This is a genomic window from Pedobacter sp. MR22-3 (assembly GCF_026240075.1).
GTDB lineage: Bacteria > Bacteroidota > Bacteroidia > Sphingobacteriales > Sphingobacteriaceae > Pedobacter.
The window spans coordinates 1-115,343 of sequence record NZ_JAPIVF010000008.1 but is presented as its reverse complement, the minus strand read 5'-3'; the positions used below and the strand labels follow the sequence as shown (position 1 = coordinate 115,343).

Below are 115,343 nucleotides of genomic sequence, written 5' to 3'. Positions count from 1 at the left end.
ATTACCTCAATTTCCTGCCGGAAAACTCCCGACGCTTAAAAGCATTACCCGCCTGGTTTAGTTTAATGAGTTATGGCAAGTCGGGCTATCAGGAAATTGTAGAAAACAATGTGGGTCATGCTTTACTGTTTGCTGAGTTTATAGAAAGTAATGAGGCATTCGAAATGCTTGCACCTGTGCGATTGAATACCGTTTGCTTTTCGTTAAAAGATAAAAATCACTTAGATGAATTTCTTCATCGGTTAAATACTACCGGTAAAGTATTCATGACCTCAACCACGTATAATAGTGTGAAGGGTATTCGTGCAGCCTTTGTAAATTGGCGGACTTCGGCAGTTGATATTCAAATTGCTACCGATGAAATGAAAAGAATTCTGACAGAACTTTAACGCAATTAGATTGTTAGAGAGTTTGTACAACCTATATTTGTAACAATGAAATTCACTGGTTTGAAGTATATATTGATCATTTGTATTACGGTCACTTTTTTTATAAAGGTGAGTAATGCCATGTCGTATATTAAATATTCGCCAACTGAACTGGAATATACATCTACCAATGATGATGCGACTGAAAAAGAGGAAAAGAAAGTGGAAACTGAATATTTCACCAATCATTTCTTTTCTGTTACGGATGTGTGTACATGCTTTATCACTGAGAAAAAGTTGATCATTCCGGATCATACGTTTAAAAAAACCTATTTCCCTGAGGTAATAACACCTCCACCATTGGGGTAATCATTTTTTATCCCTGTTTTTAATTCGCATGGCTATTCGGCTATTGCGGCAGTTTATCTTTTAATCTAAATTTATAAATCATATGAAACGAGCAATTTCATTTACATTTGCGGCATTTTTAGTTGCCGCATCTCTACAGATTAGTGCACAGGAAGTAGCACAAAACAATGTGAAACCAGTTACCAATTCATTGGAAACGGTTTCTAAATTACAACCAGTTAGTTTTAATTATGATAAAGCATGGGCAGAAAAATTAAAAATTTCTCCTAAACAACAATATGGTTTTATCGGAACGGAAGCTAAATCGGCTGTACCCGAAATCGTAAAGGTACAGGCTAAAGATTATGCAACAGGTAAAAACGCTTATCGGTCGGCTACGCTTACGAAGGTTGATTATGAAAGTTTAATCCCCCTACTGGTTGGTAGCATCAAAGAACAGCAGGAGCAGATTGAAGCATTAAAGCGTGAGATTCAGTCTTTGAAATCACATAGTGCCAAATGATACCGGAAAGGGCTGAATATTGATTCAGCCCTTTTATTCGGGTTAATGTTTTTGAATTTTTAATCAGGCATTTCTGATGCATTTAATAAATAATGTTTAAATCCTTCAAAATCCGCCCCTAACTGATCGGCCTGTTTTGGTCTGCTGGTTAAGGCTGTTACCTGTTCAGGGATTTCAATTTTGGCTGCCATATCCGCTGGAAAAATATCGGGAAATTTGCAGGCATGCGCCGTTGATAAAAATACAGCAGCGTTATCGTTTGCCGGGTTTTCTGCTCTGTACCGTTCAATGGCTAAGTAAGCGATTGCGGTATGCGGACAAGCCACATAATTAAATTTTTTATCAATGTCTTTAATCCCTGCAAGGGTTTCCTCATCATTAAAACGGTAAGCAGTCACTACCTTTTTCAAAGTGTCAATGTCATGGTCAAATAAATCCATGATGCGCACCCAGTTACTTGGTGCACCTACATCCATGGCATTAGAATAGGTTTGTGTGGATGGTTTTGTTTCGTAAAGGCCACTTTCCAGGAAACGGGGCACCGTATCATTGATATTTGTTGCAGCGATAAATTGTCTAACTGGTAAACCCATTTTATACGCAAGTAAGCCCGCACCAATGTTGCCGAAATTTCCACTTGGGACCGAGAAAATAACATCCTGTAAACCTGCTCTTTTCAATTGTGCATAAGTATTGAAATAATAAAAGGTTTGAGGAATCAATCTTGAAATATTGATGGAATTGGCTGATGTTAACCTGAATCTGGCATTTAATTCTTCATCGGCAAAAGCCTGTTTAACCAAAGCCTGACAATCATCAAATGTTCCCTTGATTTCAATTGCCCTGATGTTCCGGCCATTGGTCGTCAGTTGTAATTCCTGGATCGGGCTTACCTTTCCCTCCGGATAAAGAATGGTTACCCTGGTGTTGGGTACGCCTAAAAATCCGAGGGCAACAGCACCTCCCGTATCGCCGGAAGTGGCTACCAGAACATCCAGTAACTGCTCTCCGTCTTTAAGAAAATAAGCCATCACCCGACTCATGAAACGGGCACCAAAATCTTTAAATGCCAGCGAGGGTCCGTGGAAAAGTTCCAGTACAAATGTTTGATCATCTAGTTTTACAGCAGGCGCCTCAAAGTTAATAGCATCTTCAATCAAAGTCTTTAAATCATCTGCCGGAATTTCATCTTTAAGAAGTATTGAAGCTACTTTATAAGCAATTTCTGGTAGAGAATACTTTTCAATGTTCTGGATGAAATCAGCGTCCAGTTCCGGAATTTCTACCGGCATATACAAGCCTTTATCCTGAGGCATGCTGTTAAAAACAGCTTCTTTAAAAGAAACGCTTAAGTCTTTATTATTGGTTGAATATAGTTTCATTTGTAAAAGGTTGGAAAGTTGGAAGGTTGGGAGGTTGGAAGGTTTTGGGCGTTTAACCCGCAGCCTTTACGCCTTCTGCCTTCCAGCATTATTTACATTACTTTTGGTCCTTCGGCATTCACGGAAGAAACGTAGGCTTTGCTGTTTATGTTAATTTTATGCAGGTGTTGTTGCTGTGCTTTAGTGATTTTCTTTGCCGTTTCTTCATCTTTTGTCAGCGCAAAAACGGAAGGGCCGGAACCTGAGATACCGAACCCGATGGCGCCGTTTTCCATCGCAATAGCCCTCATTTCTTCGAAACCCGGGATTAGAATGGATCTCGTAGGTTCTACCAGCACATCTTTCATGCTGCGGCCGATTAAATCAAAATCATTCATAAATAATCCGCTAACCAAACCGGCAACATTTCCCCACTGGGTAACCGCATCTTTAAGCAAAACCTTGCTGCGAATCATTTGGCGGGCATCTTTAGTGGGTACATCCACCTCCGGATAAACAATTGCGGCATACATTCCGGCAGGGGTTGGTAATGAAATTACATCAAGTGGTTCGTAACTTCTTATTAGCACAAAACCACCTAAAATGGCCGGTGCTACATTATCAGCATGCCCATAACCGCAGGCCAGTTCTTCACCTTTCATCGCAAAAGGGACCAGTTCTTTAGGGGTTAATAAATCGCCCATTAACTTATTTATTGCAAATAAGCCGGCAACCGTACTGGCCGAACTGGAACCTAATCCACTGCCAATAGGCATTTTTTTATGCAGTTCAATTTCAACGCCAATATCCAAACGATTTACATGTTGCAGGTAATGTTGCACGCTGGCACTTACCGTATTTTTTGCAGCATCAAGGGGCAAACGGCCACCATCGCCGGTAATGTTTTTGATGATTACGCCTAGGGTATCGGTTAAACGCATTTCCACTTCATCGCCCGGCTGATTTACCGCAAAACCCAATACATCAAAACCGCAAACTACGTTGGCTACTGTAGCGGGAGCGAAAACTTTTATACTATTTTTCATTATTAATTGGCTTAGCTATTGTTAAGCGGTTATTTGGTTTATATGATATTTTAAATGCACAACATCATCTTCAATAAAATAAGAAAGTGTATGCAGCTCTCTTTTTCCTTTTCCGGTGTCACCGTTATTCTGGAGCTTTTCTTCCGGAATGTTTTTAATTACCCGGCAGATCTGATAATTTTGATAAAGCACCCATTCATCCTGGATATTATTCGATGCACTATCGATCAAATGACCCCGTAATTCTTTCTTAGACCATTTTGAGGGTTGAGGTTTATTGTTCCATGATTTTTCCGTCATGCTGTTAACATCAATTATTGCCTGATCAACCAAGTTTATGATTTCATTCTTATCTGCTAAAACCGGATTCATGGTACTAGTTGTTTAAAGTACCTACATTAATGATGTCGGCAAAAACTCCTGCGGCAGTAACTTCTGCACCAGCTCCAGGGCCTTTCACTACTAATGGACGGGATTTGTATCGGTCAGTGGTGAATGAGATGATATTGTCACTTCCTGAAAGCATATAGAAAGGGTGACTGTCATTTACCATTTGCAGACTGATTTCTACATGGCCATCTTCCAGTTTTCCGATGTAGCGCAGCACTTTCCCATCATTGGCCGCCTGGTTTTTCAAGTCCTCAAAATAAACCGAATTCTTTTGCAATTCAGCATAGAAATCTTCAACGGAAGTGGCATTTAAACAGACTTCGGGCAGAATGTTATCAATTTTTACATCAGCAGCTTCCAATGGATAACCCGCATCACGGGCTAGGATTAACATTTTACGCATGAAATCTTTTCCATTCAAATCATCCCGTGGATCAGGCTCGGTATAGCCCAACTCCTGTGCTTCTTTTACGGTTTCGTAAAATCCCGCTTCACCTTTAAAGTTATTGAAAATGTAAGAGATAGTTCCGGATAAAATGGCTTCAATACGCGCCACTTTATCTCCACTCATCATCAATTCTTTTAGGGTACGGATGATTGGAAGACCTGCACCTACATTGGTTTCATAATAAAAATCTACGCCAAACTTACGGGCAGTATCTTTAAATGATTTGTATTGTGCGTAATCTGCCGAATTGCCTTTTTTGTTGCAGGTAACTACAGAAATACTGCTTTCAAAAACACCCTGATAGAATTCGATAGGTTTTTCAGCGGCGGTATTGTCGACAAAAACGCAGTTTGGTAAATTCATGGCTTTCATTTTTGCTACAAACCCTGCCAAATCAGCCTGCTCACCATTTTCATTCAAATCGTTTTCCCAATTCTCCAGTGATAAGCCATCTGCATTGAAAACCATTTTGCGGGTATTGCAGATGCCGGTTACTTTTACCTGCAAATCATTATTTTCAGCAAGGAATGGCATTTGTTCTTTCAGCTGGTTAAATAAGGTTTTGCCGATGTTTCCTGTTCCCAGACAGAAGATATTTAGGGTTCTCTTTAAATCAGTAAAGAAGGCATCGTGAACAGCGTTTACAGCTTTTGATAAATCATTTTTGCTGATGATTACAGAGATATTATATTCTGAAGAGCCTTGTGCTATGGCCCTAACATTGATTCCGTTGCGGCCAAGTGCGCCAAACAAACGGCCACTCATGCCCGGCGTGCGTTTCATGTTTTCGCCCACAATGGCCAAAACGGCCAGGTTGTTTTCCACTTCGGGTAAAGCCAGTTTATTGGCATCCAGCTCCAGTTCGAATTCTTTTTTGATTAAGGCAATGGCCTGACCGGCATCTGTGGGTTTCACGGCAAAAGTAATGCTGTGTTCTGACGATGATTGGGTAATGAGCACGACATTAATCTGCTCACGGGAGAGAAGCGAAAATAACCTTCCGCTGAACCCGGCTTTGCCCACCATGCCACTACCGGTGAGGTTGATGATGCTGATGTGATCAATAGATGAAATCCCTTTGATAGGCAGGCTGGATGTTTTTACATCACTTTTAATATAGGTTCCGGCGAAGTCTGGTTCAAAGGTGTTTTTAATTACAATGGGGATTTTCTTCATGAAAGCCGGAATCATCGTTGGCGGATAAATCACCTTTGCCCCAAAATAGCTTAACTCCATCGCTTCTGTATAACTTAGTTCTGGTAGAGAAAATGCCTTTTTAACAATCCGTGGGTCAGCGGTCATCATGCCATTAACATCCGTCCAGATTTCGATTTCTTCAGCATTTAAGGCTGAACCCCATACTGCAGCAGTATAATCAGAACCGCCACGACCCAAGGTAGTTACCCTTCCGGCTGTATTACTGGCGATGAAACCGGTAACAAAAAGCACCTGGTCTTTATTGGCCTGGTAAAAATCATTAATTAATATTTCAGTTAATTCGGTATCTACCTTTGCCTGTCCGAAGTTGTTGTCGGTTTTAATTAATTCAGCTCCATTTACATAAAGTGCATGGCTTAAGGTCTGGGCGGCAATATGTGCGATCATAAAAGAAGAGCAACGTTCCCCGTAACTTAAAATCTGATCTTTCGTTTGCGCACTTAATTCGCGAAGGTTGGTTACGGCCTGCAATAAATCTTCCAGCTCATTAAAGAAAATTTTCAGACGGGTGAACACCGGGTTTTGCGCCGCTGCGGGTAAAAGCGAACGAATCACTGCAAAATGTTTCGCTTCTATTTCTTTTAAAGAGGCATCATAATCTTCTCCGCGTTCAGCCCGTTCTGCCATATCGGTAAGCAGGTTGGTTACACCACTCATGGCCGATAATACAACTACCGGATTGCTTTGTAATTTTTCTTTGGCTACGATATTAAGTAGCGTTTTAATGTTCTCGGCCGAACCTACGGATGTGCCGCCGAATTTGAGTACTTTCATTAGTTCTGGTTTTTAGCGAAACTGCCACTTTGCTTGTTAATTATGTTGGTTCAGTACAGTTTCAGTGGTTTGGGTAAAAAAAAAGCGCCCCGATTTGTGTCGGGACGCTTTCTGTGTTTTTATGTTAATTCAATTGACAACAAATTAGCCCCGCTGGTTTATCCCGGTGGTAATAATAATCGTTGTCATAATTGATGTTGTAAAATTCATGCCTTCTTCGTGTACTTTGTACACCGTAAAGTAGAAGAATATTTTTTTAAAATGCAAATGTTTTTTCAATTTTATTTCTGAATTTTTAATAAAACGTTTAAGTAGATGAGATAAAGATATTTTTTGAACTGAAAACCGGGTGGGTTTTAAATGATGAATTTAAAATTTAATATCATAAATTCCTATGGAATCCTGATTGATTTGGCATCATTATTAAAATAAATTCCATGAAATTCTTTTTTGCTGCTTTAATGATGATTGTCTTTAGTGCTACTGCCTATTCACAAAATAATATTGAAATAAAATTAAAATGTGGAGAAACATCTCCAACGAGTCCGGCACCGCTTTGGATTATGGTATTTAAAAATAAAACTTTTATTATAAAAAATGAATATACAAAAGCGATCAATCCAAATACAATTGAGTCCGTAAATGTAACAAAAGATGCGGCTGCCGCTGCTATTTATGGAACCAGGAGTGCCCACGGTGTTATTACCATCATCATAAGGGATAAATTTAAAAAAAAGGAATTTAAAAGACTGAAACCATATCTTGAAAAACTATAATTACCTCACGCCAATATAAATCTCCACTTCTGAATCTTCGCCTCGCTGAGATTTTTCACCATAAACTTCAAAATCAGCATGATAGGTGCGGTATAAGGCAATATCATTGGCCCAGATTTCTTTCCAGGTTTCGACAACAGCATTCGGCATTTCCCCTTTGGCGATATACCTGAGCAGCTTTTCGTTTTTTATTTCCCGTCCTGTTAAACCATCCGGGATCTCATCCAGAGAAGTAACACGGTGGCCAATAATGGTGGTGTAGCTTCCGGTATAATCACTTTCATAATCAGTATAAATGGCATAAACATCATCACTCTCTCTATTGGGGATTTGTTTGCTGATTTCCTCCTGATAGAACCTGCCCCAAAGCTGTCCTAAATCTGTAGCGGCCTGATTGTTTTGATTGGTTGTTTGAACCGATATCCCGATTATCTTGAATTTTTCCATCATTTAAATTTTAAGCTAAGGTATTGTTTGTTGAATAACTTTAAGCTTCTAATTTTTAGAAAATGCATGAGCTTCCATTATCCATTTTCCCATCCCTTATGCTTACCTTTGTGCAAAGTATGCAAGGATTAGTTATAAAATCTACAGGGAGCTGGTACAGCGTGTTAGGTGATAATGGCGAACGTTACGACTGCCGGATTGTTGGGAAATTCAGGATGAAAGGCATCAAAACCACTAACCCAATTGCTGTTGGAGACCGTGTGAAGTTTGATTTGGAACGTGACAGCAACCAGGGAATCATCGATGAACTGTTGCCCCGGAAAAATTATATCATCCGCAAATCCATTAACCTGAGTAAGCAAGCGCAGATTTTGGCTGCCAACCTGGATATGGCCATTTTAGTGGTTACCCTTGCCTCGCCAAGAACCTCTTTGGGTTTTATTGATCGCTTCCTGGTTACGGCCGAAGCTTATGATGTGCCGGCGGTTCTCGTATTTAATAAACTGGATTTGTTTAGTAAAGAGGGCTTGGAAATTCTTCAGGAGTTTAAAGATATTTATGAAAATATTGGTTATGCGACCTATGAAGTTTCTGCTTTGAAGGGCATCAATATTCCTATTATTCAGGAATTAATAACCGATAAAATCACTTTAATTTCTGGTCATTCAGGTGTAGGAAAGTCAAGTTTAATTAATGCCCTTTTGCCTGACCGCGATTTACGTACGGGGGAAGTTTCTGACTGGAGCGATAAGGGACAGCATACTACCACATTTGCAGAAATGTTTGAACTGCCTCAGGGCGGCTTCATTGTCGATACACCTGGTATTCGTGAGTTGGGGGTAATTGATATTGAAAAAGAAGAACTGGGGCATTTTTTCAGGGAAATTTTTAAAACCTCGCATCAATGTCGTTTTAACAATTGCCGCCATGTAAATGAACCTGGATGCGCTGTAATTGAGGCCGTAAATAATGACGAAATAGCCATTTCAAGGTATGAAAGTTACCTGAGCATTTATCATGGTAACGACACCAGGCATTAGCCCCCCAGCCCCCTGAAGGGGGAGTTGAAAGGCTAGGTGGAAAAGCTGGAAGTACAACGCTGAGCGCACAGAAAAAGAGTTGTTATAAACTATAGAGAGTCAAAAACCTCTTTCAGAGGGATTTGAAAGGCTAGGTGGAAAAGCTGGCTACAGAGGGAAAAAAATAAACGTTTTGTTTAAACTATAGAAAGTCAAAAGCCCCCTCAGGGGGGTGGGGGGTAAATATGAAATTCAAACTGGGAGATTTTGTTCGTTTTGTTGATGAAAAACGTGAAGGGTATGTGACAAAAATTATCGATGCGCAAACATTGGGCGTTACCGATGAAGATGGGTTTGAAATTCCTGTGGCCATTAGTAACTTAACCTCAGTTCATGGCCATGGCGTTATTACTGAGGTACAAGATGCACCTAAGCCTGTTCAGGTAAATGTACCGTCTATAAATAAAATTGAAAATGGCATTTATGTTGGCGTAGCTACTGATAATAAGGCCGGGAATGTGGTTCACTTTCATTTATTAAATCAGTCGCCAAATGTGCTTCTGGTGAGTTTAACTACGGAAAGAAAAGAAAAATATGCAGGTGCTTTTCATGGTGTTATTGAGGCTTATCAATCCACCTTGGTTTATTCGGCATCATTGGCAGACCTGGATCTCTGGCCGGAGTTTACTTTTCAGATCTTAATTTCTGGTAAAACGGATGTAAAGCCTGTTGATCCGCTGGTGATCCGCAAAAAGTTCAGGGCAAAAGATTTCTCTTCTGAACAGAAAGAACTACCAGTAGCTAAAAACGAGGGCTGGCTGATTCGCCTCGATGATCTGGTACCTGTTACCATCGATGCACAGAAGTTAAAAGAGAGTTTCTTTAAATCGCCGGCAGAAAAGAAAACCGTAGAAGCACCGGCAAAGGAAATTGATTTGCATATAGAAAAATTGAGAGATGATCATCACTTTTTAGAGGCAGATGAAATCCTGCAAATCCAATTGAATTATTTCCAAAATGCGCTGGATGCAGCAGTTGTTCATCATTATGATAGGATGATTTTTATCCACGGTTCGGGTAATGGAACACTCAGAGATAAAATCCACAAACTGATCAGCAAAAATCCACATATTAAAACTTATATGGATGCCAGGAAAGAAAAATTCGGTTACGGCGCAACGGAAGTGGTTTTTAAGTAAATTGGTTCATTAGTTATTGGTTCGTTTGCTACCTGTGAACTTAAAAATGAAAATTACAAACTGTTAACTGAAAACCTCATCGCCATAATCAGGATTTGCGCCAGGTTGTGAGGCGACGAATGCGCCAATCTTACAGGCCCGGTCTAAGGTGGTATCTATTGGGTAGCCCTTTAGGTAGCTTGCAATAAAGGTACCCAGAAAAGCATCGCCTGCACCAACAGTATCTTCAACTTTAACCTGATAACCTTTATGGTGGTAAAGTCTGTTCTCTTGCAGTACATAAGCGCCTTTGTCGCCCACAGTTAAGCAAATGATGTTGATGTTAAAAGTGTGGCTTAGCTGTTTCAAAAGCTGTTCATCTGTATTGCCTGTTAAAGCCAGTTCATGTTTCAAATAAACCAGTTCGTGCTCATTAACTTTTAAAATATCAGCTTCAGCAAGCAGCACTTTCAACGTTTCAATCGTAAAAAAAGGTGAACGAAGATTAATATCAAATATTTTAAGTTTAGCATGCTTCAATAATGATGAAATCGTATTTCTGCTTTTTTCATTTCTGCAGGTCAGGCTGCAATAAACCAGGGCATCAGCATCTTTGACAGCAGCAACTGCTTCTTCCGAAAGTTCAATTGCATCCCAGGCAACCGGCTCTACAATGGTATATGTTGCCTGATGCTGTGCATCTAATTTTACCTCAACAGTACTGGTTGGCAAGTTATTGAATTGAATTAAATCTGACTCGAAATGCTGATCATTTAAAAACCGGATTAATTCTTTTCCTGATTCATCATCTCCGACTGCGCTGATAAATTTACTGTTGATCCCTTGTTTATGAAGATTTAGAGCTACATTCATGCTTGACCCACCTGCTTTTTTCCCCTCAGGGAAAACATCCCACAAAATTTCGCCTATTGAAATCACTGTTTTTTTCATGCCTGATTATTTGTGACGTAAAGAAACAGTTTTTATACATGGATCGGAATAATTTGTTTCATATCTTTACCATAAGACCAGAAAATAATGAAGATAAAAATATTGACCCTACTGCTAATTTGTTCAGTGGGCGCATTTGCACAGTCGCCAAAAGATAAACAGGCCATTCTGGATGTACTCGAAATGCAAAGAACAGAATGGAATAAAGGTAATTTAGAAACTTTTATGCAAGGTTATGTTAAAAGCGACAGCCTGCTTTTTGTAGGCAGCAGCGGCCCCACTTACGGCTGGCAGAAAACACTTGATAATTATAAAAAAACCTATGCGGGTAAAGCCGGAATGGGCGTGTTAACTTTTGGAATTAAAAAAGTGGATTTTCTAAATACTGACGTAGCCTTTGTTTTAGGAAGCTGGCATTTAAAGCGTGAAAAAGACGAGCCGCAGGGTTATTTTACCTTATTATTTAAGCGATTGAATGGGGAATGGAAGATCTTTGTAGACCATTCCAGCTAAAAACTGACGTAGTTTTAAACTTCATGGCCTTAATTTCTTATCGTTTGTTAGTTAGAAACGATGATTTAATGTATGGAACAATTATTCTCCAAGTTTAAAATCTTTATAATAAAATTCCTTATCCTCGTCAGTAAGTTGGCGGATCACCCTGCAAGGGTTTCCGGCAGCGAATACATTGTCCGGAATATCGCGGGTAACAATACTTCCAGAACCAATAACCACATTTGAACCAATTTTCACGCCGGGATTAATCACTACATTGCCGCCAATCCAAACACTGTTCCCAATCGTAACTTCCTGTGCCCATTCATATTCCTGATCACGCAGATGTGCATGAATGGGATGTCCCGCCGTGTAAATGGCTACATTAGGTGCAATAAAAACATGGTTCCCGATAGATACCTTCGCGCAATCTAAAATAACCAGATTAAAATTAGCATAAAAATGATCGCCGATTTCAATATTATAACCATAATCACAACGAAAGGGTGGTTCGATATAAAACATTTTTTCGGTTTTGCCGAAGAGCTTTTTGATCAATTCTTTACGCTGTTTAACGAATTTTGGTGCAAGTTGATTAAATTCAAATACCACTTCCCGGGCCTTTAGTCTTTCTTTCGATAGCACTGCATCGCCGGCCTGGTAAGCTTTACCCGCCAGCATTTTTTGTTTTTCGGTAAGGAGGTTGATGTTCATAAATTTTAAATTTAAAAAAATACGGGGCTAATCGTAACCGACGCCCCGCTGCAATGCATTTATCAATATGTTATGATCTGCCTTTGGCTAATGCGCGTTCAGCAATCTTCACGGCTTTTTTCTCTCTCCAGTTGGCATATTTTTCTTTGAAAGTCATTTTGATTAAACTATCAATGGCACCATGTGTAAATAAACTCCAAACACTGGCTACTTTGCGGGTAATGGATTGATCCCATGCACGTAAGCTTAAAGAGAATGAACCATCAAGATATTTCATCCAGTGCCACATGCCTGTTGGCATAAATAAGGTGTCGCCGTGTTCTAGAAAAACTTCATAACCTTCAACGCCTTTTAACGCAGGGAATTTTTCAAAATCAGGATTGTCTACCTGGTAATCTTCTAGTGCATAGGTGGCATTTGGCAAGCAATACAATCTGTCTTTCCATTTATTATCGAAAAGAATAATATGCTTTCTGCCACCAAAATGCGTGTGGAAGATATGTGGTAAATCAATGTCGTAATGTAAAAAAGTAACGGAGTTTGATCCACCAAAAAACATGGCAGGCATGCTTTCGATAAAACCACCCATTAAATCTTTTGGAATTTTTACATCATGAATTAAACTGGGAACTTTCTTAAATAAATTAAAGAAAAAGATCCTCAATTCTGTAGGCTCACGTTTAATTAAATCAAGGTAATCACCAAACTTCATGTGGGCTGTTGCCGCATTAATCGGTTTCGATGGATCAGCTTTTGAATTATCGTACAATGGAACTTCCAGTTCACCGCCGATTTCTTTTAAGTATTCTGTCGTCCACTTTTCTCTTGCTGGCCAGTCTTTGGTAAGGCCTTTAATGACAAGCGGGCGCTTCGTTTTCAAATAATTTTTTTTGAAATCTTCAGGAGTAATGTGCTCCACGATATCAACAGGTTTTAGAATGAAACTCATGCGTTTAAAATCGGTTATTTGTGCCGAACAACAAAAATGTAAATTTTATTTTACAAAAAGTATACTGTGGACTAAATGTGACTTAAATCACGTATTTAACTTAACAGGAAGATAACAATTTGGTCATTTAAGCCAGAACTTTGCTTTTAACAATTTCGGCATAAGCGGCATCCCATAAATTTATGCGGTTTTGCAAAGCCATCTTAGTTGTTTCTTCAGCCTCTGCCCAAAACAGATCTTCTTTCTCGCATAACTTTTCTGTCATGGCCAAAGCCAGATGGCTGTGATGGTCGCCATCTACTTCAATATGGCGTTCCAGATAATATTTAAAAATGGACACCTTTTCGGGTTGAGTACTGTTTAAATCATGAACCATGCTAAAGAACATGTTTGGAATTAAATCTTCCCTGCCGAATGTAAAACTGGCCGCTTGCAAATGCGTTTTGCCGCTATTAATGGTTTCGAATGTAGCATTCATAAAATCTCTGGCAGCCTGCGGAACTTTAGCTAATTCATAAGCCATGTTAAAATCTCTTCCATTCTTTAATGAAGTTAAGAAATTGTTTATGGGATTGATGTTAGCACCACATTGCACCATCGCATCTAAATACAGTTCGAAATGGCTTTTAACATTGCCACTGGCATCAAGATCACTTTCCTCCCCAGCAACAATTTCATTAATAAGTTGACGCGTAACTGCATCACCCACCGGAAACCAGGGTAAAGTGGTACAGGTTAAATTGATTTGTAAAGATTTAAGCAGCGACATAAAATCCCAAACGGCGTAGATGTGATGCTCCATAAAAATTTGCAAATCTTCTATCTCACTAATGGCATGATATACCTTGTGGTTGATAATCTGCTGTCTAAGCGGTTCAATGTTTTCCTTGATTTTTAAAATATTAGGATGCATGTTTTCGTATTTGAATGATCAACAGGTGAGTAAGCATAATCAATGATTTACCAAACTAATTTTTTGTCCCGTTTTCATTTGTAAATTTATGCACCAAAATTAAGCAGTAATTCGCGACAACTTCCTAAAAATCAAAAACCTGAAAAACGGCTGACAAACGACTTATTGAAATTAGGTCAGAACTCAAATGCAAAAAATAATAATGGAAAAATGCTTTACAAAAAAAAATGCCTTTGCCGAGGCAAAAGCATTTTAATATTTAAACTAAACTGATGTTTTATTTAGGCATTAAAACTGAATTAATTACATGGATTACACCATTTTTTTGGTATACATTAGCAATTGTTACGGTACTCATACCACCTTTTTCATCTTTTAATACTAATTTTTTACCTTCCATCCAAGCCCAAAGTTTACCACCTTCAACTGTTGTCAGTTCAGCTTTACCACCACCAGCGTTGATGGCTGAAGCAATTGCTTTGCTATCTAATTTACCAGCTACGACGTGATAAGTTAAAATTTTAGTTAAAGTTGCTTTGTTTTCTGGTTTTACTAAATTGGCTACTGTACCTGCAGGAAGTTTATCAAACGCTTCGTTTGTAGGTGCGAAAACGGTGAACGGACCAGCACCTTTTAGGGTTTCTACCAAGCCTGCTGCTTTAACTGCTGCAACCAGTGTTGTGTGGTCTTTAGAATTTACAGCGTTATCTACAATGTCCTTAGTTGGATACATGGCTGCACCGCCAACCATAGGATTTTTTTGTGCATAAACCTGAGTGGTAACTGCCATAGTAACTACTGCAATTGCCGATAAGATTAGTTTTTTCATTATTTTAAATTTTAAGTTTTTGTTATTTGCCTTCATTTACGACACATCACAGATACTTGGTTTTTTAAAACATGAAAATTAATGTTAAATAATTGATTTATAATGTTTTAAAATTATTTTTTTTGAAATATTTGCTTGTAAATTCACATTGAATCTACAACTATATGGGGTAAGTGGATTGTTTTAGTGATCAGGTTACCTTTGCATTTTTAATCTTTTTGGAGAAATAGGACGGGAAAAACCGTTTCAGAAAAATGGCTTTGGTTTCTTTTCCGCCGATATATACTTCTTCTTTTTTGGCCTTAACAGCAACCATAATTTGTTTGGCACAATCTGTTGCGCTCATTCCGTTTGCTTGCGCATCGTCCATACTTCCTTGGCGACTACCATTTGCAGTTAAAGCATTAACAGAAACGTTAGTTTTAATAAATCCCGGGCAGATCAAGGTAATATGAATATCTGGATGCTCAATTTCTGATCTTAAAGAATCGAAATACCCATGCAAAGCATGCTTGGATGCTGCATAGGCTGAGCGGAACTTTGTGCCGAATTTTCCAACCAGACTGCTGATCACGACGATTTGACCATTGCCATTTTTTATCATTAACTGCAAAACCGCCTTACTTAAAATTACGGTTCCCCAGAAATTGGTATTCATAATCTGCTGTTCGGTATTTAGATCTGTTGACAGTGCTAATCCACGTTGACTAACTCCACCTGCATTGATTAGTAAGTCTATGCTGCCAAAAATCCTGATCGCATCTTCTGCCTTTTTTGTCAGGGTTTCCGTTTCACATAAATCGAAAGCTAGCACATGTACATTAAAAGAATTTTGGCAATTGCCTTTCACCCTGAAGAGCTCATCACGGTTCCGGCCCGAAATAATGAGTTTGTCTCCGGCTTTAAAATGTTCGTAAACCAGGGCTTCACCAATACCTGATGATGCGCCCGTAACCCACACAATTTTAGACATATATTATTAATTAATTTTTGAATGATAGCGTTTTGAATGAGTGAATGTTGTTTAAACCTAAATCAGTCCTTCCCTAGTTCATTCATCTAATCATTTTCTATTATAAACAATTCTGAAGCAATATGATCGGCAAAAAGTTTACCGCTTTCGCTGAGTTTAATTTGATCATTCTGGATAATTAACCAATTCTTGTCTTCAAAAGCTTTCAGATTATAATTGGTTTCTTCTAAAAATGCAGAGCCAAAATCAGCTTTAATTTTCTTTAAGTCTGTGCCCCACATGGTCCTCAAAGAAGTCATCATGTATTCATTAAACCTATCATTTATTGATAATTCTTCTACTATTTCAGGGAGTTTGTTTTGCGCCAATACCTCAATGTATTGTGCATTGTTAGCAGGATTCATATACCGGTTTTGTCCGTCAAAACCATGTGCTGAGGGTCCGATTCCTATATAATCCACGCCCCGCCAGTAATTGGTATTGTGTACCGCATGGTGATCTGGTTTAGCAAAATTAGAAATTTCATAATGTTCAAAGCCTGCAGATACCAATTCATTCATCAACATGACAAATTGTGCGGCACTTTGGCGATCACTTACAGGTGTTTGTTTCTTGTTTTTTATTGCATGGGCCAAAGCTGTTTTTGGTTCCACGGTAAGGGCATATGCTGATAGATGCGGTGCCTGAAGTGCTATTGCTTTATGGATGTTATCGAGCCATTTTGAATCGCTCAGCAGGGGATAGCCATAAATCAGGTCGAGACTCAGGTTTTCAAAACCCGCATCCTGACTTCTCTTAATACAATCTTCAGCTTCCATTGCATGATGAGCACGGTTCATCCAAACCAAATCTTCATCAAAAAAAGATTGAATCCCTACGCTAAACCTATTAATGGGAAGTTGCTTTAAGGTTTTTAGTTTTTCAGCAGTCAGATCATCAGGATTAGCTTCGATGGTGATTTCCGCATGAGCATCAACTGAAAAGGTATGATTGATGGTATCAAAAATTTGCTGCAGAGCGTTTTCTGATAAAATAGAGGGGGTTCCTCCACCGAAGTAAATGCTCCCCACCTGGCTCGAAATTCGATCCTGTTTCATCTTAATCTCCCTGCAAATGGCATCTACCATCTCAGTCTGATACTTCAATGAAGTACTGAAATGGAAATCACAATAGTGACAGGCCTTTTTGCAAAATGGGATATGGATGTAAATACCGGACATGCCGCAAAGATACAGCATATTCTAAATCCATTTATTTTCTTTAGGTAAACAATGATTATTCAGCTACTTTTGCATCCATAAGCTTTGTACTGCATGCCGAAATTTATTCTTACCTTTTTTATCCTCATATGGCTGGCAAACTTTGCTTCGGCACAGGAAATTCCTGCTGCTATAGATAGTGTAAAAGCGGTCACTCAGTATAAATACAAGCGTTACCGCCTTGACTCTGCAACACTGGCCAAACAAAAAAAGGCTACTGATTCTATCCTTCGTCATACCTGGGTATTGCCAGATAGCATCATCAACAAAAATGCGATGATGGATAGTGTTCAGCGAGAGTTTTTATTTCCCAGGCTGGATTTTCAGGGCTGGCAAAATAAATACGCACAATTTAAAAAGAAGGCCAATCCCTATCAGCTTGGTAAACAGATTCCGAAGGGAAATGTAGGTTTGCTGGGGTTTATTTTCGCCATGCTGATTATCTTTGCGATATTAAAAAATGCCTTTTCAAAACAGCTATCGGCCATTGTGCAGTCGTTTTTTAGCAATAGGATATTAAATAACATTAATAAGGAAGATAACCTGTTCAGTTCATGGCCTTTTTTACTCTTATTTATTCAGTTTGGGTTTATTTTAGGGATGTTTTTTTTCCTGGTGGCGCAGTATTACGATATGTATCAGGCCAAGCATGGATTTAAGTTTTTCTTCACCATATCCCTCACGATTATTGTGTTTTATGCATTGAAACTGATTATCTTGCGGTTTATTGGATACCTTTTTAATGTTCAGAAGCCGGTTGGAGAATACATCTCTATTTTATATCTGAGTTATTTTAACGCTTCGCTGCTATTTATCCCTTTGGTGGTTGCTTTTGCATTGTCGCCTTTAAAATATGGAGTGGTTTATATTGCACTGGCATTTTTACTTTTAGGCGTAATATTTGCCTTTCAATTGCTCAGGGCGGGTATTACCATACTTTCTAATAATAAGTTTTCAAAAATGCATTTAATTCTGTACTTTTGCGCCCTCGAAATATGTCCTATTTTAATACTAATTAAAACGATAGGATTGTAGCACGAACAAGGAAAATGCAAGAAAAGAACGACTCTAGAATTCGCAAAGTGAAAAGTATTTTGGTTACATTACCAAAACCTGAAACAGAAAAATCTCCTTACTACGATTTGGCCAAGAAACACAATTTAAAAGTTGATTTCAGGTCTTTTATACATGTTGAGGGGGTGCCGGCGAGAGACTTTAGAAAAGATAAGATTAACCTGGCTGATTTCACTGCTGTAATCTTTACCAGCCGTAACGCTGCAGATCACTTCTTCAGAATTTGTGAAGAAATGCGTTATGACGTTCCGGTTGATTTAAAATATTTCTGTCTTTCTGAAACGATTGCGTTATATCTTCAAAAGTACATTCAATACAGGAAAAGAAAAATATTCTTTGGTAAACAAACAGCAGCAGATTTAGCTGAAGTGCTGAAAAAGCATGCCAATGAAAAGTTTTTGTATCCATGTTCTGATGTGGCAACGGAAGATACCATGAAATTCCTTGAAAAAAGCGGCTATGATTTTACACCTGCGGTTCTTTTTAGAACGGTGGTTAGTGATTTGTCAGACTTAGCCGAGGTTTTTTACGACGTAATTGCATTTTTCAGCCCTTCAAGCATTCAGTCTTTGTTTAAAAATTTCCCCGATTTTAAGCAAAATAATACCCGTATTGCAGCATTCGGAACAAATACAAGCAAAGCTTGCGTGGATATGGGATTAATTGTGGATATTGCCGCACCTACTCCTGGTGTTCCATCCATGACCATGGCCATTGAAAACTATATTAAAACATCAAATAAATAAGAAATTTAATAATTTTTTGTTTGATGACAATAAATACGTAACTTATCAGTTTAAAGGAAGTTATATCTCTATAAGCAGGCACACCAAAGTATGAAAACGCAGCCTTTTGCGTTACGCATTTTGGGAATAAACTATTTAATTAAATATTTGCATTTGTTGATTATTGTAGTGATTTTTGATAAAATTGCCCCTTAATCGTGCGCTGCACACTATAAATAATATGAAGAAAATCTACCTTCTGGCCATTGTTGGTGTAACGGTATTGCTTGCGAGTTGTGGTCATGGAGGCCAGGGCGAGTTGGTGGGAGCCTATAACCGGAAATTCAAAAATAACCAGGTTCCTTTGGGGATGGTATATATTCCACCCGGGCATACACCTTTAGGGGGATCTGATGAGGATATCACCTTTTCACAGAATGGTCCGAGCCGAATGACAACCATCAGTGCATTCTTTATGGATCAAACCGAAATTTCCAATGCAGAGTACCGCCAGTTTACCAACTGGGTAAGAGATTCTATTGCAATTGCCATGATGGGAAATCCGCAACGGTTCATGATGACTCCAAAAGGTAGGGGAGCTGCAGAAGCATTGGGTGGCGAGAAATATATCAACTGGAAAGCAGTTGGCACAAATGGATCTAACATCTGGCGCAATAAAGGTAAGGGAGCTGGTGCAGAAACTGCTCAGCTGGACGGGATGTATTATTCCGGCTTAGATGCCTTGCCCGGAAGAAAAGAATTTGATGTACGTAAATTTGAATATAGCTACGCTGAATTAAATATGGATAAGGCCGCTTTAGGCCATAAAAATCCAAATAGTAAACGGCAGGATTATATAGATCGATATAACATTGCGATCTACCCGGATACTATGGTTTGGAAAACAGATTATTCCTATTCTCAAAATGACCCTATGGTGCGTGGTTACTACAACCATCCCTCATATGATGATTATCCGGTAGTAGGGGTAAGCTGGGAACAAGCTAAAGCTTTTTCTCATTGGAGAACCAGGTTATACGATGGTGTGGCACAGGCCAGAAAAATGCCGTCCGGATCAAGATCTGATTACAGGTTGCCGGCAGAAACCGAATTTGAATATGCCGCCAGAGGTGGTAATACCAAAACAAAATACCCTTGGGGCGGGCCTTATATCAGAAATACCAAAGGTTGTTTACAGGCAAATTTCAAACCAGGACGTGGAGATTATTCCAGTGACGGTGGCATTTATACAGTTGGCGTGAAATCGTACTTTCCTAATGACTATGGCCTTTATAACATGGCAGGAAACGTTTCTGAGTGGACCTTGACAGCTTACAACAAAAGCGCGTCGCCATTGTTACATGATTTAAATCCGAACTTTACCTACGTTGCCGGACCAAATGATAGCAAATACCTCAAAAGAAAAGTAGTTAAAGGAGGTTCCTGGAAAGATACAGGGTATTTCCTGCAAAATGCGGTATCTACTTATGAATATCAGGATACACAAAGATCATATATTGGTTTCAGATGTGTTTCATCTTATCCCGGTACCGATTTAAGAAACTAAACCAAACAAACTAATACTAAAGAAAAACATCTAATTTTATGGCAGCAAAGAAACAACCAGGCTGGTTACATGTAGCGATTTCATGGGGAGCAAGTATTGTAATCGTAGGCGCATTATTCAAGATTTTGCATATAGGTGGAATCTTCGGTAGTTACATGATTGGAATAGGCTTAGGTATAGAAGCTATTCTATTCTTTTTAACAGGTTTTTTTCCACCCGAGCCAGAACCGGCATGGGAAAGGGTTTATCCTGAACTCAGAACAGATTTTACAGGTGAGTTACCCAAAGCATCTGCAAGACCTGTGGCTTCAGTGTCTGCTCCGGCCAATACAGCTGCATTAGATAAAATGTTGGCCGATGCTAAAGTTGGTCCTGAACTGATTGAAAGTCTCGGTAATGGCCTTCGTACATTCGGCGATAAGGTAGCTGCAATATCCAATGTTGCAGACGCTTCTACAGCCACGAATGAATTTACAAGTAAGGTAAAAACAGCTTCTGCTGGTTTTGATAACTTAAGTGCTTCTTTCGAAAAAGCTACAGCGAACCTGAAAGCAATGGGCGAAAGTAATGTAGATTCTCAGGCTTACCATGACCAGGTAAATAATCTGTCTAAAAATCTATCTGCTTTAAATGCCGTTTATGAATTGGAATTACAGGATTCGAGCGCTCATTTAAAATCAATGAATAAGTTTTATTCAAACTTATCACTTACCATGCAGAACTTTAATGAATCAATGGAAGATTCTAAACAGTTCAAAGAAGAAGTGAACAAGCTGGCTAAAAACCTGTCATCATTAAATGCAATTTATGGCAATATGCTATCGGCTATGAATGGCCCACGTTTATAATTTGTATAGTTTTTAATCTAAATAAAAGGCTACATAAATATGGCAGGCGGAAAAGAAACAACAAGGCAGCGGATGATCAATATCATGTATTTGGTATTGTTGGCGATGCTGGCCTTAAACGTATCAGATACTGTTTTAGATGCATTCAAAAATATCAATGATAGTTTGGATACTTCAAAAAACAATGTGAACTCCAGTATTAATCAACTTTTCTCAGCTTTTGAAAATTCAAAATTGAAAGAAGAACCTGCTCGTGCACAGCCGATCTATGAAAAGGCTCAGCAGGCCAAGGCTGCTGCAGATGAGTTGAATAATTATATTGAGGGGATTAAAAAACAATTTACTTCGGCTGGTGATGGCATAAATCCCGAAACCGGCGACCTGGTTAACAGGGATAACCTGGATATTGCTCAGGATATCATGATCAATAAGGGGGAAGCCGATAAATTAAAAGCAAAAATCAACGCGACACGTGAGAAGTTAATTTCCCTGCTTGATCCGGCAGACCGGGCTAATGTGGCTTTTTCACTGGAAGCCAAAGATCCGGAAAGAAAGAGAAAAGGCAACTGGCAGGCTACTTATTTTGGTGAGGGTACGCCTTTAACCGCTGCAATGACGGTTTTAACTAAACTTCAGGCCGATACTAAAAATGCTGAAGCCGAGGTTGTTAAGAAGTTGTTCGGAAATATGGATAAGGCTCAGGTAAATCTTGATCAGTTTGCTGCGGTAGCTGTGGCACCAACTTCCTATGTAATCCAGGGCCAGCCTTATACTGCTGAAGTATTTTTAACAGCCAGTGATTCCAGGTCTTCACCTGATATTACGGTAAACGGAAATAAATTGTCGGTTAAAGAAGGCAAAGGAACATATACTGGCGGGACTGGAAGTGTAGGTGAATTTACCTGGGTAGGTACCATTCGCGTGCGTCAAACTGATGGACAAGTGAAAGAGTACAAAACGCAGCCGCAGAAATACCAGGTGGCAAAACCATCAGCAACAGTGTCATCTACCAAAATGAATGTGATTTATGCTGGTATTCCAAACCCATTTACGGTTTCGGCAGCAGGATTTCCATTAGAGAGCATTAAGGCTTCTATCTCGGCTGGGTCAATGTCTGGCTCGAACGGAAACTACAATGTAAACCTTGCGGGTAGTCAGGTTGGTCAGGAAGTTTCTATTAACGTAAGCGCATCGAATGCAGGTAAAACCGTTAGCCTGGGTTCTCAAAAATTCAGGGTGAAGGCCATTCCAAAACCAATTGCTAAGGTTGGTGGACGATCAGGTGGTGATGTGGCATCCGTTCAGCTGAAAAGTGAAAGTGAAATTGAAGCAGACCTTGATGATTTTCCTTTTGATGTGAAATTTAAAATTCAACGTTATAAGTTAACGATTATCAAACCACGTTCTGATGCGGTTACGATTTCGGGTAGCGGCGGAAGTTTTGCAGGTCCGGTTAGAGCCGCAATAAACTCCATTACCCCGGGAACAAGAGTATTTTTTGAAGATATTGTTTCTGTTGGTCCAGACGGACGTCAGAATGTATTACCTTCATTGGCATTCACGGTTAAATAAGAATAAGATGAAAAGGATTTTAAGTATTGCTGTTTTTGCGTTGTTTACTACATTGGTTTTTGCACAAAAAAGGCCAACAAAGCTGGCGCCAAAAAAAGCTGCTCCAGCAGCAACTGTAACAGATACTGTAAAGGCTCCGGTGAAAACGGCAAAGAAAAAACTGAAGGTTCCGCCAAAAGATGGCTTTTATGCCCGTAAGGATATAGATAGCACAGAAATGGTGCCTTTGGCAGATGTACGGGAAGAAGATGTTTTTTATGCTAAACGCATCTGGAGGGAGATCGATTTACGTGATACTGTAAATTCTGTATTAAGATCACCGAAATCTCGTTTGATAGATGTTATCATTGCTGCCGTTAAAGCGGAAGAACTTACAGCTTATTCTCCTTTTGATAGTTTAAATAATGAGGATGATGCATTTACTAATCCTTTAGCTGCTGATACCGCAATGATGCAGGCTTCAGGAACAGTTGAAGTTACAGACTCCAAGGCAGGTACGGTTAAGACAGTAGCTAACGACCTTAATCCTGAATCCTTTTTAAAATTCAGAATTAAAGAAGATTGGATTTTTGATGTGAAACGTTCTATTTTTGAGCCGCGTATTGTGGGTATTGCCCCCATGAAATACATTGAATCGTCGAAACAATGGCAGCCGGTTTTCTGGATTTATTATCCTGAGGCAAGAGAAATCTTAACCAAGAAACGTTTGGTAAACACCAATAATGATGCCTCTACTTTGAGTTTTGATGATTTCTTTATTCGTCGTTTATTTAGCAGCTACATCGTTAAAGAATCTAATCCGGGTGATAACAAGCTTCGGGATATCATTGCAGACCCAAAACAAAGGTTATACGAGTCTGAAAGAATTAAAAAGTCTGTTCTGGATTACGAACAGGGACTTTGGGAATATTAAGCCCTAGCCCAAAAGGGAGCATTATATAACATAAAAAAGGAGCAGATTAATTTGCTCCTTTTTTTATGTAGCGATAGGGTTGTAATTGATATTTTTAAACGGCCTATAAAGTATAGCGTTAATACTATACATTTAAATTTTAGTCCTTTATTACGCTGTATTAAAGCCGTTTAACACATCTAAAATATTGTGATAAATGAAATCCAGTTCTGCCTCTGTAATACAATAAGGTGGAACGAGATACATCACATTTCCTAATGGACGCATAATTATTCCGCGTAATAAAAATTCATGATACAGTTTTTTGCCAATCTCATTAAAATAAGAAGTTTGCTGATCATTTTTTATTTCCCAGGCCAAGATCGTTCCGGTTTGCCTGATATTTTCAATTTGTGGATGCTGTTTTAAAACAGTTGAAAACTGAAAATGCTGCGCAGAAATCCGCTGAATATTACTTTGAGTCTCTTCGTTCAACAGCAATTCCATGCTGGCCAAAGCTGCAGTACAGGCTAGCGGATTTGCAGTAAAAGAGTGACCGTGAAATAGCGTTTTATACTGATCATCCGAAAGAAAAGCATTATAAATTTCATTTGAACAAGTGGTAATGCCCATTGGAATAGTTCCACCTGTTAACCCTTTCGAAAAACACATTATATCAGGCTGTACGGAAAGATGATCAGCTGCAAATAGTTTTCCTGTTCTTCCGAAACCAGTAAAAACCTCATCCTCAATAATTAGGATTTTCTGTGCTCTGCAGTATTGCATTAATTGATCCAAATCTTCAGCCCTGTGCATCAACATTCCGGCAGCACCCTGAACTAAGGGTTCGCAAATAAAACAAATCAGCTCCTGGTGGCAGGCCTTAATTTGAGATTTTAAATTTTCCAGGTTTTCAGTCGTTGGTGTATCAATAAAGATCACCTCGAACAACATTTCTGCAAAGGGTATCGTCCAGACACTTCTTCCACTTACAGACATGGCTCCGAAAGTATCGCCATGGTAAGCATTTTTAAAAGCTAAAATTTTAGACTTTTTAAGGCCTTTATTAAAAGAGTACTGAATACACATTTTAAGCGCCACTTCTACAGCTGTTGAACCATTGTCAGAATAAAAAACCTTCTGTTGGTTTTCAGGGAGAAGGTTCAACAGGTTTTCTGAAAGTTTAATGGCTGGTTCATGGGTAAATCCTGCAAAAATAACCTGTTCTAAAATATTTAACTGCTCGGAAACCTTTTGTGCAATATAAGGATGCGCATGGCCATGCAGCGTAACCCACCATGACGAAACAGCATCGATATACTGGTTTCCGTTGTCATCAAAAAGATAAACGCCCTTTCCCTTAACAATCGGGATTGCATCCCCAGCATTCTTCATTTGTGTGTAAGGATGCCAGTTAACGGCCCGGTCTCGTTCTCTTAAATTCATAAGCATTTTATTGATAATTTTCCCATAATGATAGATGCTGTATTTCTTATTTAAAGGGTAGCTTTTTCCACTTTCATGGGCTTTAGACCTAAGGTTTGCAGCATTTGCATGTCTTCTAAAACACCTGGATTGGGTGTTACGAGTAAAGTTTCCCTTTCGCCGGTAAAAATGGAATTTGCTCCAGCCATAAAACACCAGGCCTGCTCAAACGCCGTCATTTCAATTCTTCCGGCACTCAGGCGAACCATTGATGCAGGCATTATCATTCTTGCGGTTGCGATCATTCTTACCATTTCCCAGGTATCTGTTTTTTCGTTATTTTCAAGCGGTGTTCCCTGTACCCTGGCTAGTGCATTAATGGGAATGGATTCGGGGTGCTGTGGCATTGTTGCTAATGTTAATAACATAGAAATTCTATCCTGGTGGGTTTCTCCAAGCCCGATAATTCCTCCGGAACAAACGGTGATGCCAGCTTTTCTAACGTTATTGATGGTGTTAATTCTATGATCAAAAGTTCTGGTCGATATAATCTCCTGATAATATTGTTCTGATGTATCCAGGTTATGATTATAGGCATACAAACCTGCTTGCTGGAGCCGGACGGCCTGTTCTTCGGTCAGCATACCCAGGGTGCAGCACACTTCCAAACCGAGTTCGTTAATACCTTTTACCATATCGATTACCTGATCAAAATCGCTGTTATTTCTTACTTCTCTCCAGGCGGCAGCCATACAAAAACGAGAAGAACCACTTTCTTTTGCCTTCCGGGCATGTGCAATTACGGTTTCTGTAGGTAATAGAGCCTGAACTTTAATATTGGTATGGTACCTGGCAGCCTGTCCGCAATAAGAACAATCTTCCGGACAGCCACCTGTTTTTATAGATAGTAAGGTAGAGATTTGTATTTCTTGCGCATTATGCCATTCACGGTGTACGGTGGCGGCTTTATAAATAAGGTCCAATAAGGGTAAATGGTAAATTTCTTCTATTTCACCTTTAGTCCAGTTGTTTCTAACGATTGTTTTCTGATCCGTTATCATAAATTTTCAATTTTTTTTGATATACTTTCTATGCTTTGTTCTGAGATTTTTTTGATGTGGGGAATTTTTATAATTTTCGTTTCGGCTCCTGTAAAATTGCAGATAACCCGTTCGGTAGCTTCGGGGAAACTTCCATTTAAAATCAAATATTGCAGCTTAATTTTTCTTTGGTTTATGGCCATTATTGATAATAAACTGTGGTTGATACAACCCAGGTAATTTTTTACTACCAGTGCAGCAGGAAGGTCTAATTTTACAATTAGATCGATCATAAATTCGTGATCAGAAATCGGAACCATTAATCCTCCTGCACCTTCTATAATGAGGCGTTCAGAATTTTCAGGGAGTACAAAGTCATTTGTGTGAATTGAGATTCCTTCTTTGGCAGCAGATTGATGTGGTGATGCTGCAAGTTTCAGGAGATATTTTTCGGGGTTGATAATCACATATTCACCTGCCCATGCTTTAATCTTCATGCTGTCGGTATGATCCAGATCGCCAGATTGGATGGGTTTCCAATAAGTGGCATTAAAATATTTCGTTAAAATGGCTGCACAGATTGTTTTTCCTACTTCTGTCCCTATTCCGGTGATGAATAATTTCATGTTTTTTACCTGGTAAAACTGTTTTTAATTTTTGTTATCTAAATTTTCTGATCATGCTGGTAAGTGCGGTAATTTCCCTTTCTGTATTAAAACTATGAATACAGATTCGCAGGCGTTCTGTACCTTGTTTTACAGTCGGACTGTAAACCGCATAGGTCAAAAAATCTTCATCTGATAGCGTTTGCTGCAGGCGTTTTAATCGATTACAATCCGGAATGAGAACAGCTTGAATGGGACTGTTTTCTGCTGATGGAGCTGATAATTTCTGCTCCCTGAAAATTTTAATGTTATCCTGAAGTTTTAATAACGAATCAGCCTCTGTTTTTAAAAAGTCATAGCCGGTTTTTATCGCCACCCAATGGAGGTTTGGAGCGGAGGTGGTATAGATAAAAGGAGAAGCAAAATTGACGAGATAAGATTTGATCAGTTCATTACATAAAATAGCTGCGCCATGTGCGCCCAGCGCTTTCCCGTAGGTGATAACGGTTGCCAAAGTTTTATGCTGAAGCTGATATCGATCAACCAATCCATAGCCTAAAACTCCAAAAGCATGTGCTTCATCAACAATCAGGAAAGCACCATACTTTTCTGTAATTCTGGAAATTTCCTGAATAGGTGCAATGTCGCCATCCATCGAATACAGACTCTCTATTGCAACATAGCAACTCCCGTTTTGCCTTTTTAAAATATGTTCTAAATGTTCAGGCTGATTATGATTAAACTTTATTTTTTTGGCGTGAGACATTTTACAGGCATCGTGCACAGAACGGTGGATCTTTTCATCAACAATAACAGAGTCATGCCGTTCAGGCAATGTAGAAAATAAGGCTAGGTTGGCTTCATATCCGGAGGAGCATAATAATGCAGATTCGTATTGATGTGCATTTGCGATAAATTTTTCTGTTTCCGTCACGTCAGCACTGTTTCCGCTTATCAGCCTGGAACCTGTACTTCCCGATAATAATTGGGGGCTGGCGATAATTTGTTGCAGTAGTAAATTTTGAAGCTTTGTATTCCTCGCAAATCCGAGGTAATCGTTTGAATAGAAATCTACTCCGGTTGCCTTTGGTTTTAATATCCTCAAAGTTCCTTCAGTTTTTCTTTGATTAAGATCTGCCTGAAAACGATCAAAACTTTTAAGCATGGTTAAATGGCTTTAATTCATCAATAATGGCATTGATCCACCGGGTGTGCAGTTCTGTTTCCATCTGTAAGATGTGTTCTGCATGGGTTCTCCAATCTTCAGAAAACCCATTAAGTTGTTCAATCATTTCTTCCAGGTGTCCTTCTTCTTCCATAATGATTGATTTTACCATAATTTTTGAGGCCATTTTGGTAAGAACATCTTGATAAATGGGGTATAATTCATCGGCACGAACTTCAATTGCATAGGTTACAAAGAGATAGGCAGCATATTTCAATTCTTCCTTTGTTAAATTGAAGTGATGTTGTAAATACCTGCAAGCTTTAATATCAAGCGCATGAAGGTATTGTTGTGTTGCAACAGGTGCCAGTAGTTCATGTTGTTTATAAGTGCTGCACAGCAAATTACCCAACTTACCAATCTGTTTTTTGAGATAATAGGCGTGGCGATGTTCTTCACAAGCATGTTTTAGTTGAACTAAACTTACAGTGTTTGGATGTTCACATGCTGAAATTTTTCGTGCTCCAGCATTCTCCATGAAAGATAGGGTATTAAGCCATTTGGCATGGATTTTATTGTCTCCAGTTATTTTCTCAAGAAGATGGTAGAATTCCATTTGTTTTTGATTTTCACCAAAAATAATGGATTGCCGGATGGTTGTATTGGGCCAGTTTTGATAATTTGGGTGGTCCGGTTGAAATTCCTTTCGCAAGTTTATTGGTGCTGAAAGAAAAGCAAATGCTGCTAAGTTAAGACGAGTTGGTTAAATTATTACAAATAAACAGGGCGCATGTAATTTCTTAAGATGATTAAGATCCTTAATTTCAGTCTTTCAAACTATCGTGTTAACATCTCGTTTAGACTAGGGTTTTTCTACATTTGCTAACCAACTTTAACAAAGCAGAGGCTTTAGCGAAGGACGCCATCAATCCCAAGGGCCAGGGAAATCTTAACCAAGAAACGTTTGGTAAACACCAATAATGATGTCTCTACTTTGAATTTCGATGATTTCTTTATTCATCGTTTATTCAGCTACATCGTTAAAGAATCTAATCCAGGTGATGACAAGCTTCGGGATATCATTGCAGACCCAAAACAAAGGTTATACGAGTCTGAAAGAATTAAAAAGTCTGTTCTGGATTACGAACAGGGACTTTGGGAATATTAAAACAAAAAAGGCTTCGAAAATTTTCGAAGCCTTTTTTGTTCACGCTTATCTCGTTTTCAGATAAAGATTTAGTGAATAGAAATGAACTCATTTTTTAGCATTATTTGATATGCTTTTCATTTCTCCGATCCATAAAGATCGCTATTGGTTATCAGTTACAGATTCAATTGCATTTTGAATAGCTGTAGGCACGTTTGATAAAAGATCATAACCTGTTGCCGTTTCTATCGAATTAACAGTTGTACGATAAGTTTTCCAGTTGGTATTTAAGCCATTTGTATTTGGCATATTTACTGTAATTACCCTTGTGGTAGATGTTATCCGATTTAAATCGTTGTTGCCATTTGGTAATACAACAATCACTTTCCAGGTGTTGGATGGTACATTTACCCGGCCATTATCAATAGTATAGGTAATGCCGCCATTGCTTCCTGTACCGCCTGATCCGTAAGAACCGCAAATCACATAAACCTCATTACCTGCTGTCACCAATGAACGGGTATAATTTTCAAGATCAGCCCATGGACCCTGGTTATTATTAGGTGCCTGTGGCATCATATTACTCATTAAAAAAGTAGAAGAATTTGCGGTAACTGAAGATGTTCTGTCTGCCGAAGGGCAATTGTGACCGCGGTCAAAACCCGAACCTGAATAACTGCTGTTTGATACTTCGTACCAGCCTGAAGGTAAAGTGTTATCAGATCTGAAATCATCCTGGCGTGATGCAGAACCTAAATCGGATGATCCGATATGCCAGCTTACCCAATTTGGAGTAGCCCTGCTTTTGCTGTAAGAACTGGTATAGTAGGTGCGTTCCATTAAGTAATTTTCAGGATTGGATATACTGGCAACAGCATTACTTGGGTTTCCAAGTAAAAGGTAACTATTATCGCCCGGGGTTGTGGTAGGTGGGGTTGTGGTACCGCCGTCACCAGTAGAAATGCTGACATCATCTATATTTATCCGCGCTGTACCGCCACTGATTTTGCGGATCTGAAAACGAACATTACCAGAAATTGCCGTGTTAAAAGTTATGGTAGACAATGTGCTACTGCTGCTGGTAACTGTACTGCCCGATTGCTGCCAGCTGGAACCACCATTGATTGAATACCAAAGCTGCCAGGTACTGCTGGCATCGCTGCCATACCTGGCATGCGCAATACTTACTGCATCGGCACCGTTTACATCGAAATTCATACTCAAAATACCGGTGTTGCGTATGCGTACAGATTGACTTCCATTTTTTGCGTCAGCGGCAAGATTACCAATCAGGGCATCGTTCAGGCTCCAGCTGCCACTGCCTAATGTTACAGAAGCAGTGGTATAACTGGTTTTGTTGCCGGATTCGAAATTTTCAGGAAAACCGGCAACGATAGACTGCTCACCGGATGCAACTGCTTTACTGTTTAATTTTTGTTCAAATAAAACCGTTTCTGGCTGAACCTGATTTTCTTTTTTACAGGCAGCAAGGCCAAGGCACAAAACGGCCATTAAGCTTAATTTTTTTAATGCTTTCATTTTTAATGGGGTGTATGTAATTGATGGGATTGATTTTAGGTTTCTACTGCAAATGTTTCAATCAGCACACAGGTGCCATCTGCAAGATATCCGGTAATAAGTACAGGAATTTTGCTGTTGCCTTCTACCCTGATTACCTGGATACTGGAGAGGTTTTCCGTTAAATAGGTGTAGAACTTCTGGATTTTCTGCGCGTTTTCAACCATGGGTGCATCAGCTGCATCCACTTTCGATACCAGACGATCAAAAAAGTCAGCAGGATTGATTTGTTTTAAATGAGATGCATCAGAATGATGTCGGGCTGCAATTTTGGATAATAATTCTGTTGGCGGGATTTTACCCCAGTCGGTCACTGTAAAAGTGCTTTCTGTTTCAGTAAAGTACAATGTGCCCAATAAAAGCTTGGTCATTGCAGCCAGGATGTTGTTATTCATGTAAATCGGGGATGAATGTTTGCTGGTGTTAACATGCCCAATTTATAGAAAAAGTATGGAAGCGAGACTGTGGAAACATTAATATTATGTTAATCTTTTCTACGGCTACTCGTTCGATGATTAAACTTCTTTGAAATGATTGAGCAGCGTCATAACCTGTTTCTTGTTCAGGATCTCTGCCAGCTCTTTTTCCGTCGCTTCTTTAATCTTTTTAACCGATTTAAAATGGGTTAATAATTTATCAGCGGTGGTTTTGCCAATACCTTCAATTTGTTCAAGCTCGGTTTTCAATGTGCCTTGGTCACGCTTTTTCCTATGGAAGGTGATACCAAACCTGTGGGCTTCATCCCGAAGTTGCTGAATAACTTTTAAGGTTTCTGATTTCTTATCTAGATATAGGGGATAGGAATCACCGGGATAGAATAATTCCTCCAGTCTCTTGGCGATACCAATCACGGTAACTTTATTTTCTATTCCTAACAATTTAAGGCTTTTCACTGCAGATGAAAGCTGTCCTTTACCACCATCAATAATGATGAGCTGTGGTAAGGGTTGATCTTCCTCCAGCATGCGCCTGTAGCGGCGAAAAACAGCCTCTTCCATTGTTGCAAAATCATTTGGTCCTTCAACTGTTTTTACGTTAAAATGGCGGTAATCTTTTTTGGATGGCTTGGCATCTTTAAACACCACAATGGCCGAAACCGGATATTTGCCCTGAAAGTTTGAATTATCAAAACACTCAATATGCTTTGGCAGTTGGGTTAACCGTAAATCATTTTGCATGGTGGTAAGAATACGGTCAGTCCTTAAATCTGGATTTAGCTTTTCATATTGATTCAGCTTTTCTTTTTTAAAGAACAGCACATTATTTTGAGAAAGTTCCAGTAACTTCTTTTTTTCACCCAGCTTAGGTACGGTAAACTTCAGGTTTTCATCCTCGAGTGAAAGTTCAAATGGTACAATGATTTCCTTTGATGTACTGTTAAATTTGGTTCTGAACTCCAGCATGGCCGTAATTAATAATTCATCATCACTTTCATCCAGCTGCTTTTTGATTTCGATGGTTTGGGTTTGAATAATGGTTCCGTTCATCACCTTAAGGTAATTGACAAAGGCATAGCGTTCATCAGAAGCAATACTCACCACATCTACATTGGTAATGGCACTGTTTACAACTGTCGATTTACTTTGGTATTTTTCTAAAACCTGTAGCCTTCTGGAATATTGGTGTGCCAGCTCAAAATTTAAGTCCTCTGAAGCCGATTTAATGATGCTTTTTACATCACGGATGACATTGCCTATTTTTCCATTCAGAATCTCCTTAATTTCACCTATGTTTTTATCATAATCAGATTCTGTTTGATAAGCCTGGCACGGACCTTTACAATTTCCAATCTGGTATTCTAAACAAACTTTGAATTTCCCCTCGGCAATATTTTTATCGTTTAAGGGTAAGGTGCATGTTCTTAGCGGATAGGTTTCCTTAATTAAGTCCAGGATGGTATGCATCATTCCAATGGAACCATAGGGGCCAAAATAGGTTGAACCATCTTTAATGACCTTTCTGGTCCAATAAATTCTGGGATATTGTTCATTTTTTACGATAATCCAGGGGTAGGTTTTATCGTCTTTCAGGTTGATGTTAAACTTAGGCTGATGTTTTTTAATCAGGCTGTTTTCCAGCAACCAGGCATCAATCTCAGTATCAACAATGGTAAAAGTGATTTTCCTGATCTTAGAAACCAATACTCTTGTTTTGCCATTAAACTGTTGCTTATCGGTATTGAAGTAGGAGCCCACACGATTTCGAAGGTCTTTTGCCTTGCCAATGTACATTAACTTTCCGTCCGCATCCCAGTACTGGTAAACGCCTGGTTTATGCGGAATAGCGGTTAATGCTGTTTTATGGTCGAAACTGCTCATGCTTTCAATAATAGGGTGATCAGATAAAATTTTCCTGAAAAAGGATCAGGAACTAATTTTGCTCAGCAATGATGGCGATTATAAATAATTTTCAGGCGTAATGAAGCCATGAAAGATTAAAAACCTAATTTTTCATCCAATTCCGGATTGGTATCTTCCTGCTGTTGCTGATATTGGTTACAATCGTAGGTAATGGAAACACCTGATTTAGGGACATCAAAATCAGCATGACTGATTTTTAAGGCCGGATTGGCATAAACCCGTTTGATAAAGCCTGCAAAAATAGGAAGGGCTGTATTGGCACCTTCACCCTGGCTGGTACTGATAAAGTGAAAAGCCCGGTCTTCACAACCTGTCCATACACCGGTGACCAACTGAGGGGTAATGGCCATAAACCATCCATCGGAGTTATTTTGTGTGGTTCCGGTTTTTCCACCTATAGGTGCGTTTACTTTATATTTATAATTTAACCTCGAACCTGTACCACCGGAAACCACGCCCTTCAGCATTCTGGTCATCACGTAAGCCACTTCCTCACTCATAATGGGTTTTGGTATTTCCTTTTGCGAGAACAACACCACACCGTTTTTATCTTCAATCTTCAATAAATAAATTGGCTTGGTGTACACGCCTTTGTTTGCAAATGCGCCATAGGCGCCCACCATATTATAAATGGAAGAATCAAACGTACCCAATGCGATGGAAGGGTAAGCCGGAACATTCGGAATCCCCATTTTAGTGGCCAGGGTAGAAACCGCTACCGGACCAACCTGTTTCATCAGGTATGCGGTCACATAGTTTTGTGAAAAAGCCAATGCTTTTTGAAGGGTTATACTTCCTGCGAGTGGCTTTCCGGAAGATTTGGGTGTCCATGGTTCTCCATAACCATCAATGGTTACCGGAACATTGGGTACAGTATAGCAAGGCGAATAACCGTTTTCAATAGCCACAGCATAGGTAAAAGGCTTAGCGGTTGAACCCACTTGTCTGGTGCCCATTTTCACCTGGTCGTATTTGAAGTGCTCATAATTAATTCCCCCAACCCAGGCTTTAACATGGCCATTGGTAGGGTCCATGGTCATCATGGCATTACGCAGCAACATTTTGTAATAGCGTACAGAATCAATTGGTTTCATTACAGTATCTACATTGCCTTTCCAGGTAAAGATCGTCATCTCGGTTTTGGTATTAAAATCATCTCTAATCTCATCATCCGATTTTCCTTCCAGCTTTAAGGCCTTATAGCGGTCAGATCTTCTGATGCCCTGCTGAATCTGTAAATCTTTGCCTTTAAATGGATTTCTGCCTTTCCAGCTGGCTAAAAATTGTGCCTGAAGGATCTTCATGTATTCTTTCTGCGCTTCTTCGGCATATTTTTGCATATCGTAATTGAGCGTGGTATAAATTTTCAGTCCGTCACGATCCAGGTCATATGCTGATCCATCAGGTTTGGTAATGCCCTGTTCCTGAAAAATAGTCTTGATATCGTTCTTTAAAACCGATCTGAAATATGGCGCGATACCATCATTTACGGTGGCGGCATTAAATTTTAAGCCCAGAGGTTTATCTTTTTCTTCTTCAAATTCCTGCGGGCTCAGCAATTCCGATTTTACCATCATGGCCATTACCGTATTTCTGCGGTCTCTTGAACGCTCCGGATGCCGGGTAGGAGAGTACATCGTAATCCCCTTTTGCATCCCAACAAGTGTAGCGGCTTGGGTTAACGTTAATTTATCAGGAGTGGTGTTAAAGTACACCCTTGCTGCAGATTTAATTCCATAAGCCTGGTTACCAAAATCCACGGTATTCAGATACATGGTGATGATTTCCTCTTTGGTATAATTTCGCTCCAGTTTAACCGCAACAATCCACTCTTTGAATTTAGTCAGCACCAGCGAGAAGAAGTTAAGATTTGATTCCCTTGGAAAAAGATTTTTGGCCAGCTGCTGGGTGATGGTACTGGCACCTTGCTTTTTCCCGATCAGGTTATAACCAATAATGGTAAAGGTACGTTTGAAATCAATTCCGGAGTGTTCTTTGAAACGGGTATCTTCAGTTGCGATCAATCCGTTAATTACATTTTCAGAAATATCTTTGTAAGTAACATTCGAACGGTTTTGTACAAAATAGGTTCCAAGCGGGCGACCATCTTCAGCGATAATTTCTGATGCCTGATTGCTTTTTGGGTGCTCAATATCACGGAAAGAAGGCAGTTCGCCGAAAAGGCCTAAGCCGATCATGGAAATAAAAATAGCAAATAAGGCTATTCCGGTAATCAGTATTTTCCAGATGACTAAACTATATTTTTTTGTTTCCTGTTCAGAAAGGGATTTATTCATTTTGTGTTGTAATTAGTTCAAAAAGGGCTTGATGTAAGGCCGATTTTAAGCTGCAAATTTATTAATTTTTAAAGAAATGAAACTTTTCTGCTTTTGATTAAGCGTCCTGTTCTATTTATAATTGTCTTTTAAAAACTCCAGATATTCATTTATACGTTGCCTGTCGGTAAGCTTTTCGAAGTTTTCCTTGCTGATAATGAATCCTTTATAAAGGTTAGCCGGAACTTTCATGATGTTCTTCAATTGGCCTGAAATGCTTGATTCATATATTCTGGCATCTTCTAAATCTATAAAGCTGGTTACGTAGATGAGCTGATCGTTATCCAGTTCAATCAATTTATGCGCCAAATCATTATCAGGATAATTTCCCCGGTTAAATTGTCCGATTCCAAAACGGGAAGAACTGAGTGTTAAGGTAGCATCTGCCACATCAATCACGTAATAATATTCTTCTGATTTTGCTGCACTAAATATACTGGCCGATTTGCTTACATCAACAGGTTTAACCTCGTTGGGCTTTTCCTCCTCATTGGCCTTTGGTTTTTCAACCGGGATAGCCGCATGTATATCCGTGTTCAAAGGCTTGGCCGGAATGGCAATGGGTTTAGCCTGACTCACAAAACGCGGCTCATTGGCGTCAAAATCAATCAATGCCACCGGTCTTTGTTTGAACTCATCCAAGTTGGCTTCGATGTATTTTAAGTGATCCCGTACCAGCGGAGTAATCACCATATCATCAGGATAATTGTTATTGATCGAATTAAATTCTTTCAGCAAGGGATCTAACTTGGATGTACGCCCAATGGCGATGGCTTTCAGGTAAGCATATTGTGGTGCCAGGCCATTATCTGGCGATGCAGAAATGTTCACATTAGCCTGATTGATCACTGTTGGATAATCTTTTCTGGCATAGGCATCAAAGGTTACGTTGTAATTATTAATGGCAATGTTCTCTAATTCGCTTTGTTTGGCGGAGTATGAAGGATCCAAAATGGTTTTGGCAAAATTGCTTTGCGGGAATTTGGTAAGCACCAATTGCCTATATTCATTTGACTTATCTTCATCAATTCCACGGAAATTGAGATATAAACTATAATAAATGGCGGCCAGGTGATTATTTTCAGGATACCTGTTTAATACTATCAGGTATATCTTATTGGCTTCGGCTTTATCATTTAATTCCTGCTGATAAAAGCTCGCCATTTCAAAATAGGCATCAATTATTTTCTGATCTGAAGCGAGCAAGCGTTCGGGTGTGGTGGGCAAATCATTGAGGAACTGTTTTTCTAAAGAAGTCTGGTCCTGGCTGGTTGATGCATGGGTTTCGTTAGCCGGTATAATTTCGTTGGCAACTTTACCTCCAGACATTACCTGGCTGTTTTCCTGTGCTGATGACCTGATGCTTTGTCTCCAGTTATCTTCCAGTTGCCTGTTTCCCCAGCGTTTTCTGAAATCGGCAAAGCCATTGCTGATTGCGGCATTGTTATTAAAATAAAAGGTATTGCCCGTACCTCTCATCGCCGGATTTAAGGTTTGATTAGGGAAATCCGGATTGTCTAAAGGTTGATTACCTGTTGGTAACGGTACGGTAACTACCTCAACCTTTTGCGTTAAATATGCTTTAACCCTGGCCTCCCGTTCCCCAGCCGGAAGTTTGGCAAAAGCCTGTGCTGTATCTTCCCTTGCAATCAGGGTAAAACGATCAGTCAGGTATTTCAGGTTTTCGGCTTTTTTAGCAATGCTGTTGTAGTCAGGAAAGTTTTTGGGTAAAATCATGACTGTACTGTCGTAATACAGCTTTGCCTTAATGTAATTGTTAAATTCTTTGAAGTTTAAATCAGCTACCCTCAGATAAGACAATGCTTTCTGTGTCTGGTTTCTGGTGCTTTTCTCTATCGACTTCAAATAATTTTCCTCAGCCTTATTAAACTTTCCTTTTGTTGAAAACATTTCTCCAACCTGGTAATAAATCTGGTCGGTATAATCCACGTTCTTGTCATCTTTAAGCAGGGCCAGAAGTGCTTTATCTTCGTCAACCTGTTGTCCGTTAATAATCCCCTTTAATTTGATCCGTTGCAGGTTGGCATGAAAATACATTTCAAAAGGTGCATTGCTTTTTTCAACCTTTGTAAAATTGATCAGGGCGTTCTGATATTCTTTTTCCCTTTCCTGCAATTGTGCTAAAATATACCGCCAGCGAATCCTTGATTGCTGATCATGAGTGAGTTTTACTGCAGTTTCCAATAACAGAATTGCTTCCTTATTTCTGTTTTGGTAAATGCGCATTTGAGCAGTGGTTGCCAAAGGTTCGGCTAGGTCATTTTTTAGCAGGTCTTGCACACGTAACATGGTATCCAGAATCTTATCGGCGAAGACCATATTGTTCAATTCCATCTGGCTGCGTGCTTTCCAGTCCATGGCCATGATGAAAGTTTTCAGGTTTTTGCTATAGGTTTTGGCGGTATAATCGAAATATTCTGATGCGATGAAATAATTGCCTTTAAGGTAGTTTGCTTTCCCTAAAAGCATGTAGGCATCATCAATATAATTGCTGAAACTTTTATCGTTTATAATCGTTTGTCCTTTGGTAATTACCGCGTCTAATTGTTTGTTTGGTGCTGCGGGTGCTAATATTAAATTAGTTTGAGGTTCAGGATCCAGGTAAACCGGAAGGATTTTTTCATAGTTGTCGCTGTAACTTTGCAACAAAGCTTCCCGGTGTTCAGTTAATAAAACATTTGAATTGTAGATATAATTATATCTGGCTGTTAAATTTTGAAACTTCCGATCGATGGTGGTATCTTTGTTGGCCACACAGCCGTATATACATGATAAGCCAAGAAGGATGAGCAAGCTGTTGATGCCTATGTTGATGCGTTTTTTCAAGTATGATAAATCCCCTTTAGTATTATACAATAAAAATGTTTGCAGAATTACCTATTCAGCTATCAGTTTTAATTATTCAAAGTTAATTAATTATCATATTAAAAAATGGAAAATCCTAAAGAAGAAAATCATGGTAAAAAGGTTAATGCAGCAGCTAAATATTCTGCTATAGGTTTCCAGATGATTGCTACGATAGGTTTGTTAACCTTCATAGGTTATAAGATTGATGAACACCGCAACAGTAAAAGCAAAATCATTACTGCAGCCTTTGCTCTGGCAGGTGTGGGCATAGCCTTGTATCAGGCTATTAAACAGGCTACGAAATAATTATTATTAAATTGCTGTATTGTTTGATTAATGATATGTGCCAACAATTAATCAATTAACAATACAGCAATGGGATATTTACCTCAGCCAACCGATTTAAACACTTAACCAACCTTCACAATATTTATCTTCCTTAACTAGTTACATTAATGCTAAAACCTTATCTTTGCACAAGTTTTCATTCGTAAAGAAGTTTCCATTGGCGCTAACCAAATTTACAAGCATCTATTTTATTTTCGTTGGTATTCTAATTGCTATTATTGCTGTTTTACCGATGATTTTTCCTGAAAAACAACTCTTTGTTAAAAATTTTTGGGTAGTTTTTGGCTTCATGGCAGGTATAACTTATATCGCATATACACTTGTTGATATCGGAATAAAAAGGGATCCGGAAGTAGGTGTAATGGCCATTATGGGATCAATTGCGGTGAAAATGATTTTTTGTATGGCTTTTGTGCTGGTTTACAGTATAAAAGCAAAGGGAAACGGGTTGCTTTTTGCACTTAATTTTTTTTCTGTGTATTTATTGTTTACTGCCTTTGAAATATACTGTTTGTTACGTAACTTGCGCCACCAAAATTTAAAGTAAAAAACTGCCAATAAATGGATTGTAACCAAGTTTTTGTGTTGAAAGTTAAGAAGGTAATCTTTGTTTTTACGCTTTTAATCGCGTTTTTATCTATCAAAAATGATACTTTCGCTCAGGTTGAAAGTGTTGTTTCTCCTGATAGTGTAGTAGCAGAATCGGCTCATGCGGTTTCTGGCGAAGATGGTGCTACAGCGCATGGCGAAGAAAAATTTGAGCCAACTAAAGTGATTATGGAACACATTGCTGATTCGCATGTGTGGCATTTATGGGGGCATACTTCAATTCCTCTTCCGGTCATCTTATATACATCAGGTGGTTTGGAAGTGTTCTCATCCGCTAATTTTCATCATGGTGAACATGATTATCAGGGTAAATACAATAAATATCGTTTGGTAACCGGTTTAAAGCAAAGCATGACTAAAGACATGTTCAATAAGAACATCAAAGTAGTTGGTGCAGACGGTCAGATTGATGAAGCGACATCTGATACCGTAATTGATTTTTCAATCACTAAAAATGTTGCGGCAATGTTTATTGCTATTGCGTTAATCGTAATTGTTTTTTCTGCTGTAGCAGCGGGTTATAAAAAACGTGTAGGTAAAGCACCAAAAGGTTTGCAATCATTCCTTGAGCCTGTTATTATTTTTGTTAGAGATGATATTGCTAAGCCAAACATCGGTCATAAGTATGCCAAGTTTATGCCTTATTTATTGACGATCTTTTTCTTTATTTTATTTAACAATTTATTGGGTTTGGTGCCGATTTTTCCAGGTAGCGCTAACGTAACGGGTAATATTGCTTTAACATTTGTAATGGCCACCGCCACGATGTTGGTGGTTAACCTAAACGGAAATAAATACTACTGGAAACATATTCTTACGCCTGATGTGCCCTGGTGGTTATACCCGATTATGATTCCTGTAGAGCTGATCGGTATTATATCCAAGCCATTTGCATTAATGGTTCGTTTATTTGCGAATATTACAGCTGGTCACATTATCGTATTGAGTTTAATATCATTAATATTTATTTTTAAAACATTGGCTATTGCTCCGGTTTCAGTTGCATTCGTTCTTTTTATGGATGTATTAGAATTATTGGTAGCATTTTTACAAGCCTTTATTTTTACATTATTATCTGCTTTGTTTATCGGAATGGCGGTAGAGGAGCATCATTAACGGAAAACTATTTTTTACAAATTATATAATTAAATTAGTTATGGTAGGTTCAATCGCGGCAATTGGTGCCGGTTTAGCAGTAATTGGTGCCGGTATCGGTATCGGTCATGTAGGTGGCAAAGCAATGGAAGGTATTGCTCGTCAACCTGAGGCTGCATCAAAAATTCAAACTGCAATGATTATTGCTGCTGCCCTTATTGAGGGTGCTGCTTTATTCGGAGTAGTAGTTGCTTTATTAGGCTTACAAGTTTAATAGCAAACTGGAATTTATAAACCGGGAATTTAACGATTGGTTATCTTCCCGGTTTTAACGAAAAATTAAGTAAAAAAATATATAAAATGGAATTAGTTACCCCAAGCATTGGATTGGTTTTCTGGACAGCACTTGCATTCATCTGCTTATTAATATTACTTAGAAAACTGGCATGGAAACCTATTTTAGGTGCTATCCACGATCGTGAGCAAAGTATTGATGAAGCTTTGAATAAAGCTGAGCTGGCTAAACAGGAGATGACTCGTTTAACTGCCCAAAACCAGGATTTAATGCAACAGGCACGTGCAGAGCGTGACGAAATTTTGAAGGAAGCTAAAACACTTAAAGATGGTATTTTAAACGAGGCTAAAAAACAAGCTCAGTTGGAAGGTGCCAAGTTGATTGAGAAAGCTAAAATCGAGATCGAAAACCAGAAAAAAGCTGCTTTAGCAGAAGTTAAAGGTCAGGTTTCTACCTTATCATTGGAAATTGCTGAACGTGTGTTACGCAATCAGTTGGATGATAAAGCAAAACAAGAAGCTTTGGTGGCTAATTTGTTAAAAGACGTTGAACTAAACTAGATTTGAGATAGTAGATATTAGATATGAGATAGGGTGATAACGCTAAATCTCACATCTCACATCTCACATCTCCAGTCTCACACCTAAATATATGTCAGAAATTAAAGTTGCAGGCAGGTATGCCAAATCATTAATTGACTTAGCTGTTGAAAACAACGCTTTAGCCGAATCTTATAATGATATGGTTTTGTTTGAAAAAGTGGTTGATGAAACTCCTGAACTGGAAGCGATACTTAAAAATCCAATTGTACCTCTTGATAAAAAAATAGGTATTTTGAACGGTATTTTTACAGATAAAGTTAACAAGTTAACCCTTAGCTTTTTCAAAATTGTAGTGAGTAAAGGGCGTTCAGCCATATTGTTTGCTACAGCCAAGCAGTTTGTTCAGCAATACAACCTGATCAAGGGCATTGTTACTGCTGATGTAACCAGCGCCACGGTTTTAAGTAATGAGGCAAAAGAAGAGATTGTTGCTACCGTAAAAAGAGAACTTGGTGCTAAAGAGGTGATCTTTAATGAAAAAGTTAATGATAAATTAATTGGCGGTTTTATTTTAAAAGTAGGTGATAAGCAATTTGATGCCAGTATTGCCAGTAGCTTAAGTAAGCTTAGAAAAGAATTGGCGCACTAGAGCATTAAGCGATAATAGTAAAGCCAAACCGGAAAACAGAACATAATTTGCCAGGTAAGGAGTATAATAACTAATTATTAATGGCTATAATAAATAAGGATGCGCTAAGCGTGTGGCATTGAACGCCAACCGCCATGCGCCAAGCACTAAACATTTACAAAAAGAGATAAAGTAAAATTATGGTAGAGGTAAGACCAGACGAAGTATCGGCAATTATCAGACAGCAATTGGCGGGCTTCAAATCAGAAACCGAACTGGAAGAAGTTGGTACCGTGTTGCAAGTGGGCGACGGTATTGCCCGTGTTTACGGTTTAACTAAAGTTCAATCGGGAGAGTTGGTTGAATTTGCAAACGGCCTCCAAGGCATTGTATTAAACCTTGAAGAAGATAACGTTGGTGTGGTACTTTTGGGTGCTTCAGACGAGATTAAAGAAGGTGATACCATTAAACGTACTAAAAAAATTGCCTCTATCAAAGTTGGTGAAGGTATGCTTGGCCGTGTCGTAAATACGTTAGGAGAGCCTTTAGACGGTAAAGGTCCGATCTTAGGTGAAACTTACGAAATGCCTTTAGAGCGTAAAGCACCAGGTGTAATTTATCGTCAGCCGGTAAATGAGCCTTTACAAACGGGTATTAAAGCCATTGATGCCATGATTCCAATTGGCCGTGGTCAGCGTGAATTGGTTATCGGTGACCGTCAGATTGGTAAAACTGCCGTTTGTATCGATACCATTATTAACCAGAAAGAATTTTATGAAGCAGGCCAGCCTGTGTTCTGTATCTATGTTGCTATCGGTCAGAAAAACTCTACTGTAGCCAACATTGTACGTACATTAGAGGAAAATGGCGCTTTACCTTATACAGTTGTTGTTGCTGCTTCGGCTGCAGATCCTGCTCCAATGCAGTTCTATGCGCCTTTTGCAGGTGCTGCAATTGGTGAGTTTTTCCGCGATACGGGCAGACCAGCTTTAATTGTTTATGATGATTTATCTAAACAAGCTGTAGCATACCGTGAGGTATCTTTATTGCTTCGTCGTCCACCGGGCCGTGAAGCATATCCAGGTGACGTTTTCTACTTACACAGTCGTTTATTAGAAAGAGCTGCGAAAATCAACGCGAATGATGATATCGCTAAAAATATGAATGATTTGCCTGAATCGATCAGACATATCGTTAAAGGTGGTGGTTCATTAACGGCTTTACCAATCATTGAAACACAAGCTGGTGACGTTTCTGCTTATATTCCAACGAACGTAATTTCGATTACTGATGGTCAGATTTTCTTAGAATCGAACTTATTCAACTCAGGTATTCGTCCGGCCATTAACGTAGGTATTTCGGTATCACGTGTTGGTGGTAATGCACAGATTAAGTCGATGAAAAAAGTAGCAGGTACTTTAAAGTTAGATCAGGCGCAATATCGCGAATTAGAGGCTTTTTCTAAATTCGGTTCTGACTTAGATGCTGCAACGAAATCAGTTTTAGATAAAGGTGCACGTAACGTAGAAATGTTAAAGCAAGCACAGTTTTCTCCATTCAGTGTAGAGAAACAAGTGGCGATTGTTTATGCAGGTACTAAAAACCTAATGCGTAACGTACCGGTTAACAAGGTTAAAGAATTTGAAACTGAATTTTTAACTCAATTGGAAATGCGTCATCCAGAAACTTTATCAGCCTTAAAAGCTGGGAAATTTGATGATAACATTACAGGTGTTTTAGATACAGTAGCAAAAGAGATTTCAGGTAAATATTAATAGGGTTTGAGACATGAGATTTGAGATGTGAGATTGGGCCAGAAGCGTCTCATATCTTATATCTCACCTCTCACATCTAAATAAAGAATGGCTAATTTAAAAGAAGTAAGAAACCGGATTGCATCGGTACAATCAACCCAGCAGATCACGAAAGCTATGAAAATGGTTTCCGCTGCAAAGTTGAAGCGTGCTACCAATGCAATTATCGCTTTACGTCCTTATGCAACTAAACTGAAAGAGATTTTAGAAAATCTTTCAGCAAGTTTAGAAGGGTCTTCATCACCTTTTATTCAGGAACGTGAGCCCAATAAGGTTTTAATTGTAACTGTATCCTCTAACCGTGGTTTAGCTGGTGCTTTCAACATGAACGTGATTAAAGCGGCCAATAATTTAATTGCCGAGAAATATAGCGAGCAGTTGAAGAATGGCAATGTAAGTATTATTTCTATCGGTAAGAAAACACAGGATTTTTACGAAAAACGTAAATACAATGTGATTGGAAACAATAATGAAGTATACGCTGCTTTAACTTTTGAAAATGTAACCAAGATTACTGATGCCATTATGGCTGGTTTTATCAAAGGTGATTTTGATAAGGTGGAAGTGGTTTACAACCGTTTCAGAAACGCGGCTGTTCAATTTATTACCACTGAACAGTTATTACCGTTACCAAAAGCAGAAGAAGCTGCCAAAATAGATACAAAGGCTTCCAATGTTGATTATATTCTTGAGCCATCCCAGGAAGAGATTGTTGAGCAATTGATTCCAAAATCTATTAAAATACAGTTATATAAGGCCGTGTTAGATTCACATGCATCTGAGCACGGCGCACGTATGACTTCAATGGATAAGGCAACAGAAAATGCAGGTGAATTATTGAAAGCCTTAAAACTTTCTTATAACCAAGCCCGTCAGGCAGCCATTACCACTGAGTTGACTGAGATTGTTAGTGGTGCAGCAGCATTGAACGGATAGAATGTAGCCTAGATTCGAAATTATTTAGTCTTCATTTAAATCATACAAGGCCCATTTCTTAATTGAAATGGGTTTTTTTATAAGTAATGATATTTTAATCAAAAATTGTTATGTTTATTCTGGATTGTAATCCAAAATTATTATGTTTATTCTGGATTGTAATCCAGAATTATTATATATTTGATTAATGTTTTTAAGCTATGATTGTTAGAAACCAGTTGGATTATGCTATAGCTCGCCTTTTTAAGGGAAAGGCTTTTATTATTTTTGGTCCAAGACAAACAGGAAAAACCACCTTTGTGGAACAATTATTAGCAAGGGTAAATAAAAAAACATTATATCTAAATGGTGATGATGCAGATGTTAGGGAAACATTAGCTAAACCCAATGCAAGCCAGTTGGTACAAATACTTGGTGATTATGAAGTATTGTTTTTAGATGAAGCTCAGCGGATCAATGAGGTAGGATTGTTAATCAAGATCATAGTAGATCGCTTTAAAGGTATTCAGGTGATTGCCACAGGCTCGTCTGCTTTTGAGCTTTCAGGTAAAATCAACGAGCCTTTAACCGGACGGAAATATGAAATGATGCTTTTGCCGCTTTCCTATGCAGAATTAGTAAGTGCTACAGATTTTATTACTGAAGAACGATCAATAGCACAGCGTTTGATTTACGGAGCTTATCCCGAAGTGATTAATGATCCTCAAAATGCTGAAGAACATTTAAAATTATTGGCAGATAGTTATTTATATAAAGATTTATTTGCACTTGAAGAGGTAAAAAAGCCCTTGCTCTTTGAGAAAATTGTGAAGGCATTGGCCTTGCAAATAGGAAGTGAAGTTAATTTTTCAGAATTAGCTCAATTAGTTAAAGCCGATCAGAAAACAGTTGATAAATATGTCAGTCTGCTTGAAAAATCTTTTGTGGTTTTCACCCTGCCGGCCTTTTCAGGTAATGTGCGTAATGAGATAAAAAAGAATAAGAAAATATATTTCTATGATACCGGAATCGTCAATGCGATTACCCGGAATTTTAATTCATTAAATAACAGGAATGATGTCGGTGCCTTGTTTGAAAATTATATGATCGCCGAGCGGATGAAGTTTTTACACCAAAACCAATTGGAAGCAGATTGCTTTTTCTGGCGAACCACCCAGCAACAGGAAATCGATTATGTCGAGAAATCGGATTCAAAATTTCTGGCCGTTGAGTTTAAATGGAACGAAAAAAGTAAAAATAAAATACCAACGACATTTACTCAGGCTTATCCTGAGGCGGAAGCATTGATCTTATCTAAAGCAGATAGAGGAGTTTTTTTGAAGATTTAATTCATTTAGCAATGCGATAGAAGAAGCCTGCTCCTTAAATAGAAGTGGGCTTCTTTACTTTTTTAATTATTTTAGGATGCTTACTCTCATGTATCCATTTTCTATTTTTAGCAGTTTTTTATTTTCATCAAAAACGTTTAGATTGAATTTAGCTTCTAGTAAATATCCCGATTCTTGTTTTTTTAAACTTATAATCTCAAATTTTGAATCCATTTGATCAATTTGTGTAACAGATGGCTGTTTCCCTAAATCTGATTGACTATATGATTTATATATGCCTTGTTGATTAATTAGTGTAAATGCGATTCCAGAGGTCGAATTGCTTCTATTAAATTCAGTTGAATATTTATATGAACCAAGAGAAAAAATATCTGTTTTGTTTTTTGGGTAATTTAGATATCCGCCATTATTTTCATTTGCAAATTCTGTTTCATTTTTATTGTATATTTTGATAAATGAAAGGGCAATGTTGGTATAGGGTGCTTTAATGCTATATTCTCTTACAAATAATAAAGAATCCTTATCTCCAACTAATAAATAATTAAAATTTTCGCCTGAAGTAATTTTAAGATTGGATTGTGTTGTATAAGTCCAGTTTTTTTCAATACCCATAGAAATATAGGTTTTCCCATTAATAGAATATGATGCTGAATCTTTAAGTAACTCTAATGTGTTTTTTGATTCAATGACCGGATCACCTTTCTTGCAGGCAAAAAGGCACATCAATGCCATAGCAATTCCTGGTAAATTTTTAATTTTCATATTAATGTTTGTATTTGCGTGTTTCTAAATGTAATAAAATCTGATAAATCAGAAATGAATAGTTTAAGTTAAGTCGTAAATGATTTGTTGTTTTATTGTATCTGGCTGGTAATTAGTCTGATTAAATTAAAGTAATTGTGTTGCGCTTGAAAAGGAGTTAATATCTTTGTTGGAGAATTTCGAATCATGAAAAAATACATCCTTCTTATTTTAACATTTGTTTCATCTTTTGCTAACGCACAATCTCCGGCCAGAGATTATACCAATGCTGTGCTCTGGCAGCAAACCTCTGGAGAATACAGGGCTTTATGTTTCCAGGCATACAACTTTGCCAGATTATCATTAAAGGAAGCATTATGGGCGGATACCAGCAAAAAGCCAAACTGTATCATTGTGGATATTGATGAAACCGTATTAGATAATTCGCCATTTCAAGGGCATGAGATTAAGAAGGGGCTAAGCTACGATGCAGCAGATTGGACCCAATGGACAAGTTTGGCTCGTGCCGACACCGTTCCGGGGGCATTGGCCTTTCTGAAATTTGCTGCAGCTAAGAACATCGAAACCTTTTATTTAAGTAACCGCGATGAAAAGGATTATGCCGCAACCTTAAAAAACCTTCAGGCCTTTGGTTTTCCATATGCCAATGATGCACACCTGCTAGTGGCTAAAGGAACATCCAATAAAGAGCCAAGGCGGCAGAAAATTGCTGAAACCCATAATATCTTAATGCTATGCGGTGATAACCTGAGTGATTTTAGTAATATTTTCTACCGGGAAAACAAAAATACATTTGAGCAGGTTAATGAAAATCAAAACCTTTTTGGTATAAAATATATTGTACTCCCAAACCCGATGTATGGCGATTGGGAAAAGCCTTTGTATCAGGGAGAAAAACCAAGTGATCAAGAGAAAGCAAAACAACGTTTAGGACGATTAAAAAGTTACTAAAATTATAATTTATTCAGCAATATGTATTACTTTTGCTGCATCATAGAAATAAACATTATGGAGAACAACGAATTAAAGCATAATACAGAGAGTATGAAAACGGCAAATCAGCCGGGAATTTATAAACTAATGATTTTTGGTGTACTTGTTGCCATATTAGGTACTTACTTACGTTTCGCTTTCGACTCCTGGGTTTTATCTTTGGTTTCATGGATTATCTTATTTATTGGTGCAATCATTGCCATTAAAGGTGTATTCAAAATATTAGACGCATAAAATATTTTCTCTCTAAATACAAGAGCCAATTATGTTAAATACATGATTGGCTTTTTTGTTGAAAAGGGTTGAATTAACCATTAATTTGAGAAACTGAAATGAGGTTTCAATAGCTTCCATCCACCTGTACATTTCAAATTAATAATTCCGTTTATGGAATTTTCGTCAAAAAATCATCAGGAAATAAACGCTTTTGTCAGTTGGGTTACCTTAATCTATTTTTTGTATAAAGGGAAACGCGATGTAATAAACTAACCAAAAACGTCGAAACTTTAAATGGCCATTTGAAGCAAATATTTAAAAATGATTACTTTATTAGAACCAGAAAATCATGAAAAGGAATATAATTGCTATAGCCATTATTTTAACTATTTTCGGCTGCAACAACGCCAATAAAAACGATCAAAATGTTGAAGCTAAAGAATCCATAATGGCTGTTGATTCGGTAGCTACGGTTGCTGAACCTAAAATCATCAAAACTGCTGATATGCGGTTTCGCGTAAAGAACGTTCAAAACATAAAAGAGCAGTTAAGTCAAACCATTAAAGCCCAGGGTGGTACAGTTGCTGAATTTTCTATTGAAAGTATTATTCAGGAAACGCAAAAAGTTAAACAATCTGTTGATTCCCTTAAAGAAATTACTTCCTATCGCACGGAAGGGTATCTGGTTGCAAATGTTCCAGCTGAAAAATTAGATGATTTTACCAATACGGTTGCTAAAATGGCTGTATTTGTGGATAACCAATCTTTAAAACTGGACGACCAGAGTCTGGCCTATTTAGGCAACAGAATGAAGGCAGGCAATAGGATAGAAGCTGCAAATCAGATGAATAAGGTTGCGGGCAGGAAAAGTACATCTGTAGAAACTTCCCTTAATATTAAAGATGATTATGTGGATAAAAAATTACAAAACTTATCTATTGATAATCGTGTGAAGTACAGCACCATTACACTTCAATTTTATCAGGATAATACCATTAAAACAACCGTTGTGGCTAATGATGATATTTATGATTACAAACCAGCCTTTGGAAATCGGTTATGGATGGGGATCATCAATGGATGGACGATCTTTAAAGAGCTTATTATTGGTTTGGCTAACATTTGGGCATTAATCTTAACCGGAGTTGCGATATTCTTCCTGATCAGGTATTTCATCAGAAAAGATAAAATTAAAACACAGGCATCTGGTAGTTTGACCGATAACCGAATCTAAAACTGCTGAAACTAATCGCCACTGTTAAATCAAAAGCAGTGGCGGTTTTCTGTTTTTAGTCACTTAAATTATCGTTAGCCAGAAAACATTATTTTTTAACCTTAACAGCCAGTCCTTTAACCTTGGTTTTATTGTCGCTCACAAAAGATTCCCAACCCGAGTAGGATTTTGATTTTCCTGATGAAGAAATTTTCTGAAAAGAATGGCAAACAGCTACTGCTAATCCGTCCGTAGCATCTAAGAATTCAGGTGTTTCCTTAAAATTAAGCAGGCGCTGCAACATGGCTGCTACCTGTTCTTTGGTTGCATTTCCGGAACCGGTAATGGATTGCTTGATTTTACGTGGAGAATATTCCGTAACCGAAATATTTCTGGAGAGTGCAGCTGCAATAGCAGTTCCCTGTGCGCGACCTAGTTTTAAAAGCACTTGTATATTTTTGCCGTAAAACGGAGCCTCTATAGCCAGCACATCGGGTTTATATTGATCAATGAGTACAACCGTTTTTTCAAAAATACGTTGAAGTTTAAGAAAAGGATCGTCAAGATGCGTCATTTTGACTACGCCCATGCTGATCAATTCTATTTTGTTGCCCTTTTCTAAAATAATACCATAGCCCATCACCGCCGTTCCTGGGTCTATGCCCATGATTATCCGTTCCTTTTTTTCATTCAACATTACAGCAATATTAAGCATATTTGCAAACTAAAATGATAATCTTGACAGACAAGAGCAAAAAAACATTATCCATCCTGATTAAAGCGGCCATTGTGGTATTTGCCTTCTGGTTTATTTACCATAAACTGGTGGCCAATCAAAACCTGCGCAATTTTAAAATACTTTTAATAGATATCCCGCAAGTAGAAATTATCCTGATCATTGGTTTGGTTTTACTGCTGATGCTGCTCAACTGGTTTCTGGAAGCGGCCAAATGGAAAAGGTTGATGAATCACATCGAAAACATTAGCTTCTACAGGGCGATAGAATCAGTATTTTGCGGATTAACATTGGCCATTTTTACACCAAACCGGTTAGGAGAATATGGTGGGCGTGTTTTTTTTCTTTCTCCAAAACGGCGGATTGTTGGTATTGTAGCCATGACCGTTGGCAATATCGGGCAGCTGGTATTAACCAATGTATTTGGTGCCATTGCAGCCTGCTTTTTTGTTTATCAGTTTGTGCCGATTGATCACCTGGTGTTTACGGCACTAGTTGTTCTGGCTTCAGTCTTTTGCCTGTTTTTTATCGTTTTTTATTTCAATATTCAATGGTTAAACGGCATATTATTGTCCTTTAAGTTTACCCGGAAATATAAGAAGTTTTATAGCATTTTAGGGCGGTACAGAAAAGCCGAACTTTTTAGGGTTATACTTTTTTGCCTGGCCCGCTATGTTGTTTTCAGTTCCCAATATTTTATTCTTTTTGCCTGGCTTATTCCTGGCTTAAACTACCTGGATATCATCATGATGACCTGTTTATTGTTTTTTATTCAATCGGCATTACCTTCCCTGGATCTTTTTGATGTTGGAATCAGGAGCATCACGGCGGTAGAATTATTTAAGCATATTACTGATCAGCATGTGGCAGTGATTGCCTGCACGGCCAGTATTTGGCTAATAAATATTATTATTCCTGCTATATTAGGCACATATTTCGTTTTTAAACTCAATTTTTTTGGAATTTCTAAATCTCACTAACCTATTATCTGCTACATTGACCTTGGTTTATGGTTTTCTGGTCATCACATTTATCAGAGGCTGGCATAAACTTGTTAATTTTCATCCATCTAAAGGTATTCCTTCAACAAGGGTATCGATTATTGTGGCTGCCCGTGATGAAGAACAGAATATCACCAGAACCATTGATGATCTGGTGGCCCAGCATTACCCGAAGCATTTAACGGAAATTATTTTTATTGATGATCATTCCACTGATCGTACGGCAGAAATTGTGATGAGCTATGCCAGTCAGGGGGTAAAATTAATCAGGTTAAATGAAGACCGGGCACTTAATTCCTATAAGAAAAAAGCCATTCAGACTGCCATAGGCACTTGTTCGGGAGATTTCATCATTACCACTGATGCAGATTGCCGGATGGGGGAAAACTGGCTGACTACGATTGTAAATTATTATGAAACGCATCATTACAAAATGATCTCCTCGCCGGTGGCCTATTTTGAGGAAAAGAGCTTTTTCGAACGTTTACAATCTTTAGAATTTCTTTATCTGATTGGTTTAGGTGCATCTACCATCGGCAATAAGCAGCCATCCACCTGCAACGGTGCGAATTTAGCTTACGAGAAAAGGACTTTTTATGAGGTGGGTGGTTTTCAAGGGATTGATGACCTGGCTTCAGGGGATGATGAATTACTGCTTCATAAAATTGCCGCAAAATATCCTGATCAGATCGGTTTTCTTAAAAACAGCGAGGCGATCGTATATACCCATGCCAAAGAAAATCTTCATTCGTTTCTGCAACAACGCAAAAGATGGGCTTCAAAAAGCACCCGGTATAAAAATAAAGCCATTATCATTTTAGGCGTTTTTGTATGGGTATTCAATCTTAGTATACTTGCCAATTTCATCACAGGTTTATTTATTGCTGATTTTTTATCCGTAACATTTTATCAGTTATTGGTTAAAATGATTTTGGAAAGCTTATTTTTATGGGATGTTACAGGCTTTGCAAAGAGACGGAGCTTACTGCTACTCACCCCGGTTTTAACTGTTGTGCATATTTTTTATATGGTTTATATCGGCATTGCGGGGAATAGCGGTAAATACAATTGGAAAGGAAGAATGGTTAGGTAATGGATAACAGTCCGTCGAAAAAAGTATGGTTAAAATTTAAACGGAATAAGTTTGCATTCGCAGGATTGATTTTTATTCTGGTATTAATGGCAATGGGGATTTCAGGTTACCTCATTACACCTGTTAATACACCTGATGCGAACACCCAGGTGGTTCAGATTAGTAAAGTGCCGCCAGGAAGTAAATTCAGATTCCTGATTATCCAAAAATACCAAAATGTAGCGGAGGTCAATTTTTTCAAAAGAATGCTGCATGGACAAAAGCCACAATTTAAAAGCATCCCGATCACATCGTATAAAATTACAGGTAAGCAGGTTTTGGTTCATGAATATATCGGGAAAGAAGAATCGAGTAAAGAATCGGTTTATCTGCTCAACGAACTTTGTCCCGATTGCTCGTCCATAAATAAAACTCAAACAACCGAACAGTATTTTGAACAGCATTATACCTATCAGCAAACTTTCTTGCTGGGTACAGATATTTACGGACGTGATTTATTGAGCCGTTTAATTCTGGGGATTCGTGTTTCTTTATCCGTAGGGTTAATGGCCGTATTAATCTCTCTTTTTATTGGTATAGGTTTGGGTGCAATAGCCGGTTATTTTGGGGGAAGGGTAGATGCAGCCATCAGCTGGTTTATGAATGTGGTTTGGTCTTTACCTTCTTTGTTATTGGTGATTGCCATTTCATTTGCACTGGGAAAAGGGTTTTGGCAAATATTTATTGCCGTGGGTTTATCCACTTGGGTGGATGTAGCCAGGCTGGTACGTGGCCAGGTGATGGCTTTAAAAGAAGTAGAATTTGTAGAGGCGGCACGGGCCCTTGGTTTCAGTACAGGCAGAACCATTATCAAACATATTTTACCCAATATCGCAGGCCCTATTTTGGTGGTAGCCTCCTCAAACTTCGCATCGGCTATTTTACTGGAAACCGGATTAAGTTTCCTGGGCTTTGGTGCACAGCCGCCCATGCCCAGCTGGGGAGGGATGATTAAGGAGCACTATGGCTATATTATCATGGATGCGGCTTATTTGGCCGTTTTGCCTGGGCTGGCCATCATGTTTACGGTTTATGCCTTTAATGTTTTAGCAATTGGCCTAAGAGATGCTTTCGATGTGAAAGGGCAGAATGTTACGGTGTAAGACTATGAATTTCATGATTAAATGATTGGTCATGATTTCTGGATTGCTGGCTATGATTTTTAGGCAATAATAGAGTAAGTTATATTTTTTTAATTATTGATTACTATCATTCAAGATTCAAACATCATTAGTTTAGATCAAAGGGCTTTCCAATCATAGTTTTGTGCCTGGTTTCATTACTCGTTTAAACTGCAAACTCCTGCTTCCGAAATTAATTAATAAGCCAACCTTAAAACCCGATGCTTCTAAGTAATTAATTGCTTGAGCCAAATGAGCATCATCCAGTAGAATTACAGCTTTTAATTCAACCATAATTTTATTTTCAATAAACAGATCAACCCGTCGTTTACCTAGAAAGTAGCCTTTGTAATAAATATTCATTTCATGTTCTTGTACGAAATTTATACCCTGACTGTGTAATTCTATAGCGAAAGCTTTTTGATAAATCTTTTCCTGAAAGCCATTACCTAAAGCTTTGTGTACTTCCATTGCACAGCCAATTATTTTTCCAGTTAGTTCGCTTTCAGGATATTGGGTATCAATCATGACTTATTAAATAATAGCTACTACAAATTAGATAAAATATTGCAGGTATTTATTTTTAGGAGTTATCTTTGTATAATAATTGAATCATACTAATTATGATTTAATCATAGTCCTCATTTAATCATAGTCCTCATTGAATCATACTAATCATAGTATTGAATCATAATAATCATAGTAGATGTTGTTGAGTTGTTATCAGGAAGAATTTTTGGAAGCGGGTTGTGATGAAGCTGGAAGAGGTTGCCTGGCCGGGCCAGTTTTTGCTGCTGCCGTCATTTTACCTAAAGGCTTTGTGCTGGAAGGTTTAAACGATTCCAAACAATTATCGCATGAACAAAGAGATTTATTACGCCCGATTATAGAGAAAGAGGCACTGGCCTGGGCGGTTGCGTCTTGCGATCATGAAGAGATTGATCAGATTAATATTCTGAATGCATCTTTTTTAGCAATGCACCGTGCGATAGAAAAACTACATACGCCACCACAGTACCTGGTTATTGATGGTAACCGGTTTAAAGCTTACCCTCAAATTCCACACTGCTGCATTATTAAAGGTGATGGTAAATATTTAAATATTGCAGCTGCTTCGATATTGGCCAAAACACATCGTGATGAATTTATGACCAATTTACATCATGATTATCCGCATTATAACTGGCAGAAAAATAAAGGCTACCCGACCATTGCACATCGTAAAGCGGTAATGGAAATCGGACTTTCTCCGTTTCACCGTAAAACTTTTAATGTTCGTGATCCGCAATTAGATTTGTTTTCTAAAAACGTTTAAAATTTAGTATTTTCACAGCATTGTGAAGATTTTGTTAATAACTAAGCGGGTTCCTTTTCCGCCAAATAGTGGTTATCCAATTGTGGTTTATAATACCATGAAAGGTTTGCTGCATCATGGTGCGGATATTACTTTGTTTAGTTTAAATCCTTCAAAAGGAAGGATTGATGTGGAAGACATTTATGATCCAGTTTTCGAACAGATAAAGCATCATAACGTTGATCTGGATACCGACGTGAATGTATGGTCTGCCTTTTTTAATATTTTCACCAATCAATCTTACAATGTTTCCCGGTTTTACAATGACGAGGCCGCCCGTCAACTGGAGAATATTCTTCGTGAGAATGTTTTCGATATCATTCAGTTTGAAGGACTTTTTGTTGTTCCCTATCTGGATATTGTTAAAGCAAACAGCAATGCTAAACTGATTTACAGGGCACACAATATTGAGTTTACTTTGTGGGAACGTCTTGCGCATTCCGAAACTTTTTTACTGCGCAGAAAATATCTTGCTTTCCTGGCGCAGCGGTTAAAGGCTTATGAAACGGATCAGATTAATCGCTTTCATCAGATTTTTGCCATCAGCGAGCCCGACAGGCAGAGTATCCTCCGGTTTGGTTGTGAGGTGCCCATGACGGTTTTTCCGGTAGCTATTGATTTGGACAGGTATAGGGTAGATAAAACTAAAACCAGTTTTCCAACATTATTTCATCTTGGTGCAATGGATTGGCGGCCTAATCAGGAAGGTCTCGAATGGTTTCTGGATGATATCTGGCCTGATATTGAAAAACTGAATAAGGATTTGCGTTTTTATATTGCAGGCAAAAATATGCAAAAGCATTTTTTCGAATATGACTCAGAAAACCTGATTGTGGAAGGAGAGGTATTTGATGCAGTAGATTTTATGAATTCTAAAGCGATCATGATTGTACCCTTAATTTCCGGAACGGGAATGCGCGTAAAAATTATTGAGGGCATGGCCATGAAAAAATGCATTATAGCCACTACTACCGCGGCTGAAGGTATTAACTGTAAGCATGGTTATGATATTCTGATTGCAGATTCTGCAGATGAATTTTACCGTTCAATTTTACAATGTATCATTAATCCTAAACGCTGGATGGAAATTGGAGAAAATGCCCGTAAAACCGTAGAAACCGATCATAGTGTTTATTTAATTTCATCCGGAATGCTTCAGATTTACCAGGAACTGGCGAACACTTAAAAGGTTTAATGTAATCATTAAACTTTTAAACATCCTCGAAAAGCCCGTGCTGCGTAATAAGACTGTGCGCCATTATGGTAAATAAAAACGGTATTGTAGCGAAAATCTGCAAAAAGTGCTCCTCCAAGTACCCTGATGCATTCTGGTGTTTTAATCCAGCTTGATGTTTTCTCATCAAACTTGCCCAGCGTTTGTAAAAAACGGTATTGTTCTTCCGTTAAAAGCTCAATTCCCATTTCTGAAGCCAGATCAATCACATTATGATGAGGCTTGTTTTCTTTTCTCGCGTCAAGTGCATCACGGTCATAACATAAACTCCGGCGGCCTTTCGGACTTTCAGCTGAGCAATCCATAAAATGGTATTTACCTGAGGCACTATCCAGCAAAACTACATCCGGTTCGCCGCCAGTTTCTTCCATCTCATTTAATGACCGTAGTTTATGGGCGCTCATACTTAACCTGGTTTCTACATCCGCCCATTTCAGATCTGCATGCCGCTGCATATTCGCATTGAAGCGATTTTTTAGTATAGGCATCAATGCTGCTGTTTGCTTAGGTGTTAATGTCTTTTCTGTACTCATAGGTTTTATTTTTCTTAGTCGTAATATTTGCATTAACGAACTTTCGGTATGTTGAATTTACGAAAGAATATAGATGTTCAGCAACTTGATTTTTAAATTTAGGTTTACGTATGCTTTATTGCTTGTTTGAATAAGCCTTCAGGTTTTTGTTGCTTATCGGTTGGTTTACCCCTAAATTCTGCCTTTAGAATGGCTATATATCTCCTGAAATAAGGTATTAAACATTGCCGTTTTCTTAGTACTTTTGCGGCAAATAAAGATTAAGCATGAACAATACGGCATTAACAGAAAAACACATCGCTTTAGGCGCTAAAATGGTTCCATTCGCAGGCTATAATATGCCTGTTACTTACGAAGGCATTAATGCAGAGCATGCAACAGTACGTAACGGGGTAGGGGTTTTTGATGTGAGCCACATGGGTGAATTTATCTTAAAAGGTGAAAATGCCTTAGATTTAATTCAGCGGGTAACCAGTAATGATGCATCAAAATTGTATGATGGCAAAGTTCAGTACTCCTGCTTACCAAACCTTGATGGCGGTATTGTTGATGATCTTTTGGTTTATCGGATTGATGAAAAAACCTATATGCTGGTGGTGAATGCATCAAACATTGAAAAAGACTGGAACTGGATTCAGCAGTTTAATACCAGCAATGTTGAAATGCATAATATATCAGATCAAACCTCTTTATTGGCTATTCAGGGCCCGAAAGCTGCTGATGCATTACAAACTTTAACGGATGTAGATTTGGCATCAATGGAGTATTACACCTTTGTTAAAGGAACCTTTGCGGGTGTAGATAACGTGGTGATTTCTGCAACGGGTTATACCGGCGCAGGTGGTTTTGAAATTTACTTTGAGAACGAACACGCAGACAAAATCTGGGAAGCTATTTTTGAAGCGGGTAAAACCTATAATATTAAGCCGATTGGTTTAGGTGCACGTGATACCTTACGTTTAGAGATGGGTTTTTGCTTGTATGGAAATGATATTGACGATACCACTTCACCTATTGAGGCTGGTTTAGGCTGGATTACTAAATTCTCCAAATCTTTTACCAATTCTGAAGCCTTACTTGCTCAAAAAGAAGCCGGGATTCAAAAGAAACTGGTAGGTTTTGAAATGATCGACCGTGGTATTCCACGTCATGATTATGAAATAGCAGATGCTGAAGGAAATATTATTGGTAAGGTAACGTCAGGTACACAGGCACCATCATTACAGAAAGCAATTGGTATGGGATATGTAACTAAAGATTTTTCGAAAGAAGGAACTGAGATTTTTATAAACATCCGCAATACACCCATTAAAGCCAAAGTAGTTAAATTTCCTTTTTATAAATAAGATTTGAGATAATAGATATGAGATTAAGCGCAATAATGCTTTATCTCATATCACAAATCTCAATACTCACAACCAGCGTATGTCTAAAAAAATAGAAGTTTGTCTAACCCCCGCATTGATTGATTTATACGATATTAAGGAAAGTATTGTAGTAGTAATTGATATTTTAAGGGCTACATCTTCCATTACTTACGGAATTGCTAATGGTGCAGAAGCTATTATCCCTGTGGCTAATGTTGAGGATTGCCTGAAGTATAGTGACTGTGGTTTTTTATTGGCTGCGGAAAGAAACGGTGAAGTGGTAGCCGGTTATGATTTCGGAAATTCACCTTTTTCTTATACCAGTGAAAAAGTCGAAGGGAAGACTATCGTCCTTACCACCACCAACGGAACCAAAGCATTGCATCTGGCGCAAAAAAATGCACATCAGGTCGTGATCGGTTCATTCCTGAATCTGGATTCACTCTGCGATTATTTATCTGCTCAACATAAAAATGTATTGCTATTATGTGCAGGCTGGAAAGATCAGTTCAATTTGGAAGATACCTTGTTTGCCGGTGCTGTAGTAAATAAACTGCGGAAACACTTTGAGCATTTTGATGATTCCAGCGTTGCAGCCGAGGATTTATATTCATTGGCTAAAGGTGATTTGAGGAAGTATCTTTATAAGTCGTCACATAGCCACCGTTTAGCTCAGCTTAATATTGAGGAAGATGTTGTATTTTGTTTGCAGCTTAATATCTGTTCTGCTATTCCGGTTTTAGCAGGTGAACGCCTGGTTGCTTTGAAGCATTAAAACAAGAAATTAAAACCGAATGCAATCGTATTTCTGCGGAAGTTTGCGCCATTAAATCGGGTCTCTTCAATGTTTTTACCAATTAGATAGGCGCGGTCAATGCCCTTTTTGGTATTTACATTATTTATTTGATAATCAACGGAGAACTGTAGATCCTTATTAACTGGAATTGATACACTGGCGTAACCTGTTAAAGCGAAAGAGTTGGCTTTTTGTGTAAAACTGACAGGCTTTTCAAAAGCGGGAATCAGGTTCCAGTTGGCTTTAGCAGAATAGGAATAGAAACCATTCAGAATACCTGCGCTGATATAGAATTTTTTCGTCTTTAAAATGGCTTCGACCCCGAAATCAAACCCGTTATATTTGGTTTGATACGTGGAATTTAATCCAATAGCCTGTGGGTTACCAGCGTTTTCCAATAGGTTAAATTGATGCTGGTTATAGGTGAATGCAATAATTGGGAAAATACTCACCAAACCGAAATTTACGGCTCTGTATTTTAGTTGTACCTGCGTAGATAACAAGTATCCTTTGCCCGCATCAAAAAGATCGTAATAAAAAGCATTCTTACGGTTATCATCTGCATAATCCGTATCTTCTGCATCACCTTTAACAATGTCTGTGTATTGTGTAGCAGCCTTGATGTAGAGCCTATCAGTAATTTGATATTGAACATCTAATCCAAAATCTGGTCCTCTTAAATTCTTCCAGATCAGTTCTGATAAAATGTTGGGGCTTGTGCCGGATAAGTTACCCGCTATAGACCAATTAAATTCAGCTCGACTTAAACCAATGTTTGGCTTAATTTCCCATTTATGGGTGATCTGCTGTGCTGATGTAACCCTACCAAAAAGCATAATGAGTAGAAAAAATAAAATGCTTTTGAAAGAAAAAACCTGCAAAGGATTAAACATATAGTATTTCATTCTTAGCCGTTTATATACACATAGTGGAGCGCTCCACTATGTGCAAAATTTAGTTTAAAATGGATATACTGATTTAATGAATGTTTTGTCAGTATCAGATAAGACATTGTTCCAGCCTACTTCGAAATCTCCTACGGTTAAATCATTTGAAATAGCGTAATGCATAATCGATTTGGCATCATAAGCACTATAGTTTGTTTCTGCTGTGCTGTATTTTGCAAACAAATTGTTATCAACCTGTGCCTGGGTCCAGAAGTTGGGTGAGCCAGCATAATAAGCATAAACTGCTGGTTTATCCCATGGAATTGAAACCAGTGGCTGCTGGTGTTCATGGATCATACCTAAAGCATGGCCAAATTCATGAATAACTACACGGCTATATTCAGTATCTGCTGTGGTTGCCGTAAACCATCCAAAATTCATTGTAGCATTTCCACTGGCAATACTATTGGCATCTTTACCTATGTAAGACCATGAACCGTCTCCGCTGACAAAGCTAACCCGGATGGCCGCCGTATTATCATTTGTTACGAAATTGAATTTGATGTTTGCATATTTTTCCCATTCTCTGGCAAATTGAATCACCTTGTTTCTAATGGCTAAGGTACTTCCATTTAAGCTGACTTTTAATGTGGTTCCGGGTGTCCATTTCTTTGTTTTTACAACGGCGCCTCTCGGGTTAGTTCCATCAGGAAATCTTTCCGTACAAATTTTAATATCAGCAAGTGGATTTGTGCCAAGTTTTTCTTGTTGATCAACAACTGAAGATTCTGTTGCTATATTCTTTTTACAGGCGTAAAATGTGGTACTCATCGCAAATGCGATCAATAGCAATCTATTAAATTTTAATTTCATGTTTTCGGTTTTTAGGTTAGTATTTTAATCTGATGACAAACTTAGGATCAGATCAAAATATGGCAAAAACCGGAATTCTCCTTTTGTCAAAAAAGGAAATAGTTGAGTGGCACATAAGAAGTTTAGGTTAAGTTGTTCTGCATTTGCAGATGATCCTAATCTAAAACTTTATTCGTTAATCGCCAAAAGATATGTAATATTTATATTGCGTATATGTATTAAAAATAACATATATGAGTATGGTTAAAATGCTGTAATATGGCGTTCAATTTAATTTCTGATTACTTGCTGATCAATTGAGAAATAGTTGGATTGTTTTTAATTGTAATTAAAGCTTCTTCATGCGCTAACCAGTAAATGTCTTCAGCACGTTTCATATCGAATGTACTAATGGCACCCAGGCCTTTTGGTTCGATCAGAACATTACAGAACTTTGCTTTTCTTTCCATATCATGGTTAATAGACATAATTCCAGCTCTTCCCATTAAATTGGTAATCCCCGTAATTTTATCTACGGGTTTAAGGTGATTGCATGACGAACCGATAATAAAGTCGCAGTCTTCCATTAAAGGTTCAACAGGAAAATTATTTAAAATTCCGCCATCAACATACATCTGCCCATCAATCATAATGGGCTTAAAAATACCAGGAATACAACTTGATGCATGTATGGCCCTGATTAATGGTCCTTTGGTGAAATAGACCAAACGGCCTTCGCTAAAATTTACTGCTGCAATGGTTAGCGGAATCTTTAATTTTTCAATGGCATTTTCAGGAAAGTACTCCTTCAAAATCATAGCCGTATTTTCAATATTGATTAAACCTAATGAGCCAACAGCAGGTCTTACAAATCGCCACAATTTGGTTTTAAGAAAAATACTTAATCCTTCTTCAGGGTCAATTCCTGCAGCAAAGAATGCACCGGCAATGGCACCAGCACTGGTACCACTGATGTGGCTAAAAGTAATCCCTAAGTTGCTAAATGCCTTTAGAACACCTAAATGCGCAATGCCCCTTATTCCTCCTCCTGATAAAACGATGCCTACTTTCATAAAATTAATTAATGGCTTAATGGATGGTTAGATAACTGAATTGATTAATTGTTGCAAGATGAACATCACCTTTATTGGTCAGCTATTACTATTTCATTTCTGCTTCGGTTTATATTTCGACTGATTAAGGATTTTCTGTGCATCATGGTCAGCCATCAATTGTTGTAGTGTCACTTTAGGATTTTCATCCATATATTTTCTCACGATCTGCCAACCTGTCCACACGCCTAATTTAGGTGCCGAATCTCTGTTTTCGCCTAAACCTGGAGTAAAAGGGCCTTCAGATAGAAATACCTGAATTTTCTGATAGTCTGTTTCATAGAGGTAATTTTTTTCCAAAAAATATGCCCAGATATCGCCTTCAAATTGTTGAGCCCACTGCAGCTGTTCGGTGCTGTACCCGATTTTAACTGAATCAGTAATGTTTTCCGGTAAAACCTGATCAAGAAAGTATAATATCTTTCCCTGGAAAATCATTTTGGAGAGTAATGTCCGGTTTTCATCAGGTTCAGGAAAGAGCTCTTCGTGTGCATAGGTTTCTGCCACACGGGGAACAATATATTCGGGTGTAAAACGTCTAGACAGGTACAACGGAACACTCTGAACAATTGCTTTATAAAATTTGCTGTCCTTGCCTAAAAACATATCCAAACCAATGCCCAGATACTGATCACCCACTGGCATCTGATAGGCAAAACCAGATACGAATGAAATGAATTTCGGAATTTTAGCCTTAGGATAATAGTATTTAATGTATTTGAAAGTTTGGGTCAGGCCTGCCTCCTGTGGTTTGAGGTTAGGGAAAACACTGTCCACATCCTTTGTTAAGTCTGCATAAGCCTGATCTTTAAATAATGTGCTTAATACTTCATCATTACTATACTCAGGTGAGCCAATCATCCGGTGGATATAATCCTCATAAAACAAACCATAGCTTTTGGTCAGCATTTGATTCACTTCACTGGCATTTCTGTTTTTAGCAGCATAAAGTATATGATCGAACCGATCAATTTTAATATCCAGGTTTATATTGCTCACATCAGGCCTGTTTGCCTGTTTGCATGAAATAAATGCAATGGCAAAAAGAAAAATTAGATAGATTTGTCTGTGTTTTACGTTATCAATCATGTTCAACAAATATAAACACATCCAGCATGAAAAAAATATCAACAATTTTAATTTTCTCATTCCTCAGTTTCAGTGCTTTTGCTCAACTTCCAAAGTTAAATAATTACGGATTCCGGTTAGGCTTAACAGCATCGCCAACCTTTGGCTGGGTAAAACCTGAACAAGGTAAAACCGATGGCGTGGCTTTAGGCTTCTCTTACGGATTAATAGGGGATTTCAATTTTGCGCCCAATTATAGCTTTTCAACAGCATTAACCATTACAACTATGAATGGAAAAAGCACAGAGGTTGATCCGGCATATATTAAAAGCCTGGATGTAGGAGCCAATAAGAGTATCCCCGTAGCTTATGATTTAAAGTATAAAGTTCAGTACCTGGAATTGCCATTAACGATAAAACTTAAGACTGAAAAGGATAATGGGAGACGTTTTTATGGTCAGTTTGGTTTGTCGAATGCTATTTTATTAAGTGCTAAACAAGATGCGGTAAGCAGTACGGTTAAGCTAAATGATGTAAGAATTGGTGATCGTACTAAGTTTTACCGGGCCGGGCTAATCGTTGGTGGTGGCGGCGAATTTGATATTTCAGGAAATACCAGCATAGTGGCGGGCTTAACGTTAAATAACGGGTTTACCAGTATTACCACCGAAAAAAACAGGGATGTTAGAAGTCACTATTTAGCGTTAAATTTCGGCGTATTCTTTTAAAAATTATCAATTATTATGAAAATAGCATTAGCGCAACTTAATTATCACATCGGCAACTTCGAGGCAAATACTCAAAAAATAATTGATCATATTAAACTGGCTGAAGATAAGGGAGCTGATTTGGTTGTATTTGCAGAACTGGCCATTTGCGGCTACCCACCCAGAGACTTTTTAGAATTTGATGAATTTATATCTCTTTGTGAAGAAGCTGCACAGAAAATCGCTGCGCACTGTAAGCACATTGCTTGTATTATAGGGTTGCCTGTTAAAAATAATCTCCTGCAAGGTAAAGACCTGCATAATGCGGCCTATTTTATTGAAAACGGGCAGATAAAAGCAGTTGTGAAAAAGGCCTTGTTGCCTACTTATGATATTTTTGATGAATACCGGTATTTTGAACCATCCACATCATTCAGCTGTATTGATTTTAACGGGAAGAAAATTGCCTTAACCATTTGTGAAGACCTTTGGAATATTAACGACAATCCCTTATATGTTTCAAACCCGATGGATGAGCTGATAAAGGAACAGCCAGACATGATGATTAACATTGCCGCCTCACCTTTTTCTTATACTCACGACGATGAACGCATAAAAGTGCTTTCTGATAATGCTAAAAAATATCATCTGCCTGTTTTCTACGTGAACCAGGTGGGTGCACAAACGGAAATTATTTTTGATGGCGGATCCCTTGTTTTCGATGCAGACGGAGCAATGAAGGCGGAAATGAAATATTTTGAAGAAGATCTTCAGGTTTTCGATCTGGAAGAAGTTGAACATGTACGGAACAAATATCCAGAAGCAGAACGTTTGACTGATATTGAGCAAATTCACGATGCATTGGTACTTGGTATTCAGGATTATTTCAAAAAATCAGGATTTACAAAAGCTGTTTTGGGCTTATCAGGGGGGATTGATTCTGCCGTGGTTTGTGCACTGGCCTGTCGCGCTTTGGGTGCAGAAAATGTGATGGCTGTATTAATGCCTTCTAAATTTTCTTCTGATCATTCTGTTCAGGATGCCCTGGATTTAGTCGATAATTTTGGCTGTATGCATGAAATCATTCCGATTAAAGCGGTTGCTGATGCATTTGATGCAGCGTTGGCACCGGCTTTTAAGGGTTTGCCTTTTAACCTGACAGAAGAAAATATTCAGGCGAGGTCTCGCGGAACAATTGTAATGGCCATGAGCAATAAATTTGGTTATATCTTGCTCAATACCTCTAATAAAAGTGAATGTGCGGTGGGATATGGTACCCTGTATGGCGATATGTGTGGTGCCATTGGTGTAATTGGTGATGTATACAAAACCCAGGTTTTCGAACTGGCAAAATATATCAATAAAGAGGGCGAACTCATTCCGGTCAATACCATTGTAAAGCCACCTTCTGCCGAGCTCAGGCCAGATCAGAAAGATTCGGATTCTTTGCCGGAATATGATGTCTTAGACAAAATTCTGTACCATCATATTGAAGAAAAACAAGGCTCAAAAGCCATTATTGCAAAGGGGTTTGATGAAACTCTGGTGCAGCGGATTTTAAAAATGGTGAATATTGCTGAATTTAAACGTTATCAAACACCTCCGATTTTAAGGGTCTCGCCAAAAGCATTTGGAATGGGAAGAAGAATGCCAATTGTTGGAAAGTACATGGCATAATATAAAATCAATAACTAACTCTATCGAATAAAGTGATCTTATTGAATTAGCTAAGGTGTAATTTAAAACTTTGACAGCTTTAATAAGCATTATGCCCTTAAAGTTGTCAAAGTTTATTGAGATTTAGGCTAATGTTGCATCAACTTTGATTGAGGTATTAAGCAATTTTGAAATCGGGCAGTTTTTCTCCGCATCTGCAACCAATTCATCAAATTTTTCCTGAGATAAGCCTGGCACAGTGGCGGTTAATGTCAGGTGAGATTCTACAATTTCACCTTTTGAAGGATCTAAATTGATATCGCATTTGGTTTCCAGTTTATCTGCAGTGAATCCGGCTTCACCAAGATTGGCGGATAACTTCATGGTAAAACAACCCGCATGCGCAGCGGCTATTAATTCTTCGGGGTTAGTGCCCACACCTTCTGCAAAGCGTGAATTAAATGAATACTGGGTGTTGTTTAACGTGGTACTTTGTGTGGTAATGTTACCAGCGCCTTCTTTAATAGATCCTTGCCATACGGCTGTTGCATTTCTTTTCATGATTGGGTTTTATTTTGGTTGTTTTTTGTTGTTAACACTTAAAGATAATTATATGTTTGTTTAAGGTGGCAATTCCGGTTATAAAAAATACCGGTCAACCTCCATTTCAATTCACATCGGTCTATTCCAAAAAAAGAAGCTGTCTCAGAGAAACAGCTTCCATTACATTACGATCTTTAGGTTCTTAATTATCTGGTTGATTCCTTATAAAGGGTACAAGGCTGCGGTAGCCAACTTATCCTTTGATGATAACACGGTGGCGCCACTTCCGCATTGTCCGCCATTCATGAGAGATTGGGCATCTGTTCCGCCAACTCCGGGTACATTAATGGTGGTAGATTGATTGGTATGTCTGAAAGAAATGGTATGCCCGAACTCATGTGCTATTGTTCTCTGGCGTTGAGCAAAAGAATTGTTTTGAATCAGTGCCTGGTTAATCCAAACCGTATTGCCCGCAAGGCCATTAGATGTTGACAGATAGGCCTGCCCGCAGGTAGAACTTCCAATGGAATTGTCAACTTTAATCAGAATATCATAAACAGTACCGGTGGTAATTACAAACCTGAGCCTGGAGTTCGGTACGGTGTTCCATTGGTTAATGGCACCATTGATCTCACTGGTCATGCTGGTGATAGATGGATCGATTTTAACTCGTATGCTCCTGCTGTTGGTTACAACATATCCATTGTAATACTGCTCGGTTATCTGATTTCCCTTATCTGCAGGAATATCCATGTATTTACTAAACACCATGTCTCCGTCAACGATATAGTTGCCTCCTTTTTCAACAATTTGTGCCTCTGAAAACCCTAATTTTTTAATGTAGGCTAAAACTTTATTGGGTTGAGTGGTTTCTGTTTGCTGTTCCGGCAGGATTTCATTTTTCTTGGAACACGAAATAATGAAGATTGAAAGTAGCGCAATTAATGCGGCGTTTTTAAATAGATTTTTCATAGTTTAGTTTTAGGTTGACCGTAATGACTGATATCACTATCGTAAATATAGTATAAAAAATACAAAAATGTATTCTTTAATCTTGACGAGTGTAGTTCATTTTGTTCAACTCATTTTCTATAGCTAAACCAACCCGTTTTGCTTGATCAGATTTCCCTTAACAGATTGAAGAAGTAAAATTCCTATACCGATCATAATGGAAATATCAGCGAAATTAAATACACCTGTTTGAAAAATATGGAAATCCATATGCATAAAATCCGTAACTGATCCATGCACCATCCGGTCGTATAAATTACCGATGCCGCCACCAATTAAAAAACATAAAGCGATTTGCATGGTCGATGGCAGGTCAGGTTTAGCAAACAGGTAATAAAGACCATAGCCCAGAAATAAAAGAGGCAAACCCGTTAAGATAATTAGCCTGAAAGCATAAGGCATGTCGTCACCTAAGCTTAAGAAAGCACCACTATTTTCAACCTTCGTTAGGGTAAAGAAATTTTTGATCAATACAATGTGCTCATAATCAGAAATCTCCAGTCTTACAATAATCTTTGAAATCTGATCTACTGCAATATTTAAGATTAACAAAACGATAAGGAAAAATCTGGTAAAGTTTTTATGGTACTGCATAAGTTTTTAATAAGGGTCATTAGTTATTTGCTGTGGAATAACCAATTCTTTATTGAACTCTGGAATTAATTTTTAGGTTTAATTTTATTTCTTGGCATTTATAAAGTACCTGTCTTTCTACCCAATATCAGATAGACAATCTATCTTATTATTTTTTTACCCATTTTTTATAAGGTATAATCAATACCAATAAAATGGCCAGGAAGCTTAATACTTTTGCAATGATATCACCACTTTTTACATAAAATGTAACCTCATCATTCAAGTTGATATCGCCCTTCAATGCAGTTCTGGTCCACCACTTGGTGCTTTGGGTTACATCGCCGCGCTGATTGATGAAACAGGAAATGCCGGTGTTGGCTGACCTGGCAATATCCCGGTGTGTTTCTATTGCCCTAAGCTTGGCGTATAGGGCATGCTGGTCTTTCCCGGAGGTATTGCCCCACCAGCCATCGTTGGTAATAATGGCAATAAACTGGGCCCCATCCTTAACCTGTTGCCCGATCCAATCGCCCCACAGACTTTCATAACACACTACGGGGGCTGCGCCAATTCCGCTTTGCGCATAAAGCACACTTGGTTTTTCCTGCCAGCCCCATCCGCCAACAGTGCCTCCCAATTGCGCAAAAACACCATCCAAAAAGGAAAATACTTTAGGAAAAGGCATTTTCTCTACACCAGGTACCAGCTTTGATTTATGGTAGAACTGAACGTTTGATGAGTTTTCGACCTGCATTGCCGCATTGAAATTATCAAAGTATAGCCTCTGTCGTTCATCATATTTGGCTGTAATGGTCTTTTTATTGGGATAAACCTTAATACTTTCTATTCCGGTAATCAGGGTGCCGTTTTTATATTTACTTAAGAAGTTTTGCAATGTAATAAAATCAGTGTTGCTGCGAATCTGATCTTCATCGGCATAGTTCGGAATAGCAGTTTCGGGCCAGATAAAATACTCGGTATTGGGTTGAGCAACCGAATCAGACAGCTGTGTGAGGATTTTAATTTGTTCTGCCGGAGGAATTTCGCTCAGTTTTAAATAAGGATCAATATTGGGTTGCACGACCACAACGTTGCTGGGGGTGCCTTTTTGCGTTGCAGTAAAATATTTGGTGAGTGATATGGAAACAGGAATAATAACGACCAGGGCCCAGGTAATAACCGGTCTGAATTTTAAATATCCGGAAGCTGATTTCAGCTTTTTATACGCTTCAAAGGCAAGTATATTGCTGGTTATAATCCAAAGCGAACCGCCATAAATGCCCGTATAATCATACCATTGTGCCAATTGGTGCATTCCTGACAATCCATTACCAAGCGTCATCCAGGGAAAGGCTAAATCCCAGGTTTGTTGTATGTATTCCAAAGCAATGTAAAAGGATATTAAGCCCAGGTAGGCTATTTTTTTATTTACGTATTTACCCAGGCGGTAATATAACCAAAAGGCAAAAGTCATGAGGAGCGCACCTAAACCAAATGGAATTAATGATACCGGAATGGCAACAATTGCACCATTATAAGCACTAATGGCATTATAAACCCAGTAAATAGATGCCGAATTCCATAGCAAAAACGTTAAACCAGCTGTTAAGAAGATGCGTCTGCCTTGTTTTTTTTGTTCGTTCTTCGCGATTTCATCCAGCGCGATGAATAAAGGAACCCATGCTACCAGTAATAATGGTGTTGAAAACGGCATGGGTGGCCAGGCCAGCCAAAGCAAAAATGCACTTAACAAGGCAAGGAGGTAAGTCTGTTTGGGTTTCATTTTAAGGTAATTTGTTGTGCTGAAGCATTATTTATTTATCATGGAACATTAAAAATGCTAAAAGGCAATCTTTGTGGGGTGGGATGAAGCAATCTCTTTCGCTAAAATAATATCTTGAATGAGATTGCTTCAGTTGATGAAGACTGATTTTGAAGGTTGAAATAAAAGTCAACGGTAGTGATGAGATAATAGTCCGTACACAAAGGGGCGAAATGGATCGTCCAAGGGCTACAAACTATCTAAAATATCCGCTTTTTTTGCTTCGTATTCTTCCTGAGTAATCAGGTGCTTGTCATATAAAGTTTTTAGTTTACGCAACTTTAATGTGGTTTCATCTTCTGGTTCTTCCACTACTTCAGCAATCTGAATAGGTTCCGGAGCTTTTGGTTCTTCGATAGGTAATTCAACAACTGGTTGTGCACTCATGCTTATTGCTGATGCCGTAGCACGGTTTTCTTCCAGCTTTTGCTGATGCAACAGTTCTTTATATTCTTCCAACTGCTGGTTAGCTGCCTGATGTAATTTTCTTGCCTGTATTTTCGGGATAAACTCTGTTACGATATTCTCGCCATATTGTGGAACGCATATAAATTTCGAACCAAAAAGTTCTTCTTTAAAGGAAACTTCCTTGATGCTTTTCCAGGAAATATCCTTGAAATTCATGGTCAAACCCAAATTGCCCGGTTCACAATAAAAAATCCTTTTGTTGGAGATGGCAATACTATCCGGAAGTAAGTTTACAGCCGGTTTTTTCTGTACCGCTAGGTAAAGGATTTCCTCTCCGGTAGTTAGAAGATCATTTAGTTTTCCAATTACTTTTTCTACTGCTTTTGGATCCTGTTCATCGCTCAAGAATCTATCTATGCTAATCATATGTTACGTTTATTTGTGTTAGTGCTATTCAGCATCTTCATATTTGTTTTTACTTTTTGTTGCAGGTTTGCCTGCTATGCAAATTACAAATTCTCCCTTTAAAGTATTGTTTTCAAAATGAGATTTTATTTCCACTAAAGTGCCACGAACTGTTTCTTCAAACATCTTAGTTAATTCCCGACTAACGGATGCCTGTCTGTCTTCGCCCAGATACTGTGCAAACTCTTCCAGAGTCTTCAATAAACGATGCGGACTTTCATAAAGTATAATGGTACGTTCCTCTTCAGCCAGTTTTCTAAACTTTGTCTGGCGGCCTTTTTTAACCGGAAGAAAGCCCTCAAATGCAAAGGCATCAGCCGGTAAACCAGAATTCACTAATGCAGGTACAAAAGCAGTGGCACCCGGAAGGCATTCTACCGGAATATCATTTTTGATCGCCTCGCGGACCAGGAAAAAGCCTGGATCCGAAATGGCTGGCGTACCTGCATCAGAAATCAGGGCAATTTTTTGGCCTTCCTGCAGGAATTTAATAATTTCTGAAGTAGCCTTATGTTCGTTATGCTGGTGATGGGAGAAAACGCGTTTATCAATGCCAAAGTGCCTGAGCATAGGTGCACTGGTGCGGGTATCTTCCGCCAGGATTAAATCACACTCTTTTAAAATCCGAATGGCCCTGAAGGTCATGTCTTCTAAATTCCCTATTGGTGTGGGTACGAGAAAAAGTTTGCCACTCATATTTCAGTTTTCAGTTGCCATTCACAGTTTACAGTTTTTTCCAAACTCCTTACCCCAAACTCCAAACTCTTGCTATCTTTGCTTAAAAAAATTAATAATGCTGCAAGTTAACTATATCCGCGAAAATAGAGAGAAAGTTTTAGAACGTTTAAGTGTACGTAACTTTAAACAACCAGAGCTGGTAGATGAAATCATTAAAATTGATGAAGAGCGCCGTTCCACTCAAACGTCCTTGGATGCCATTTCTGCGGAAGCCAATGCAGCAGCCAAACAGATTGGTGATTTAATGCGTGCGGGTAAAAGGGATGAAGCTGAAGTCATTAAAACACAAACCGCATCCCATAAAGAAAATATAAAAAACATGGGTGAGCAGCTGGCTGAACTGGAAGCAGCACAGTTTAATTTACTTGTTCAGCTGCCAAATTTACCACATGATCTGGTACCGGAAGGTACTACACCCGAAGAAAATAAAACGGTTTATACTTTTGGTGAACCGGCTGAATTGCCCGCTAAGGCTTTGCCACACTGGGAACTTGCTGCAAAATATGATATTATCGATTTTGAACTGGGTGTAAAAATTACAGGAGCGGGCTTTCCGGTATATAAAGGAAAGGGCGCAAGATTACAAAGGGCATTGATTAATTTCTTTTTAGATCAGGCTATCGAAGCAGGATACAATGAAGTACAGGTGCCTCATTTGGTTAACGCAGCTTCTGGTTTTGGTACGGGTCAGTTGCCGGATAAAGAAGGTCAGATGTACCATTCTACTGTTGACGATTTATATTTAATTCCTACAGCTGAAGTTCCGGTTACCAATTTATATCGCGATGTTATTTTGAAAGAAGAAGATTTGCCGGTTAAAAACACGGCTTATACACCTTGCTTTCGCAGGGAAGCTGGCTCTTATGGCGCACATGTTCGTGGTTTAAATCGTTTACATCAGTTTGATAAAGTGGAGTTGGTTCAAATCACACATCCTGATCAATCTTATCAAACCCTTGAAGATATGAGTGCCTACGTGCAATCGTTATTGCAAAAATTAGGTTTGCACTACCGCGTGTTATTGTTGTGTGGTGGTGACATGGGCTTTGGTTCTGCCATGACTTATGATATGGAAGCCTGGAGTGGAGCGCAAGGAAGATGGCTGGAAGTTTCTTCAGTGTCAAATGTTGAAACTTTCCAAAGTAACCGCTCAAAAATCCGTTTTAAAGGGGCTACGGGAAAAACACAGTTGGTACATACCTTAAATGGAAGTGCTTTAGCTTTGCCTCGTATTGTGGCATCCATTCTAGAAAATTATCAAACAGAGAACGGAATTAAAATTCCAGAGGTATTGGTAAAATATACAGGCTTCGATTTTATTGACTAAACTTAGTAAACGTCAGCTCTGAGCTCACCGTCATTGCGGAGAAGGCTTTTTCAGCCGACGATATTGTAAAAACAAAAAGCTTTGCAGCAATGCAAAGCTTTTTGTTTTTATAGGTAAATGTTATTTTAATTATAAAATCAGGATCAATAATAAGATGATGATGATAATTGCACCAACAGAAAGATAAACACCACCTGATACCGCACGTGCCTGACCTTTCAATTCTCTTAATTCGCTGCGTAAAGCTTTACGCTCTGCTCTCGTTAAGTTAGATTTATCCATGTCTCTGATTTCTTCCACACGGGTTTTAATTTTCTCTAATTTTAACGTCTGCTCAGCCGTTAATTCGGTAGGATTTTTTGCAGGTTTATCAGCAGCCTGTACTGAATTGAAACTGATACCCAAAGAGAAAATCAGGGCTAAAGTGTAAATGAATTTTTTCATAATTTTAATTTTTTTAGTGTTCGATGACTACTAAACAAAAAACCTATCAAAATGTTCTGATAGGTTTTAAGTCAATGTTAAATTATTATCACGTATTACTTAATTTCAAACACCACATTAACGGTGAAGTTTAGTTTGATTTTCTTGAAGTCGATTTCCGGAGCGGTATCTGCAGAAGTTTCAGCCATTGCAGATTGAGCCATGAAATTTCTGTACACGGGCTGAATAATATTATCGCCACCATCCTGAATTTCAATGACACTGCCCAACTTACCATTTAATGCCTCTACCATATAAGTCGCCTTTTCTTTGGCAGCTAATAGTGCTTTAATTTTGAGGTCTTTTTTCAGGCTTTCAATTTTAGAGTAAGAATAATTCTCGATGTTGGTATTCGCAACGCCTTTAGGATCCAGTTCATCAAGGATGGCATTAAATTTATTTAAATCGCTCACTTTTAAACGGTACTGTTTACTGGCCAGAAAATCAGGATTTTTTTTCTTTGATGTCTGATCGTTCCAGCTGCTTAAATTGCTTACGGTTAAATTTTCTTTGGCGATTCCGGCTTTCTGTACAGCGGCATAAAGTTTATTTTCCAGTTCAGTGATTTCTACCTTTTTCTTCCCGTTTAAATATTCCTTTAAAGAAATACCGATGTAAATGATGTCGGGGGTTACTTCAGTTTCTGCGTTACCGCTCACACTGATTTTTCTGCGTAAATCTGCTTGTTGAGCCATGGCGGTGGATAATCCTAAAAATGCAACTAGTGCAATTGCTATTAACTTTTTCATAATTCTATTTTCTATGTGTGTGCAGTAATGATGTAAGCAAACAGCAAATTCCACACCGGGATTATAAAAATTTTTAAATAAAGGAAAAGTAAGATTAAAACTGATGTTTATCGTTTGCCTTAAATGTGTGTTTGTTTATAACAATGGCTTCTTCATAAGTTAGTTATAGAATATGCCTGTCTAGGCAATATTAGATCACAAACCGTAAATACTTAAATTGAAGTTAGAAAAATAAATCAGGATAATTGCTTACATATCCTGAATGCGATGAAATAGTTGTGAATAAATCTGTAAATAAAGTTATTCATCCGCAAAAGCAAACTCAACAAAGCAACGTTGCCTCGTTTATTTTAGATGAAGGGAAGAAAAATTATTTTTTCGATTGAAATGAAAAAAATGCGCTAGGTTTTATGCTTAAATAGACGGAAATATAAATGTTTATAAAACCTGGCGCAGCAGAATTTGATCTGCATATTTTTTATCTTATTGCTGTTTTTGAGAAAGCAATATGGAGCGTTTAATAACGATTAAACTTTAGATACCTTAACAGCTGTCGGACCTTTTTGACCCATTTCTACTTCAAAAGTAACTTTATCACCCTCTTTGATTTGAGTAACCAAGCCATTTGCATGTACGAAAATACTATCCTGAGTTTCGGTATTTTTTATAAAGCCGTAACCTTTACTGTCATTAAAGAAAGTAACAGTACCTTTTTTAACCGGATTTTCGTCGATAATATCTTCCTGTCTGGTGATACCGATCTGAACATCCTCAATGTTAAATACTTTTTTCTTTTTCGGATCTGGTGGAGTAGAAGAAATGTTTCCGTTTTCATCAACGTAAGCCATCATGTCTTCAAGTGCCAAACCTTTTTTAGCGTTAGACTGACGCTCTTCTTTTTTCTCTTGTTTGTCTTTTTGTTTCTTTAATCGTTTTTTTTCGTTCTCTTTTTTACTGTATGTCGCCTGAGATTTAGCCATAGATATATAATTGTTTTGTTTTTTTTAAAAGGTGAGTGGAATTGAGATTGATACAAATATAAGAATACTAAATCAGAAATACGATTTTATTCATATCAAGATGAACACAGATAACGGATTGTTGTTTGATTTTTGTTGTCATAAAACATTCAATAGGAGTGCTTTATTAACTTATGGATAGTATGTAAAGGCATTGTGTTCAGCCCTAGGTGAAGAACAGCTATCTGCTATTCCATGCTATTTTATTAATTTGATAAAGAAAGTTCCATTTTACAGGTTCGCCATAATAGGCAACTTCAATCTCGGTCGTTTTTATTGCTCCTAATTTTTCTATTGCCTTTTGTGAGCGAAAATTAGTTGCACCAATATACAGAATAATCTGGTCTGTAAACTGAAAAGCATAATTAAACATCAATTTTTTCAGCGCAGTGTTATAACCTTTACCCCAAAACTTACGACCTATAAAAGTGTAACCAATTGCAATGGATTTTTCTTCTTCATTCCATTCATAATATCTTGAGCTGCCTACCACTTCACCAGTAGCCTGATCATAAATGATAAATGCTCCTTTTGAATCCATTGCCCCCTTGAAAAAAACTTCGAACACTTCTCTTTTGTAGCGGTCTTTATTGGGATGCTGTTCCCATATTAGTGGGTCAGCAGCTACTGCATAAAGATTTTCAAAATCACTTTCCTTTAATGGAACAACTTTTATTAAAGGATCTTGTAATGTGGGTTGTAAATCGAAATTCATTTTTTTTCCAGATCGAAAACGGCCGGCAAATGCCAGCCGTTCCTGTAATTAATATTGTTTGATCATGCTTTTCTTCTTTAAAGGATTGATGCTTTCGGCAACCCTTATAAAAATGATCGCAAAAAATATTAGTTGGCCAGACCTTCTATTTCTACCATTTCATTGGTGTCTTTCTGATAATCAACCTGATCAACTTCAAAACCAAAAAGGCTTAGGAAATCAGAACGGTAACCCGGTAAATCTCCTATTGCTGGTAAAGTTTCAGTTGTGGCTTCTTCCCAGAGTTGTGCAACTTTAGCCTGTACATCTTCACGCATTTCTAAATCATCAATTCTGATTCTGCCTTTTTCATCAACAGGAATATCGGCACCGGTATATAATCTTTCGGCATAAAGGCGTTGAATTTGCGCTATTGTTCCCTCATGAATACCTTCTTCTTTCATGATTTTATACAGCAAAGAAATGTATAATGGAATAACCGGAATCGCAGAGCTGGCTTGTGTAACCAAAGCTTTATTTACAGAAACGAATGCTTTTCCGTTAATATCTTTTAATTCATCACCAATTTTAAATGCGGTGGCTTCTAAATCATCTTTAGCCCTGCCAATGGTTCCTTTACGATAAACCGGCTCGGTTAAAGCAGGGCCGATGTATGAATAAGCAACTGTGGTAGCACCTTCAGCCAATAGGTTTTCTGCCTTTAAAGCATCAATCCACATGGCCCAATCTTCTCCACCCATTACCGCGACGGTATTTGCGATATCGTCTTCCGTTGCTGGTTCAATAGAGATATCAGTTACATTACCGGTATGGAAATCAACTGTTTTGTTGGTATATGTGCTTCCAATAGGTTTTAATGTCGAGCGGTGCACTACTTCTGTATCCGGGTGTTTTCTTACCGGAGAAGCCAGGCTATAGATTACTAAATCAACCTGCCCTAAATCAGCTTTGATCAAGTCGATGGTTATTTGTTTAATCTCTTTAGAAAAAGCATCACCATTAATGCTTTTGGCATATAAGCCGGCGGCATGTGCCTCTTTTTCAAATGCTGCAGTATTATACCAGCCCGGTGAAGCGGTTTTGCCTGCAGATGGTGCCTTTTCAAAAAATACCCCAATTGTTGAAGCATCAGAACCATAGGCCGCAGCAATGCGAGATGCCAGGCCAAAACCTGTGGATGCACCAATAACCAGTACTTTTTTAGGACCGTTAATGGCCCCTTTAGATTTTACATATTCAATTTGGTTCTTTACGTTTTGTGCGCAACCTTCCGGGTGTGCAGTTAAACAGATAAAGCCCCTCATTCTCGGTTCAATAATCATTTTGTTCTTATTTTACGTTTTGTAATGCTTAAAAAAGGATCAATCTCAGGAATTATGCTAATATCGATATCCTAATTCTTCAACGAAGATAAATTTTTAATTGCGTAACATTAAATGAAATTCAAATAAAGCAATTGTATTGGCCCAAAACAAGTTCGAAATTTTAGTTAAATTAATTTAAGGTAAACTCCTTAGCTTTACATCTTTTATTAGGCCATTACTATGCACATTTATCATTCATGAGAAACGTTTTATTATTTTCCTTTCTACTCTTTATGCTAAATGGAAAACTTTTGGCACAAACGCAGCATCAGAACACAGGTTGGTTCATGTTTTTAAACAATACAAAGTTTAATGATAAGTGGGGTTTACAGTTCGACCTTCAGGTGCGCTCGGCAGATGATTGGAGTAATGTAAGAAATACACTGGTAAGGCCTGCAATACAATATTTTATTAATGATAAGAGTAATGTGGCACTAGGTTATTTATGGCAGACAACTCAAAATCGGCTTGATGGAACTTCAAATAATTTCTTACATGAACACCGCATTTTTGAACAATATATTTTTAACCACAAATTAAAATCTATATATGCCAGCCACCGGTTCAGGGTAGAGCAGCGTTTTATAGAACGCACAAATGATGATGTATTTGCACAGCGTTTCCGTTATTTTTTTAGGCTTATTCAGCCCTTAAAAAAAACTGAGCCCACCTTTACCAGGGGAGCATTTGTAGCTTTACAAAACGAAGTTTTTTTGAACTTTCAAAATAAAGATAAGCTCAACAATAGTGTTTTTGATCAGAACAGGCTTTATTTAGCTGCAGGATACCGGTTTTCGAAAAAGATAGATCTTGAAGTGGGATATATGAATCAGGCGGTCAAAAACATAAACAATCATACCAACAATAATATTATCCAACTGGCGGTATATACCAGATTCTAATTACGTTTTAATATCTTAAAGTCATTTTTTATGTATTAGCGGTATCGATATGTTAAAATTATTGTAAATTGATTTCCTTTTTGCTCAATTTGCTGCGTGAATAAATATTTTATATTGGTTATTGCGCTTTTGTTTGCAAGGCGGATGCAGGCGCAGGAAAACCAAGACTCCCCGAATCCCAATGCTCCAAGTTCTAAAAGCATTTTTAATCCAGAGCATAAAAGAAATTTTTCCCGTAAAGGCGATTTTTATGTTCATTGGGGATACAATCATTCCTGGTATGGTAAGAGCGATATCAGGTTTACCGGGCCAAACTATGATTTTACGCTGAAAGATGTAGTGGCGCATGACAGGCAATCGAAATTAAGCTGGGATTGGTTAAACCCGGGTTTGGTAACCGTTCCGCAATATAACATTCGCGTGGGCTATTTCATTAAAGATAATTACAGTATTTCTATTGGCTGGGATCACATGAAATATGTGATGGATATTCCTCAGACAGTTGCCATAACGGGTCATATCGGTGCCAATATCACGCCTGAAAATGTAGCAACGGGTGCTTTGGCGGGAGATTATAACGGACAGCAGATCAATGTGAAGAAAAGCATGTTAACGTATGAGCATACTGATGGATTTAATTATGCCAATATTGAAGTGGAGCGCTATGATGATATCTGGGTAGCACCTGCCGGTAATACCTCTTTAACATTAGAAACCGGTTTAGGTGGTGGATTAATGATTCCCCGATCGGATGTTCGTTTATTTGGCCTAGGGAGAAATAACCATTGGAATATTTCTGGCTATGGCGTGTCTGCTAAGGTAGGATTGAAGTTTTATATCTGGAAACACATATATCTTCAAAATACAACGAAGTTTGGTGCCACCAATTTAACTCAGATTCACACTACTGGCTGGGATGAGTATGATAAAGCCAGCCAGAAGATTAATTATATTGAAAATATGTGGTTGCTTGGGGCTCAATTCTAATAACTACTCTTTATAGAAATTCAATTGGATGTTTTGATTAATTTATCTTTTCAAATTAATCAGAACCTAATAACCTTCTGTGGTAGTTTATTTGTCCTAAGTGGTAGCTTAAATGTGTAGTCAAGTGAGCCAGAAAAAACATCAACGATGTTTTTTCTGCTAATACGAGTATTGGATATTCAGCATTAAGCTGGGCTTCTGTTAGTTTATCTAATGATTGATGAACCATCGCTTTCGTTGCTTTTATCGAAGCCAATAAATTTTTTCTAGGAATATTTTTAAGACTGAACTCCAATTCACGATTCCTGATATAGTTTGTTCCACCAATAATTGCACCTATATAAGTATGAAGATTACCCATAAGGTGCAGGCATAAATTTCCGGCAGAGTTGGAAATATTCTTATTAATCATCCAGATGTCGGATTCATTTTGATATTGTTCGATCTCGTTGATAAGTTTGTTAAGGTCTCTTTCGAAAAGTAGCTTGATGGTTTCTATGAACATAGCGGAAAATTCTTCGATTAAAATATAGAAAAGTTCTCTAACCAGGGATTGAAATAATAATTAAAGCAAAAAATGCCTGTAATTTCTTACAAGCATTTTCCATTTACATATTTATGGTTATATTTTTCTCACCCTTCCAGATCCGATGATGGTCTTATCAACAGTAGCATTTCCGGAATAATTTACGCTTCCTGATCCGCTGATAACAGCCCTGATAGATTGATCAGTTTTAATATTCACAGTTCCTGAACCACTGATTGTAGCAGATAAGGTTTGGGATGAAAAGCTTTTTCCGTCAAATGAACCAGAACTACTGATCACAATTTTAGCACGATCTGTGCTGCCGGTGATATTTAATGAACCAGAGCCACTGATTACGCCATTGTAGTTGTCTACATCTGCATTGGCTTTAATACTACCTGATCCACTCAATGTAGTTGTCAAATCACCAGTGCTGATTTTGCCGTTTACCACCATGCTTCCGGAACCACTCATGGTTAAGCTGGCCAGTTCACGGGCGGAAACATAAGCTGTAATCTTTTTTCCTTCATATTTTTTTGACCAGCTGGTAATACTATTTTTTGGACGTATAATTAATACATTTCCTTTTACTTCAGTGATAATGGAGGCAATGGCTTCTGCGTCACCATCTAAACGGCAACTTTCTTTGCTGCCTAATGTAATTACCACATTAATTGGCCCGGCAGCGGCTATGCCATTGAAGTTTTCTACGTCCCGGTCATCATTGCTGTATTTTGATGGCGTAATATTGATCTGATCTTTTGCGATTGCATGGATACTTATGGTTAAAGTAAGTGCTGCAAATAAAATGGTGAATAATTTTTTCATCGATTAAAATCTTTAGTTTGTTAAATGCCAATCATTAAAAAATGATTGTGCTTTTATTATAAGACGGCAGAAAAATAAAAAAGTTGCACAACCATTGCCATTTCATGAAAGAAAAAATCATCACTACAAGCGCTTTAAATTAATCTTTTCTGGTCTTGATATAAAACTGCGGATCGCTCTTAAAATTATCTGTGGTTATACCAGGATCTATTTTAATGGTTTTCCACTCATTTGTGGGTTTAATTAAAGTATATTCACCCGCTTTTAAAGTCACCTTAACGGGCATGTCGAAGCCTTTTACATCCGTGATCCACCGGTAAGATAAAACACCATCATTAATTTTATAGGCTAACACCGGGATATTGGCGTGGCGGAGATACTGATCAAAAACCTTGTCCAGTTTAAGTCCGCTTTGTTTGGCAATATCATTTTCAATATCTGCAGTAGTTACCGTTTTATGATAGAAAGTTTTATTTAGGCCTCTTAAAATTTGCCTGAATTTCTCGTCATCATTGATCAACTGGCGAATGGTGTGGATCAGGTTAGCACCTTTAGGATACATATCGCTGGACCCTTCTTTATTTACGCCATAAGGGCCGATTATGGGGATATCATTTTTAATCCCGTCTCTGATTCCGATAACATATTCACTTCCTGCTTTTTTGCTGTCTGTGCATTCGGTAAAAAGGGTTTCGGAATAATTGGTAAAACCTTCATGAATCCACATGTCTGCAATGTCTTTTGAAGTGATGTTATTTCCAAACCATTCGTGGCCACTTTCATGAATAGTGATGAAATCCCATTTTAAGCCATGCCCGGTTCCGCTTAAATCCCTACCCAGATAGCCTTCTCTGAACTGGTTTCCGTAAGCTACGGCACTTTGATGTTCCATACCTAAATGTGGCGCCTGAACCAATTTATAGCCATCTTTATACCATGGATAGGGACCAAACCAATACTCGAAGCATTTAAGCATAGGTTTAACATCTGCATCCCAATGCGGACGGGCTTTGGCACTATCCACTTGTAAAGCCCAGTAATCGATGCTTAAATTTCCATTTTCACCGGCATAATTATCCTGCCAATGGGCATATTTTCCTATATAAAAAGTAACATCATAATTGTTGATGGGATTACTCACAAACCAGTTATACTGTTTGTAGCCATCCGGCTGATCAACAGTATTTCTTAATCTTCCATTGGATATTTCCTGTAAGGTTTTAGGAACGCTGATGCTAATGAGCATGCTGTCTACCTCATCACTCTGGTGGTCTTTATTTGGCCACCATACACTCGCTCCCAGGCCCTGGCAGGCTACTGAAACAAATGGATGGCCAGCAGCATCTTTTTTGAAAATAAAACCGCCATCCCAGGGGGCATTTTTCGCCACTACCGGATTTCCTGAATAATATACGGTAAATTTATCTTTACTGCCTTTCTTAACGGCCTTCGGGAAGGCTACAAAAACGGCATTGTATTCACGGGTAAACGGCATTTCCTTTCCTTTATAAAGCACTTTTTCGACCTTTAAATTAGAGAAAAGATCGAATTGGAGTTTGGTAAAATCCTGGGTGGCTGTAAAGGCAAATTCATTACTTCCGGCCACAGATTTTTGATCAATATCGATTTTAACATCCAAATGGTAGTAATTGATATCATAGCAGGTACGTAAAGGGGTGAGTGTTCCGCGAAGGGTATCTGCACGGGCGTTTACCTGGTTTTTCCCCAGCATTTGGGCATTTGCATTACCTAGGCAAAGTGCCAGCGCAAAAAGGATAAATAGTTTTTTCATCTGTGTTTTATTTGCCACCCCTGACCATCTCTAAATTTAGAGGGAGTTAGGTCGTGCTTTTACTTTATGTTGTGCTTTTATTCAGTTGCTTATTAAGCGTTCGTTATATTATCTCTATCTACTTGCTAAGCTGTTAGGTCGCTTCCTCTTTATTTTCAAATATAGCTTGGAATTGGTTAATTTAGTCCAATCATTTTATCACATCAACCTCTACAAAACTATCATTAAAAATCGTTTGAGTAGCTTTAATATAATCAGCTGCTGTAGCTTTATAAGGGTTTTCAACAAACCTTTGCGGGTTACGGGCAAATAAAGGAAAAGCTGTACTCTGCACCTGGATCATCAACCGGTGTCCCTTTTTGAAAGTGTGCAACACGTCCTGCAAGCGGAAATTTACATCCGTTTTTTGATTCGAAACCAAGGCTTCAGGTTTTTCAAAACTATTGCGGAAACGGGCGGGCATAATCTCCGAACGAACCATTTGCCAATAGTTACTTAAAATGATGTTTTTATTGGGCATATACGGATTGTTCGGTTCATCAGCAGGATAAACATCAATCAGTTTCACCATAAAATCAGCATCTGTTCCGGTGGTGGCAATTTTGAGGTGGGACATGATTTCTCCGCCAAGCGTGATGTCATTTTCAAGAATATCCGTCTGAAAAACCAGTACATCAGGTCTGCGACCAGCAAAACGCTGATCCTCGCTCATATAATTGTGAGGGGTGAAGCCTAGTGTGGTGGTTAAATCTTCGGTATAAGGAACGGGTTTCGCAGGGTCACTAATATAGTCTACAGATCCTGCTTTAGCTGGCGCAGTCAGGCTGAGTTTACCATCAGCACCTAAGTATAATTTTTGTTTGGTCGCTTTTTCAGCTGGCCATTTTGTAAAGGTTTCCCACTCTTTTTTGCCGGTATCAAACATATAAGCTTCCGGCAAACCAGCATTTTTATCTCCATTCCCTTTGAGGAAGTGGTTAAAGAATTTCAACTCAATTTCCTTTTGATAGAAGGTCGCAATGCTATCTCCAAAGTACACATTGCTGTGCATGGTATGGCCTGTTTCGCGGCTCCATCGGCCATGACCAAAGGGGCCCATTACGATGGTGTTGTAGGCATTTGGGTTTTTCTTCTCAATGCTTTTATAAATGTTTAGCGGGCCGGATAAATCTTCTGCGTCATACCAGCCACCTACCACCATCACTGCCGGTTTGATGGTGCTGTAATGCTTGAGTAAACCCCGTTTCTGCCAGAACTCATCATAATTTGGATGGTTTACGGTTTCCTGCCAGAAAAAATTGTCTTTATAATATTGATCTGCATTTGTTAACGGGCCTAAATCTAAAGCAAACTGATAACCATCTTTGGTTTTCGGGTTAATCATTTGACTATTGTACCAGGGTCTGGAAGTGGTATCTTTTTTCTGTACACCAAACAAAGGAAAGGTAGAAAAATAGCTCTGCAGGAAAGCACCATTATGGTGGAAATCGTCGAAGAAGAAATCTGAAATTGGCGCTTGCGGCGAAGATGCTTTTAATGCCGGGTGATTGCTTAAAATTCCGGCGGCAGTATAAAATCCGGGATAGGAGATTCCCCATTGACCCACCTTACCATTATTATAAGCTACGTTTTTAACCAGCCAATCGATGGTGTCGTAAGTGTCTGATCCCTCATCCACATCTTTTTTGGTTTTTTTGTGATCAATTACGGGTGTCATGTTGGTCCAGGTGCCTTCACTTTTCCACCTACCGCGAACATCCTGCATCACCACAATATAACCATCTTTCATCATCAAATCAGAAGGACCTAAACGGGCAGGAATTTGGTCTTCTCCATAGGGCGCAACGCTGTAACAAGTGCGTTGCATAATCATCGGATACTTTTTGCCAGTACCAGCATCTTTTGGGGTATAGATCGCAGTGAAGAGTTTTGTGCCATCCCGCATAGGAATGTACACTTCTTTCTTCGTGTAATGGGTTTTGGCATAGTTCGCATCGCCCTGCGCAAAGGCTGTTGATGTGAAAAGAAGCAATAGGATGAACTTAAAGTATTTCATGTGTTTATTTTAATACTGAAACGGTAATAAATGAACTATTGTGTACGTCGTGATAAATCCGGTGTGTGGCCTTTTGAAAATCGGCTGGTTCAGCCTGATAAATATCCATGAATTTCTGCGGATTGCGATCTGCCAATGGAAACCAGGAATTCTGGATCTGAATCATGATTTTATGTCCTTTTTTAAAAGTATGTGCCACATCCGGCAGGGGATAGTTCACCTTGGTAATGGCATCCGGTGTAAAAGGCTCAGGCTTTTCAAAACTATTGCGGTATTTCCCCCGCATAATTTCACCTCGTACCAACATTTCATATCCACCCATGATTAAGTTTTTAGGGTTTGGTTCAGGGTTTGGCGAATCTTCCGGATAAACATCAATCAATTTTACGACATAATCAGCATCAGTTCCGGTAGTGGAAACCACGAGGTTGGCCAGAACGGGGCCTGTAATGGTGATATCTTCCGTAAGTTCATCAGTCTGATAAGTTTTAACATCCGGTCTGCGGGCTGCAAAACGCTGATCGTCGATCATATATTCTCTTGTACGTCTCGCCTGAATGCCATCCTGATAGGGCACAGGATGATTTGGATCGCTTACGTATTCATCCCAACTATCGGTTCTGCCTACTTTTTCAAAGCTCAGTTTTCCATTGGGTTGTAAATAAAGATTCTTGTTCTCCGTATCTTTTGGCGGCCAGCTTGCAAATTTTTTCCATTCGTTTGAACCGGTTACAAAAATATTAGCCTCAGCAGGATGGAAGTTGCCTTCTCCCTTTAAATAGTGTTTAAAAAATGGTAATTCGTATTGTTGCTGATAATCCATACTGGTCTTTTTTTCAAATGAAATATCTCCTAAAGAGGAACCATCGCTACGCACCCAGCCACCATGGTACCAGGGGCCTGCAACCAGAATATTATTGGCTCCAGGATTTTGTTTTTCAATGGCTTTATAAGTGGCAAAGGTTCCGTAGGCATCTTCCGCATCAAAGAAACCACCAACCACCATTACCGCAGGTTTTACTTTTGTTAAATGCGGTGTAATTAATCTTGCTTTCCAGAAGGTATCCAGATTGGGATGTTTAAAGAGGTCATTCCAGAAGACGATGCTATCTGCAAAATATTTATCCTTCAGGTTTTTAACTGAGCCGGCTTCCAGATAAAAGCGGTAATTATCCTGAATGGGAAATTTAAATCCTTTCGGGCCTTTATCCGGTGTGATGGGTTGCGGACGAGGCGCTCCGAAACCGCTCATAAAGCTGAAAGCATCCATTAAAAATAAGGTGCCGCGGTGGTGAAAATCATCGCCCATAAACCAATCGGTTACCGGTGCCTGTGGTGATACCGCCTTTAGCGCGGGATGTGCATTTGGTAATGCGGCTGTAGAATAAAACCCGGGGTAAGAAATGCCATAAATACCGGCATTGCCGTTATTGCCTTTTACATTTTTTATCAACCAGTCAATGGTGTCGTAAGTATCGGTGCTTTCATCAATATCTTTTTTTCCTTTTCTGGTGGTTTGCGGACGGATATCAGCAAAAGTGCCGTCACTCATCCATCGCCCGCGAACATCCTGATAAACAAAGATAAATCCTTCCCGCATCATGGCCGGAAAATTGCCCAAACTCAGTTTATATTGATTTGCGCCATAAGGCGCAACCGTATAGGGTGTTCTGTTAATCAGAAAGGGATATTTTTTGCTTTGATTTTTAGGGATATAGATGGAAGTAAAAAGTTTAACTCCATCCCGCATTGGAATTTGCCGCTCTATTTTAGTGTAGTTTTCTCTAACATATGCAGAATCGCTCTGGGCCAGTAAGTTGTTAGCAATACATAGAAAAAATAAGAGGCATAAAAATCTGGGAAAGTTCATTTAAGTATTTTTTAGGAATAAAATTTAAATATAGAAGATTAGGAATTGATTAGAAAAAACATCCGGTAAATAGTTTGTCAATATTGGAAAAAAGGGCATTCGTCATCACTTTATCAAAATTTAGTTAAAATAAGGATGTAAATAATCTTTTGATCAGTTTCATCGTCATATACACAATTGAATCAATTAGAGATGAAAAGGTTGTTAAATAAAGGTTTTGTAATCATGGCTGTAGCAGCGATGATGGCCATGTTAAGTACTGAAAATGTTTCTGCCCAAAGACCAGGAAGGGGCGGTGGAGGCTTTCATAGTGGTGGCAGATCGGGCGGGTTTTCTAGCTCAAGAGGCGGTGGTTCACTTTCAAGACAATCAGCTATGCCGGGCAGAGGGACATTTTCGCCACGCGTGAATAATACAAGCATCAGATCAAACCGCACTACCTATGTATATAACAGGTCTGTTTATAGAGGCGGTTTTGGGTATCGGGGCTACAGACCTGGTTTTGGCTACCATTATGCTTACGGAAGACCATACTATCGTCCTTATTTCAGTTACTATAATTACTACAGGCCATTTATAGGTTTTAAGATAGGCGTATTGCCGCTTGGTTATTATCCATTTTACTTCGGCGCAAGCCAGTTTTATTATTCAGGCGGATTATTTTATCAGCAAAATAATAACCAATACGAGGTAGTGGTTCCACCGGTAGGTGCAGAAGTTCCGAATTTACCTGAAGAGGCGAAACGGGTAACCATTAATGGTGTTGATTATTATGAGTATAAAGGGGTTTATTACACTCAGTCGCAAAATGCTGATGGTAAGACAGTTTATATCGTAGCTGGTAAAGATGGCGTATTGAACACCCCAAATGGTACGGTGGATTCGCATCAGATTGGCGATATTATTGATCAGCTCCCTGAAGGTTGCCGGGAAGTCACCATTAAAAACGAAAAATACTTTGTTTCTCCTGATGATATTTATTACGAAGAAGTTGTGGATGGAAATCACATCACGTACCGGGTAATTGGCAAGTTGTTTTAAGGGAAATATATTTTATAAAGCCGTTTCAATCTGAATTGAAGCGGCTTTGTTTTTTGCCATTGCTACTGTCTGAAAAGTAAAAGGTATTTCATAATTGCATTGCTGATGAAATTTATTAACTCCTTTTCTATACTTTTACGCAAAACTTATGCTGGTTTGAAAATATTATTACCAAGATTTTTCATTTTATCCCTTGCTCTTATCACTGTGCTATCTGCCTGTACGGCAAGCAGAACTTTATCTCGTGATTCGCAAATTCAGTCGGTTTCATCCATCAAATTTCTGAATGAATACATTTTACCGCTCAATGATACTTTCAAAAATACCATTATTGGCGGTTTATCAGGAATAGATTACGATGTGAAAAACAATCAGTATTACCTCATCAGCGATGACCCCTCTCAGTTTAGTCCCGCGAGGATTTACACGGCAAAGATTGACATTCGAAACCATAAAATAGACACCATTAAATTTACGGATGTTACTTTCATTCTTCGGGAAGCTGGAGCACCCTATCCAAAATATCAATATGGCAAAAACATTAAGGCTGATGGAGAATCCCTTCGTTACCACCCTTTGAAAAATACGTTGGTTTGGAGTAATGAGGGCGAAAGATTATTCCGTAAAACGGATACAACGCTTGTTCAGCCTGCACTGACATTCATTTCTATCGCTGGAAAATTTTTAGATACCGTGCCTTTGCCGCCTGGTTTTCACATCAGCAAGCAGGACTATGGTGTGCGGAAAAACGCTTTTTTCGAGGGCTTAACCTATGCTGATCATTATAAAACTTTATATGCCAGCTTGGAAGAACCACTTTACCAGGATGGGGAACAATCCCATTTTGGATATGATAAAGCGCTGACCAGAATACTTAAATTCGATGTTAAAAGTAAAAGAAATACAGCTCAATATGCCTATAATCTTGATGCATTGCCCATAAAACCTACGGTAGAAAGCGATTGGAATATCAACGGTATCTCAGAAATTTTAGCTGTAAACGATCATACTTTAATGGTCATGGAGCGGGCCTGGGTGAAAGGGCGTGATGATCATTCCTTTGTTAAGCTTTACCTGGTTGATTTGAATCAGGCAGAAAATGTGATGCATAATCCATCCTTTGTAAAATTTCCACCAAAACCTTTAGCCAAGAAATTGCTTTTTGATTTTGATACCTTAAAGATGCATATTGATAATATTGAAGGCGTAACATGTGGACCTAAGTTACCAAACGGGCATCAAAGCCTGATTTTTTGTGTGGATAATAATTTCAGCAAAACACAGGTTCAGCAGTTTTTCCTGTTTGAAGTGATGCCGTAACCTGAAAGTTGGGAGTAGAAAAGAAATCTCCATTGGTGATTGCTTCCTCGTTCCTCCTCGCAAAAATGACCTCTCTATTGTAGCCTCTTAACGATAAGGGAATTAGTTAATAAAAATAAAATGAGTAAAATAAAAGCATTGTTGTTTGATTTAGATGGGACTTTGATTGATTCTGAAAAGTTTCATTTCGATTGCTGGAATGAGTTTTTGCTTCCTTATGGTGTAACGCTTGAACTTAAAGACTGGCTAACCAATTACGCCGGGATTCCTTTGCCTCAAAATGCGAAGACCTTAATAGAGCGGTATAAAATTGATGCCGATTTAACAGACTTCACTGCCAGACGGGAGCACCTTACCTACGAAGGATTTAAAACGAAAGACATCAGTCTTATGCCTTTTGCCCTGGAGTTTGTTCAATATTTTTATGAGAAAGGACTTACACTCGCAGTGGTAACGGCAAGCCCCAGGGTAGATGTAGAAGCTGTTTTCAAACGCAACGGCCTGGCAAAATATTTCAAATTGTTTATTACCCGGACGGATGTCAGCAAAAGCAAACCAGATCCCGAAAGTTATAATGTGTGTGTAGAACGGCTTGGTTTACAGCAAGATGAGTGCCTGGTTTTTGAAGATACGGTAAATGGTGTTAAATCAGCAATGGCCGCCGGAATTACCTGTTACGCGATTCAAAATAATGTCAGGGCGCATCTTAAACTTAAAATAGCCGATGAATTATTCCTCAGCTTTGTTCATGCAAAAGCATTTATACTTCAAAACGAACTGATTTAAAAGAATTCATCTCTAACTTTTGATTGTTTTTCCGCAGGATTAAAAATGAATTAGAAAGTAACCTTTTGCAATACACTTTCAATGTAAAATTGTCATTTCAGCCCTAGCCTTAAACAGTTGATCCTTCAGCTTTCCGCCTTTTTTCCCTACATTTGAACAATCAAAATTCTAAAGAAATTATGCAATACGATGTCGTTGTTATCGGTTCAGGGCCGGGCGGTTATGTTGGCGCAATCCGTTGTGCTCAGTTAGGTTTAAAAACTGCGGTTATTGAAAAATATAAAACTTTTGGAGGTACCTGCTTAAATGTAGGCTGTATTCCATCTAAAGCGTTATTAGATTCATCAGAGCATTTTCATAATGCTGCACATACATTTACAACCCACGGGATTAATCTGAAAGATTTACAGGTTGACATGAACCAGATGATTGCCCGTAAAGATGATGTGGTCGCACAAAACACTGCTGGTATCACTTATCTGTTTAAAAAGAATAAAATTGATGCTTTCGAAGGCGTAGGATCATTTGTAGATCAAAATACCATTTTAATTACCAAGGCAGATGGTACTACAGAAACCTTATCTGCCAAAAATGTGATCATTGCTACGGGTTCAAAACCAACAACGTTGCCATTTTTACCAATTGATAAAAAGCGGATCATCACTTCAACTGAAGCTTTAAACATCAAAGAAGTTCCAAAATCAATGGTTGTAATTGGTGGTGGTGTAATCGGTTTGGAATTAGGTTCTGTATATGCCCGTTTAGGTACAAAAGTTTCTGTTGTAGAATTTTTACCATCTATCATTGCCACTATGGATGCCAGCTTAGGTAAAGAGTTGCAACGTGTTTTAAAGAAAAACCTGGGAATGGACTTTTACATGGGACATAAAGTTACAGGTGCAACCAATAATGGTGAAACCGTAACTGTAACTGCCGAAACCCCGAAAGGACAAATCATATCATTAGAGGCAGATTATTGTATCGTTGCGGTTGGTCGTACTGCATATACAGAAGGTTTAGGTTTAGATAAAATTGGCATTACGATAGAAGAAAGAGGTAAAAAAGTTCCGGTAAACGAACATTTAGAAACTACGGTTAAAGGTGTTTATGCTATTGGCGATGTGATTACTGGCGCTATGCTGGCACACAAAGCTGAAGATGAAGGAATATATGTTGCTGAAACCATAGCGGGACAAAAGCCACACATCAATTATAACCTGATTCCGGGTGTTGTTTATACCTGGCCAGAAGTAGCCGCTGTTGGTTTAACAGAAGAGCAGTTAAAAGAAAAAGGAACAAAATATAAAGCGGGTTCATTCCCTTTCAAAGCGAGTGGCCGTGCAAAAGCAAGTATGGATACTGATGGTTTCATTAAAGTTCTGGCTGATGCCTCAACTGATGAAGTTTTAGGTGTGCATATGATTGGTCCGCGTGTGGCTGACGTAATTGCTGAAGCCGTGATTGCAATGGAATTCCGTGCATCAGCTGAAGATATTGCCCGTACTTGCCATGCTCACCCTACCTATACAGAAGCTTTAAAAGAAGCTGCACTAGCTGCAACTGAAAACAGGGCGATACATATTTAGGGTATTTGCAAAGAATAGCATTCCAAACCTCATAGGCCTTAAAACCTGTGAGGTTTTTTTATGAGCAGTTAATTTATAAATAGATAGCGGGAAGGCAATTACACCATTTGTTTAAAGTTCATGAAACAGTAAATTTCTATCAGCCCAAAATATAATCAAAGCCATTTTCTAACTAAAAGGCCTGCCAAAAGGTTGGTTTTTTAGTTAATTGATATGTATATGATAATAATTTTTTAATTTTCAATTGATTTGAGGACCTTTGCATAGGTATTAACGTTCATATAAAAATCAGGAATTGGAAGAAATTAAAGCAGATCAGGAAAACATTCACACCATTAACCAGCCTGTATTAGCCAAAAGCTCTCCTAATAGAATCCGGTTAGCCGTTTCACTTTTTTACTTTGGTCAGGGCATTGCATTTGCATCATGGGCCAGCCGCATTCCGGATATTAAACATTCCCTGCATTTATCTGACGGTGAGTTAGGCAGTATTTTACTGGCCCTGCCTTTAGGACAGTTGGTTACTATGCCTATTTCCGGCAGATTGGTAACCAGGTACGGAAGTAAGAAAATATTAACCATTACAGCACCTTTGTATGTTTTAGCTTTATGTAATTTAGGTTTGGCTACTGCACCCTGGCATTTGGCTGTCTTTCTTTTTATGTTTGGTGTGGTGGGTAATATGTGCAATATTGCAGTGAATACCCAGGGTTCTGAAGCTGAAAAGCTTTTTGGCCGACCTATTATGACTTCCTTTCACGGTGCCTGGAGCATTGCCGGATTTACCGGTGCCCTGGTGGGTTTACTGATGGTGAATCTGCACCTTATCCCATATTACCATTTTTGGATCATTACTTTCCTCATCTGGATCAATGTATTTCTAAACTACAAACATTTGGTGCCTGGAAAGGGCGCTAAAACAGAGCGGAAACCGAAACTATTTACCATGCCGGAAGGTTCACTCCTGCAATTGGGTATCATCGGATTTTGCAGTATGGCCACCGAGGGCGCTATGTTCGATTGGAGTGGTGTTTATTTCAAAGAAATTGTGAAGGCACCAGCCTCATTGGTTATTTTGGGTTATGCATCATTTATGATCATGATGGCTACGGGGCGCTTTATTGGAGACAGGATCATAGCCAAACTGGGGAGGAAAAAAACCATTCAGATCAGTGGCTTAATTGTTTCTACAGGCATGTTTCTATCTGTATTCCTGCCTTATGTAGTAACTGCAACCATTGGCTTTATGCTGGTTGGTGTAGGTGTTTCGAGCATTGTACCTACCTTATACAGTGTGGCTGGTAAAAATGGAAAAGTATCTCCAGGAATTGCCATCGCAATGGTGTCCAGTGTGAGCTATTTTGGTTTTTTAATGGGTCCACCTTTAATCGGTTATATTTCTGCTTTATCCAGCTTGCGGTATTCTTATGCTGTAATTGGTGTTTTTGGTTTATTAGTGAGCTTTTTGGTAACTAAAATGAAAGCTATTGAGTAGCGGTTTTCCCCAAGCTATCTTTTTGTACCGGCACATAATCCTTTTTAATTAAGCCATGTTCTTTTAGTGTGGCCACGGCGATTTCTATCAGTCTTAAATTTTCTTCCTGATGCCCGTGCTGAACTTCTACATTGATGTAAGGGATATGATTGATCATGGCATAAACCGATAAAGAGCCGTCATTCTCGGCAAATTTAGATTGTAAAATGACATTTACATTTGCTTTTTTTAAACTCGTAAATAACCTGGGCTCGGTTACATATAAAAGATCATCGCCATCCATTTCAAAGTTTATGAAAACTGAATCTGCTGTGCTGGATAAATCATATCCGGGTAAATAGGAGGAAATCCCAAAACCACCATCAGCATTATTGTGCAACGTTAAAAAATAGCCGGTGGCTTTGGGATTATAGAAATCAACAATCTGTTTGCCTGCATTGAGAATAAGCTTTTCTACTTCGTTAGAACTGTACGCATCCTTTTTTAAGCGGGTTTTTACACCGGTTTCTGTATAAATGGCATTCGGATCAATACGGTAAGGATCGTCCATATAGGTAAATGTATAATCCCTGACGCCTCCATACTGGCTGTCTATTAATTCTCCGCCGTTCCAGCGGATATAATCAAATCCTGCCTTAACGCCTGTATCTTCATTGTCATGAACCACTAAAAATTTTACGCCATTGGGTTTGTAACTATATTTTACCAGTGTAATGTCAAGATCAGATACTTTAATAAATGAAGAATCGCTGGTCATGGCATCAAAAACAGGTGGATGTTGCGCTTTAACTAAAATTGAAGCACAGATCAGGAGGAGAGATAAAACAATTTTAAACATATGACTAATATACAATGATGCCCAATATTTTGTTTGAAGCCCTTTCATTTACACTGAATTTTCATGTTCAATCTTTTTTTAGGCTGTTGTTCAGTCTTTTGTGGTATTGCAAATTTGATTAAAAAAAAGGTCGCCTTTGTGGGGCGACCTTAATTGATTGTTCATCTTTTTTTTAATGTTTGGCATCTAAATCATATTCCAAAACGTCTTTATGGTCATATGGTTCAACCATTAACTCATCAATGGTTTTTCCTTTTTTGTTGAATCCGAATCTATCCAGAATTCTATCAAATATCAGATAGATTACCGGTACAACAATTAAAGTTAAGAATAACGAACTGGTTAAACCACCAACAATAACCCATGCTAAACCATTTTTCCATTCGGCACCTGCACCACTTGCCAATGCAATTGGAAGCATACCGAATACCATGGCAATGGTTGTCATTAAAATAGGGCGTAAGCGGGCATGATTGGCCAATACAAGTGCTTCCTTGGTCTCTTTACCTTCTGCTTTTAGCTGGTTGGTAAAATCGACCAGGATGATTGCATTCTTCGCCACCAGACCCATTAACATAATCAAACCTAAAATGGTGAAAATACCAATGGAATTATTAGTTAAAGCCAATGCGAGCAATGCGCCAATTACAGCCAGGGGAAGTGAAAACATCACCACGAGCGGGTAAACAAAGCTATCGTAAAGCGCAACCATGATCAGATAAACCAAAATTAACGAAGCCAGCAAGGCAATCCCTAAAGTTCCGAAACCTTCTGATTGGTTTTCCTGATCACCAGCCCAGGTATAACTTACACCGATAGGCGTTTTCATTTTGCCGTTAGCCTGCAGTTGTTCCAGTTTTTCCTGGAATTCTGCTACAATAGTTCCTGTAGGACGACCAATTGATTGTGCCTGTACAGATACTGAAGTAGACTTATTTAAACGCTCCAGCTGACTTGGACCAGAGCCTTCTGTAATGTTTGCAAACTGTGATAATTTAATTTGTGCGCCCTGATCGTTCACAAAGATAAGGTTCCGTACATCATCAATGTTTTTCCTGTTGAAATCCTGATATTGAATGTTGATGTCGTACTCATACTCACCTTTTCTATACTTTCCATCCGTGTTACCGGCAAAGGCAGTCTGCATGGTAGAACCTACGGTAGATAATGTCAATCCAACAGCCGACATTTTATCACGGTCTACCTGAACATTAATTTCCGGTGTACCTTTCTCTACCGATAATTTAATCTCTGTTGCACCAGAAATCGTTTTAAGTACTTTTTGAGCACCCTCTGCGTATTTTAAAGCACTATCCAGATTGGAACCCATTACCACTAAACTAATAGGTGCATTTTCAGCAATACCCAAAATACTAATCGGCACGGTTTTAACTTTCGCACCAACCAGTTGTTTGGCCAAAGAACGGCTCATTTTGGTTGCAAAAACGTCAGAGGACATGCCTTCACGTTTATCACGTTCTACCAACTTCACGTTAATTTCAGACTTGTAAGCTGTAGCCTGCGTACCGCCAAAATCACCGCTGGCCTGACCAACAGTTGTAATTAACTGGGTAATTTCAGGCTGTTTGCTTAAGAAAGCTTCGGCTCTTTGTGTAAAGAAATTGGTTTGTTCCAAAGGCGCATCTTTTGGTAATTCAATCTGTACCAAAAATTCTCCCTTATCTGATTTTGGAAAAAACTCAGAACCAATAAAACCAGCACCCAATAAACCACATGAACTCAGGAACATCACAAACACAATAATCAGCGTTAATGCTTTATGGTTTAATGACCAGTTTAAAATACTGGTAATCCACAGCGTGAATTTTTTCAGTTGCTTTTCAAACCAAAGGATGAATCTGCCAAACAGGTTTTTACCTTCAATGTGTTCCAGCTTACCATATCTGGAGAAAAGCAATGGCACGATGGTAAAGGAAGCAACTAATGATAACAGTGTGGCTATGATCACCACGATACAAAACTGACGGAGGATGTTTGATACTAACCCGCTACTTATTGCAATCGGGAAGAATACCACTACAATTACAAAGGTAATGGATACTACAGTAAAACCAATTTCACGAGTCGCATCTGATGCTGCACGTACCTTGTTTTTACCCATTTCCATGTGGCGTTGAATGTTTTCCAAAACCACAATCGCATCATCCACCAGGATACCCACTACAAGTGATAATCCCAGTAATGACATTAAGTTTAACGTAAAGCCAAATAAATTGATGCCTATAAATGTTGCAATTAATGAAACCGGAATGGAAACCATTACAATTAATGCATTACGGAAGCTATGCAGGAAGAAAAGCATTACGAATGCCACTAAAATAACGGCTAAAATTAAATCGTGAATAACGGCATCAGCAGATTCAAGGGTAAAAATAGAGCTATCGTTTACAATTTTAATGTCTAATTTATTGGCTGCATATTCCGTTTTAAGTTTTGCGATAATGGCATGTGTACCTTCACTCACTTCTACCGCATTCGCATCACTTTGTTTAATAATTTGTATGGCGATAGATGCTTTGCGGTTAATACGCGCCAGTTTTTCAGTTTCTTTTTGCGAATCCTGAACATCAGCCACATCACCCAGGCGAATTTGTGAACCATCTTTCGATGTCGTTAATACCAGGTTCCGCAGTTCTTCAATACTTCTGTATTTACCAGATAAACGGATTAAAACATCCTGATTTTCAGTTTTAACGCTTCCGGTAGGGAAGTCTAAGTTAGAGCTTAAAATCATTTGTTGTACCTGAGGCACTGCAAGGTTATACCCCTGCAATTTATTGGCATCAAGCATCACCCTGATCTCCCTTTCTGAACCCCCAACTAAATTTACCTGTGCAACACCTGTTACCCTCGAAATCACCGGGGCAATTCTTTGGTCAATTAAATCATAGAAGGAAACATCATCCATATTAGCCGAAGCCGTCATGGTAATTACCGGTAAATCATCTAGCGAGAATTTACTTAATGAAGGTGTTTTAACATCTTCAGGTAAATCTGAAAGAATGGCGTTTACCTTACGCTGTGCATCGTTTAAGGAAATATCGATGTTCGCTGCATCCGTTAGGGTTATGGTAACGGTTGATAAACTTTCGAATGATACGGAATTGATTTTTTTAATGTTTTCCATGGAGGAAACCGCATCCTCAATTTTCTTCGTTACCGTATTTTCTACCTCGGCAGGAGAGGCGCCAGGATAAATGGTTGAGATGGATACTACGTTGTTTGAGAATTTTGGTAATAATTCATAACCCAACGAAAAGTAACTCAATAGCCCAAGAAGCGTAAGTGCGGTAAACACCACAATTACCAGCGAGGGCCTTTTTATAGAAATGTCTGTTATTTTCATTTTTAATTTTTATGCTGGTGGTATAGCCACCGCGTGTTCTGACTAATGATTTTAGACTTTCAGCTTATTTAACAATGCTTACGGCAGTACCTTCAGCTAAGTTAATCTGTCCACTGGTAATTACAGTTTCATCTTCATTTAAGCCTTCAACTATTTCCACATTATCACCTAAAATACGTCCTGAAACTACCTTGCGTACCTTAGCCTTGTTATTTGATTTATCATAAACAAATACCTGATTACTACTTACACTACCTACGAAAGAGGTACGAGGGATCAGGATACTTGGTGCTTGTTTAGGGAAGTTAAATACGGCTGTTCCGTACATACCTGCTCTTAAACTGTTTTTGGTATTATTGGTTACTTCAATTTCGATCGGGAAATTTAAAGTTGCATCCGCTTTTGGGGCAATGAATGTAATTCTGCCTGAAAATTTCTCATTAGGGAAAATGGTTGATTTTATGCTGATCTGATCGCCAACTTTAATATTCGCTACCTGCGATTCATTAACGTTTACTTTTAGTTTCAATTTAGAAACATCAACCAGTTCAAATAACTGTGTACCTTGTGCGGTTACAAATGCACCAACTTCAATATATCTTTTATTTACAATACCGTTGATTGGAGATTTGATGTTTGCATCACTTAATTTTCGCTGTGAAGCCTGCAGGCGTAATTTTGCATTTCTGGTAGCCAGTTTAGCCTGGTCCAACTGTTGCTGGGTTACACCGCCGGTTTGAAAAGAGCTCTGGTATCTGGCTTCATCTCTAACTGCATTTTGATAAGTAGCTTCAGCAGTTTCCCTGTCGGTATTAATAATTTCAGCATCAAGGCGTGCCAATGGCTGTCCTTTGGTCACTTTATCACCTTCATCTACATAAATTTTAGTTACGCGACCGGCATTTTCAGATAAGAAGTTTAATTCTTGTTTCGGTGCAAAGTTTCCGTTTGCCACAAAATCTACATCAACTACTTTTTTCTCTACTGTTGCCACACGAACGGCAACTGCACCACCGCCTTCGGCAATGTAAGCCGTTTTGGCTTCGTTCTTTTTCTTATTGTTGGTTAAAACATAGGCTATTGCACCCAGGGCAACAACAATAACGATAATTATGGTAATTATTCTTTTCATTTCTATTGTACTAGCGATTTAATATTTCCGTTTGATTTGATGAGCTGTATTTCGGCAACCTTAAAGTTTAATAATGCCTGGTTATAACTGTTTTGCGCCTGAGTCAGGGAGTTTTCGGTATCCAGTAAGTCAGTTAAAGAAGCTAAACCATTGTTATAGTTATTCTGTGTGCTTTTATAAATTTCCTGTGCCAGTTCGGCATTTTTACGTTGTGAAGTGATGGTGTTTAAATTATTGCGAAGTTGAATTTTAGCATTCTCGTAAGCTAAATTTAATGAATTTGTAGATTCCTTTCTGTCTTCTTTTGCTTTTTTGATCTCCACATCAGCCTGGCGGATTTTTGAACGGGTTAAAAAGCCATTGAAAATGGGTACTTTTAAAGTTAAACCAATCGCCGATGCACCGTAACCGATAGATGCGGCATTTGAAGATAAGAAATCAAATCCATCACTCTGACTGGAATAAGTATAATTTCCTGTTAGAGATAGGCTGGGGTAGTATTCAGCTACATAGGCCTTCCGTTGAAGCGATAAAAGCTTATCCTGGGTGTTTAACAATTTCACTTCCGTACGGTTGCCGAAGTCAATGGTTTCTGCAAATTCCGGCAATTGCGATACATTGGTCAATTCTGCTTTAGGTAATTCAATAGGTGTAGTAACGGGCATACCCATTGAAAACTTCAACTGATTTTCCAATTGTGTGATGGCATTAACCGTTTGTTCCCTTTGCGTAGTCAGGTTCGTGATATTCACATTGATCCGGTCTACATCAATTTTTCTGGCCAGGCCATTTTGGTATTGATTGGAAACAATTTTTTCGACAACCTTAACATTTTTAATATTAGTATCAATTACACTTAACTGCTCTCTGTTAACCAATACCTGATAGTAATTGTTGGCCACCAGTTCTATAATCTGCTCTTCTGTTAATTGAGCGGTTAGGTTATAATATTCTTCGCTTGATCGGGCAGCCTGCAAACCAGTAAAAACCTGCTGGTTAAATAACTGTTGCGAAAGTTGCACGCCGGCAGAAGAATTCCAGTTCTGACCTAATTTAATGGCCTGTGTCTGACCGCCAAAATTGGCCACCAACTGGCCGATAATCGGGTTATAGGTTAGTCCGGCGTTACCTGTAATTTGTGGTAAAGCCTGCGCCCTTACTTCCTGGACTTTATATCGGCCGTTTTCGATATCCAATCTTGATTTACGTACATTGGCATTGTTCTGAAGCGCATAGGTCAGCGCTTCTTTTAGGGTAATCTGCTGCTGCGCAGATACCAGTTTTGGTAAAGCCATGCCAACGATCAGGACGAGCATTAATTTTACCATTTTTACTCTAAGCATCATGTATTGTTTTTTGTTTTTGGGTTCTTATCTATGACTATTTTTCCGGTATCAATATACCAGTATTTTAAACGATTAGGCTTTGGGCCTTTATACTTTCCACTTTAAGTTTTGCACTTTAAACTTCCCACTCCCTCATGCTTTCAGCAACTTAATCCCCTGGTAAAGATGGAAGAAAGGTCTTTCTGTTTCTGTTTCATTCTGTTTACAGCTTTTTTATCCGGAAGGAGATCTTTACCCAGTTCCATAATGCACATATTTGTTAAACCCATCAAGCTTTCCAGGTAAAGTTCTGCTATATGCGACATGTTTTCGTGTTTGATCTCTCCCTTCTCTTTTGCCCTTTCAAAAATCTCTGCATAAAAAACTTTTTCTGAATCTTTTAATGCGGTTAGTTTCTTTTTCATAGAGTCATCGTTAAAAATATCAGGTAGTCCTTCTGAGATTCTCAACATAAAATATTTCATGAAAAAGGTATTTCTGATTTCTATTGTCTGGAATAAAACAGTTTCTAAAGGGGCATCTGGATTATATTTCTTTTTTAATAAGTCGAAATAGTCTGTAAATACCTTTTCAATTACACCAACTATCAAACTTTTCTTATCAGGGAAATAATAATAAAGAGAGGGCTTAGATACGGAAAGATCTTCAGCGATATCATTCATGGTGGTTTTGCCTATCCCAAAATGGCTGAAACGTTTGATCGCCCCGTCAATAATTTGTTCTCTTTTTTTATCAGCTACAATCATTCTACTTTTCTACTTTCTGACTTTTTTAATATTTTAGTCAAAGTTAGATTTAAATTTTCATTTCTTAATCAGCAGGCTAAAATTTGGATTAACAACTGACGCATGGATGACAATCAATTCTCGTTTTAAATGATTTATATATCTTTACAAACCAATAACTTAAGAATGATGCATGTTATATTTGGTATTCTGATTACATTATCTACCCTGATTGTAATGGAATGTTTGTCCTGGTTTATCCATAAGTACTTATTTCATGGCCCTTTGTGGTTCCTGCACAAAAGTCACCACCAAAAATCGCATTCTTTTTTAGAGTGGAATGATTTATTTGCCCTGCTCTTTGCCGCGCTTGCTTTATACCTCATGTATCTGGATCGAAAAAGTTATGGTTATCGCTTTTTTATTGGTTTAGGAATTACTTTGTATGGCATCATTTATTTCGTAATTCACGATTGGTTTGTGCACAGAAGATTTAAAACTTTTAAAAGCAAGAATACTTATTTGCAAATGGTGAGAAAAGCACATAAAATTCACCACAAAAATCAGCGCAAGGAAAAAGGAAAGGCATTTGGATTGTTGTTTGTTAAAAAGAGTTTAGTGAAATAGGTGTTTTATTATTATCAGGGCACTTCTAACATAGTTAAATTTTATTTTACTTTTGCAGCTTAACACCCAATACCATGCCTCAGATTTTGGAAAATATTTCGTTAAAGCCTTATAACTCATTCGCTATTGATGTTAACGCACGCTATTTTACTGAAATAGAAACAGAAAGTGATTTGAAGGAATTGTTTCAAAACCCACTTTTTAGTAATCAAAAACGATTAATTGTTGGCGGTGGAAGCAATATGCTGTTTACGCAGGATTTTGATGGCTTAGTGGTGAAAATGAGTATCAAGGGGATCGAATCAAAAAATGAGGGAGATCAGGTGTTGGTAACGGCAGGAGCTGGAGAAGTTTGGAATGATTTTGTGAATTATTGTGTTTCAAACCATTTTGCAGGTGTTGAAAACCTGAGTTTAATCCCAGGAACTGTTGGGGCATCACCTATTCAAAATATTGGTGCATATGGCGTGGAACTGAAAGATGTATTTGAAAGTTGTACTGCTTTTGAAATTAAAACCGGTCAGATCAAAACCTTTCATTTTGATGATTGCCAGTTTGGTTACCGCGAAAGTGTTTTCAAAGGTGCATTTAAAGGGCAGTATATTATTACCAAAGTTACTTTCCGTTTATCATTAAAAGCAGTGTTAAACACCAGTTACGGTGCCATAGAGGCTGAGCTTCATCATCGTGGCATTGAAAATCCTGGTATAGCAGATGTTTCAGCTGCTGTTGCGCACATTCGGGTGAGTAAACTGCCGGATCCTTCCACAATCGGCAATGCCGGAAGTTTTTTCAAAAATCCAGTAATAGAAAAGTATGAATTTGCCGATGTGGTAGCCAAGCATCCTGATGTGGTGCATTATCCTACTGCAGATGATAAAATTAAACTTGCTGCAGGATGGTTAATTGAACAATGTGGTTGGAAAGGCAAAAAAGTTGGTCAAACCGGTACCTGGAAAAACCAGGCTTTAGTTTTAGTTAACCATGGACATGCTTCTGGCACGGAAGTGTATCAGTTATCTGAACAGATAATAGACAGTGTAAAGTCCACTTTTGGAGTCACTCTTGAACGTGAAGTAAATATTCTGTGACGAAAACTCACCTGACTAAGGCTGAATGAGGATATTGCCGTGCCAGTTATTTTTGGTATTAAGTTTGATTATAGTATTATAAATGAACATCAATTCATTTTATTTAATCTCCTAAAGCTATATATCATGACAAAATTTGAATTCAACCATCTGGTTAACCATCACGCTGTTTCACTTAGATCATACGCTTTAAATTTTACAAAAGATGCCGAAGATGCTAATGATCTTGTTCAGGATACGATGCTTAAGGCGATAACTTACTACAATAAGTTTAAAGAAGGTACGAATTTAAAAGGCTGGTTATTTACCATCATGAAAAACACCTTCATCAATAATTATCGCCGTTTGGTTAAAACAAATACTTTAATCACGCAAAGTGAGGATATTTCTTCCGCAAACCTTTCTTATAGTGCAACTAAAAATCAGGCTGAAAGTAAATTTGTATTGGGTGATATTGATAAAGCACTTTCTCAATTGCCTCAGGAATATTATATTCCGTTTATCCGTTATTTTGAAGGATATAAATATCATGAAATCGCAGATATGTTGGAGATTCCAATCGGAACTGTAAAAACCCGTATTCACGTAGCGAGGGGTATTCTTAAAAAATATTTAAAAACATATTCTAAAGATATTGCCATTGCAGAAATGGCTTAAGATACATCTACTTAAAAACTAAGGTCCTGATTTAATCAGGACTTTTTTTTGCCCTGTTTTTTGAGCGTTATCATTATTCTATGATGATTTGTAATAAAATAATAAATAGAAAATGAAATAAGTATTTCGACAAGCGAGGCTGTATATTACCGGTCAGTGAGGTAAAAAGCAAAAAGGCCCGGAAAAACCAGGCCTTATTTGCTTATCATATATTTGGTTAGTTGATTCTTATGTTTACTTTCAACAATTCGCCTTCTCTTTCGTTTCGAAACAAATGCAAACCCTGAACAATATTGCGTTTAAAAGGTTATTAGCAGTGTTTTTGTTTTGTGGATATAAAGATAAGGGAAATTTTAAATTTGTCAAGCTTTTTTTAGCTTTTTTATTATTTCTTTTGCCACCACTTGTCCGGATATGATGGCAGGAGGCACTCCAGGGCCTGGAATCGTTAATTGTCCGGTGTATAACATGTTTGTTACTTTGCTTTTCATCTTTGGTTTTAAAAAAGCAGTCTGTTTCAATGTGTTTGCCAGGCCGTAAGCATTTCCTTTGAAAGCATTATAGTCACTTACGAAATCATTCATGGCGTAACTTCTTTTAAAAAGAATAGCATCCCGGATTTCATTGCCAGTCAAGTCTCTGAATCTATCTGCCAGAATTTCAAAGTATTCGGCTCTTTTTAACTCGCTATCTTCCAGACCTGGTGCAAGCGGAATTAGAAAGAAAAGATTTTCACAGCCTTCTGGAGCCACGCGATCATCAGTTATCGATGGGCAGCAAGCGTAGAACAATGGTTGAGATGGCCACTGCGGATCAGTATATATTTCTTCCGCATGCTGATCAAAATTCTGGTCGAAAAATAAATTGTGATGCAGAACATTCTTAAGTTTTTTATTTAAGGCGATGTAAAAGAGCAGGCTTGAGGGGGCCATTGTTCGGCTTTCCCAATATTTTTTGTCGTAATTCCGGTAAGGTTTATCCAGTAAATGTTGCTCTATATGGTTATAATCTGCATTTCCTATAACATAATCAATCTCCAAATCGCCTTTGTTGGTTTTGATTGTTTTCGCAATCTTACCTTTTACTTCAATTTTAGATACAGTAGTATTAAATAAAAACTTAACACCTTCCTGTTCGGCAATGGTTTGCATAGCCGAAACGATTTCATGCATTCCGCCCATCGGATACCATGTACCCATAATAAGGTCTGCATAATTCATCAGGCTATATAGTGCTGGGGTGTTCCCGGGTGTTGCACCCAGAAACAATACCGGAAATTCCAGCAGTTTCCTTAGTTTTTCATTTTTAAAGAGTTGGTGAACATGATTACGCATATTGCCCAAAAGCTGTAATTTAATACCACTTATGGCCAGCCGGGGATCAAAATATTCCATTACACTGTGTGACGGTTTAAACACATATTCATTCATACCGACGTCATATTTGTATTTTGCCTGCTTCAGGAATACATCAAGGTTTTTTGTGCTTCCGGGTTCTAATTCTTCAAACAGCGCATACAATTTTTTGATTGTGGCGGGTACATTTAGGGTATCTTCTCTGTTGAAATAGATTCTGTAGGAAGGGTCCAGTCTTTTCAGCTCATAAAAATCAGAGGTGGTTTTATTGAATAATTGATAGAAGTTTTCAAAAACATCTGGCATCCAATACCAGCTTGGCCCCATATCGAATGAAAATCCATCTTTTTCCCAAGTTCTGGCCCTGCCACCGGCCATCTCATTTTTTTCGATTACAGTCACTTCGCAGCCATGTTTAGCTAATAAAGCTGCGGCAGAAAGCCCTGCGAAACCAGCACCAATAACTGCAACCTGCGGTTTTTTATCCATGATGTAAATAAAAGGATTTTATGGGATTTTGTTTGGAAAATAATGATGCGAGTGCAATTCTTTTAATTCACAGCATTGATCGCCGATGTCAGATCATGTATTTTCATTCCTTTTATTACATTTGCATCTAACCATGTCAAAAATTCGATTTTTAATTCTTCTATTTACCATTAGCGTAAACCTTTGTTATGCACAGTTATCTCCCAAAGAACTTTCGTCACTTAAGAACGATCTGGTAAAGGCGGTAGATGATTCCAAATTAACCGATTCTTTATTTGTTAAACTAAATAAGTTAAGTGGAAAAACGGCTTTAACAACAGCCTATCTCGGAACGCTGGAAGCACTAAAAGCAAAACATGCCTGGAGCCCGTATAATAAGATAAAGTATGTAAAGGCATCGCAGAAAGCCATGCAACAAGCGGTTAATATGGATAAAGAAAACCTGGAAATTCGCTTCATGCGTTTTTCTATTGAACACTTTACCCCATCTTTCCTGGGGTTTAGTAAAAATTTGAGCATAGACCGCAAACAAATTGTTAAGCACTATCAGCATGGTAATTTTGGCAGCGCTGATCAGGCCCTGATTAAAAATGTAGCTAAGTTTATGGTCGAAAGCAAACGTTGTACGCCTGAAGAAGTTAAAGTCCTAAAAAAATATGTTTAAATGAATTATACCTATTTACTCATCAATATTGCTGTAATTTTCTTCCCTCTGGTATTGTCATTTGATAAGAAGGTTCATTTTTTCAGTAAGTGGAAGTTCATTGTGCCCGCGATATTAATTACCGGGATTGTTTTCCTGATCTGGGATTTACTCTTTGTAAAATTGAATGTATGGTCTTTTAATCCGGATTACATTACAGGCATCAATTTGTGGGGTTTGCCTCTTGAAGAAATGCTGTTTTTCTTAACAGTGCCCTATGCCTGTGTTTTTATTTATGAATGCCTAAATATTTATTTCCCTAAAAACGGTTTACAAAGATATAGCCTGGCGCTGAGCAACCTTTTTCTGGGCTTATGTATCGCCATTCTTTTCTTTGGTTACCGCTATTGGTATACAGTTATTAATTTTGGGTTTTTATTTGTTGTGCTGGCCTACGTAGAATATATTAATACAAAGCTTCGTTTTATGTATCGGTTTTACAGGGCCTACCTTGTAGCCTTGATTCCATTTTACATTGTAAATGGATTTTTAACAGCAATACCTGTAGTGATCTACAACAATAAAGAAAACTTAAGTTTTAGGGTAGGTACAATTCCTTTTGAAGATCACTTCTATTTAATGAGCTTATTATTAATGAATATTTATTTATACGAATGGTTTAAAAATAGGGCGATAAAATAATGGAATTGCCAGTGTACACCAAGCAGCAATTGGCTTTGCGGAACGGACAGGATAAACCTCAGATCTGGGTGGCTTATAAGGGGTTTATTTATGATATGACTGATAGTCGCTTGTGGCGTAACGGTAAGCATTACGAACATTGGGCAGGGCAGGACCTTACTGATGAGTTGCCAGATGCACCTCATACAGAAGCGGTTTTTGAGAAATTCACTCCTGTTGCAAGAATGATATAAATAAGAATGCCGCAGATGTACAAATCATCAAGATTTGCAAGTCTGCAGCAATAATTAAAGACTGTAAATTTTCTGATTGCTATTTAATTAGTTTAAGCTTCGATAGTGAAAGCACTCAGGTTAACAAACTCCTGGATTCTATCTGCAACCTCTTGATCTGTTAAATTTAATAATCTTTCCGTTCCAAATTTTTCTACACAGAATGAAGCAAGTGCTGATCCATAAATAATGGCATTTTTCATGTTGTTGAAATTAATGGTACCCACTTTAGCCAGGTAACCAATAAATCCGCCTGCGAAAGTATCGCCTGCACCAGTCGGATCGAAAACTTCTGCCAAAGGTAATGCCGGTGCTGAGAAAATCTGATTTTCATGAAATAACAATGCACCATGCTCACCTTTTTTGATGATTAAATATTTTGGCCCCATGGTCAGGATTTTTTTAGCGGCTTTAACCAGTGAATATTCGCCGGAAAGCTGACGTGCCTCTGCATCATTAATGGTTAAAACATCCACCATTTTAATGGTTTCCAGCAGGTCATCCATCATAATGTCCATCCAAAAGTTCATGGTGTCCATTACAATGAGTTTGGGGCGGTTTTTAAGGCGTTTAATCACGGTTTGCTGTACTTGTGGTGTCAGGTTGCCTAACATTAAAAATTCGCAGTTCTGGTAGCTTTCCGGAATAATAGGGTCGAAATGTTCCAAAACATTAAGTTCGGTTACTAAGGTATCGCGACTGTTCATATCGTTATGATATTTTCCACTCCAAAAGAACGACTTTTCGCCGGTTTTAATCTGTAAGCCTTCCGTATCTATGCCATGCTGCGTAAGGATCTCAATATTTTCTTTTCCGAAATCATCACCTACAACAGCGACAATTTTTGCTTGATTATAGAAGTAAGATGCAGCTAAACTGGCGTAAGTTGCAGCGCCACCAACAATTTTATCTGTTTTTCCGAATGGCGTTTCAATAGCATCGAACGCTACAGTACCTATGATTATCAGGCTCATATATTTTAATTTGAATTTTTTTAAAAATTTTTCACTGCAAATATTGCATAAATAATTTAAAAGCCCTAATATTGCATTCCCAAAACGAACAAGGTATGCAGGCTGAAAAGCCTTAATAACCTCGATTTGGGAAACAACCAGCACTCCTTCTTAGCTCAGCTGGTTAGAGCATCTGACTGTTAATCAGAGGGTCGCTGGTTCGAGCCCAGCAGAGGGAGCAAAAATCCTCACAGTAATGTGGGGATTTTTTATGCCAAACTTGCTAAATGATTTTAGCAAAACATACAGTACCAACCAGAATAAATATTCCTTCTTAGCTCAGCTGGTTAGAGCATCTGACTGTTAATCAGAGGGTCGCTGGTTCGAGCCCAGCAGAGGGAGCAAAGATTTTCAGGCCTGAAAATCACATAAAAACCTCCATCCTAGCTAATAGGATGGGGGTTTTTATTCATAATAAGTGCCAATCATAAAAAAGATTACGATAAGCATCAGAACCATTATAATTTTACCTGAACCATCAATCAATTGAGATTTTTTTAGGGGCGGACCCTGAATAAAAAGCTCCGCCTAAAATGGGGGCATTAATTTTTATCAACTGCAACACTATAACTTGGATCTTCATAAATATTAATGTCGATTACATCACCGGCGTTGGCGAGTAAGGTACGGCAGTCTTTACTAAGGTGTTTTAAATGCAGTTTTTTGCCTTCCTTATGATAGCGTTCAGTAAGTTTGTTTAATGCTTCAATGGCAGACATATCCGCCACCCTACTATCCTTAAAATCAATGATCACTTCTGCAGGATCATTTACTACATCAAATTTTTCAGCAAATGCAGTAACCGATCCGAAAAACAATGGGCCGTAAATTTCATAATGCTTAATGCCATAATGATCGATGTATTTTCTTGCCCTGATTCTTTTAGCACTTTCCCAGGCAAATACCAGTGCAGAAATTGCGACACCAATAAGTACTGCGAGTGCGAGGTTGTGTAGCCATACCGTAATTACGGCTACTGTAATGCCAACAAAAATGTCTTGTTTGGGCATCTTATTGATGATTCTTAAACTCATCCATTCAAAGGTTCCGATGGCAACCATAATCATCACTCCGGTGAGTGCAGCCATGGGAACGAGGCCAATAATGGGTGCACCAAATAGAATGATCAGTAGAATAGTAAGTGCTGCCACAATTCCTGAGAGACGGGCCCTTGCGCCGGCGGAAAGGTTTACCAGTGTTTGTGCAATCATCGGGCAGCCCCCCATGCCGTAGAAAAATCCATTCAGGATATTGGCAATGCCCTGTGCAATTGATTCACGGTTACCGTTACCTCTTGTACCGGTAATCTCATCTACGAGGTTAAGGGTGAGCAGGCCCTCGGTAAGGCCAACGCCTGCCATGATTACAGCATAGGGTAAGATAATCTGAAAGGTTTCCAGATTTAATGGTATATGAGGGATGTGAAAAGGTGGAAATCCGCCACTCACTGAAGCAATGTCACTCACAGTTTTAGTGTGGATGCCAAATCCTAAAACGATAAAGAAAACGACAACGATAGCTGCCAACGATGGCGGAACTGCTTTTGTAATCTTCGGAAAAAATACAACGATGGCGATGGTAAGGGCTACAAGGCCAGTCATAATTATTAATGGGCTCCCCGAAAGCCAGGTTTGTTTCCCGTTAATGATTGTTTTGAATTGCTCCAGTTGTGCCATAAATATGATGACAGCGAGGCCATTTACAAAACCATACATCACAGGTTGCGGAACAAGTCTGATAAACTTTCCCAATTTAAACAGGCCAACCATAATCTGGACAATCCCAGCGAGGGCAACAGCAGCAAAAACATATTCAATTCCATGCGACTGCATTAATGCAATCAGCACTACTACTACTGCGCCTGCACCTCCGGAAATTAATCCCGGACGGCCTCCCAGAATGGAGGTTACCAATCCCATTATAAATGCCGCATATAAGCCTACCAGGGGCGGAAAACCAGCCAAAATGGCAAAGGAAAGCGATTCGGGTATCATGGTCATTGCCACAGTGATACCAGCCAAAACTTCTGTTTTGTAGTTGACTTTTTGTGAAAAGTCAAAAAAACGTGTACGTAAATACATACCGTGAAAATTAATGTCAAAAAAAATAAAATAGAGATTATCGTGGCAAGAGATTAGCCAGGGTTAAAAAAAATAACTGAAAGGTTTCAGGGCTTTGTCACAGGGTGATATGAAACTTGTTGAATTTTTCTCATTTCGATTGTTGCAAAAGTATTAAAATTATAGAAACCCCTGCATATTTATTTAAACCTGTTGATCTTTATACCGCATAATCCTGGCGAGCCGGTTTGTTAAATCAGGTCTGCTGAATCCCGTTTTCTGCTGTTAATCTTTCAAACAGCATAATTTAAGTAAGCAAATGGATTTTTGCGCTGTAACATGTTGCGCTGATTTTCATCCAACTATTATAGCTGAAGTGATGAGAAAAAAAAATCTTTTATTATTGTTTTGCCTGGCTATTCCGTTTTTGGGGTGGAGTCAGCAAATGATTAAGCCTGAAAAGAACATTGTTGATAAAAAGTGGGTCAAGAATCAAAATTACCAAATGATCTGGTCAGCAGTAAAAGATACGCTCAGGATTCCACTGGCAACGGTGGACACGCAGGTAGAAGTTCAGGGAGATAAAATTCTGGTCATAACCATTGTAAAAATGAAATCGTCAGCTTCCCCATGGATAGATTCTACGCTTGTACGCCGCTCAGATCTTTCACCCATTTACCATTCTTCTTATAATGCGCAGCGGGAAATGGTACTGCATTTTGGCGATGAGGTGATGGGGTTTTATAAAAATATGGCAACGGGAGAAACAACTAAAATTAATGAATCCGTACATCCTGGCTATTTTGACAGTAACTTTTATCCTATGCTGATCAACTGGTTACCCTTAAAAAAGAATTTAAAAGCAGAGATTGCCATTTTCGATTACAATCCAAATGGAAAAACAGGTTTGCTTAAGGCCAATATACTGGATGTACGCGAAGGCGAATTTAACAGTAAAAAACTGGGTAAAACGAAAATTTGGATAGTGGAAGTTTCTGATGAAATCGGAAGCACCAACGGACGAAGTATTTACCAGATTGATCAACTTACCCGGCAAATTTATAAACAAAACATTTCTGCAGGCAGCAGGATCATGGAAATGACACTGGTAGGGCATTAATGATTCCCCCGATGTTTAATCCAGGAAATAGCCATCTTAAGAGGTTGTTCTGATGTTGAAAAGGCGGTGTTATGGCCTAATTCCGGGTATAATGCATATTCATAAAGCTTTCCTTTAGCTTTAAAAGTATGAAGGTTTTCTATTGATAAACCTACGGGGGCCTGAATATCTTTTCCTCCGAAAATCCAAAGACCAGGAATGTTAAGCATTGCAAGTGACTGGTTAGGGTCTGTTGCTGCAAATGAATACCTGTCAGGGTCGTTCTTTATGTGATTCCACGCATCATTTTCAGTATGCGTTTCCCAGAAATTTGAATCTCCCTGGGTATAAAACTGAAACCGTAACTGTTGAAGAGTATTAACAACTGGTCCGCTAAATAGGACCATAAAATTTACCTGGCGATTTTTTGCAGCTGCCAGCGGAACAATCCATCCGGCCTGACTAAACCCCATTAAACCTACAGGTATAGGTTTAGCCGGAAGATGCGCCAGAAGGGTATTGAGGGCTTCACTGGCATCTGTTGCCAGCCTGTTCAGGTTAACTGAATCAATGTTATTTGTTCCTACCTCAGGCCCTTCGTAAACCCCACCTGATTCTCCTACTCCGCGTTTATCATAAGTAAATACAGCTATACCATTTTCTGCCAGGGTAGATGCCAGCTTTATCATCCTTTTCTCTTGTCCGGATCCATGTACCAGAACTACCGCGGCATAGGGTTTTTCCGGGATGAGGAGTGTGCCTGCCAAAGTGATGGTATCACGCTTAAACTCCATGTTCTGCATAGTGAATTTAAACCGATGATGAGCATCAATCGTATTTTGCCCAAACGTTTTAGCACTCAAAAAAAGAAAGAAAAGAAACAGATATGTTTTCATCATTATTTTAAATATGAAGCAAGGTAACCATGTCAGGATTACAGAAACTTAAAATGTGATGAAACCATTTAAAAAAGTGATGACCGGGTGTCGGTCACCTGTTTTTTTGCAAATACCAAGGCCAGAGCTGTTTTAAAAATTCTACCGTTAGATTCAGACTTTCTCTTTTTTAAGTATAGATTATATGATCATTTCGCGAATAAAACTGTATTTCGATCTGATCTGATATTATTTTTAAATTTCTGAAGGAATGCCTTAACCGCTGTTAAGAGGGGTTATAATTTATCCAAATTTGTTAAGCAGTAATTTGCACGTTTTAAAACTGCCGATTTGAGTTCAGGATTCATTTTATCCCAAAGCCGATACACCATTGAAAGGCGGTGGTTATGCTGAAGTTTAGCTCTATGGCGATCATGAAAATCCCAGTACAAACTATTGAAAGGGCAGGCATTGTCTCCCACCTTATCATTGCGGTCATATTTGCACCCTTCACAGTAATTGCTCATTTTATGGATGTAGTTTGCCGACGCGGTGTAAGGCTTTGAGCCTGTCATTCCACCATCGGCATACTGGCTCATGCCACGGGTATTGGTAATTTCTACCCACTGTATGGCATCAATGTAAATACCCAGATACCAGAAATCTACCTCATCAGGGTTTATTCCGGCAAGCAAGGCAAAATTTCCTGTAATCATCAGGCGTTGAATGTGATGGGCATAAGCATGATGTAAGGATTGGGAAATGGCATGTTTCAGACAGTTCATGTGGGTTTCGCCCGTCCAGTACCAGGCTGGCAGCTTCCTTTGATGATTAAAGTAATTGAGTGATTCAAATTCTGGCATTTTCATCCAGTAAATGCCACGCATGTATTCGCGCCAGCCCAAAATTTGCCTGATGAAGCCCTCGATCTGGTTCAGTGTGATTGATTTTTTATCTTTTTCCCAGGTGGCCAAAGCCGCATTCACTACTTCTACTGGTGAGATTAATTTCGTGTTCATGCTGAAAGATAGGCGGGAATGATAAAGTGCCCATTCATTCGTTTGCATGGCGTCCTGAAAAGTACCAAATAGTGGCAGGCAGTTCTCACAGAAATAATGGAGAAGTTTTAGCGATTGTTCCCTATTTACCGGCCATTGCAAATATTCCGGTTCGATTTTGCCGATGGTTTTGACCCCTGCTTTTAGTAAACGCTCATATGGCTGACGTACATCATTGTCAAATAGCAAAGGTGGATTAGGTTTATGGTTTTTGGGGAGCTTTTTCCGGTTTTCTGCATCAAAATTCCATTTCCCGGCTTCAGGATCATGGTCATGATGGATTAAAACATGGTGCTTTATCCGCATGGCCCGGTAAAAGCTTTCCATTATGATTTCTTTACGGTCAGCAAAAAAATCAGCCAGTTCTGTTCTTGTAGTATAAAAGTGTTCACTGTCGAAACTACAGGAGGAAATATTGAGGCCACTACAAAAACCTTTCAGTTCCTGATCCAGCCTGTATTCATCCGGAAGCTGATACTGGAATTCCTCAATTTGATACTTCTTTATCAGGTCATTTAGGTTATCAGAAAAATTTTGCCTGTTATCCGGATGGTCAAGGTGAAGGTAAAGTGTCTCAAATCCTTTGTTGCTGATGGTTTCAGCAAAATTTTCCATGGCTGCAAAAAAGGCACATGCCTTTTGAATGTGGTGCCATACATAATCCGTTTCAGTTTTCACTTCCATCATCACATAGAGGATAGCCGGATCAGCATTTAAAAACCAGGAGTGTTTCAGGTTCAGTTGATCGCCGAGGATAAGCCGGAGTATCTGGTATTTTTGCTTCATGATGCATAATATGTAAGATCTTACTTAAGTCAGCTCCATCTTAACCCGTTGATCTTATTGGTATTAAATTCTATTGTAGCGGCTTCTTAGCACAGAGCCGAAGAGGAGTGTAAATTTATGTACATTGGAAATTCTGACGCGTTCCGCCATAATTTGTGCTGCTGTTTTCCTCCTGATTTTATCAAAAAGTCTGCGGTAATAAATGTAAGCCAGGTATACACCTTTTCTGGATGATGCCGGCAATTGCCTGATGCCTTCCAGTGCTTCGTCGAATTCTTTGCTGATTTCCTTTTCAATAACGGTTTTTTCTGACGTTGAAAATACCGACAAATCCACATTTGGGAAATACGTACGGCTTAAAACATAAAAATCGGCATTCACATCTCTTAAAAAATTTACCTTTTGAAAGGCTGAACCCAGTTTCATCGCAGATTCTTTTAAACGTGCATAAGAGGCCTTATCTCCTTCTGTAAAAACATGCAGACACATCAGGCCCACCACCTGCGCAGAGCCCAGGATATACTGCTCATATTTTTCTGGCGTATATACTTCCTTTCGGAGATCCATTTCCATGCTCTGAAGAAAAAGATCAATCAGTTCAATATCTATCTGATAGTTATTAACCACTTCCTGAAAGGCATTAAGTACCGGGTTAAGGCTGATGCGGTCATTGATGGCTTCATAACAGTCTCTTTTAAACTTATGGAGCAGTGTGGCCTTATCATAGTCGTGGAAACTGTCAACAATTTCATCGGCAAGCCTTACGAAACCGTATATCGCATAAATAGGATTCCGAAGCTTTTTACCCAGGAATTGAATACCCATGGAAAAACTGGTGCTGTAATTTTTAGTAACGATCTTACTGCATTCTGCAGATACTTTATCAAAGATGGTTTTCATTTTTCTGTAATGGATGAACGGAAGCAAAAATTAAATAATCGAAGGATGCGGCTTTCAAAATAAATCGAATACATATATGTTAAATCTTTTCTGCGAGCTGGGCATGATGAAAGTCTTCAAGTTTGAGCAATAGGTTAATTAGTTCCATTTTTTCCTGTGGAGAAAGTGGCTCCGTTACCTGAGCCGAAGCCAGTCTGATTTTATCCATGCTTTGTTTTAAATGGTCATTTCCTTTTGCAGTTACGCGGATCAGTTTACTTCTCCTGTCCAGAGCTGAAGATTGCTGTTCAATTAAACCTTTGTCCAGAAGCCTTTTAATGATTAATGATCCTGCGGGCTTATCATGTATATTGTGTTTAATCAATTCTGTTTTACTCATGCTTCCGCCAGAAACCAGGCTGATGAGGTAGATAAATTCGTCGGGTGTGGAGAATTTGCTGTCGGTGATAGCGGCTTTGGCGTGGATTTTGGCATAACGGTATAAATGAACGAGAGAGGTGTTGATTACACTATCTGCCGAGCGGCCATTTACTTTGCCCGTCCAGTTGGGATCAGCTATTGATACCGGCTGTTCATCTCTGAAACGAATATCGAGCCAGCTGCGAAAGGCATGAAGATCTTCAGCAGGATGTTTGGTACTGCTTTCATATATTTTAACCAGGTCTACCAGTTCATGGATTAATTGATACATCATATTTCGGGCTAAAAATTCGTTTTTAAATTGCCAATGCCGCCATCAACCGTTAAAATTTGTCCGGTTATCCAGCTGCTATCACTTGAGAGCAGATAGGCAATAGCTGCGCTGATATCTTTTGGTTCTCCGAATCTTCCGATGGGATGTCTTTTGGCTGATGCTTCCATTTTTTCGGGAGTGTTAAGCAGCTTGCCAGCCAATGGGGTATGGGTTAAGGAAGGTGCAACTGCATTTACCCGGATATGGTTAGGGCTCAGTTCGGCTGCTAAAGAGATGGTCAATCCTTCCACCGCGGCTTTTGACGATGCGATGCTGGAATGAAAGCCCATGCCAGTTCTCGCTGCTACGGAACTCATCAGTACAATAGAAGCTGAAGAAACATTTTTTAGTGATTTTAATGCCTGTTGTATAGACAATGCTGCACCAACTACGTTAAGCCTGAAATCATCGATTAAATCAAGTGCAGAAATTCTGTTAAATGGTTTTAGATTGATGTTACCAACACAATAAACCAAGCCATGCAATTCATCTGGGATAAATGCAGATAATGACTCAGGTCCTTGCATCACATCCATTTCCAGGTAGTGTACTGCTGCGGGCCATTCTGCTGAACGGTTTCTGGATGCCGCATAAATAGTCGCTCCTTCATTGTTTAATAATCTAATCAGATCAAGGCCTATGCCTGAACTTCCACCTATAACCAGAATATTTTGATGCTGAAATCTCATGGGATGTCGCTTGAATTAATATATTAATATACAATTTTGTAATTATAATGTTTATAAATATACTAAATATCTGACCAGGACTAATGTTGGGGATACTACATTTCTATTCAATATGTCATGAAGGAATAAATGTATCGCTGATAATAAAGAAGAAACTTGAATTTTATGGATCAGTAAGAGGGGATGAATCAGAAATATATGTTCAAAAAAAATCCGGACCAACGCAAAGTCGTCCGGATTGATTTTATACAGGAAACATGATTACTGTGGCAAATCCTTGATGGTATAAATACTATCAACTACATATTTGCTATAACCTCTCCAGGGCAAGCTTCCTTTATATTCTTTATAGTGTAATTCATAAAATTTACCACTGTTGCCCATCATGCGTTCTGCAATTTGCTTATCTCCGACTGAAAACTCAAATTCATTATTTTGCAGTGTGCCGGTTTGCCTTGATTTGATCCCGCTTTGAATAAGTTTTCCTTCATACGATTTAAACAGGTAGCCCTTTTTTACAATATAGTTTAATTCGCCTGCCTTAACACCTTCGCCAAATACAAAGAAATAATTGTAGTAAATTAACCCTCCGATAATTAATAAAGCGATGAGGGCTATAATTGATGTGATTTTTTTTCCAGTTGTCATATTATTGAATCTTTTAAATTTATCCTAAGTATTTTTTGCCAATTGATTTTTTCCTCTTCTCAGTCTTTTGAGCTGACCCAGGTGTTCGGTAGGAATATTATCCCCGAGTAATTTACCCCAGGGTTTTAATTCGTCAATTCTGTCAAATATGATTTTAAGTACGGCAATGAAAGGAATTGATAAAAACATACCCGGTACGCCCCACACCGCTGCACCCATGAGCACAATAACGATAGACACCAGTGCGTTAATCTGAACTTTTGAGGAAACGATCTTCGGAACCAGTAAATTATTGTCGATAAACTGGATAAGTGCATAGGCCGCAATAATTAATAATTGAGTGGTGTACCCGTCAAATGAAACGGTAGCCATCAGTACGGGCAAAGCAATGGCAATAATTCCGCCGATATAGGGAAGCAGGTTCAAGATTGCCCCAATTACCCCAATCAGAATGGCATTGGGCACACCCAGAATTAACAATGCACAAGAATTCATAACAGCCACAATCCCTGTTTCTATCAGTAAACCTACAATATAACTTTGAATCGCAGCTTTGGTTTCTGCCAGAATTTCTCCAACTTTTTGTTGATTTTCTGCTGAGAAAACTTCATAAAAGAAATTGAGGATTAATGTTTTGTATAGCATGATCAGAAAGGTATATACCGGGATCAGAAACACCACACTCAGAACACCCAGTGCGCCGCTTAAGGTTTGTCCGATTACTGCCTTACTGTTGTTGGCTGCCTCCTTAATCATCTGTACCTGTTTTTTCGTGCCAATACCAAAAGTTTTTTCCAGCCAGGCTTGACTGGTATAAAGCAATTCGGTAAACTTTTGCTTCATGGCATCAACATTATCAAAAAAGTGTGCAATTTGCGACGACAGGAAATAAGCGATTCCGGCTACTACCAGTAAAGCAATAATCATAGAAATTATAATGGAAAGAATTTTAGGTAATTTTCTCTCCAGCCGTACCGATAGGGGATTTAATAATATCGCAATCAATGTTGCAAAAGCCAGCGGAACCAGAATATCCCGAAGCACACTGAGTATAAATACAGCGATAACGAGGCCAAGCATGATTACTGGTGCCTTAATGTAAAATGGGAATTCCTTTTTCATATTTAATTGTTGAGATGTGGTTTTGCCTGCGCCCATATCATTTTATAAAATAAATGCAGTTAAAATAAATTAACTGCATTTATATCATTGGCATAATATTAATCTGATTTTAGTTAATATTATGCTATACTCTATTCTGTACTTAGTATAAGGTAAACTCTACACGACGGTTTTCCTGACGGCCAGTCGCG

Annotated in this window: 111 protein-coding genes and 2 tRNA genes (1 of these 113 running past the window's edge); 52 read left to right on the top strand and 61 right to left on the bottom strand. The window is 38.5% G+C overall.

Going from position 1 to position 115,343, the window contains the following annotated elements; genetic code table 11:
* From OQ267_RS19820 to OQ267_RS19810, 3 genes are all read left to right on the top strand, one after another.
* Nucleotides 1-389, top strand: the 3' portion of a protein-coding gene (locus OQ267_RS19820; RefSeq protein ID WP_265837696.1) for a pyridoxal phosphate-dependent decarboxylase family protein. 1,003 nt of this gene lie to the left of the window's left edge; only the last 389 of its 1,392 coding nucleotides appear in the window; the start codon falls outside the window, past its left edge; the stop codon is at nucleotides 387-389.
* Nucleotides 390-509: 120 nt separating this feature from the next.
* Nucleotides 510-737: a hypothetical protein gene (locus tag OQ267_RS19815; protein WP_265837694.1), complete on the top strand. Its 228-nt coding sequence runs from the start codon at nucleotides 510-512 to the stop codon at nucleotides 735-737.
* 82 nt (nucleotides 738-819) lie between these two features.
* Nucleotides 820-1,239 (top strand): tail fiber domain-containing protein, encoded by a 420-nt coding sequence (locus OQ267_RS19810; protein WP_265837692.1) that lies wholly within the window; start codon nucleotides 820-822, stop codon nucleotides 1,237-1,239.
* A 59-nt stretch (nucleotides 1,240-1,298) separates the two neighbouring features.
* Here the strand turns inward: OQ267_RS19810 and thrC are convergent, their stop codons facing one another.
* The 4 genes from thrC to thrA form a co-directional block, all read right to left on the bottom strand.
* Entirely contained in the window at nucleotides 1,299-2,621 is a 1,323-nt protein-coding gene (gene thrC / locus OQ267_RS19805; protein ID WP_265837691.1) for a threonine synthase, read from the bottom strand.
* Between the two features lie 92 nt (nucleotides 2,622-2,713).
* The gene (locus OQ267_RS19800; RefSeq protein WP_265837690.1) at nucleotides 2,714-3,646 is read right to left on the bottom strand and encodes a homoserine kinase; all 933 of its coding nucleotides are present in this window, start codon (nucleotides 3,644-3,646) and stop codon (nucleotides 2,714-2,716) included.
* A gap of 21 nt (nucleotides 3,647-3,667) precedes the next feature.
* A complete protein-coding gene (locus OQ267_RS19795) occupies nucleotides 3,668-4,018 on the bottom strand; it encodes a hypothetical protein (RefSeq protein WP_265837688.1) in 351 nt (116 codons plus the stop codon).
* Between the two features lie 4 nt (nucleotides 4,019-4,022).
* Complete coding sequence (thrA, locus tag OQ267_RS19790; protein WP_265837687.1) at nucleotides 4,023-6,476, bottom strand: bifunctional aspartate kinase/homoserine dehydrogenase I; 2,454 nt, start codon at nucleotides 6,474-6,476, stop codon at nucleotides 4,023-4,025.
* Nucleotides 6,477-6,913: 437 nt separating this feature from the next.
* On the opposite strand from thrA, the gene OQ267_RS19785 reads away from it, so the two are divergent.
* Entirely contained in the window at nucleotides 6,914-7,252 is a 339-nt protein-coding gene (locus tag OQ267_RS19785; protein ID WP_265837686.1) for a TonB-dependent receptor plug domain-containing protein, read from the top strand.
* Here the strand turns inward: OQ267_RS19785 and OQ267_RS19780 are convergent, their stop codons facing one another.
* Nucleotides 7,253-7,702, bottom strand: coding sequence for a GyrI-like domain-containing protein (locus OQ267_RS19780; RefSeq protein WP_265837685.1), 450 nt, complete (start codon nucleotides 7,700-7,702; stop codon nucleotides 7,253-7,255).
* A gap of 116 nt (nucleotides 7,703-7,818) precedes the next feature.
* Between OQ267_RS19780 and rsgA the strand changes: the two genes are divergently transcribed.
* Nucleotides 7,819-8,739 carry a ribosome small subunit-dependent GTPase A gene (gene rsgA / locus OQ267_RS19775; protein ID WP_088299924.1) on the top strand — a complete coding sequence of 307 codons (921 nt, stop codon included), beginning with the start codon at nucleotides 7,819-7,821 and terminating at the stop codon, nucleotides 8,737-8,739.
* A 224-nt stretch (nucleotides 8,740-8,963) separates the two neighbouring features.
* Nucleotides 8,964-9,917 carry a Smr/MutS family protein gene (locus OQ267_RS19770; protein WP_265837683.1) on the top strand — a complete coding sequence of 318 codons (954 nt, stop codon included), beginning with the start codon at nucleotides 8,964-8,966 and terminating at the stop codon, nucleotides 9,915-9,917.
* A 63-nt stretch (nucleotides 9,918-9,980) separates the two neighbouring features.
* Here OQ267_RS19770 and OQ267_RS19765 read toward each other — a convergent pair whose 3' ends face one another.
* Nucleotides 9,981-10,847: a carbohydrate kinase family protein gene (locus OQ267_RS19765; RefSeq protein ID WP_265837681.1), complete on the bottom strand. Its 867-nt coding sequence runs from the start codon at nucleotides 10,845-10,847 to the stop codon at nucleotides 9,981-9,983.
* Nucleotides 10,848-10,934: 87 nt separating this feature from the next.
* Between OQ267_RS19765 and OQ267_RS19760 the strand changes: the two genes are divergently transcribed.
* Complete coding sequence (locus tag OQ267_RS19760; RefSeq protein ID WP_088299504.1) at nucleotides 10,935-11,360, top strand: YybH family protein; 426 nt, start codon at nucleotides 10,935-10,937, stop codon at nucleotides 11,358-11,360.
* An 81-nt stretch (nucleotides 11,361-11,441) separates the two neighbouring features.
* Here OQ267_RS19760 and OQ267_RS19755 read toward each other — a convergent pair whose 3' ends face one another.
* The 6 genes from OQ267_RS19755 to hemW all read right to left on the bottom strand — a co-directional run bounded on the left by OQ267_RS19755 (nucleotide 11,442) and on the right by hemW (nucleotide 16,919).
* On the bottom strand, nucleotides 11,442-12,056 hold the full coding sequence (locus OQ267_RS19755; protein WP_265837678.1) for a sugar O-acetyltransferase: 615 nt from the start codon (nucleotides 12,054-12,056) through the stop codon (nucleotides 11,442-11,444).
* A gap of 70 nt (nucleotides 12,057-12,126) precedes the next feature.
* A complete protein-coding gene (locus OQ267_RS19750; protein ID WP_265837677.1) occupies nucleotides 12,127-13,005 on the bottom strand; it encodes a cupin-like domain-containing protein in 879 nt (292 codons plus the stop codon).
* Between the two features lie 127 nt (nucleotides 13,006-13,132).
* Complete coding sequence (locus OQ267_RS19745; RefSeq protein ID WP_265837675.1) at nucleotides 13,133-13,918, bottom strand: DUF3050 domain-containing protein; 786 nt, start codon at nucleotides 13,916-13,918, stop codon at nucleotides 13,133-13,135.
* Between the two features lie 277 nt (nucleotides 13,919-14,195).
* Nucleotides 14,196-14,747: a fasciclin domain-containing protein gene (locus OQ267_RS19740; protein WP_265837673.1), complete on the bottom strand. Its 552-nt coding sequence runs from the start codon at nucleotides 14,745-14,747 to the stop codon at nucleotides 14,196-14,198.
* 190 nt (nucleotides 14,748-14,937) lie between these two features.
* On the bottom strand, nucleotides 14,938-15,720 hold the full coding sequence (locus OQ267_RS19735; protein WP_265837671.1) for an SDR family NAD(P)-dependent oxidoreductase: 783 nt from the start codon (nucleotides 15,718-15,720) through the stop codon (nucleotides 14,938-14,940).
* A gap of 86 nt (nucleotides 15,721-15,806) precedes the next feature.
* Nucleotides 15,807-16,919: a radical SAM family heme chaperone HemW gene (gene hemW / locus OQ267_RS19730; RefSeq protein ID WP_265837837.1), complete on the bottom strand. Its 1,113-nt coding sequence runs from the start codon at nucleotides 16,917-16,919 to the stop codon at nucleotides 15,807-15,809.
* Between the two features lie 114 nt (nucleotides 16,920-17,033).
* Here hemW and OQ267_RS19725 point away from each other — a divergent pair, with 114 nt between their 5' ends.
* From OQ267_RS19725 to gldN, 6 genes are all read left to right on the top strand, one after another.
* The gene (locus OQ267_RS19725; protein WP_265837670.1) at nucleotides 17,034-18,014 is read left to right on the top strand and encodes a DUF4271 domain-containing protein; all 981 of its coding nucleotides are present in this window, start codon (nucleotides 17,034-17,036) and stop codon (nucleotides 18,012-18,014) included.
* Nucleotides 18,015-18,028: 14 nt separating this feature from the next.
* Complete coding sequence (locus OQ267_RS19720; RefSeq protein WP_088299497.1) at nucleotides 18,029-18,799, top strand: uroporphyrinogen-III synthase; 771 nt, start codon at nucleotides 18,029-18,031, stop codon at nucleotides 18,797-18,799.
* Between the two features lie 220 nt (nucleotides 18,800-19,019).
* Nucleotides 19,020-20,345 carry an SUMF1/EgtB/PvdO family nonheme iron enzyme gene (locus OQ267_RS19715; RefSeq protein ID WP_088299496.1) on the top strand — a complete coding sequence of 442 codons (1,326 nt, stop codon included), beginning with the start codon at nucleotides 19,020-19,022 and terminating at the stop codon, nucleotides 20,343-20,345.
* 38 nt (nucleotides 20,346-20,383) lie between these two features.
* Nucleotides 20,384-21,193 carry a gliding motility protein GldL gene (gene gldL / locus OQ267_RS19710; RefSeq protein ID WP_088299495.1) on the top strand — a complete coding sequence of 270 codons (810 nt, stop codon included), beginning with the start codon at nucleotides 20,384-20,386 and terminating at the stop codon, nucleotides 21,191-21,193.
* A 39-nt stretch (nucleotides 21,194-21,232) separates the two neighbouring features.
* The gene (gene gldM, locus OQ267_RS19705) at nucleotides 21,233-22,765 is read left to right on the top strand and encodes a gliding motility protein GldM (protein WP_088299494.1); all 1,533 of its coding nucleotides are present in this window, start codon (nucleotides 21,233-21,235) and stop codon (nucleotides 22,763-22,765) included.
* A gap of 7 nt (nucleotides 22,766-22,772) precedes the next feature.
* Nucleotides 22,773-23,678: a gliding motility protein GldN gene (gene gldN / locus OQ267_RS19700; protein ID WP_265837669.1), complete on the top strand. Its 906-nt coding sequence runs from the start codon at nucleotides 22,773-22,775 to the stop codon at nucleotides 23,676-23,678.
* Nucleotides 23,679-23,828: 150 nt separating this feature from the next.
* Here the strand turns inward: gldN and bioA are convergent, their stop codons facing one another.
* Genes bioA through OQ267_RS19675 form a run of 5 tightly spaced genes read right to left on the bottom strand, consistent with a single transcriptional unit; the run spans nucleotide 23,829 to nucleotide 28,508 of the window.
* Complete coding sequence (gene bioA, locus OQ267_RS19695) at nucleotides 23,829-25,103, bottom strand: adenosylmethionine--8-amino-7-oxononanoate transaminase (RefSeq protein ID WP_322974888.1); 1,275 nt, start codon at nucleotides 25,101-25,103, stop codon at nucleotides 23,829-23,831.
* 50 nt (nucleotides 25,104-25,153) lie between these two features.
* Complete coding sequence (bioB, locus tag OQ267_RS19690) at nucleotides 25,154-26,143, bottom strand: biotin synthase BioB (RefSeq protein WP_265837665.1); 990 nt, start codon at nucleotides 26,141-26,143, stop codon at nucleotides 25,154-25,156.
* Nucleotides 26,140-26,748, bottom strand: coding sequence for a dethiobiotin synthase (gene bioD, locus OQ267_RS19685; protein ID WP_265837664.1), 609 nt, complete (start codon nucleotides 26,746-26,748; stop codon nucleotides 26,140-26,142). The genes bioB and bioD overlap by 4 nt, the downstream gene beginning before the upstream one ends.
* Nucleotides 26,749-26,782: 34 nt before the next feature.
* Nucleotides 26,783-27,892, bottom strand: coding sequence for an aminotransferase class I/II-fold pyridoxal phosphate-dependent enzyme (locus OQ267_RS19680; protein ID WP_265837662.1), 1,110 nt, complete (start codon nucleotides 27,890-27,892; stop codon nucleotides 26,783-26,785).
* On the bottom strand, nucleotides 27,885-28,508 hold the full coding sequence (locus tag OQ267_RS19675) for a hypothetical protein (RefSeq protein ID WP_265820120.1): 624 nt from the start codon (nucleotides 28,506-28,508) through the stop codon (nucleotides 27,885-27,887). The genes OQ267_RS19680 and OQ267_RS19675 overlap by 8 nt, the downstream gene beginning before the upstream one ends.
* Nucleotides 28,509-28,820: 312 nt before the next feature.
* Here OQ267_RS19675 and OQ267_RS19670 point away from each other — a divergent pair, with 312 nt between their 5' ends.
* The gene (locus OQ267_RS19670; protein WP_265837836.1) at nucleotides 28,821-29,060 is read left to right on the top strand and encodes a hypothetical protein; all 240 of its coding nucleotides are present in this window, start codon (nucleotides 28,821-28,823) and stop codon (nucleotides 29,058-29,060) included.
* A 141-nt stretch (nucleotides 29,061-29,201) separates the two neighbouring features.
* On the opposite strand, the gene OQ267_RS19665 is transcribed toward OQ267_RS19670, so the two are convergent.
* From OQ267_RS19665 to OQ267_RS19645, 5 genes are all read right to left on the bottom strand, one after another.
* Complete coding sequence (locus tag OQ267_RS19665; RefSeq protein ID WP_265837661.1) at nucleotides 29,202-30,578, bottom strand: DNA/RNA non-specific endonuclease; 1,377 nt, start codon at nucleotides 30,576-30,578, stop codon at nucleotides 29,202-29,204.
* 35 nt (nucleotides 30,579-30,613) lie between these two features.
* Nucleotides 30,614-31,012, bottom strand: a complete 399-nt coding sequence (locus OQ267_RS19660) for a nuclease A inhibitor family protein (RefSeq protein WP_088299487.1) — start codon at nucleotides 31,010-31,012, stop codon at nucleotides 30,614-30,616.
* Nucleotides 31,013-31,132: 120 nt separating this feature from the next.
* Nucleotides 31,133-32,935: an excinuclease ABC subunit UvrC gene (uvrC, locus tag OQ267_RS19655; protein ID WP_265837659.1), complete on the bottom strand. Its 1,803-nt coding sequence runs from the start codon at nucleotides 32,933-32,935 to the stop codon at nucleotides 31,133-31,135.
* 116 nt (nucleotides 32,936-33,051) lie between these two features.
* Complete coding sequence (locus OQ267_RS19650) at nucleotides 33,052-35,274, bottom strand: transglycosylase domain-containing protein (protein ID WP_265837657.1); 2,223 nt, start codon at nucleotides 35,272-35,274, stop codon at nucleotides 33,052-33,054.
* 111 nt (nucleotides 35,275-35,385) lie between these two features.
* Nucleotides 35,386-38,160 carry a tetratricopeptide repeat protein gene (locus OQ267_RS19645; RefSeq protein ID WP_265837656.1) on the bottom strand — a complete coding sequence of 925 codons (2,775 nt, stop codon included), beginning with the start codon at nucleotides 38,158-38,160 and terminating at the stop codon, nucleotides 35,386-35,388.
* A gap of 105 nt (nucleotides 38,161-38,265) precedes the next feature.
* On the opposite strand from OQ267_RS19645, the gene OQ267_RS19640 reads away from it, so the two are divergent.
* The 9 genes from OQ267_RS19640 (at nucleotide 38,266) to OQ267_RS19600 (ending at nucleotide 45,776) form a co-directional block, all read left to right on the top strand.
* Nucleotides 38,266-38,487: an AtpZ/AtpI family protein gene (locus tag OQ267_RS19640; protein ID WP_088299483.1), complete on the top strand. Its 222-nt coding sequence runs from the start codon at nucleotides 38,266-38,268 to the stop codon at nucleotides 38,485-38,487.
* A 166-nt stretch (nucleotides 38,488-38,653) separates the two neighbouring features.
* On the top strand, nucleotides 38,654-39,076 hold the full coding sequence (locus OQ267_RS19635) for a hypothetical protein (protein WP_265819991.1): 423 nt from the start codon (nucleotides 38,654-38,656) through the stop codon (nucleotides 39,074-39,076).
* Between the two features lie 14 nt (nucleotides 39,077-39,090).
* Entirely contained in the window at nucleotides 39,091-40,254 is a 1,164-nt protein-coding gene (atpB, locus tag OQ267_RS19630; protein WP_265837655.1) for a F0F1 ATP synthase subunit A, read from the top strand.
* A 40-nt stretch (nucleotides 40,255-40,294) separates the two neighbouring features.
* A complete protein-coding gene (atpE, locus tag OQ267_RS19625) occupies nucleotides 40,295-40,507 on the top strand; it encodes an ATP synthase F0 subunit C (RefSeq protein WP_088299481.1) in 213 nt (70 codons plus the stop codon).
* An 86-nt stretch (nucleotides 40,508-40,593) separates the two neighbouring features.
* Entirely contained in the window at nucleotides 40,594-41,088 is a 495-nt protein-coding gene (locus tag OQ267_RS19620; protein ID WP_088299480.1) for a F0F1 ATP synthase subunit B, read from the top strand.
* Nucleotides 41,089-41,179: 91 nt separating this feature from the next.
* Nucleotides 41,180-41,719, top strand: a complete 540-nt coding sequence (gene atpH, locus OQ267_RS19615; RefSeq protein ID WP_265819993.1) for an ATP synthase F1 subunit delta — start codon at nucleotides 41,180-41,182, stop codon at nucleotides 41,717-41,719.
* A 179-nt stretch (nucleotides 41,720-41,898) separates the two neighbouring features.
* Entirely contained in the window at nucleotides 41,899-43,473 is a 1,575-nt protein-coding gene (atpA, locus tag OQ267_RS19610; protein ID WP_088299478.1) for a F0F1 ATP synthase subunit alpha, read from the top strand.
* Between the two features lie 87 nt (nucleotides 43,474-43,560).
* On the top strand, nucleotides 43,561-44,448 hold the full coding sequence (atpG, locus tag OQ267_RS19605; protein ID WP_265837654.1) for an ATP synthase F1 subunit gamma: 888 nt from the start codon (nucleotides 43,561-43,563) through the stop codon (nucleotides 44,446-44,448).
* A gap of 200 nt (nucleotides 44,449-44,648) precedes the next feature.
* Nucleotides 44,649-45,776: an ATP-binding protein gene (locus OQ267_RS19600; RefSeq protein ID WP_265837653.1), complete on the top strand. Its 1,128-nt coding sequence runs from the start codon at nucleotides 44,649-44,651 to the stop codon at nucleotides 45,774-45,776.
* Nucleotides 45,777-45,842: 66 nt separating this feature from the next.
* Here OQ267_RS19600 and OQ267_RS19595 read toward each other — a convergent pair whose 3' ends face one another.
* A complete protein-coding gene (locus OQ267_RS19595; protein ID WP_265837651.1) occupies nucleotides 45,843-46,538 on the bottom strand; it encodes a hypothetical protein in 696 nt (231 codons plus the stop codon).
* Nucleotides 46,539-46,724: 186 nt separating this feature from the next.
* Here OQ267_RS19595 and OQ267_RS19590 point away from each other — a divergent pair, with 186 nt between their 5' ends.
* The 3 genes from OQ267_RS19590 to OQ267_RS19580 all read left to right on the top strand — a co-directional run bounded on the left by OQ267_RS19590 (nucleotide 46,725) and on the right by OQ267_RS19580 (nucleotide 48,981).
* Entirely contained in the window at nucleotides 46,725-47,489 is a 765-nt protein-coding gene (locus OQ267_RS19590; protein WP_088299474.1) for a 5'-nucleotidase, lipoprotein e(P4) family, read from the top strand.
* A gap of 57 nt (nucleotides 47,490-47,546) precedes the next feature.
* Nucleotides 47,547-47,765, top strand: coding sequence for a hypothetical protein (locus OQ267_RS19585; RefSeq protein WP_029287390.1), 219 nt, complete (start codon nucleotides 47,547-47,549; stop codon nucleotides 47,763-47,765).
* Nucleotides 47,766-48,096: 331 nt separating this feature from the next.
* The gene (locus tag OQ267_RS19580) at nucleotides 48,097-48,981 is read left to right on the top strand and encodes a DUF4349 domain-containing protein (RefSeq protein ID WP_265837650.1); all 885 of its coding nucleotides are present in this window, start codon (nucleotides 48,097-48,099) and stop codon (nucleotides 48,979-48,981) included.
* Nucleotides 48,982-49,069: 88 nt separating this feature from the next.
* Here the strand turns inward: OQ267_RS19580 and ruvC are convergent, their stop codons facing one another.
* Nucleotides 49,070-49,657: a crossover junction endodeoxyribonuclease RuvC gene (gene ruvC, locus OQ267_RS19575; protein WP_265837649.1), complete on the bottom strand. Its 588-nt coding sequence runs from the start codon at nucleotides 49,655-49,657 to the stop codon at nucleotides 49,070-49,072.
* 41 nt (nucleotides 49,658-49,698) lie between these two features.
* On the opposite strand from ruvC, the gene OQ267_RS19570 reads away from it, so the two are divergent.
* Genes OQ267_RS19570 through OQ267_RS19560 form a run of 3 tightly spaced genes read left to right on the top strand, consistent with a single transcriptional unit; the run spans nucleotide 49,699 to nucleotide 52,932 of the window.
* On the top strand, nucleotides 49,699-50,676 hold the full coding sequence (locus OQ267_RS19570) for a lysylphosphatidylglycerol synthase domain-containing protein (protein ID WP_088299918.1): 978 nt from the start codon (nucleotides 49,699-49,701) through the stop codon (nucleotides 50,674-50,676).
* Nucleotides 50,654-51,790: a glycosyltransferase family 2 protein gene (locus OQ267_RS19565; protein ID WP_088299472.1), complete on the top strand. Its 1,137-nt coding sequence runs from the start codon at nucleotides 50,654-50,656 to the stop codon at nucleotides 51,788-51,790. Before OQ267_RS19570 ends, OQ267_RS19565 begins: the two co-directional genes overlap by 23 nt.
* Nucleotides 51,790-52,932, top strand: a complete 1,143-nt coding sequence (locus OQ267_RS19560; protein ID WP_265837648.1) for an ABC transporter permease — start codon at nucleotides 51,790-51,792, stop codon at nucleotides 52,930-52,932. Before OQ267_RS19565 ends, OQ267_RS19560 begins: the two co-directional genes overlap by 1 nt.
* Before the next feature lie 153 nt (nucleotides 52,933-53,085).
* Here OQ267_RS19560 and OQ267_RS19555 read toward each other — a convergent pair whose 3' ends face one another.
* Nucleotides 53,086-53,478 carry a GxxExxY protein gene (locus OQ267_RS19555; RefSeq protein ID WP_265837647.1) on the bottom strand — a complete coding sequence of 131 codons (393 nt, stop codon included), beginning with the start codon at nucleotides 53,476-53,478 and terminating at the stop codon, nucleotides 53,086-53,088.
* Between the two features lie 178 nt (nucleotides 53,479-53,656).
* Here OQ267_RS19555 and OQ267_RS19550 point away from each other — a divergent pair, with 178 nt between their 5' ends.
* The gene (locus OQ267_RS19550; protein WP_265837646.1) at nucleotides 53,657-54,265 is read left to right on the top strand and encodes a ribonuclease HII; all 609 of its coding nucleotides are present in this window, start codon (nucleotides 53,657-53,659) and stop codon (nucleotides 54,263-54,265) included.
* Nucleotides 54,266-54,287: 22 nt separating this feature from the next.
* Nucleotides 54,288-55,490, top strand: a complete 1,203-nt coding sequence (locus tag OQ267_RS19545) for a glycosyltransferase family 4 protein (RefSeq protein WP_265837645.1) — start codon at nucleotides 54,288-54,290, stop codon at nucleotides 55,488-55,490.
* A gap of 17 nt (nucleotides 55,491-55,507) precedes the next feature.
* On the opposite strand, the gene OQ267_RS19540 is transcribed toward OQ267_RS19545, so the two are convergent.
* Nucleotides 55,508-56,071: a DUF4256 domain-containing protein gene (locus tag OQ267_RS19540; RefSeq protein WP_265837644.1), complete on the bottom strand. Its 564-nt coding sequence runs from the start codon at nucleotides 56,069-56,071 to the stop codon at nucleotides 55,508-55,510.
* Between the two features lie 266 nt (nucleotides 56,072-56,337).
* Between OQ267_RS19540 and gcvT the strand changes: the two genes are divergently transcribed.
* Both gcvT and OQ267_RS19530 read left to right on the top strand, forming a co-directional pair.
* Entirely contained in the window at nucleotides 56,338-57,417 is a 1,080-nt protein-coding gene (gene gcvT, locus OQ267_RS19535; RefSeq protein ID WP_088299466.1) for a glycine cleavage system aminomethyltransferase GcvT, read from the top strand.
* 79 nt (nucleotides 57,418-57,496) lie between these two features.
* Complete coding sequence (locus tag OQ267_RS19530; protein ID WP_265837643.1) at nucleotides 57,497-58,213, top strand: 2-phosphosulfolactate phosphatase; 717 nt, start codon at nucleotides 57,497-57,499, stop codon at nucleotides 58,211-58,213.
* Here OQ267_RS19530 and OQ267_RS19525 read toward each other — a convergent pair.
* The 4 genes from OQ267_RS19525 to gldB form a co-directional block, all read right to left on the bottom strand.
* Nucleotides 58,210-59,139, bottom strand: a complete 930-nt coding sequence (locus tag OQ267_RS19525; RefSeq protein ID WP_265837641.1) for a hypothetical protein — start codon at nucleotides 59,137-59,139, stop codon at nucleotides 58,210-58,212. The genes OQ267_RS19530 and OQ267_RS19525 overlap by 4 nt on opposite strands.
* Nucleotides 59,140-59,193: 54 nt before the next feature.
* Complete coding sequence (locus OQ267_RS19520; RefSeq protein WP_265837640.1) at nucleotides 59,194-59,994, bottom strand: M12 family metallopeptidase; 801 nt, start codon at nucleotides 59,992-59,994, stop codon at nucleotides 59,194-59,196.
* A gap of 281 nt (nucleotides 59,995-60,275) precedes the next feature.
* Nucleotides 60,276-61,046: a patatin-like phospholipase family protein gene (locus OQ267_RS19515; protein WP_088299462.1), complete on the bottom strand. Its 771-nt coding sequence runs from the start codon at nucleotides 61,044-61,046 to the stop codon at nucleotides 60,276-60,278.
* Nucleotides 61,047-61,139: 93 nt separating this feature from the next.
* Nucleotides 61,140-62,174 (bottom strand): gliding motility lipoprotein GldB, encoded by a 1,035-nt coding sequence (gldB, locus tag OQ267_RS19510; RefSeq protein WP_265837639.1) that lies wholly within the window; start codon nucleotides 62,172-62,174, stop codon nucleotides 61,140-61,142.
* Between the two features lie 26 nt (nucleotides 62,175-62,200).
* Here gldB and OQ267_RS19505 point away from each other — a divergent pair, with 26 nt between their 5' ends.
* Together OQ267_RS19505 and OQ267_RS19500 are read left to right on the top strand one after the other, a co-directional pair.
* Nucleotides 62,201-62,881, top strand: a complete 681-nt coding sequence (locus OQ267_RS19505; protein WP_265837638.1) for a porin family protein — start codon at nucleotides 62,201-62,203, stop codon at nucleotides 62,879-62,881.
* A 15-nt stretch (nucleotides 62,882-62,896) separates the two neighbouring features.
* Nucleotides 62,897-64,537 carry an NAD+ synthase gene (locus OQ267_RS19500; protein WP_265837636.1) on the top strand — a complete coding sequence of 547 codons (1,641 nt, stop codon included), beginning with the start codon at nucleotides 62,897-62,899 and terminating at the stop codon, nucleotides 64,535-64,537.
* 123 nt (nucleotides 64,538-64,660) lie between these two features.
* On the opposite strand, the gene OQ267_RS19495 is transcribed toward OQ267_RS19500, so the two are convergent.
* From OQ267_RS19495 to rsmI, 6 genes are all read right to left on the bottom strand, one after another.
* A complete protein-coding gene (locus OQ267_RS19495) occupies nucleotides 64,661-65,077 on the bottom strand; it encodes an OsmC family protein (RefSeq protein ID WP_088299459.1) in 417 nt (138 codons plus the stop codon).
* Nucleotides 65,078-65,281: 204 nt separating this feature from the next.
* Nucleotides 65,282-66,031, bottom strand: coding sequence for a M57 family metalloprotease (locus OQ267_RS19490; RefSeq protein WP_265837634.1), 750 nt, complete (start codon nucleotides 66,029-66,031; stop codon nucleotides 65,282-65,284).
* A gap of 123 nt (nucleotides 66,032-66,154) precedes the next feature.
* Complete coding sequence (gene lspA, locus OQ267_RS19485) at nucleotides 66,155-66,664, bottom strand: signal peptidase II (protein WP_088299457.1); 510 nt, start codon at nucleotides 66,662-66,664, stop codon at nucleotides 66,155-66,157.
* A 148-nt stretch (nucleotides 66,665-66,812) separates the two neighbouring features.
* Nucleotides 66,813-68,429 carry an apolipoprotein N-acyltransferase gene (lnt, locus tag OQ267_RS19480; protein WP_265837633.1) on the bottom strand — a complete coding sequence of 539 codons (1,617 nt, stop codon included), beginning with the start codon at nucleotides 68,427-68,429 and terminating at the stop codon, nucleotides 66,813-66,815.
* A 228-nt stretch (nucleotides 68,430-68,657) separates the two neighbouring features.
* A complete protein-coding gene (locus OQ267_RS19475; protein WP_088299455.1) occupies nucleotides 68,658-69,302 on the bottom strand; it encodes a PH domain-containing protein in 645 nt (214 codons plus the stop codon).
* Between the two features lie 24 nt (nucleotides 69,303-69,326).
* On the bottom strand, nucleotides 69,327-70,037 hold the full coding sequence (gene rsmI, locus OQ267_RS19470; protein ID WP_088299454.1) for a 16S rRNA (cytidine(1402)-2'-O)-methyltransferase: 711 nt from the start codon (nucleotides 70,035-70,037) through the stop codon (nucleotides 69,327-69,329).
* Nucleotides 70,038-70,134: 97 nt separating this feature from the next.
* Between rsmI and serS the strand changes: the two genes are divergently transcribed.
* Nucleotides 70,135-71,406, top strand: a complete 1,272-nt coding sequence (serS, locus tag OQ267_RS19465; RefSeq protein ID WP_088299453.1) for a serine--tRNA ligase — start codon at nucleotides 70,135-70,137, stop codon at nucleotides 71,404-71,406.
* A 129-nt stretch (nucleotides 71,407-71,535) separates the two neighbouring features.
* Here serS and OQ267_RS19460 read toward each other — a convergent pair whose 3' ends face one another.
* The 5 genes from OQ267_RS19460 to fabV form a co-directional block, all read right to left on the bottom strand.
* Nucleotides 71,536-71,850, bottom strand: coding sequence for a seryl-tRNA synthetase (locus OQ267_RS19460; RefSeq protein WP_029287343.1), 315 nt, complete (start codon nucleotides 71,848-71,850; stop codon nucleotides 71,536-71,538).
* Nucleotides 71,851-71,945: 95 nt separating this feature from the next.
* Entirely contained in the window at nucleotides 71,946-72,638 is a 693-nt protein-coding gene (locus OQ267_RS19455) for an SIMPL domain-containing protein (protein WP_265820017.1), read from the bottom strand.
* Nucleotides 72,639-73,165: 527 nt separating this feature from the next.
* Nucleotides 73,166-73,618 carry a cold-shock protein gene (locus tag OQ267_RS19450; protein ID WP_088299450.1) on the bottom strand — a complete coding sequence of 151 codons (453 nt, stop codon included), beginning with the start codon at nucleotides 73,616-73,618 and terminating at the stop codon, nucleotides 73,166-73,168.
* A 220-nt stretch (nucleotides 73,619-73,838) separates the two neighbouring features.
* Nucleotides 73,839-74,372: a GNAT family N-acetyltransferase gene (locus tag OQ267_RS19445; protein ID WP_088299449.1), complete on the bottom strand. Its 534-nt coding sequence runs from the start codon at nucleotides 74,370-74,372 to the stop codon at nucleotides 73,839-73,841.
* 128 nt (nucleotides 74,373-74,500) lie between these two features.
* Complete coding sequence (fabV, locus tag OQ267_RS19440) at nucleotides 74,501-75,694, bottom strand: enoyl-ACP reductase FabV (RefSeq protein ID WP_265837632.1); 1,194 nt, start codon at nucleotides 75,692-75,694, stop codon at nucleotides 74,501-74,503.
* Between the two features lie 239 nt (nucleotides 75,695-75,933).
* Here fabV and OQ267_RS19435 point away from each other — a divergent pair, with 239 nt between their 5' ends.
* Together OQ267_RS19435 and OQ267_RS19430 are read left to right on the top strand one after the other, a co-directional pair.
* Nucleotides 75,934-76,638, top strand: coding sequence for a DUF2490 domain-containing protein (locus tag OQ267_RS19435; protein ID WP_265837631.1), 705 nt, complete (start codon nucleotides 75,934-75,936; stop codon nucleotides 76,636-76,638).
* A gap of 96 nt (nucleotides 76,639-76,734) precedes the next feature.
* Nucleotides 76,735-77,625, top strand: coding sequence for a hypothetical protein (locus OQ267_RS19430; protein WP_265837630.1), 891 nt, complete (start codon nucleotides 76,735-76,737; stop codon nucleotides 77,623-77,625).
* A 55-nt stretch (nucleotides 77,626-77,680) separates the two neighbouring features.
* Here OQ267_RS19430 and OQ267_RS19425 read toward each other — a convergent pair whose 3' ends face one another.
* The 5 genes from OQ267_RS19425 to OQ267_RS19405 form a co-directional block, all read right to left on the bottom strand.
* On the bottom strand, nucleotides 77,681-78,130 hold the full coding sequence (locus OQ267_RS19425) for a DinB family protein (protein WP_265837628.1): 450 nt from the start codon (nucleotides 78,128-78,130) through the stop codon (nucleotides 77,681-77,683).
* Nucleotides 78,131-78,247: 117 nt separating this feature from the next.
* Complete coding sequence (locus OQ267_RS19420) at nucleotides 78,248-78,979, bottom strand: head GIN domain-containing protein (RefSeq protein ID WP_265837626.1); 732 nt, start codon at nucleotides 78,977-78,979, stop codon at nucleotides 78,248-78,250.
* A 139-nt stretch (nucleotides 78,980-79,118) separates the two neighbouring features.
* A complete protein-coding gene (locus OQ267_RS19415; protein ID WP_265837625.1) occupies nucleotides 79,119-80,771 on the bottom strand; it encodes a M1 family metallopeptidase in 1,653 nt (550 codons plus the stop codon).
* A gap of 190 nt (nucleotides 80,772-80,961) precedes the next feature.
* The gene (locus OQ267_RS19410) at nucleotides 80,962-82,827 is read right to left on the bottom strand and encodes a CocE/NonD family hydrolase (protein ID WP_265837624.1); all 1,866 of its coding nucleotides are present in this window, start codon (nucleotides 82,825-82,827) and stop codon (nucleotides 80,962-80,964) included.
* Between the two features lie 4 nt (nucleotides 82,828-82,831).
* Complete coding sequence (locus OQ267_RS19405) at nucleotides 82,832-84,697, bottom strand: CocE/NonD family hydrolase (RefSeq protein ID WP_265837622.1); 1,866 nt, start codon at nucleotides 84,695-84,697, stop codon at nucleotides 82,832-82,834.
* A gap of 192 nt (nucleotides 84,698-84,889) precedes the next feature.
* Between OQ267_RS19405 and OQ267_RS19400 the strand changes: the two genes are divergently transcribed.
* From OQ267_RS19400 to OQ267_RS19380, 5 genes are all read left to right on the top strand, one after another.
* Entirely contained in the window at nucleotides 84,890-85,738 is an 849-nt protein-coding gene (locus OQ267_RS19400; protein WP_265837621.1) for a DUF6515 family protein, read from the top strand.
* 105 nt (nucleotides 85,739-85,843) lie between these two features.
* Nucleotides 85,844-87,058: an esterase-like activity of phytase family protein gene (locus OQ267_RS19395; protein ID WP_265837620.1), complete on the top strand. Its 1,215-nt coding sequence runs from the start codon at nucleotides 85,844-85,846 to the stop codon at nucleotides 87,056-87,058.
* A gap of 120 nt (nucleotides 87,059-87,178) precedes the next feature.
* Nucleotides 87,179-87,844 (top strand): HAD family hydrolase, encoded by a 666-nt coding sequence (locus OQ267_RS19390; RefSeq protein ID WP_265837619.1) that lies wholly within the window; start codon nucleotides 87,179-87,181, stop codon nucleotides 87,842-87,844.
* 179 nt (nucleotides 87,845-88,023) lie between these two features.
* Nucleotides 88,024-89,430 carry a dihydrolipoyl dehydrogenase gene (lpdA, locus tag OQ267_RS19385; RefSeq protein WP_265837617.1) on the top strand — a complete coding sequence of 469 codons (1,407 nt, stop codon included), beginning with the start codon at nucleotides 88,024-88,026 and terminating at the stop codon, nucleotides 89,428-89,430.
* Between the two features lie 295 nt (nucleotides 89,431-89,725).
* Nucleotides 89,726-90,925, top strand: a complete 1,200-nt coding sequence (locus tag OQ267_RS19380; RefSeq protein WP_088299436.1) for an MFS transporter — start codon at nucleotides 89,726-89,728, stop codon at nucleotides 90,923-90,925.
* Here the strand turns inward: OQ267_RS19380 and OQ267_RS19375 are convergent.
* The 5 genes from OQ267_RS19375 to OQ267_RS19355 form a co-directional block, all read right to left on the bottom strand.
* On the bottom strand, nucleotides 90,915-91,763 hold the full coding sequence (locus tag OQ267_RS19375) for a hypothetical protein (RefSeq protein WP_088299435.1): 849 nt from the start codon (nucleotides 91,761-91,763) through the stop codon (nucleotides 90,915-90,917). The genes OQ267_RS19380 and OQ267_RS19375 overlap by 11 nt on opposite strands.
* 172 nt (nucleotides 91,764-91,935) lie before the next feature.
* Entirely contained in the window at nucleotides 91,936-95,130 is a 3,195-nt protein-coding gene (locus OQ267_RS19370) for an efflux RND transporter permease subunit (protein WP_265837614.1), read from the bottom strand.
* Nucleotides 95,131-95,194: 64 nt separating this feature from the next.
* A complete protein-coding gene (locus OQ267_RS19365) occupies nucleotides 95,195-96,262 on the bottom strand; it encodes an efflux RND transporter periplasmic adaptor subunit (protein ID WP_265837612.1) in 1,068 nt (355 codons plus the stop codon).
* Nucleotides 96,263-96,264: 2 nt separating this feature from the next.
* Nucleotides 96,265-97,605: a TolC family protein gene (locus OQ267_RS19360; protein ID WP_265837834.1), complete on the bottom strand. Its 1,341-nt coding sequence runs from the start codon at nucleotides 97,603-97,605 to the stop codon at nucleotides 96,265-96,267.
* A 143-nt stretch (nucleotides 97,606-97,748) separates the two neighbouring features.
* A complete protein-coding gene (locus OQ267_RS19355) occupies nucleotides 97,749-98,354 on the bottom strand; it encodes a TetR/AcrR family transcriptional regulator (RefSeq protein WP_088299432.1) in 606 nt (201 codons plus the stop codon).
* Between the two features lie 165 nt (nucleotides 98,355-98,519).
* Between OQ267_RS19355 and OQ267_RS19350 the strand changes: the two genes are divergently transcribed.
* From OQ267_RS19350 to OQ267_RS19340, 3 genes are all read left to right on the top strand, one after another.
* Nucleotides 98,520-98,960 (top strand): sterol desaturase family protein, encoded by a 441-nt coding sequence (locus OQ267_RS19350; protein WP_265820032.1) that lies wholly within the window; start codon nucleotides 98,520-98,522, stop codon nucleotides 98,958-98,960.
* Between the two features lie 74 nt (nucleotides 98,961-99,034).
* Nucleotides 99,035-100,051 (top strand): UDP-N-acetylmuramate dehydrogenase, encoded by a 1,017-nt coding sequence (murB, locus tag OQ267_RS19345; protein WP_265837610.1) that lies wholly within the window; start codon nucleotides 99,035-99,037, stop codon nucleotides 100,049-100,051.
* Between the two features lie 126 nt (nucleotides 100,052-100,177).
* Entirely contained in the window at nucleotides 100,178-100,708 is a 531-nt protein-coding gene (locus tag OQ267_RS19340; RefSeq protein WP_088299430.1) for an RNA polymerase sigma factor, read from the top strand.
* Between the two features lie 362 nt (nucleotides 100,709-101,070).
* On the opposite strand, the gene OQ267_RS19335 is transcribed toward OQ267_RS19340, so the two are convergent.
* The gene (locus tag OQ267_RS19335; RefSeq protein WP_265837608.1) at nucleotides 101,071-102,552 is read right to left on the bottom strand and encodes a phytoene desaturase family protein; all 1,482 of its coding nucleotides are present in this window, start codon (nucleotides 102,550-102,552) and stop codon (nucleotides 101,071-101,073) included.
* Nucleotides 102,553-102,685: 133 nt separating this feature from the next.
* Between OQ267_RS19335 and OQ267_RS19330 the strand changes: the two genes are divergently transcribed.
* From OQ267_RS19330 to OQ267_RS19320, 3 genes are read left to right on the top strand one after another with little or no spacing between them, the layout of a single operon-like run.
* Nucleotides 102,686-103,216, top strand: coding sequence for a hypothetical protein (locus OQ267_RS19330; protein WP_265837605.1), 531 nt, complete (start codon nucleotides 102,686-102,688; stop codon nucleotides 103,214-103,216).
* A complete protein-coding gene (locus tag OQ267_RS19325) occupies nucleotides 103,217-103,897 on the top strand; it encodes a lycopene cyclase domain-containing protein (protein ID WP_265837604.1) in 681 nt (226 codons plus the stop codon). It begins immediately after the preceding gene.
* Nucleotides 103,897-104,130, top strand: coding sequence for a cytochrome b5 domain-containing protein (locus OQ267_RS19320; protein WP_088299426.1), 234 nt, complete (start codon nucleotides 103,897-103,899; stop codon nucleotides 104,128-104,130). The genes OQ267_RS19325 and OQ267_RS19320 overlap by 1 nt, the downstream gene beginning before the upstream one ends.
* 92 nt (nucleotides 104,131-104,222) lie before the next feature.
* Here OQ267_RS19320 and OQ267_RS19315 read toward each other — a convergent pair whose 3' ends face one another.
* The gene (locus OQ267_RS19315) at nucleotides 104,223-105,143 is read right to left on the bottom strand and encodes a PfkB family carbohydrate kinase (protein ID WP_265820035.1); all 921 of its coding nucleotides are present in this window, start codon (nucleotides 105,141-105,143) and stop codon (nucleotides 104,223-104,225) included.
* A 144-nt stretch (nucleotides 105,144-105,287) separates the two neighbouring features.
* Here OQ267_RS19315 and OQ267_RS19310 point away from each other — a divergent pair.
* Both OQ267_RS19310 and OQ267_RS19305 read left to right on the top strand, forming a co-directional pair.
* Nucleotides 105,288-105,361 (top strand) — tRNA-Asn (locus tag OQ267_RS19310).
* An 89-nt stretch (nucleotides 105,362-105,450) separates the two neighbouring features.
* Nucleotides 105,451-105,524: transfer RNA gene (locus tag OQ267_RS19305), tRNA-Asn, on the top strand.
* 200 nt (nucleotides 105,525-105,724) lie between these two features.
* Here OQ267_RS19305 and OQ267_RS19300 read toward each other — a convergent pair.
* Complete coding sequence (locus OQ267_RS19300) at nucleotides 105,725-107,263, bottom strand: SulP family inorganic anion transporter (RefSeq protein WP_265837603.1); 1,539 nt, start codon at nucleotides 107,261-107,263, stop codon at nucleotides 105,725-105,727.
* A 358-nt stretch (nucleotides 107,264-107,621) separates the two neighbouring features.
* Between OQ267_RS19300 and OQ267_RS19295 the strand changes: the two genes are divergently transcribed.
* The gene (locus OQ267_RS19295; protein ID WP_265837602.1) at nucleotides 107,622-108,362 is read left to right on the top strand and encodes a hypothetical protein; all 741 of its coding nucleotides are present in this window, start codon (nucleotides 107,622-107,624) and stop codon (nucleotides 108,360-108,362) included.
* Here the strand turns inward: OQ267_RS19295 and OQ267_RS19290 are convergent.
* From OQ267_RS19290 to OQ267_RS19260, 7 genes are all read right to left on the bottom strand, one after another.
* Nucleotides 108,359-109,240 (bottom strand): alpha/beta hydrolase family protein, encoded by an 882-nt coding sequence (locus OQ267_RS19290; RefSeq protein WP_265837601.1) that lies wholly within the window; start codon nucleotides 109,238-109,240, stop codon nucleotides 108,359-108,361. The genes OQ267_RS19295 and OQ267_RS19290 overlap by 4 nt on opposite strands.
* A 272-nt stretch (nucleotides 109,241-109,512) precedes the next feature.
* The gene (locus OQ267_RS19285; RefSeq protein ID WP_265837600.1) at nucleotides 109,513-111,060 is read right to left on the bottom strand and encodes a cryptochrome/photolyase family protein; all 1,548 of its coding nucleotides are present in this window, start codon (nucleotides 111,058-111,060) and stop codon (nucleotides 109,513-109,515) included.
* 63 nt (nucleotides 111,061-111,123) lie between these two features.
* Nucleotides 111,124-111,960 (bottom strand): phytoene/squalene synthase family protein, encoded by an 837-nt coding sequence (locus OQ267_RS19280; RefSeq protein WP_265837598.1) that lies wholly within the window; start codon nucleotides 111,958-111,960, stop codon nucleotides 111,124-111,126.
* A 79-nt stretch (nucleotides 111,961-112,039) separates the two neighbouring features.
* Nucleotides 112,040-112,654, bottom strand: a complete 615-nt coding sequence (locus OQ267_RS19275) for a MarR family winged helix-turn-helix transcriptional regulator (protein ID WP_265837597.1) — start codon at nucleotides 112,652-112,654, stop codon at nucleotides 112,040-112,042.
* A gap of 8 nt (nucleotides 112,655-112,662) precedes the next feature.
* Nucleotides 112,663-113,382, bottom strand: a complete 720-nt coding sequence (locus OQ267_RS19270) for an SDR family NAD(P)-dependent oxidoreductase (protein WP_088299414.1) — start codon at nucleotides 113,380-113,382, stop codon at nucleotides 112,663-112,665.
* A gap of 261 nt (nucleotides 113,383-113,643) precedes the next feature.
* Entirely contained in the window at nucleotides 113,644-114,030 is a 387-nt protein-coding gene (locus OQ267_RS19265) for a hypothetical protein (protein WP_088299413.1), read from the bottom strand.
* 24 nt (nucleotides 114,031-114,054) lie between these two features.
* A complete protein-coding gene (locus OQ267_RS19260) occupies nucleotides 114,055-115,152 on the bottom strand; it encodes an AI-2E family transporter (protein WP_088299913.1) in 1,098 nt (365 codons plus the stop codon).
* Nucleotides 115,153-115,343: the final 191 nt, after the last annotated feature.

Excerpts from the sequence above, each read along its gene's own strand:
- OQ267_RS19815 (WP_265837694.1), top strand. The coding sequence starts at position 510 with ATGTCGTATATTAAATATTCGCCAACTGAACTGGAATATACATCTACC.
- OQ267_RS19810 (WP_265837692.1), top strand. The coding sequence starts at position 820 with ATGAAACGAGCAATTTCATTTACATTTGCGGCATTTTTAGTTGCCGCA.
- thrC (WP_265837691.1), bottom strand. The coding sequence starts at position 2,621 with ATGAAACTATATTCAACCAATAATAAAGACTTAAGCGTTTCTTTTAAA.
- OQ267_RS19800 (WP_265837690.1), bottom strand. The coding sequence starts at position 3,646 with ATGAAAAATAGTATAAAAGTTTTCGCTCCCGCTACAGTAGCCAACGTA.
- OQ267_RS19795 (WP_265837688.1), bottom strand. The coding sequence starts at position 4,018 with ATGAATCCGGTTTTAGCAGATAAGAATGAAATCATAAACTTGGTTGAT.
- thrA (WP_265837687.1), bottom strand. The coding sequence starts at position 6,476 with ATGAAAGTACTCAAATTCGGCGGCACATCCGTAGGTTCGGCCGAGAAC.
- OQ267_RS19785 (WP_265837686.1), top strand. The coding sequence starts at position 6,914 with ATGAAATTCTTTTTTGCTGCTTTAATGATGATTGTCTTTAGTGCTACT.
- OQ267_RS19780 (WP_265837685.1), bottom strand. The coding sequence starts at position 7,702 with ATGATGGAAAAATTCAAGATAATCGGGATATCGGTTCAAACAACCAAT.
- rsgA (WP_088299924.1), top strand. The coding sequence starts at position 7,819 with ATGCAAGGATTAGTTATAAAATCTACAGGGAGCTGGTACAGCGTGTTA.
- OQ267_RS19770 (WP_265837683.1), top strand. The coding sequence starts at position 8,964 with ATGAAATTCAAACTGGGAGATTTTGTTCGTTTTGTTGATGAAAAACGT.
- OQ267_RS19765 (WP_265837681.1), bottom strand. The coding sequence starts at position 10,847 with ATGAAAAAAACAGTGATTTCAATAGGCGAAATTTTGTGGGATGTTTTC.
- OQ267_RS19760 (WP_088299504.1), top strand. The coding sequence starts at position 10,935 with ATGAAGATAAAAATATTGACCCTACTGCTAATTTGTTCAGTGGGCGCA.
- OQ267_RS19755 (WP_265837678.1), bottom strand. The coding sequence starts at position 12,056 with ATGAACATCAACCTCCTTACCGAAAAACAAAAAATGCTGGCGGGTAAA.
- OQ267_RS19750 (WP_265837677.1), bottom strand. The coding sequence starts at position 13,005 with ATGAGTTTCATTCTAAAACCTGTTGATATCGTGGAGCACATTACTCCT.
- OQ267_RS19745 (WP_265837675.1), bottom strand. The coding sequence starts at position 13,918 with ATGCATCCTAATATTTTAAAAATCAAGGAAAACATTGAACCGCTTAGA.
- OQ267_RS19740 (WP_265837673.1), bottom strand. The coding sequence starts at position 14,747 with ATGAAAAAACTAATCTTATCGGCAATTGCAGTAGTTACTATGGCAGTT.
- OQ267_RS19735 (WP_265837671.1), bottom strand. The coding sequence starts at position 15,720 with ATGTCTAAAATTGTGTGGGTTACGGGCGCATCATCAGGTATTGGTGAA.
- OQ267_RS19725 (WP_265837670.1), top strand. The coding sequence starts at position 17,034 with ATGCCGAAATTTATTCTTACCTTTTTTATCCTCATATGGCTGGCAAAC.
- OQ267_RS19720 (WP_088299497.1), top strand. The coding sequence starts at position 18,029 with ATGCAAGAAAAGAACGACTCTAGAATTCGCAAAGTGAAAAGTATTTTG.
- OQ267_RS19715 (WP_088299496.1), top strand. The coding sequence starts at position 19,020 with ATGAAGAAAATCTACCTTCTGGCCATTGTTGGTGTAACGGTATTGCTT.
- gldL (WP_088299495.1), top strand. The coding sequence starts at position 20,384 with ATGGCAGCAAAGAAACAACCAGGCTGGTTACATGTAGCGATTTCATGG.
- gldM (WP_088299494.1), top strand. The coding sequence starts at position 21,233 with ATGGCAGGCGGAAAAGAAACAACAAGGCAGCGGATGATCAATATCATG.
- gldN (WP_265837669.1), top strand. The coding sequence starts at position 22,773 with ATGAAAAGGATTTTAAGTATTGCTGTTTTTGCGTTGTTTACTACATTG.
- bioA (WP_322974888.1), bottom strand. The coding sequence starts at position 25,103 with ATGAATTTAAGAGAACGAGACCGGGCCGTTAACTGGCATCCTTACACA.
- bioB (WP_265837665.1), bottom strand. The coding sequence starts at position 26,143 with ATGATAACGGATCAGAAAACAATCGTTAGAAACAACTGGACTAAAGGT.
- bioD (WP_265837664.1), bottom strand. The coding sequence starts at position 26,748 with ATGAAATTATTCATCACCGGAATAGGGACAGAAGTAGGAAAAACAATC.
- OQ267_RS19680 (WP_265837662.1), bottom strand. The coding sequence starts at position 27,892 with ATGCTTAAAAGTTTTGATCGTTTTCAGGCAGATCTTAATCAAAGAAAA.
- OQ267_RS19675 (WP_265820120.1), bottom strand. The coding sequence starts at position 28,508 with ATGGAATTCTACCATCTTCTTGAGAAAATAACTGGAGACAATAAAATC.
- OQ267_RS19665 (WP_265837661.1), bottom strand. The coding sequence starts at position 30,578 with ATGAAAGCATTAAAAAAATTAAGCTTAATGGCCGTTTTGTGCCTTGGC.
- OQ267_RS19660 (WP_088299487.1), bottom strand. The coding sequence starts at position 31,012 with ATGAATAACAACATCCTGGCTGCAATGACCAAGCTTTTATTGGGCACA.
- uvrC (WP_265837659.1), bottom strand. The coding sequence starts at position 32,935 with ATGAGCAGTTTCGACCATAAAACAGCATTAACCGCTATTCCGCATAAA.
- OQ267_RS19650 (WP_265837657.1), bottom strand. The coding sequence starts at position 35,274 with ATGAATAAATCCCTTTCTGAACAGGAAACAAAAAAATATAGTTTAGTC.
- OQ267_RS19640 (WP_088299483.1), top strand. The coding sequence starts at position 38,266 with ATGGAAAATCCTAAAGAAGAAAATCATGGTAAAAAGGTTAATGCAGCA.
- atpB (WP_265837655.1), top strand. The coding sequence starts at position 39,091 with ATGGATTGTAACCAAGTTTTTGTGTTGAAAGTTAAGAAGGTAATCTTT.
- atpE (WP_088299481.1), top strand. The coding sequence starts at position 40,295 with ATGGTAGGTTCAATCGCGGCAATTGGTGCCGGTTTAGCAGTAATTGGT.
- OQ267_RS19620 (WP_088299480.1), top strand. The coding sequence starts at position 40,594 with ATGGAATTAGTTACCCCAAGCATTGGATTGGTTTTCTGGACAGCACTT.
- atpH (WP_265819993.1), top strand. The coding sequence starts at position 41,180 with ATGTCAGAAATTAAAGTTGCAGGCAGGTATGCCAAATCATTAATTGAC.
- atpA (WP_088299478.1), top strand. The coding sequence starts at position 41,899 with ATGGTAGAGGTAAGACCAGACGAAGTATCGGCAATTATCAGACAGCAA.
- atpG (WP_265837654.1), top strand. The coding sequence starts at position 43,561 with ATGGCTAATTTAAAAGAAGTAAGAAACCGGATTGCATCGGTACAATCA.
- OQ267_RS19600 (WP_265837653.1), top strand. The coding sequence starts at position 44,649 with ATGATTGTTAGAAACCAGTTGGATTATGCTATAGCTCGCCTTTTTAAG.
- OQ267_RS19595 (WP_265837651.1), bottom strand. The coding sequence starts at position 46,538 with ATGAAAATTAAAAATTTACCAGGAATTGCTATGGCATTGATGTGCCTT.
- OQ267_RS19590 (WP_088299474.1), top strand. The coding sequence starts at position 46,725 with ATGAAAAAATACATCCTTCTTATTTTAACATTTGTTTCATCTTTTGCT.
- OQ267_RS19585 (WP_029287390.1), top strand. The coding sequence starts at position 47,547 with ATGGAGAACAACGAATTAAAGCATAATACAGAGAGTATGAAAACGGCA.
- OQ267_RS19580 (WP_265837650.1), top strand. The coding sequence starts at position 48,097 with ATGAAAAGGAATATAATTGCTATAGCCATTATTTTAACTATTTTCGGC.
- ruvC (WP_265837649.1), bottom strand. The coding sequence starts at position 49,657 with ATGTTGAATGAAAAAAAGGAACGGATAATCATGGGCATAGACCCAGGA.
- OQ267_RS19560 (WP_265837648.1), top strand. The coding sequence starts at position 51,790 with ATGGATAACAGTCCGTCGAAAAAAGTATGGTTAAAATTTAAACGGAAT.
- OQ267_RS19555 (WP_265837647.1), bottom strand. The coding sequence starts at position 53,478 with ATGATTGATACCCAATATCCTGAAAGCGAACTAACTGGAAAAATAATT.
- OQ267_RS19550 (WP_265837646.1), top strand. The coding sequence starts at position 53,657 with ATGTTGTTGAGTTGTTATCAGGAAGAATTTTTGGAAGCGGGTTGTGAT.
- OQ267_RS19540 (WP_265837644.1), bottom strand. The coding sequence starts at position 56,071 with ATGAGTACAGAAAAGACATTAACACCTAAGCAAACAGCAGCATTGATG.
- gcvT (WP_088299466.1), top strand. The coding sequence starts at position 56,338 with ATGAACAATACGGCATTAACAGAAAAACACATCGCTTTAGGCGCTAAA.
- OQ267_RS19530 (WP_265837643.1), top strand. The coding sequence starts at position 57,497 with ATGTCTAAAAAAATAGAAGTTTGTCTAACCCCCGCATTGATTGATTTA.
- OQ267_RS19525 (WP_265837641.1), bottom strand. The coding sequence starts at position 59,139 with ATGAAATACTATATGTTTAATCCTTTGCAGGTTTTTTCTTTCAAAAGC.
- OQ267_RS19520 (WP_265837640.1), bottom strand. The coding sequence starts at position 59,994 with ATGAAATTAAAATTTAATAGATTGCTATTGATCGCATTTGCGATGAGT.
- OQ267_RS19515 (WP_088299462.1), bottom strand. The coding sequence starts at position 61,046 with ATGAAAGTAGGCATCGTTTTATCAGGAGGAGGAATAAGGGGCATTGCG.
- gldB (WP_265837639.1), bottom strand. The coding sequence starts at position 62,174 with ATGATTGATAACGTAAAACACAGACAAATCTATCTAATTTTTCTTTTT.
- OQ267_RS19505 (WP_265837638.1), top strand. The coding sequence starts at position 62,201 with ATGAAAAAAATATCAACAATTTTAATTTTCTCATTCCTCAGTTTCAGT.
- OQ267_RS19500 (WP_265837636.1), top strand. The coding sequence starts at position 62,897 with ATGAAAATAGCATTAGCGCAACTTAATTATCACATCGGCAACTTCGAG.
- OQ267_RS19495 (WP_088299459.1), bottom strand. The coding sequence starts at position 65,077 with ATGAAAAGAAATGCAACAGCCGTATGGCAAGGATCTATTAAAGAAGGC.
- OQ267_RS19490 (WP_265837634.1), bottom strand. The coding sequence starts at position 66,031 with ATGAAAAATCTATTTAAAAACGCCGCATTAATTGCGCTACTTTCAATC.
- lspA (WP_088299457.1), bottom strand. The coding sequence starts at position 66,664 with ATGCAGTACCATAAAAACTTTACCAGATTTTTCCTTATCGTTTTGTTA.
- lnt (WP_265837633.1), bottom strand. The coding sequence starts at position 68,429 with ATGAAACCCAAACAGACTTACCTCCTTGCCTTGTTAAGTGCATTTTTG.
- OQ267_RS19475 (WP_088299455.1), bottom strand. The coding sequence starts at position 69,302 with ATGATTAGCATAGATAGATTCTTGAGCGATGAACAGGATCCAAAAGCA.
- rsmI (WP_088299454.1), bottom strand. The coding sequence starts at position 70,037 with ATGAGTGGCAAACTTTTTCTCGTACCCACACCAATAGGGAATTTAGAA.
- serS (WP_088299453.1), top strand. The coding sequence starts at position 70,135 with ATGCTGCAAGTTAACTATATCCGCGAAAATAGAGAGAAAGTTTTAGAA.
- OQ267_RS19460 (WP_029287343.1), bottom strand. The coding sequence starts at position 71,850 with ATGAAAAAATTCATTTACACTTTAGCCCTGATTTTCTCTTTGGGTATC.
- OQ267_RS19455 (WP_265820017.1), bottom strand. The coding sequence starts at position 72,638 with ATGAAAAAGTTAATAGCAATTGCACTAGTTGCATTTTTAGGATTATCC.
- OQ267_RS19450 (WP_088299450.1), bottom strand. The coding sequence starts at position 73,618 with ATGGCTAAATCTCAGGCGACATACAGTAAAAAAGAGAACGAAAAAAAA.
- OQ267_RS19445 (WP_088299449.1), bottom strand. The coding sequence starts at position 74,372 with ATGAATTTCGATTTACAACCCACATTACAAGATCCTTTAATAAAAGTT.
- fabV (WP_265837632.1), bottom strand. The coding sequence starts at position 75,694 with ATGATTATTGAACCGAGAATGAGGGGCTTTATCTGTTTAACTGCACAC.
- OQ267_RS19435 (WP_265837631.1), top strand. The coding sequence starts at position 75,934 with ATGAGAAACGTTTTATTATTTTCCTTTCTACTCTTTATGCTAAATGGA.
- OQ267_RS19425 (WP_265837628.1), bottom strand. The coding sequence starts at position 78,130 with ATGTTCATAGAAACCATCAAGCTACTTTTCGAAAGAGACCTTAACAAA.
- OQ267_RS19420 (WP_265837626.1), bottom strand. The coding sequence starts at position 78,979 with ATGAAAAAATTATTCACCATTTTATTTGCAGCACTTACTTTAACCATA.
- OQ267_RS19415 (WP_265837625.1), bottom strand. The coding sequence starts at position 80,771 with ATGAAAAAACTATTTATCCTTTTTGCGCTGGCACTTTGCCTAGGTAAT.
- OQ267_RS19410 (WP_265837624.1), bottom strand. The coding sequence starts at position 82,827 with ATGAAATACTTTAAGTTCATCCTATTGCTTCTTTTCACATCAACAGCC.
- OQ267_RS19405 (WP_265837622.1), bottom strand. The coding sequence starts at position 84,697 with ATGAACTTTCCCAGATTTTTATGCCTCTTATTTTTTCTATGTATTGCT.
- OQ267_RS19400 (WP_265837621.1), top strand. The coding sequence starts at position 84,890 with ATGAAAAGGTTGTTAAATAAAGGTTTTGTAATCATGGCTGTAGCAGCG.
- OQ267_RS19395 (WP_265837620.1), top strand. The coding sequence starts at position 85,844 with ATGAAATTTATTAACTCCTTTTCTATACTTTTACGCAAAACTTATGCT.
- OQ267_RS19390 (WP_265837619.1), top strand. The coding sequence starts at position 87,179 with ATGAGTAAAATAAAAGCATTGTTGTTTGATTTAGATGGGACTTTGATT.
- lpdA (WP_265837617.1), top strand. The coding sequence starts at position 88,024 with ATGCAATACGATGTCGTTGTTATCGGTTCAGGGCCGGGCGGTTATGTT.
- OQ267_RS19375 (WP_088299435.1), bottom strand. The coding sequence starts at position 91,763 with ATGTTTAAAATTGTTTTATCTCTCCTCCTGATCTGTGCTTCAATTTTA.
- OQ267_RS19370 (WP_265837614.1), bottom strand. The coding sequence starts at position 95,130 with ATGAAAATAACAGACATTTCTATAAAAAGGCCCTCGCTGGTAATTGTG.
- OQ267_RS19365 (WP_265837612.1), bottom strand. The coding sequence starts at position 96,262 with ATGAAAAGAATAATTACCATAATTATCGTTATTGTTGTTGCCCTGGGT.
- OQ267_RS19360 (WP_265837834.1), bottom strand. The coding sequence starts at position 97,605 with ATGCTTAGAGTAAAAATGGTAAAATTAATGCTCGTCCTGATCGTTGGC.
- OQ267_RS19355 (WP_088299432.1), bottom strand. The coding sequence starts at position 98,354 with ATGATTGTAGCTGATAAAAAAAGAGAACAAATTATTGACGGGGCGATC.
- OQ267_RS19350 (WP_265820032.1), top strand. The coding sequence starts at position 98,520 with ATGATGCATGTTATATTTGGTATTCTGATTACATTATCTACCCTGATT.
- murB (WP_265837610.1), top strand. The coding sequence starts at position 99,035 with ATGCCTCAGATTTTGGAAAATATTTCGTTAAAGCCTTATAACTCATTC.
- OQ267_RS19340 (WP_088299430.1), top strand. The coding sequence starts at position 100,178 with ATGACAAAATTTGAATTCAACCATCTGGTTAACCATCACGCTGTTTCA.
- OQ267_RS19335 (WP_265837608.1), bottom strand. The coding sequence starts at position 102,552 with ATGGATAAAAAACCGCAGGTTGCAGTTATTGGTGCTGGTTTCGCAGGG.
- OQ267_RS19330 (WP_265837605.1), top strand. The coding sequence starts at position 102,686 with ATGTCAAAAATTCGATTTTTAATTCTTCTATTTACCATTAGCGTAAAC.
- OQ267_RS19325 (WP_265837604.1), top strand. The coding sequence starts at position 103,217 with ATGAATTATACCTATTTACTCATCAATATTGCTGTAATTTTCTTCCCT.
- OQ267_RS19320 (WP_088299426.1), top strand. The coding sequence starts at position 103,897 with ATGGAATTGCCAGTGTACACCAAGCAGCAATTGGCTTTGCGGAACGGA.
- OQ267_RS19315 (WP_265820035.1), bottom strand. The coding sequence starts at position 105,143 with ATGAGCCTGATAATCATAGGTACTGTAGCGTTCGATGCTATTGAAACG.
- OQ267_RS19300 (WP_265837603.1), bottom strand. The coding sequence starts at position 107,263 with ATGTATTTACGTACACGTTTTTTTGACTTTTCACAAAAAGTCAACTAC.
- OQ267_RS19295 (WP_265837602.1), top strand. The coding sequence starts at position 107,622 with ATGAGAAAAAAAAATCTTTTATTATTGTTTTGCCTGGCTATTCCGTTT.
- OQ267_RS19290 (WP_265837601.1), bottom strand. The coding sequence starts at position 109,240 with ATGATGAAAACATATCTGTTTCTTTTCTTTCTTTTTTTGAGTGCTAAA.
- OQ267_RS19285 (WP_265837600.1), bottom strand. The coding sequence starts at position 111,060 with ATGAAGCAAAAATACCAGATACTCCGGCTTATCCTCGGCGATCAACTG.
- OQ267_RS19280 (WP_265837598.1), bottom strand. The coding sequence starts at position 111,960 with ATGAAAACCATCTTTGATAAAGTATCTGCAGAATGCAGTAAGATCGTT.
- OQ267_RS19275 (WP_265837597.1), bottom strand. The coding sequence starts at position 112,654 with ATGATGTATCAATTAATCCATGAACTGGTAGACCTGGTTAAAATATAT.
- OQ267_RS19270 (WP_088299414.1), bottom strand. The coding sequence starts at position 113,382 with ATGAGATTTCAGCATCAAAATATTCTGGTTATAGGTGGAAGTTCAGGC.
- OQ267_RS19265 (WP_088299413.1), bottom strand. The coding sequence starts at position 114,030 with ATGACAACTGGAAAAAAAATCACATCAATTATAGCCCTCATCGCTTTA.
- OQ267_RS19260 (WP_088299913.1), bottom strand. The coding sequence starts at position 115,152 with ATGAAAAAGGAATTCCCATTTTACATTAAGGCACCAGTAATCATGCTT.